Source organism: Methylobacterium soli, from assembly GCF_008806385.1.
In the GTDB taxonomy this organism is placed as follows: Bacteria; Pseudomonadota; Alphaproteobacteria; order Rhizobiales; family Beijerinckiaceae; genus Methylobacterium; species Methylobacterium soli.
In genome coordinates this window covers 1-112,548 of the sequence record NZ_VZZK01000013.1, presented here as the reverse complement: position 1 = coordinate 112,548, position 112,548 = coordinate 1, and the positions used below count along the sequence as shown (strand labels likewise).

100 protein-coding genes and 1 pseudogene (1 of these 101 only partly in view) are annotated in these 112,548 nt (G+C 69.6%); 53 read left to right on the top strand and 48 right to left on the bottom strand.

Annotated elements, in window-relative coordinates; translation table 11 throughout:
* Positions 1-211, top strand: partial view of a hypothetical protein gene (locus F6X53_RS14400; protein WP_151000894.1) — the 3' portion only. It extends 38 nt beyond the left edge of the window; the window shows 211 of its 249 coding nt (coding positions 39-249); the start codon falls outside the window, past its left edge; the stop codon is at positions 209-211.
* Positions 212-283: 72 nt separating this feature from the next.
* On the opposite strand, the gene F6X53_RS14395 is transcribed toward F6X53_RS14400, so the two are convergent.
* Positions 284-1,129 carry a transglutaminase-like domain-containing protein gene (locus F6X53_RS14395; protein WP_151000893.1) on the bottom strand — a complete coding sequence of 282 codons (846 nt, stop codon included), beginning with the start codon at positions 1,127-1,129 and terminating at the stop codon, positions 284-286.
* 504 nt (positions 1,130-1,633) lie between these two features.
* Here F6X53_RS14395 and F6X53_RS14390 point away from each other — a divergent pair.
* On the top strand, positions 1,634-1,987 hold the full coding sequence (locus F6X53_RS14390) for a response regulator (protein ID WP_151000892.1): 354 nt from the start codon (positions 1,634-1,636) through the stop codon (positions 1,985-1,987).
* An 87-nt stretch (positions 1,988-2,074) separates the two neighbouring features.
* Here the strand turns inward: F6X53_RS14390 and F6X53_RS14385 are convergent, their stop codons facing one another.
* Together F6X53_RS14385 and hmpA are read right to left on the bottom strand one after the other, a co-directional pair.
* Positions 2,075-2,500, bottom strand: a complete 426-nt coding sequence (locus F6X53_RS14385; RefSeq protein WP_151000891.1) for a PAS domain-containing protein — start codon at positions 2,498-2,500, stop codon at positions 2,075-2,077.
* 53 nt (positions 2,501-2,553) lie between these two features.
* Positions 2,554-3,795: an NO-inducible flavohemoprotein gene (gene hmpA, locus F6X53_RS14380; protein ID WP_151000890.1), complete on the bottom strand. Its 1,242-nt coding sequence runs from the start codon at positions 3,793-3,795 to the stop codon at positions 2,554-2,556.
* 107 nt (positions 3,796-3,902) lie between these two features.
* Here hmpA and F6X53_RS14375 point away from each other — a divergent pair, with 107 nt between their 5' ends.
* The 3 genes from F6X53_RS14375 to pcaD all read left to right on the top strand — a co-directional run bounded on the left by F6X53_RS14375 (position 3,903) and on the right by pcaD (position 6,281).
* A complete protein-coding gene (locus tag F6X53_RS14375) occupies positions 3,903-4,373 on the top strand; it encodes an Rrf2 family transcriptional regulator (RefSeq protein WP_151000934.1) in 471 nt (156 codons plus the stop codon).
* A 216-nt stretch (positions 4,374-4,589) separates the two neighbouring features.
* Positions 4,590-5,426: a 3-oxoadipate:acetyl-CoA acetyltransferase gene (locus F6X53_RS14370; RefSeq protein WP_151000889.1), complete on the top strand. Its 837-nt coding sequence runs from the start codon at positions 4,590-4,592 to the stop codon at positions 5,424-5,426.
* 51 nt (positions 5,427-5,477) lie between these two features.
* Complete coding sequence (gene pcaD, locus F6X53_RS14365) at positions 5,478-6,281, top strand: 3-oxoadipate enol-lactonase (protein ID WP_151000888.1); 804 nt, start codon at positions 5,478-5,480, stop codon at positions 6,279-6,281.
* 61 nt (positions 6,282-6,342) lie between these two features.
* Here pcaD and F6X53_RS14360 read toward each other — a convergent pair whose 3' ends face one another.
* Positions 6,343-6,579, bottom strand: a complete 237-nt coding sequence (locus F6X53_RS14360) for a DUF2171 domain-containing protein (RefSeq protein ID WP_151000887.1) — start codon at positions 6,577-6,579, stop codon at positions 6,343-6,345.
* 11 nt (positions 6,580-6,590) lie between these two features.
* Positions 6,591-7,172, bottom strand: coding sequence for a YciE/YciF ferroxidase family protein (locus F6X53_RS14355; protein ID WP_151000933.1), 582 nt, complete (start codon positions 7,170-7,172; stop codon positions 6,591-6,593).
* Positions 7,173-7,510: 338 nt separating this feature from the next.
* Here F6X53_RS14355 and F6X53_RS14350 point away from each other — a divergent pair, with 338 nt between their 5' ends.
* The 3 genes from F6X53_RS14350 to F6X53_RS14340 all read left to right on the top strand — a co-directional run bounded on the left by F6X53_RS14350 (position 7,511) and on the right by F6X53_RS14340 (position 11,229).
* Positions 7,511-8,659: a GNAT family N-acetyltransferase gene (locus F6X53_RS14350; protein WP_151000886.1), complete on the top strand. Its 1,149-nt coding sequence runs from the start codon at positions 7,511-7,513 to the stop codon at positions 8,657-8,659.
* 100 nt (positions 8,660-8,759) lie between these two features.
* Positions 8,760-9,641, top strand: coding sequence for a cupin-like domain-containing protein (locus F6X53_RS14345; protein ID WP_151000885.1), 882 nt, complete (start codon positions 8,760-8,762; stop codon positions 9,639-9,641).
* Between the two features lie 73 nt (positions 9,642-9,714).
* A complete protein-coding gene (locus F6X53_RS14340; protein ID WP_191970833.1) occupies positions 9,715-11,229 on the top strand; it encodes a lipopolysaccharide biosynthesis protein in 1,515 nt (504 codons plus the stop codon).
* Positions 11,230-11,320: 91 nt separating this feature from the next.
* Here the strand turns inward: F6X53_RS14340 and F6X53_RS14335 are convergent, their stop codons facing one another.
* The 4 genes from F6X53_RS14335 to F6X53_RS14320 form a co-directional block, all read right to left on the bottom strand.
* Positions 11,321-12,487: a glycosyltransferase family 4 protein gene (locus F6X53_RS14335; protein ID WP_151000883.1), complete on the bottom strand. Its 1,167-nt coding sequence runs from the start codon at positions 12,485-12,487 to the stop codon at positions 11,321-11,323.
* The gene (locus F6X53_RS14330; RefSeq protein WP_191970832.1) at positions 12,484-13,728 is read right to left on the bottom strand and encodes a glycosyltransferase family 4 protein; all 1,245 of its coding nucleotides are present in this window, start codon (positions 13,726-13,728) and stop codon (positions 12,484-12,486) included. Before F6X53_RS14330 ends, F6X53_RS14335 begins: the two co-directional genes overlap by 4 nt.
* Before the next feature lie 319 nt (positions 13,729-14,047).
* Positions 14,048-15,073: a glycosyltransferase family 2 protein gene (locus F6X53_RS14325; protein WP_191970831.1), complete on the bottom strand. Its 1,026-nt coding sequence runs from the start codon at positions 15,071-15,073 to the stop codon at positions 14,048-14,050.
* A 241-nt stretch (positions 15,074-15,314) separates the two neighbouring features.
* Positions 15,315-16,442 (bottom strand): GNAT family N-acetyltransferase, encoded by a 1,128-nt coding sequence (locus F6X53_RS14320; RefSeq protein WP_151000881.1) that lies wholly within the window; start codon positions 16,440-16,442, stop codon positions 15,315-15,317.
* A 336-nt stretch (positions 16,443-16,778) separates the two neighbouring features.
* On the opposite strand from F6X53_RS14320, the gene F6X53_RS14315 reads away from it, so the two are divergent.
* Positions 16,779-17,840 (top strand): polysaccharide deacetylase family protein, encoded by a 1,062-nt coding sequence (locus F6X53_RS14315; protein ID WP_151000880.1) that lies wholly within the window; start codon positions 16,779-16,781, stop codon positions 17,838-17,840.
* Positions 17,837-19,069 carry a glycoside hydrolase family 5 protein gene (locus F6X53_RS14310; protein WP_151000879.1) on the top strand — a complete coding sequence of 411 codons (1,233 nt, stop codon included), beginning with the start codon at positions 17,837-17,839 and terminating at the stop codon, positions 19,067-19,069. The genes F6X53_RS14315 and F6X53_RS14310 overlap by 4 nt, the downstream gene beginning before the upstream one ends.
* Before the next feature lie 149 nt (positions 19,070-19,218).
* On the opposite strand, the gene hpxZ is transcribed toward F6X53_RS14310, so the two are convergent.
* The gene (gene hpxZ / locus F6X53_RS14305) at positions 19,219-19,614 is read right to left on the bottom strand and encodes an oxalurate catabolism protein HpxZ (RefSeq protein ID WP_151000878.1); all 396 of its coding nucleotides are present in this window, start codon (positions 19,612-19,614) and stop codon (positions 19,219-19,221) included.
* 174 nt (positions 19,615-19,788) lie between these two features.
* On the opposite strand from hpxZ, the pseudogene F6X53_RS14300 reads away from it, so the two are divergent.
* Positions 19,789-20,037, top strand: a pseudogene (locus F6X53_RS14300) (oligopeptide/dipeptide ABC transporter ATP-binding protein); the annotation flags it as partial.
* A gap of 1 nt (position 20,038) precedes the next feature.
* On the opposite strand, the gene F6X53_RS14295 reads toward F6X53_RS14300, so the two are convergent.
* The 6 genes from F6X53_RS14295 to F6X53_RS14270 form a co-directional block, all read right to left on the bottom strand.
* Complete coding sequence (locus F6X53_RS14295; protein ID WP_151000877.1) at positions 20,039-21,667, bottom strand: AMP-binding protein; 1,629 nt, start codon at positions 21,665-21,667, stop codon at positions 20,039-20,041.
* A gap of 70 nt (positions 21,668-21,737) precedes the next feature.
* Complete coding sequence (locus F6X53_RS14290; protein ID WP_238297082.1) at positions 21,738-22,088, bottom strand: DUF6285 domain-containing protein; 351 nt, start codon at positions 22,086-22,088, stop codon at positions 21,738-21,740.
* Complete coding sequence (locus F6X53_RS14285; RefSeq protein ID WP_151000876.1) at positions 22,076-23,092, bottom strand: phosphotransferase family protein; 1,017 nt, start codon at positions 23,090-23,092, stop codon at positions 22,076-22,078. The genes F6X53_RS14290 and F6X53_RS14285 overlap by 13 nt, the downstream gene beginning before the upstream one ends.
* Before the next feature lie 39 nt (positions 23,093-23,131).
* Complete coding sequence (locus F6X53_RS14280; protein WP_151000875.1) at positions 23,132-23,899, bottom strand: SDR family NAD(P)-dependent oxidoreductase; 768 nt, start codon at positions 23,897-23,899, stop codon at positions 23,132-23,134.
* 104 nt (positions 23,900-24,003) lie between these two features.
* On the bottom strand, positions 24,004-25,185 hold the full coding sequence (gene bktB / locus F6X53_RS14275) for a beta-ketothiolase BktB (RefSeq protein ID WP_151000874.1): 1,182 nt from the start codon (positions 25,183-25,185) through the stop codon (positions 24,004-24,006).
* Positions 25,186-25,222: 37 nt separating this feature from the next.
* Complete coding sequence (locus F6X53_RS14270; RefSeq protein WP_151000873.1) at positions 25,223-26,449, bottom strand: acyl-CoA dehydrogenase family protein; 1,227 nt, start codon at positions 26,447-26,449, stop codon at positions 25,223-25,225.
* A gap of 101 nt (positions 26,450-26,550) precedes the next feature.
* Here F6X53_RS14270 and F6X53_RS14265 point away from each other — a divergent pair, with 101 nt between their 5' ends.
* Together F6X53_RS14265 and F6X53_RS14260 are read left to right on the top strand one after the other, a co-directional pair.
* Positions 26,551-27,282 (top strand): TetR/AcrR family transcriptional regulator, encoded by a 732-nt coding sequence (locus F6X53_RS14265; protein WP_151000872.1) that lies wholly within the window; start codon positions 26,551-26,553, stop codon positions 27,280-27,282.
* A gap of 155 nt (positions 27,283-27,437) precedes the next feature.
* Positions 27,438-28,775 (top strand): Nramp family divalent metal transporter, encoded by a 1,338-nt coding sequence (locus tag F6X53_RS14260; protein WP_151000871.1) that lies wholly within the window; start codon positions 27,438-27,440, stop codon positions 28,773-28,775.
* 82 nt (positions 28,776-28,857) lie between these two features.
* Here F6X53_RS14260 and F6X53_RS14255 read toward each other — a convergent pair whose 3' ends face one another.
* Complete coding sequence (locus tag F6X53_RS14255; protein WP_151000870.1) at positions 28,858-29,469, bottom strand: BA14K family protein; 612 nt, start codon at positions 29,467-29,469, stop codon at positions 28,858-28,860.
* Positions 29,470-29,683: 214 nt separating this feature from the next.
* The gene (locus tag F6X53_RS14250; RefSeq protein WP_151000869.1) at positions 29,684-30,427 is read right to left on the bottom strand and encodes a Crp/Fnr family transcriptional regulator; all 744 of its coding nucleotides are present in this window, start codon (positions 30,425-30,427) and stop codon (positions 29,684-29,686) included.
* 272 nt (positions 30,428-30,699) lie between these two features.
* Between F6X53_RS14250 and F6X53_RS14245 the strand changes: the two genes are divergently transcribed.
* Entirely contained in the window at positions 30,700-31,038 is a 339-nt protein-coding gene (locus F6X53_RS14245) for a hypothetical protein (RefSeq protein WP_151000868.1), read from the top strand.
* Positions 31,039-31,082: 44 nt separating this feature from the next.
* Here the strand turns inward: F6X53_RS14245 and F6X53_RS14240 are convergent, their stop codons facing one another.
* Positions 31,083-32,045 carry a tetratricopeptide repeat protein gene (locus tag F6X53_RS14240; RefSeq protein ID WP_151000867.1) on the bottom strand — a complete coding sequence of 321 codons (963 nt, stop codon included), beginning with the start codon at positions 32,043-32,045 and terminating at the stop codon, positions 31,083-31,085.
* A gap of 260 nt (positions 32,046-32,305) precedes the next feature.
* Here F6X53_RS14240 and F6X53_RS14235 point away from each other — a divergent pair, with 260 nt between their 5' ends.
* The 7 genes from F6X53_RS14235 to F6X53_RS14205 all read left to right on the top strand — a co-directional run bounded on the left by F6X53_RS14235 (position 32,306) and on the right by F6X53_RS14205 (position 39,032).
* Positions 32,306-34,543: a TonB-dependent receptor gene (locus tag F6X53_RS14235; RefSeq protein ID WP_151000866.1), complete on the top strand. Its 2,238-nt coding sequence runs from the start codon at positions 32,306-32,308 to the stop codon at positions 34,541-34,543.
* A gap of 16 nt (positions 34,544-34,559) precedes the next feature.
* Positions 34,560-35,243, top strand: coding sequence for a Fe2+-dependent dioxygenase (locus tag F6X53_RS14230; RefSeq protein WP_151000865.1), 684 nt, complete (start codon positions 34,560-34,562; stop codon positions 35,241-35,243).
* Positions 35,240-35,917, top strand: a complete 678-nt coding sequence (locus F6X53_RS14225) for a PepSY-associated TM helix domain-containing protein (protein ID WP_151000864.1) — start codon at positions 35,240-35,242, stop codon at positions 35,915-35,917. Before F6X53_RS14230 ends, F6X53_RS14225 begins: the two co-directional genes overlap by 4 nt.
* 11 nt (positions 35,918-35,928) lie before the next feature.
* Positions 35,929-36,462 carry a DUF2271 domain-containing protein gene (locus tag F6X53_RS14220; protein WP_151000863.1) on the top strand — a complete coding sequence of 178 codons (534 nt, stop codon included), beginning with the start codon at positions 35,929-35,931 and terminating at the stop codon, positions 36,460-36,462.
* Positions 36,463-36,476: 14 nt separating this feature from the next.
* On the top strand, positions 36,477-37,277 hold the full coding sequence (locus tag F6X53_RS14215; RefSeq protein WP_151000862.1) for a DUF4198 domain-containing protein: 801 nt from the start codon (positions 36,477-36,479) through the stop codon (positions 37,275-37,277).
* A gap of 9 nt (positions 37,278-37,286) precedes the next feature.
* Positions 37,287-38,291 carry an FAD:protein FMN transferase gene (locus tag F6X53_RS14210; protein WP_151000860.1) on the top strand — a complete coding sequence of 335 codons (1,005 nt, stop codon included), beginning with the start codon at positions 37,287-37,289 and terminating at the stop codon, positions 38,289-38,291.
* A gap of 162 nt (positions 38,292-38,453) precedes the next feature.
* Positions 38,454-39,032 (top strand): hypothetical protein, encoded by a 579-nt coding sequence (locus F6X53_RS14205; protein WP_151000858.1) that lies wholly within the window; start codon positions 38,454-38,456, stop codon positions 39,030-39,032.
* A gap of 55 nt (positions 39,033-39,087) precedes the next feature.
* On the opposite strand, the gene F6X53_RS14200 is transcribed toward F6X53_RS14205, so the two are convergent.
* Complete coding sequence (locus F6X53_RS14200; protein ID WP_151000856.1) at positions 39,088-39,696, bottom strand: PRC-barrel domain-containing protein; 609 nt, start codon at positions 39,694-39,696, stop codon at positions 39,088-39,090.
* 207 nt (positions 39,697-39,903) lie between these two features.
* Here F6X53_RS14200 and F6X53_RS14195 point away from each other — a divergent pair, with 207 nt between their 5' ends.
* On the top strand, positions 39,904-40,755 hold the full coding sequence (locus F6X53_RS14195; RefSeq protein WP_151000854.1) for a transglutaminase-like domain-containing protein: 852 nt from the start codon (positions 39,904-39,906) through the stop codon (positions 40,753-40,755).
* Positions 40,756-40,857: 102 nt separating this feature from the next.
* Here F6X53_RS14195 and scpA read toward each other — a convergent pair whose 3' ends face one another.
* The 4 genes from scpA to F6X53_RS14175 form a co-directional block, all read right to left on the bottom strand.
* On the bottom strand, positions 40,858-43,023 hold the full coding sequence (gene scpA / locus F6X53_RS14190) for a methylmalonyl-CoA mutase (protein WP_151000851.1): 2,166 nt from the start codon (positions 43,021-43,023) through the stop codon (positions 40,858-40,860).
* Between the two features lie 105 nt (positions 43,024-43,128).
* Positions 43,129-43,440: a hypothetical protein gene (locus F6X53_RS14185; RefSeq protein ID WP_238296052.1), complete on the bottom strand. Its 312-nt coding sequence runs from the start codon at positions 43,438-43,440 to the stop codon at positions 43,129-43,131.
* 107 nt (positions 43,441-43,547) lie between these two features.
* Positions 43,548-45,353, bottom strand: coding sequence for a translation elongation factor 4 (lepA, locus tag F6X53_RS14180; RefSeq protein ID WP_151000849.1), 1,806 nt, complete (start codon positions 45,351-45,353; stop codon positions 43,548-43,550).
* Between the two features lie 157 nt (positions 45,354-45,510).
* Positions 45,511-46,332: a HugZ family pyridoxamine 5'-phosphate oxidase gene (locus tag F6X53_RS14175; RefSeq protein ID WP_151000847.1), complete on the bottom strand. Its 822-nt coding sequence runs from the start codon at positions 46,330-46,332 to the stop codon at positions 45,511-45,513.
* A gap of 301 nt (positions 46,333-46,633) precedes the next feature.
* On the opposite strand from F6X53_RS14175, the gene F6X53_RS14170 reads away from it, so the two are divergent.
* From F6X53_RS14170 to F6X53_RS14150, 5 genes are all read left to right on the top strand, one after another.
* Entirely contained in the window at positions 46,634-47,344 is a 711-nt protein-coding gene (locus F6X53_RS14170) for a response regulator transcription factor (RefSeq protein ID WP_150963083.1), read from the top strand.
* A 41-nt stretch (positions 47,345-47,385) separates the two neighbouring features.
* Complete coding sequence (locus F6X53_RS14165; protein WP_151000845.1) at positions 47,386-49,188, top strand: sensor histidine kinase; 1,803 nt, start codon at positions 47,386-47,388, stop codon at positions 49,186-49,188.
* Positions 49,185-49,691 carry an HPr kinase/phosphorylase gene (locus tag F6X53_RS14160; protein ID WP_151000844.1) on the top strand — a complete coding sequence of 169 codons (507 nt, stop codon included), beginning with the start codon at positions 49,185-49,187 and terminating at the stop codon, positions 49,689-49,691. The genes F6X53_RS14165 and F6X53_RS14160 overlap by 4 nt, the downstream gene beginning before the upstream one ends.
* 125 nt (positions 49,692-49,816) lie before the next feature.
* Positions 49,817-50,218: a PTS sugar transporter subunit IIA gene (locus F6X53_RS14155; RefSeq protein ID WP_151000843.1), complete on the top strand. Its 402-nt coding sequence runs from the start codon at positions 49,817-49,819 to the stop codon at positions 50,216-50,218.
* 124 nt (positions 50,219-50,342) lie between these two features.
* Positions 50,343-50,666, top strand: a complete 324-nt coding sequence (locus F6X53_RS14150; protein WP_151000842.1) for an HPr family phosphocarrier protein — start codon at positions 50,343-50,345, stop codon at positions 50,664-50,666.
* A 5-nt stretch (positions 50,667-50,671) separates the two neighbouring features.
* On the opposite strand, the gene F6X53_RS14145 is transcribed toward F6X53_RS14150, so the two are convergent.
* The 3 genes from F6X53_RS14145 to F6X53_RS14135 all read right to left on the bottom strand — a co-directional run bounded on the left by F6X53_RS14145 (position 50,672) and on the right by F6X53_RS14135 (position 54,317).
* A complete protein-coding gene (locus F6X53_RS14145; RefSeq protein ID WP_151000840.1) occupies positions 50,672-51,538 on the bottom strand; it encodes a GNAT family N-acetyltransferase in 867 nt (288 codons plus the stop codon).
* A gap of 113 nt (positions 51,539-51,651) precedes the next feature.
* Positions 51,652-52,731: a CobW family GTP-binding protein gene (locus F6X53_RS14140; protein ID WP_151000838.1), complete on the bottom strand. Its 1,080-nt coding sequence runs from the start codon at positions 52,729-52,731 to the stop codon at positions 51,652-51,654.
* A gap of 83 nt (positions 52,732-52,814) precedes the next feature.
* The gene (locus F6X53_RS14135; RefSeq protein WP_151000836.1) at positions 52,815-54,317 is read right to left on the bottom strand and encodes a D-alanyl-D-alanine carboxypeptidase family protein; all 1,503 of its coding nucleotides are present in this window, start codon (positions 54,315-54,317) and stop codon (positions 52,815-52,817) included.
* A gap of 336 nt (positions 54,318-54,653) precedes the next feature.
* Here F6X53_RS14135 and queE point away from each other — a divergent pair, with 336 nt between their 5' ends.
* Genes queE through queC form a run of 3 tightly spaced genes read left to right on the top strand, consistent with a single transcriptional unit; the run spans position 54,654 to position 56,437 of the window.
* Complete coding sequence (queE, locus tag F6X53_RS14130; RefSeq protein WP_151000833.1) at positions 54,654-55,286, top strand: 7-carboxy-7-deazaguanine synthase; 633 nt, start codon at positions 54,654-54,656, stop codon at positions 55,284-55,286.
* A gap of 44 nt (positions 55,287-55,330) precedes the next feature.
* Positions 55,331-55,690: a 6-carboxytetrahydropterin synthase QueD gene (gene queD, locus F6X53_RS14125; protein WP_151000832.1), complete on the top strand. Its 360-nt coding sequence runs from the start codon at positions 55,331-55,333 to the stop codon at positions 55,688-55,690.
* Between the two features lie 18 nt (positions 55,691-55,708).
* Positions 55,709-56,437 carry a 7-cyano-7-deazaguanine synthase QueC gene (gene queC, locus F6X53_RS14120; RefSeq protein WP_151000829.1) on the top strand — a complete coding sequence of 243 codons (729 nt, stop codon included), beginning with the start codon at positions 55,709-55,711 and terminating at the stop codon, positions 56,435-56,437.
* A gap of 154 nt (positions 56,438-56,591) precedes the next feature.
* Here the strand turns inward: queC and F6X53_RS14115 are convergent, their stop codons facing one another.
* Positions 56,592-58,478, bottom strand: a complete 1,887-nt coding sequence (locus tag F6X53_RS14115; RefSeq protein WP_151000827.1) for a peroxidase family protein — start codon at positions 58,476-58,478, stop codon at positions 56,592-56,594.
* Between the two features lie 776 nt (positions 58,479-59,254).
* Positions 59,255-59,815, bottom strand: coding sequence for a TetR/AcrR family transcriptional regulator (locus F6X53_RS14110; RefSeq protein WP_151000825.1), 561 nt, complete (start codon positions 59,813-59,815; stop codon positions 59,255-59,257).
* 178 nt (positions 59,816-59,993) lie between these two features.
* Here F6X53_RS14110 and F6X53_RS14105 point away from each other — a divergent pair, with 178 nt between their 5' ends.
* The 16 genes from F6X53_RS14105 to F6X53_RS14025 all read left to right on the top strand — a co-directional run bounded on the left by F6X53_RS14105 (position 59,994) and on the right by F6X53_RS14025 (position 79,508).
* A complete protein-coding gene (locus F6X53_RS14105) occupies positions 59,994-60,926 on the top strand; it encodes a quinoprotein relay system zinc metallohydrolase 2 (RefSeq protein ID WP_151000823.1) in 933 nt (310 codons plus the stop codon).
* Positions 60,927-60,961: 35 nt separating this feature from the next.
* Complete coding sequence (locus F6X53_RS14100) at positions 60,962-61,777, top strand: quinoprotein dehydrogenase-associated SoxYZ-like carrier (RefSeq protein WP_151000820.1); 816 nt, start codon at positions 60,962-60,964, stop codon at positions 61,775-61,777.
* Positions 61,778-61,794: 17 nt separating this feature from the next.
* On the top strand, positions 61,795-62,388 hold the full coding sequence (locus tag F6X53_RS14095) for a rhodanese-like domain-containing protein (protein WP_151000818.1): 594 nt from the start codon (positions 61,795-61,797) through the stop codon (positions 62,386-62,388).
* Positions 62,389-62,415: 27 nt separating this feature from the next.
* On the top strand, positions 62,416-62,859 hold the full coding sequence (locus F6X53_RS14090) for a thioredoxin family protein (RefSeq protein ID WP_151000815.1): 444 nt from the start codon (positions 62,416-62,418) through the stop codon (positions 62,857-62,859).
* A gap of 466 nt (positions 62,860-63,325) precedes the next feature.
* Entirely contained in the window at positions 63,326-64,150 is an 825-nt protein-coding gene (gene panB, locus F6X53_RS14085) for a 3-methyl-2-oxobutanoate hydroxymethyltransferase (protein WP_151000812.1), read from the top strand.
* 208 nt (positions 64,151-64,358) lie between these two features.
* Positions 64,359-66,824: a response regulator gene (locus F6X53_RS14080; protein ID WP_151000810.1), complete on the top strand. Its 2,466-nt coding sequence runs from the start codon at positions 64,359-64,361 to the stop codon at positions 66,822-66,824.
* Between the two features lie 272 nt (positions 66,825-67,096).
* Positions 67,097-67,825 (top strand): cellulose biosynthesis protein BcsS, encoded by a 729-nt coding sequence (gene bcsS / locus F6X53_RS14070; protein WP_151000929.1) that lies wholly within the window; start codon positions 67,097-67,099, stop codon positions 67,823-67,825.
* A gap of 232 nt (positions 67,826-68,057) precedes the next feature.
* A complete protein-coding gene (locus F6X53_RS14065; protein ID WP_151000808.1) occupies positions 68,058-68,276 on the top strand; it encodes a hypothetical protein in 219 nt (72 codons plus the stop codon).
* Between the two features lie 39 nt (positions 68,277-68,315).
* The gene (gene bcsA / locus F6X53_RS14060) at positions 68,316-70,739 is read left to right on the top strand and encodes a UDP-forming cellulose synthase catalytic subunit (protein ID WP_151000805.1); all 2,424 of its coding nucleotides are present in this window, start codon (positions 68,316-68,318) and stop codon (positions 70,737-70,739) included.
* Positions 70,740-70,747: 8 nt separating this feature from the next.
* Positions 70,748-73,342, top strand: coding sequence for a cellulose biosynthesis cyclic di-GMP-binding regulatory protein BcsB (locus tag F6X53_RS14055; RefSeq protein ID WP_151000803.1), 2,595 nt, complete (start codon positions 70,748-70,750; stop codon positions 73,340-73,342).
* A complete protein-coding gene (locus tag F6X53_RS14050; RefSeq protein ID WP_151000801.1) occupies positions 73,339-74,523 on the top strand; it encodes a family 8 glycosyl hydrolase in 1,185 nt (394 codons plus the stop codon). The genes F6X53_RS14055 and F6X53_RS14050 overlap by 4 nt, the downstream gene beginning before the upstream one ends.
* A complete protein-coding gene (locus tag F6X53_RS14045) occupies positions 74,508-76,493 on the top strand; it encodes a hypothetical protein (protein ID WP_151000799.1) in 1,986 nt (661 codons plus the stop codon). The genes F6X53_RS14050 and F6X53_RS14045 overlap by 16 nt, the downstream gene beginning before the upstream one ends.
* Positions 76,490-77,518 (top strand): cellulose biosynthesis protein BcsN, encoded by a 1,029-nt coding sequence (gene bcsN, locus F6X53_RS33685; RefSeq protein ID WP_151000797.1) that lies wholly within the window; start codon positions 76,490-76,492, stop codon positions 77,516-77,518. The genes F6X53_RS14045 and bcsN overlap by 4 nt, the downstream gene beginning before the upstream one ends.
* Positions 77,519-77,584: 66 nt before the next feature.
* Positions 77,585-78,034, top strand: coding sequence for a hypothetical protein (locus F6X53_RS14035; protein ID WP_151000795.1), 450 nt, complete (start codon positions 77,585-77,587; stop codon positions 78,032-78,034).
* Between the two features lie 212 nt (positions 78,035-78,246).
* Positions 78,247-78,483, top strand: a complete 237-nt coding sequence (locus tag F6X53_RS14030; RefSeq protein WP_151000793.1) for a DUF6894 family protein — start codon at positions 78,247-78,249, stop codon at positions 78,481-78,483.
* A gap of 233 nt (positions 78,484-78,716) precedes the next feature.
* On the top strand, positions 78,717-79,508 hold the full coding sequence (locus tag F6X53_RS14025; RefSeq protein ID WP_425324691.1) for a lytic murein transglycosylase: 792 nt from the start codon (positions 78,717-78,719) through the stop codon (positions 79,506-79,508).
* 32 nt (positions 79,509-79,540) lie between these two features.
* Here the strand turns inward: F6X53_RS14025 and F6X53_RS14020 are convergent, their stop codons facing one another.
* From F6X53_RS14020 to F6X53_RS13975, 10 genes are all read right to left on the bottom strand, one after another.
* Positions 79,541-80,641, bottom strand: a complete 1,101-nt coding sequence (locus F6X53_RS14020; RefSeq protein WP_151000789.1) for a DUF2778 domain-containing protein — start codon at positions 80,639-80,641, stop codon at positions 79,541-79,543.
* A gap of 397 nt (positions 80,642-81,038) precedes the next feature.
* Entirely contained in the window at positions 81,039-81,965 is a 927-nt protein-coding gene (locus F6X53_RS14015; protein WP_151000787.1) for a ketopantoate reductase family protein, read from the bottom strand.
* Between the two features lie 46 nt (positions 81,966-82,011).
* A complete protein-coding gene (locus F6X53_RS14010) occupies positions 82,012-82,746 on the bottom strand; it encodes a DUF3750 domain-containing protein (protein ID WP_151000786.1) in 735 nt (244 codons plus the stop codon).
* Between the two features lie 112 nt (positions 82,747-82,858).
* Complete coding sequence (locus F6X53_RS14005; protein WP_151000784.1) at positions 82,859-83,635, bottom strand: FadR/GntR family transcriptional regulator; 777 nt, start codon at positions 83,633-83,635, stop codon at positions 82,859-82,861.
* Positions 83,632-85,119: a M81 family metallopeptidase gene (locus F6X53_RS14000; RefSeq protein ID WP_151000783.1), complete on the bottom strand. Its 1,488-nt coding sequence runs from the start codon at positions 85,117-85,119 to the stop codon at positions 83,632-83,634. The genes F6X53_RS14005 and F6X53_RS14000 overlap by 4 nt, the downstream gene beginning before the upstream one ends.
* Positions 85,120-85,163: 44 nt before the next feature.
* Positions 85,164-85,880: an ABC transporter ATP-binding protein gene (locus F6X53_RS13995; protein ID WP_151000781.1), complete on the bottom strand. Its 717-nt coding sequence runs from the start codon at positions 85,878-85,880 to the stop codon at positions 85,164-85,166.
* Positions 85,877-86,677, bottom strand: coding sequence for an ABC transporter ATP-binding protein (locus F6X53_RS13990; protein WP_151000779.1), 801 nt, complete (start codon positions 86,675-86,677; stop codon positions 85,877-85,879). The genes F6X53_RS13995 and F6X53_RS13990 overlap by 4 nt, the downstream gene beginning before the upstream one ends.
* Complete coding sequence (locus F6X53_RS13985; protein WP_151000777.1) at positions 86,674-87,675, bottom strand: branched-chain amino acid ABC transporter permease; 1,002 nt, start codon at positions 87,673-87,675, stop codon at positions 86,674-86,676. Before F6X53_RS13985 ends, F6X53_RS13990 begins: the two co-directional genes overlap by 4 nt.
* Before the next feature lie 10 nt (positions 87,676-87,685).
* Positions 87,686-88,540, bottom strand: coding sequence for a branched-chain amino acid ABC transporter permease (locus tag F6X53_RS13980; protein WP_151000775.1), 855 nt, complete (start codon positions 88,538-88,540; stop codon positions 87,686-87,688).
* Between the two features lie 54 nt (positions 88,541-88,594).
* Positions 88,595-89,800, bottom strand: a complete 1,206-nt coding sequence (locus tag F6X53_RS13975) for an ABC transporter substrate-binding protein (RefSeq protein ID WP_151000773.1) — start codon at positions 89,798-89,800, stop codon at positions 88,595-88,597.
* Between the two features lie 1,446 nt (positions 89,801-91,246).
* Between F6X53_RS13975 and F6X53_RS13970 the strand changes: the two genes are divergently transcribed.
* Both F6X53_RS13970 and F6X53_RS13965 read left to right on the top strand, forming a co-directional pair.
* The gene (locus F6X53_RS13970; RefSeq protein ID WP_151000771.1) at positions 91,247-92,281 is read left to right on the top strand and encodes a hypothetical protein; all 1,035 of its coding nucleotides are present in this window, start codon (positions 91,247-91,249) and stop codon (positions 92,279-92,281) included.
* A 58-nt stretch (positions 92,282-92,339) separates the two neighbouring features.
* A complete protein-coding gene (locus F6X53_RS13965; RefSeq protein WP_151000928.1) occupies positions 92,340-93,656 on the top strand; it encodes an MFS transporter in 1,317 nt (438 codons plus the stop codon).
* A gap of 33 nt (positions 93,657-93,689) precedes the next feature.
* On the opposite strand, the gene F6X53_RS13960 is transcribed toward F6X53_RS13965, so the two are convergent.
* Positions 93,690-95,255 (bottom strand): winged helix-turn-helix domain-containing protein, encoded by a 1,566-nt coding sequence (locus F6X53_RS13960; RefSeq protein ID WP_151000769.1) that lies wholly within the window; start codon positions 95,253-95,255, stop codon positions 93,690-93,692.
* Positions 95,256-95,421: 166 nt separating this feature from the next.
* Between F6X53_RS13960 and F6X53_RS13955 the strand changes: the two genes are divergently transcribed.
* Both F6X53_RS13955 and F6X53_RS13950 read left to right on the top strand, forming a co-directional pair.
* On the top strand, positions 95,422-95,637 hold the full coding sequence (locus F6X53_RS13955; RefSeq protein ID WP_151000767.1) for a tautomerase family protein: 216 nt from the start codon (positions 95,422-95,424) through the stop codon (positions 95,635-95,637).
* A gap of 188 nt (positions 95,638-95,825) precedes the next feature.
* Entirely contained in the window at positions 95,826-96,242 is a 417-nt protein-coding gene (locus F6X53_RS13950) for a hypothetical protein (RefSeq protein ID WP_151000765.1), read from the top strand.
* 151 nt (positions 96,243-96,393) lie between these two features.
* On the opposite strand, the gene F6X53_RS13945 is transcribed toward F6X53_RS13950, so the two are convergent.
* Genes F6X53_RS13945 through F6X53_RS13935 form a run of 3 tightly spaced genes read right to left on the bottom strand, consistent with a single transcriptional unit; the run spans position 96,394 to position 101,218 of the window.
* Positions 96,394-96,963, bottom strand: coding sequence for a TetR/AcrR family transcriptional regulator (locus F6X53_RS13945; protein WP_151000763.1), 570 nt, complete (start codon positions 96,961-96,963; stop codon positions 96,394-96,396).
* A gap of 50 nt (positions 96,964-97,013) precedes the next feature.
* Positions 97,014-100,121 (bottom strand): efflux RND transporter permease subunit, encoded by a 3,108-nt coding sequence (locus F6X53_RS13940; protein WP_151000761.1) that lies wholly within the window; start codon positions 100,119-100,121, stop codon positions 97,014-97,016.
* Complete coding sequence (locus tag F6X53_RS13935) at positions 100,118-101,218, bottom strand: efflux RND transporter periplasmic adaptor subunit (RefSeq protein WP_238297645.1); 1,101 nt, start codon at positions 101,216-101,218, stop codon at positions 100,118-100,120. The genes F6X53_RS13940 and F6X53_RS13935 overlap by 4 nt, the downstream gene beginning before the upstream one ends.
* A gap of 527 nt (positions 101,219-101,745) precedes the next feature.
* Between F6X53_RS13935 and F6X53_RS13930 the strand changes: the two genes are divergently transcribed.
* Positions 101,746-103,113: an NAD(P)H-dependent oxidoreductase gene (locus F6X53_RS13930; RefSeq protein WP_151000759.1), complete on the top strand. Its 1,368-nt coding sequence runs from the start codon at positions 101,746-101,748 to the stop codon at positions 103,111-103,113.
* A 141-nt stretch (positions 103,114-103,254) separates the two neighbouring features.
* The gene (locus tag F6X53_RS13925) at positions 103,255-103,884 is read left to right on the top strand and encodes an outer membrane protein (protein WP_151000757.1); all 630 of its coding nucleotides are present in this window, start codon (positions 103,255-103,257) and stop codon (positions 103,882-103,884) included.
* Positions 103,885-104,854: 970 nt separating this feature from the next.
* Here the strand turns inward: F6X53_RS13925 and F6X53_RS13920 are convergent.
* The 4 genes from F6X53_RS13920 to F6X53_RS13905 are packed head-to-tail and all read right to left on the bottom strand — an operon-like array spanning position 104,855 to position 110,082.
* On the bottom strand, positions 104,855-106,618 hold the full coding sequence (locus F6X53_RS13920; RefSeq protein ID WP_151000755.1) for an ATP-binding cassette domain-containing protein: 1,764 nt from the start codon (positions 106,616-106,618) through the stop codon (positions 104,855-104,857).
* Positions 106,615-107,520, bottom strand: a complete 906-nt coding sequence (locus F6X53_RS13915) for an ABC transporter permease (RefSeq protein WP_151000752.1) — start codon at positions 107,518-107,520, stop codon at positions 106,615-106,617. Before F6X53_RS13915 ends, F6X53_RS13920 begins: the two co-directional genes overlap by 4 nt.
* A complete protein-coding gene (locus F6X53_RS13910; protein WP_151000750.1) occupies positions 107,517-108,449 on the bottom strand; it encodes an ABC transporter permease in 933 nt (310 codons plus the stop codon). Before F6X53_RS13910 ends, F6X53_RS13915 begins: the two co-directional genes overlap by 4 nt.
* A 4-nt stretch (positions 108,450-108,453) precedes the next feature.
* Positions 108,454-110,082: an ABC transporter substrate-binding protein gene (locus F6X53_RS13905; RefSeq protein WP_151000748.1), complete on the bottom strand. Its 1,629-nt coding sequence runs from the start codon at positions 110,080-110,082 to the stop codon at positions 108,454-108,456.
* Between the two features lie 347 nt (positions 110,083-110,429).
* On the opposite strand from F6X53_RS13905, the gene F6X53_RS13900 reads away from it, so the two are divergent.
* Complete coding sequence (locus tag F6X53_RS13900) at positions 110,430-111,770, top strand: LLM class flavin-dependent oxidoreductase (RefSeq protein ID WP_151000746.1); 1,341 nt, start codon at positions 110,430-110,432, stop codon at positions 111,768-111,770.
* A gap of 144 nt (positions 111,771-111,914) precedes the next feature.
* Here the strand turns inward: F6X53_RS13900 and F6X53_RS13895 are convergent, their stop codons facing one another.
* Positions 111,915-112,148: a hypothetical protein gene (locus tag F6X53_RS13895; RefSeq protein WP_151000744.1), complete on the bottom strand. Its 234-nt coding sequence runs from the start codon at positions 112,146-112,148 to the stop codon at positions 111,915-111,917.
* Between the last annotated feature and the right edge of the window lie 400 nt (positions 112,149-112,548).

Below are 112,548 nucleotides of genomic sequence, written 5' to 3'. Positions count from 1 at the left end.
CCAGGCTGCGGCTGAGGCGGCCTATCTCGAGGGGCTCGGGCGTGCCGAGGCAGACCGGCCCGGCGCGCCGACGCCATCCGCCGCAGCCCCGGTGGCGGTTTCGCTGATGATCACCCGCCAGCAGAGGGCCGCTTTGCGCGAGCGCGGATTCTCCGACGAGGACATCCGCACGATGACGCCGGCCGAGGCGCATCGGCATCTCGCCCTCTGATCCGAAGCGCCGGGATCGGGATCAGCCACGCCCTTCGGTGCAATGAGGCGACCGAGCGCGGGGCTGCCCGCCTCAGGCCGCGCGTTCGAGGACGAAATCGCCCGGGACCTCGTCGGTATGGACCTCGAATTGCGCGAGCGGCGCGCGGCCGAAGCTCGTGGTGATGGCGCAATCGGTGGCATCGCGGCCATACGCCATGACGATGCGGCCGATCCGGGGTGTGTTGTGGCGCGCATCGAACGTGTACCAGCGCGGGCCATCCGAGCCGTCGAGATAGACCTCGAACCAGGCCGAGAAATCCATGGGGTCCGGCACCGGCGCGATGCCGATATCGCCGAGATATCCCGTCGCGTAGCGGGCCGGGATATTCATGCAGCGGCACAGGGTGATGGCCAGATGCGCGAAGTCGCGGCAGACGCCGACCTGCTGCGCATGTCCCTCGGAGGCGCTGCGCGTCTCGTCCGCCTGAAGATAGTCGAAGCGGAGCCGCTGGTGGGCGTAATCGACGATGGCCTGGACCCGCCCCCAGCCCTCCGGGGCCTGCGCGAACAAGGACCAGGCGGTCTGAGACAGTTTGTCGGTGTCGCAGTAGCGGGAGCCGAGCAGGTAGACCAGAACCTCGTCGGGTAGATCCTGAACCGGGATCTGGCGGGCCTGCGCATCGACGATGTCCGGCTCGCCGGAATCGGCGATCACGAAATCGGCCGACATGGTGATGCGCCCGCCGGGCGCGACGATGCGCGTGCGCAGGTTGCCGAATTCATCCCGATGCTGCTCGGCCTCGACCGGCGGATCGAAGCGGATCTCCTCGCGGGTGACGAGGTCCTGTTGCCGTTCCGGCCGCACATGGAGCAGGAGCAGCATCGGCGTCGGGCCGAATGTATCGAACGCGATGGTGTAGCCGGTCCGGATGCGCATCGTCGCCGCCCCGATCAAGATATGTTAAAGACCTAAACATCATTCAGCTTGAACGTTCCGGCGGTCACTGCCCAGTTGTTGGACTTTGCTGCAGGAATCGGAGGCATCTGCCTCCCCGGACCCGGTTTTCGGGCGCACCTCACGAGGTCGTGAAAAGACCGCGCGGGCGATGTGCCTCGCCAGGATTGCCCGGCTGCGCGGTGTCGATCCCGATCCGCGTCGCGTGGTCGGTGTGGGCGCGTGGCACCCCGTGATCGGCCAGCGCGCAATGCTGCTTTGAGGCGCGCTTGCGGGCAGCTCGATGATCATTACTGAGGCAATCTCAGCGGAGATTGGGCAGGTTAACGTGAACACGCGCCGATATTTGACCGGGCCTGCGGCGTTAACCCAAATTTAACGTGTCCAGAGTGTTAATGGTGGCGCCGATTTTTGAAGGTGGATCCGGTGGCACATCGACATCGTCAACCGCAAGTCCTGCTCCTCTCGGGCGACGAACTCACGCGAATGCTGACGACGAGCGGCCTCGAAGCCTATGGGTTCGACGTGCGCAGTGCCCGAACGGCGGCCGAGGCCGAAGCGATCCTGCGCGACGCGGAAAGCCTGCGGTTTCTCCACGTGCTGGTGACGGATGCCGATGTCGGCGACGGTCTCGCGCTCGCCGCCCTGGCGCGCCGGCTCCGGCCGTCCATCCAGGTGATCTACACAGCCCGGCAACCGCATCGGATCTCCGCCGCCCACAAGGTCGCGGGTGCGCCCTGCCTGCGCACGCCCTATCACCCGCACCAGCTGGCGGGCATCATCGGCGGCCTGCAGGCGAGCACGGCTCCGAGCGCGACGCAGGCCCAGCGGGCGGCCTAAGGCTCCGGCTGGGCAGCGCGGTCGCTGCCGCACGGGCCGGCGTGCCTCAGGCGGCCCTCTCGAGCGCGAAGGTGCGCGCCTCCTGCCTCAGGCGGCCCGCGCGGCCAGTTGCGCCCGCAAAGCCTTGACCTCCGCAAACCGCGCCGTCACGTCGCGCATCACGGCGACGATGCCGGTCATGCTGCCCTCTTCATCCCGAAGGGGCACGATGGTGAATTCGAGCGAGATCGATTGCCCATCCTTGCGGATGCCCGGGACGGACAGGAGGGCGCCCTCGCCGTAGCGGCTCTGGCCGGTCGCCATGGTCTTGCGGTAGCCGTCCCAGTGCCGCGCCCGCAGGCGCTCGGGCGTGATGATGTCGAGCGATTGCCCCAGCGCCTCCTCCTCGGTGAAGCCGAAAATGCGCGTGGCGCCGGGATTCCAGATGCGGATGATGCCGTCGCTGTCCGACGCGATCACCGCGTCCGCGGAGGCGGCCAGGATAGCATCGGCGACGATGCGGGCGAAGGGCATGCGGGGACTCCTCGAAACGGGCGCCGCTGCGTGGCGCAGCGGCGCGATGGCGGTCAGGCGGCCTGCCGCGGATCCTCGATCAACGCGTCGGCCGGGCCGAAGAACTCGTATCGAATCCGCTCGGCCGGCACGCCCTGCCGCAGCAGCCCGTTCACGAGGGCGCTGAGGAAGGGCTTGGGGCCGCAGAGATAATAGGTCGCCGCCGCGTGAGGCGTCTGCGCCATCAGCCATTCCGGGGTGATCAGGCCCGAGGCGTCGTAGTGCTCGCCCGCCCGGTCCTGCGCCTCGGGCGCCGCGTAGAAGGTGCTCAGGCGAAGATTCTCGTTGCCGGCAACGAGGTTGCGGGCATGGTCGCGCAGGGCGTGGACGCGGCCGTTCAGGGCAGCGTGCACGTACCAGGTCGGCCGCTGCGGGCTCGTCGCCGCGATCGTCTCCAGCATGCTCATCATCGGCGTGAGGCCGACGCCGCCGCTGACCAGCACGACCGGGTCGCCGGAGGTCTGGTCGAGGAAGAAGTCGCCGGCGGGGGGCGCGACGCGCAGCTTCGTTCCGGGCGCCGCATGATCGTGCAGCCAGTTCGAGACGATGCCGGCCGGCTCACCGGACTGCGCCTCGCGCTTGACGGTGATGCGATAGGACCGGTCGTTCGGCGCGCAGGAGATCGAGTAGTTGCGCTTCAGCACGCCGCGGCCCGGGAGATCGAGCAGGAAGCCGAGATATTGCCCCGGCTCGTGGCGCAGGATCGGGGCCCCGTCGGCCGGCACGAGGATGAACGACCGGATGATCTCGCTCTCGGGCGTGACGCTCTCGACTTTGAAATTGCGCCAACCGTTCCAGCCGCCGGGCTTACTCGCGAGGTCGCGATAGATCGCCGCCTCACGCCCGATCAGAAGCTCCGCCAGGAACCAGTAGGCCTCGCCCCAGGCCGCGCAGATCTCGGCCGTCGCGGCGTCGCCGAGCACGTCCCCGATGGCGGCGAGCAGCGCGTCGGCCACGTGCGGGTAATGCTCGGGCAGGATGTTGAGCGCCACGTGCTTCTGGGCGATCCGCTCCACGGCGCCCGAGAGCGCGCCGAGATTGTCGATGTTGCGCGCATAGGCAAGCACCGCCTGGGCCAGCGCCCGAGGCTGCGACCCGGTCTCGCCGTGATGTGACTGGTTGAAGAGGTCGCGGATCTCGGCGTTCCGGAAAAGGCGCTCGTACATGCGCCGCGTGATCTCCAGCCCGTGCGCCTCCAGCGCCGGAACGGTGGCCTTGATGAGAGCGATGGAGGCGGGCGTCAGGGGGGTCGGCATCGGCAACTCGCAAAGGTGCATTCGCGATGCATCTTCTACGCGGCTCGCTTTAAAGGTGCAAGCAGGATATATCTTCAAACCCGATGATGGGCTCGCCCGGAGTGCCGATGCGCCTCACCCGCTACACGGATTACGCCCTGCGCACGCTGATTTTCGTCGGTCTGCGCGAGCCGCAGCAGAGCTCGATCGCCGAGATCGCCCGCGCCTACGGCATTTCCGAGAACCACCTGACCAAGGTGGTGCATCAGCTCGGGCGTCTCGGGCTGGTGCGCACGAGCCGCGGCCGCGGCGGCGGGCTCCGCCTCGGCAAGCCGCCGGCCGAGATCGTGGTCGGCGCGGTGGTGCGACAGACCGAGGACGATCTTGCTCTGGTCGAGTGCTTCGCGAGCGGTGCCTGCGCGATCACGGCGCCCTGCCGGCTCAAGCGCGTGCTGGGCGAGGCGCTCGCGGCCTTTCTGGCGGTCCTCGACCGCACCACGCTGGCCGACCTCCTCGGAGACGACGCTGGTCCGGAGATCGCGCGCCTCCTGGGCATCTCCGGCCCGCCCGAGCCACGCGATCTTGTCGAGACCGCCTGACGCCGATCCGTGGGGGGCGTGTCCCGGCGCGGATTTCGGCGTTGTCCCGGCGCCGCACATTGCCCGTCGCGGTTCCTCTGCTACATCGCCTGTCGCGTCTCCGGTCCGGGGCTGCCTCAAGCGCGTCGCGAGGCGGCCCGATGTTCCGGATCGGCGCGGCCAAACCATCCTGGAACCCGGTCGCCTCACCGCCCGCGGCCCGCGAGAGTTCAGCCCATGCCCAGCGCGAAGCCCGTCGTCATCGCCGTCGCGATCACCGGCTCGGTGCCGCGCAAGAAAGATAACCCGGCGCTCCCCGTCACAGTCGCCGAGCAGATCGAGTCGACGCAGCAGGCCTACGAGGCCGGCGCCAGTCTCGCGCACATCCACGTCCGCAACGACGACGAGACGCCCTCCTCCGATCCCGACCGCTTCGCCGCCGTGCAGGCGGGCCTGCGCCGCCATTGTCCGGGCATGATCGTGCAATTCTCGACCGGCGGGCGCGGGCGCGATCCGGCGAGCCGCGGCCTCCCCCTGAAGCACCGGCCGGACATGGCCTCGCTCTCCACCGGATCGGTGAACTTTCCGACGATCGTCTACGAGAATCCCGCGGGCCTCGTCACCGACCTCGCGAGCCGGATGCAGGAATATGGCGTGCGGCCCGAGATCGAGATCTTCGACCTCTCGCACCTGCACGGGGCCAGGCGTCTCGTCGAGGCCGGGCTGATGGATGCGCGCCCGCACGTGCAGTTTGTGATGGGGGTGGCGAACGCGATGCCGGCCGCCGAGCACCTCCTTGATATCCTCCTGGCGGAGAAGACCCGCATCCTGCCCGAGGCGACCTGGACGGCGGCCGGGATCGGCCGCCATCAGGCCGCGGTGATGGACTGGGCGCTGGCGCGGGGCGCCGACGCGGTGCGCACCGGGCTCGAGGACAATATCCGCATCACCCGAACGAGGCTCGCCGCGAGCAATGCCGAGTTGGTGGGCTTGGCGGCCGAGGCCATCGCGCGTCGGGGCCGGCGCGTTGCGACGCCCGCCGAGGCCCGCGCGGCCTTGAGCCTCGCGGCCTGAGCAGCGGCCACCCGGCCGGAGCCCCCGGCCCCCAGAACGGATCGCGCTTCCATGCCTCACGTCTCCGTCGACGGCCTCGACCTGAACTTCGCCCTCGATGGGCCGGTCGAGGCCCCCGTGATCGCGTTCTCGAACTCCCTCGGCGCCAGCCTCGCGATGTGGGAGCCGCAGGTCGCGGCCCTGTCGGACCGCTTCCGCTGCCTGCGCTACGACACCCGCGGGCATGGCGGCTCCGCGAGCCCGGACAGGCCCGCCACGATCGACGATCTCGCGGGCGACCTGCGCGGCATCCTCGACGCGCTCGGCATGGTCCGGGCCCATCTCGTCGGACTCTCCCTCGGAGGCATGACCGCGCAGGCCTTCGCGGCGGCCTCGCCCGAGCGCGTCGACCGGCTCGTCCTGATGGCGACGGCGGCCCAGCTTGGCCCGCCCTCGACCTGGGACGAGCGCGCCGCGACCGCCCGGCGCGACGGCATGGGAGCCCTCGTCGAGGGCGTGCTCGCCCGCTGGTTCACGCCGGCCTTCGCGGACGATCCGCGGCTGGCACGGGTGCGGGCCGAGATTCTGGCAACGGATCCAGCGGGCTACGCGAGGGCCTGCGGCGCGATCCGCGACATGGACCTTCGCGACCGCCTCCCGGCGATCCAGGCCCCGACCCTGATCATCGCCGGAGCCGAAGATCCGGCGACGCCGCCCTCGCTCGCCGAGATCCTCCACGCGAGTATCGCGGGATCGGAACTCTTCGTGGTCCCGGATGCGGCCCACCTCCTCAATATCGAAGCGGCCGACGCGGTGAACCGGCTGCTGCTCGATCATCTCGGCGGAGCCCGCCCGTCGCAGCACCCCCAAGGCTGACGGCGCGAAGAAGGGGCTGCCGTTGCCGGCAGCCCCTCTCGATCACCGTCCTGGCGCAGGCTCAGTGCGCCACCGCCCACTCGTCCTTCGCCTGCGCGGCGGTGCGGTTCAGGCGAACCTCGCCGCCGGCGACCGCCGCGACGGAATCGACGTGGAGGTAATGGTGCTGGCCCTGCGCGTCGGGATCCGTCTTGGTGAGCTTGATGCGCTGATCCTCGAGGTGATCCACCGTGCCGACATGGCCCCCATCCGAGCCGATGACGGGCATGTGCTCCCGAATGGTGCTGAGATCGATCATGCGGTCCCTCCTCAGGCAGCCCGGGACTTGGCGCCGCCGCTCTTGCCGGCACCACTGCCAGCCGCACCCTTGCCGGATCCCGACCCGTCCTCGTCCGCGCCGGGCTCGCCCTCGACATTGATGCGCTCGGCGATCTGCGTCAGCAGAGCATCGGTCTTCTTCTCCTCCTGGAGCGTCTGATCGAGGAGCTTGGCCGCATCGGCGTAGCCGAGCTGAGCGGCCCAGGTCTTGAGAGTGCCGTATCGGGCGATCTCGTAATGCTCGACCGCCTGGGCACAGGCCGCCAGGACGGCATCGGCGGCCGGGCTGTCGCCGAAATCGTCGAGATCTTCCTCCATCTCGCTGGTGATGCCCTGCATGGCCTCGCAGGTCTTCGCCCGCGCGGGCTTGCCGATGATCTCGAAGACCTCCTGCAACCGCTCGACCTGCGCCGCGCTCTCCTCCGCATGGGTCTCGAAGGCCTGGCGCAACTCGTCGTGCTCGGCGGCTTTCGCCGACTTTTTTAGGGCTTTCACCGATTGTTTCTCGGCGTAATATACGTCTTTGAGCGTTTCGTAGAAAGCATCGTTCAAGGTTTTCTGCTTGGCCGCCATGGCAAGTTTCCTCATGAATATTGGCTCACATCGGCAACTCTCGCGAATGTGCCCGAGCCTCACCATCAGAACGTGCAGGCTGGGACTCGGCTCCCGAAAAATCGATGTGCACGGAGCACGAAAACTTCGGAACAAACACCCACCGGGATAGGCGGGAGCGCCATGTCGCGCCGGCTGTCGCACGGTTTTCGCGCAGCTTCGAAACGCGCGCTTAAGACAGGGCTGCTATGGCCCGCCGATCGAGTGAGACGGAATCGCAGCGTCATGACGCGGACGGCGGCACGGCCCGAGACGAGTCAGGCGGCGTGCCGGGCAACCAGCCGGGTCCGGGTCGCCCGATGAGCCTCCCCATCACGGCGGAGATCCTGAATCCGGCGGCCGCCTCCGCCCATGCCGAGGGCTGGCGCGCGCTCGCGGACCGCGCGCTCGAGCCCAATCCCTTCTTCGCACCGGAGGTGGCCCTCGCGGGTCTGCGCCACCTGCCCGAGGGGCGCGGCGGCGCCGTCGTGATGGCTTGGCGCGGGGATCAACGCCGCGAGGTCGCCGGAATCCTGCCGGTCATCGGGATCGGAAGGCGCTATCTCGTGCCGCTGCCTGCGCGGCAATCGGGGGCGTTCTACGGCACCCTCAGCACCCCGCTGCTCGATCCGGACCAGCCCGAGCCGGTCCTCGCCGCGATGCTGGCGGCGCTGGGCCGGGCCGGAACCCAGGCCCTGCACTTCCCCTATCTTCACGAGGGCGGCCCGGTCGACCGCGCGCTCGGGCGGCTGATCGCAGGGAACGGCCTCGGCCGGGCGCGGATCGACGGCTTCGGCCGCGCCTTCCTTCACAGTCCCCTGCCCGGTTCGGACTACATGCGGGCCACGCTGGAGACCCGGCGCCGCAAGGAGGCCGACCGCCAGCGGCGGCGCCTCGCCGAGATGGGCGCCCTCGCCTTCCGGGTCGCCAGAGGACCGCAGGACATTCCCGGCGCCGTCGAGATCTTCCTCGACCTCGAGGCCGCGGGCTGGAAGGGCCGGCAGGGCACCGACCTCAGGACGGCTCCGGGCGCCGCCGCCTTTCTGCGCGAGGCCGCAGCAGACCTCGCCCTCCGGGACGCCATCCGGATCGCGATCCTGAGCCTTGATGCGCGCCCCATCGCGGCGGGCCTCGTCCTGACGGCGCAGGACCGCGCCTATTATGCCAAGACCTGCTACGCCGAGGATCTCGGGCGGTTCTCGCCGGGCTTCCTCCTGACCCTCGATCTCACCGCCCATCTCCTCGACGATCCGGCACTCGCGAGCGCCGATTCCATCGCGATCGCCGATCATCCGATGATCGACCGCCTGTGGGTTGAGCGGTTCCCGGTCGCCTCGGTGCTGGTCCAGACCGGACCGGCCTTCCGCCTCGTGGCGGGCGCCGAGCGCGTGCGGGAACTGGCCCGCCGCAGCACGCGCCGGGCCCGGAATCGGCTCGAGGCGTGGCAAGCTGCGCGAAGTAAAGGTTAAAACCCGATAACCTCACACAAGTTTGGGAGGGCTGTTGTTCGCGGGTTCGAGGAAAGCTAGGTCTTCCCGCATGATTCCAGGATTCCAAGGACCCGCGGCCATGGCAAACCAGATCAATGTCGCGAAGCAGGATCTGTCCGATTTTCCAAAGTTGCCGTTCGGGATCCGGCACAACCTGATGGACAATCCCCTCCTCTCGCTGGATCGTCTCGTGGCGCTGGCCGCTAGCATGCCGCGCGACAGCATCGAGTATAATTCCGGCAAGGTCGCCATCGACCAGAACCCCGAGACCGTTCCGCTGGTCGAGATGGATCCCGTCGAGGTGGTCAGGCGGATCCGCGAGGCGAATGCCTGGCTCGTGCTGAAGCGGGTCGAGCGCGACCCGGCCTATGCTGCGCTCCTCAAGGAAGTGCTTGACGGCTTCGCGCGCGACCTCGGACATGCCGACGCGGCCGCCGCCGGCTTCACCAGCATCGAGGGCTTCGTCTTCGTGTCCTCGCCCAATGCGACGACGCCCTTCCACTCGGATCCGGAGGACAACTTCTTCGTCCAGATCCACGGCGAGAAGTTCTTCCACATCATCGACAATCAGGACGGCGCCGTGGTCTCGGATGCCGACCTGGAATTCGCCCCGTCGGCACACCGGAACCTCTCCTACAAGCCGGAATTCGAGGCGCGGGCGCGGGTCTTCAGCATGGATGCGGGCGATGGCTGCTTCGTGCCCTACCAATGGCCGCACTGGGTCCGCACCGGCGCGAACTATTCCGTGTCGATGGCGATCACCTGGAAATCGACCGAGGTGAAGCGCCGGAACCGGCTGCTCTTCGTCAACGCTCTGCTGCGCAAGGCGGGCCTGCCGCAACCCAGCCCCGGGCGGCGGCCCGCCCTCGATGCGGTCAAGATCGCCGCCTATACAGGTCTGCGGGCGGCGCTCGAGCCGCTGCGCCGTGTGCAGGGTCTCCGGACGCAGCACGGCAAGTAAGCTCGATCCGGCGGATCGCGCGACGATAGCCGGCCCTCGCGGCGTCGGCGGGATCAGGAAGCCGGATGGTGCGATGGTGAAGGGTCTGACCGGGGCGGGTAAGCCCGGCGCTGGCGGGCGGCCGACGGCGCCCTGGCGTCAACGGCTCGGCCGTGTGTTCGGCGGTTCGGGGATCGGGGCCTATCTGCGCGTCGTGGCCGTCGGTTCCGGCGCGCGGATGTTCGGCCTCGCGTCGCAATTCGTCGTCCTGATCCTGCTGAGCCGCGTCCTGTCGAAGGCGGCCTTCGGCGAGATGATGATCGCGTTCGGAATCTATCGCGTCATCGGCACGGCTCTGGGCGTCGGCGGATCCCTCGTCCTGCTGTTCCACATTTCGCGCCACCCCGACGATCGGGCTGCCGAGGTGCGCCTGCACCGTTCCAGCGCCCTGCTGGCGGGCGCGGCGTCCTGCATCCTCGCTCTGGCCGGGGCCCTCGGCTCGGGATGGATCGCCGCGGCCCTGAACAAGCCGGCGCTCGCGGAATGGATGGTCCTGCTCGCCCCCTTCGCGGTCTTCAGCACCTTGCTGGTCGTGGCGACCGGCGCGCTCGAAGGGCGGTCCCGCGTCTCGGAATCGATCCTGATCGGCGAGGTGGCACCGAGCGCCGCCCGCATCGTGCTCCTGCCGCTCGCGGCCTTGCTGGCGCTGCCCGAGAGTGCGGTGGCCCATGTGCTCACCCTCTCCGTCATGGTCCCCTGGCTCTGGGCCTCGCGCCGCATTTGGGCCCGGGACGTGCCGGGGCTGCGCGCCTGGACGGCATGGGATTATCAGTACTGCGCGAAGTTCGTCGGAGCGACGCTCTTCGCCAACCAGCTCGGGGCGATCGACCTCGTCGTCGCCGGCGCTCTGTTCCCGTCCGCGATCGTGGCCGATTACGCGGTCGCGTCGCGGATCGCGGCCCTCTACGCCTTCTTCCAGCTGATCCTGCTCAAGCGCTTCGCGCCCCGTGCCGGTCATCTGCTGCAGGTGAAGGACGAGGCGGCCCTCCGGAGCGACACCGCCCTGTGCCGCAGACTCACCATCGGCTGCACGGCCCTGACCATCGCGGGCATTCTCCTCGTCGCGCCCTATGTCCTGCCGCTCTTCGGCGGCTACGGCGGGGCCATGACCTTCCTGGTCTGGCTCGCCGTGCCCTCCTTCGTCACCTCGTTCTACGCGACCTCGGACCGGCTGCTCGTCATCGCCGGCAAGGCCGACATTCTCCTCGCCCTCACGGTGTCGTCGTTCCTGCTGCTGGCCCTCTCCCCGCACGTGACGGCGCCGTGGCTCGGCTCGGCCGCGATCCCGGCGGCCATGATCCTGTCGGCGCTGCTGTTGAACCCGATCGTGGCGGTCTACGCGCGGCGCCTCTACGGCATCGTGACGATCCGGGCGAGCGATGTGGCGATCATCGCACTCGTGTGCGCCACGCTCGTCTACCACGCGCGCACGACTTCCCTGGCCTCGACGCTCGCGGTCTGCCTCGTGCTCGGCAGCGTCGGCGCGACCTTCCTGGTGTCGGCGAGCGGGTCCGGATGGCGGCTCGGGCAGCGGCTCCGGCGAGCCTGAGCCGAACCTCCGCTCTCAACCCGGTTCACCAGCGGGCGGACCGCGCCGCATCACCGGGGACGGCCCGGATCGGGGCCGCGAAAAATCGCCCTCAGCGGCCCGATAGGGCGTCCCGGTAGAGCTGGAGCGTGCGGCGCGCGATCGCGGTCCAATCGTGCGCCTCGGCGATGCGTGCGCGGTCGGCCGCGTCGATGCCCTCGGCCGCGCGGCCCGATGCCGCCGCCTCGAACGCCCCGGCGAGGTCCGCGACATCCCCGACGGCGACGAAACGCGTCCCCGAAGGGGCGATTTCCCGGTGGGCCGGAATATCGCTGAGGATCAGCGGGCAGCCGTAGCTGAGCGCCTCCAGCACGGCGATCGGCTGGCCCTCCATGCTCGAGACCATGGTGAATGCGCCGGCCTGACTGAACAGGGCGGCGAGGTTGCTGCCGGTCTGGTGTCCGAGCAGGACGACCCCCTCCGCGGCCTGCGCCGCCTCCGTGACGGAGCGGGCGTAGGCGTCCTGGTAATCGGCGCTCCCCACGATGGCGAGGGTCCATCCGCGCGCGCGCGCCGCGCCCATCGCGGCGATCAGGTCGAGCTGGCGCTTGACCGGGTCGATGCGCGCCACGGTCAGGATGTAGCGGCCCGGCGTGAGGCCGAAGCTGTTGAGGATTACCGTGCCGGGCTGAATGTTCGGCATCGGGATGCCGTTCGGGATCACCTCGACGGGGACCTGGTAACGGCCGCGGACGCGCTCGGCGAGATAGCGCGAGACCACGATGCGCCGATGCGCCAATCGCATTCCGGCCGTCTCGCCGAGGCGCAGGAGCCAGCGCGCGAAGCGGCCCCATTTCTCGTGCTCGTAATTCAGGCTGTGATGCGTCACCACGACCCGCAATCCGAGCAGGCGCCCGATCGGCGTGAACAGGGCCGGTCCGATCCCGTGGATATGCAGGATGTCCGGGCGCGTTACCCCGGCCCGCAGCACGCCGACGAGGGTGTGGAAGAAGGCCTCGACGCCGGTCGCGCGCGGCGCCCAGAGGCGAGCGAGCCGGACGCCCTGCCAGATGCGACCGACATCCTCCGCCATGTAGGAGGAGCGGACGATGACCTCCACCTCGCAGCCGATCTCGACGAGGCGCGTGGCGAGATTCTCGACATGGTTCTCGATCCCGCCCTGCACTTTAGGGAAGCCGCGCAGGCCCAGCATCGTCACCCGCAGGATCGGCCGCGCCGGCTCCACGGCGGTGGCCTGGGCCGGCATCACTTCCATCATGCCGCGGCTCCTGGATTCAGCGTGGAATAGAGGGCGACGAGGCGGTCGCGATAGGCAGACGCCGTGAAGTCGCGCTCGACCCAGGCGCGGCCGGCGGCCCCCATGGCGGCGAGCCGGGAATCCGGAAGGTCGGCAAAGCGTGCCAGCTCGTCCGCGAGAGCATCGACATCGCCCGAGGGCACCAGGTGGCCGGTCTCGCCCTCGCGCACGAGTTCGGGGATGCCGGCGATCCGCGCGCCGATGACCGCCCGGCCGGCGGCGTAAGCCTCCAGCACCGCGAGCGGCGCGTTCTCGTTGCATTCCGAAGGAGCCACGACCGCGCGTGCCGTCTGCAGCACCTGCGCGAGTTCCTGCTTGCCGACATGGCCGAGAAAGCGCACGTCGGCGCCGAGCCGGTCGGTGAGGTCGCGCAGACGTGCCTCGTCCGGTCCGCGCCCGGCAAGGGTCAGGGGCTGGCCGGCCCGGGCCGCCGCCCGCACCAGGGTCTCCACGCCCTTGAGGCGGTCGAGACGGCCGCAATAGACGAAGCGCGTGCCGACCGGCTCATCCGGCCGGAAACGGTCGATATCGACGAAGTTCGGCACGTGCACGAAGCGCTCGCGCGGCCAGCCCCACGCGACCAGCGTCTCCAGCACGAAGCGGCTCGGCACCACGAAGCGCGCGATATTGGCCTCGTAGAGCTTGAGCCAGCGATGGATGTAGCTCTCCACCATCACGAGGCCGGACAGGGCGAGCGACCCCTTGATGCAGCGGTGGCGGGCGACGTTGTAGAGGCGCCCGCCCTTGCAGCTGTCGCAAGCCTGGCCGTCCCGCATCATGGTGTAGGCGGGGCAGCCGAGTTTGAGATCGTGCACCGTCATCACGGTCGGCACGCCGCGTTCGCGCAGCAGCGGCAGCACCGAGGGCGAGAGGTGATGGTAGATGTTGTGCGCGTGCGCGATCGTCGGCCGGGACCGGTCGAGGAGCGTCTTCAACTTGCTGCGGGCCTGATGCGAGTAGATCACCCGCTGGGCGTTCAGGAGCTTGCGCGGCAGGCTGTAGTCGCGGCCGAACTCGATCTCGTCGGGGAAGTAGGTCTCGTAACGGGTCGGGAGGTTGTCGGCGTGTCGCATCGCGAACGGCACGACATCCCAGCCGATGCCCTCGAACAAGCGGTTCTGCTCGAGGAACAGCACTTCGGCGCCGCCGCGCGGATAATAGTAGTTGTTGATCGAGAGCAGTCGGTTCTGATCCGGCGACATCAGCGGTGCCAATCCCCAAGCGCGTGCGCGCGCAGGCCTGCGCGGGCGCCGACCGCCACCGCCGGAACCTCGGATCGAGGAGACGATCCGATGCATGGCCTCGCGCCCAGCCTCATTTTGTTCCTTTGGAAGTTCTTCTGTGCCATCGAGGGACACTTGATACCACGATGACTTGTAAAGGATCTTCTATTTCCGAGACCTAAGCCGGATTTTCCACGAGTAAACGGCGATCGAGACCCACCAGCTGCCTGTTCACGCAAATTTCAATACGCACCGAGGTTGGAAAACTCTTTTGCAATCCCGGCCCGCCGCCGCGTTTCTAAGCTGCCGCCTGACCCGGACTGACATCGGCAACCACGTGACTGTCGATCCATGCATCCGGTCGAATCCGGGACCGGAGCAGGCCGAACCAGAAGCCGACCGCGTAGAGATTCCAGGCCGAGACCGCGTAGAGGGCATATCGCCCGGAGCGCCACTTCAGGCTCATCGCGGCAAACGGGAAGGCCAGGAGGACGAGCAGCGCCGCCGGCATCGTCCAGCCCCGCAGGAGGAACGGCGTCGCCAGCATCGACAGCCACCAGAGATGGATGATGGCGCAGAGCAGGAAGGCGTTGTTGTTGCGGAAGATCAGCGGGAAGTGCGGGCGTCCGAACGCGGCCCGGAAGGCTTCTCCGGCGGCAAACGCCGTCTTGTTCTGGAAGCGGCGGGCGAGGAGGCGGAAGTCGCCGTCCGAATGCCCGTGATGGTCGATCGCGAGGCTGTCCACGCGTGCCAGCGACCAGCCCGCCGCATGCAGGCGGCAGCCGAGATCGAGCTCTTCGCCGCCATGCAGGTTGCGGTCGGTGAAGTAGCCGATCTGCTCGATCGCCTCGCGGCGGTAGAGGCCGCCGCAATCGAGGCGGCTGACGGGGCCCGGCTGCCGGTCCGGCTCGGCCCGCCGCTCGCGCGCCTCGAACTCGATGTTGCTCGTATCCTGCTCGCGGATCAGTCCGCCGACCCCGGCGAGCTTCGGGTCCCTCGCGAGGTGTTCGAGGGCGGTCGTGATGAAGCCTCGGTGCAGTTTCATGTCACCGTCGATCAGGCAGATGAACTGCCCGCGGCTGTGCTGATAGCCGAGTTGCGCGCCCGCGCCGCAGGATCGGTCGGCGATCTTCTCAAGCGTGACGATGCGGATCGGATACCGGCGCGCGATCTCCAGCGTGCGGTCCGTCGAGGCGCTGTCGGCGAGGATTACCTCACCGTCAAGCCCCTCCAGAGCTTGGAGCGCGCTCTCGATCGCACCCGCGATGCGGTGCTCCTCGTTGAGCGCCTTGATGATGATGCTGATGCTCGGCTGTTCTGGCACGATCTCGAGAACCTGAGGATCTGTCGGTGTTTCAGGGCGGCACGGAGTTCCCGTTTCCGGACATCGAACCCGATCAGGGTCTCTGCCGTGTGTCGGATCGGAACGGAAACCCCCTTCTGCCGGGCGAAACCGCAATCCCGGCGCCAACCTCAGCGTGTACCAGGCAAGAACGCACCTGATACGACGCGACAGGACTCGGCACCGCGCTCCGCGGTCTTCGCATGTGCGATACGTCGGAAGGTCACGATCGGTTTCTCAGGCGATGCGCGAGCGCGGTGACGGCACGCACGCTCCGGCGCAGACCCGGCCAATCCTTGACGCGCGCGCGCAGATGCCAGAACGCCATGACGGCATGTCCGCGAAGGGAGCGGGCGGCCTGATAGCGGTAGAGCGGAAGGGTGTGGTCCGCCCAACTCGCCTTGTAGCCCTCCTCACCCACCGTGAGATCGAAAATCTTAAGGTCGCCGCGCCCGATGCACATCTGGATCACGCTCTCGATCAGCAGGCGGCCGACCGACAGCTTGCTCCAGTCGGTCCGATAGCTCGTGATCAGGAAGGCGTAGCGGCCGCGGAAGATCACGCCCCAGAGGCCGGCGACGAGGTCGTCGCCGACCCAGAGGCCGGCGGTACTCACGCTGCCCTCGCGGAGCGTGGTCTGGGTCATGCGCTCGTAGAAGGCCCGCGTGTCCGCCCGCGCGAAGGTGTTCGCGACACCCGCGGCCTGCTGCCAGCGCGACTTCTGATCGATGAGGAACCGGATGATGGCGAGGCGCTCCGGCCCCTCCTCCGGGAAGGCAATGCGGACCTGTCCCTCCTTCTCCAAGCGCCGGCGGTACTGCTTGTTCTTGCGGAAGAACACCTCGCTTCGTGCCGCCGCGAAGGCCTCGAAATCCGCGGGCAGATGCGCGCCGTAGGCCTTCGTCTCCTGCGCCGCGCCGGCCAGGGCCGCGAGCGGGTTCTGCACATGGTCGAGGCTGAGCGGCATCCGCGTCAGGCGAACCAGATCGACGCGCGGCAGCCGAGCCAGGATCTCGGCCCAGAGGCGTTGGATGTCGGTCGGCCCGATCGCGTGCGCGGGATTCACCAGGGGCAGATTGTAGTCGGTGAGGTCACCGCCGAGGAATTCGAGGCTCAGCCCATAGGCCCGCGCGTGGATCGCCAGCGGAATGAGGAGCAGCGTGGTGTCGTCCCGCGCCGCGACGTGGACGATGTAGGCGCGCGCGCGTTCCGCCGTCCCGATCGTGTCGAACCAGGCCGAGAGCCACTCGTAAGTCTGGAACGCGCTGGCGCCGCAATGCGCCGTGGCCTCGCGCCAGACCGCCTCGCTGGCCGGCAGGTCCGGAAGGATGCTGAGACGCGCTCCGGCCAAACCGGAGGCTGTCCAGGCTCCGGGATCGTCGCGGAGGGCAAAAGTCTGCGCAGAATCAGTGGTGGCTTGCCGATCGGACCGTGACGGCCTTCCTCCGACCAAAGGAGAAGAATCAGCTCGATCTTCGATCACAGATTGAATCCGTCCATAGGCGCTGCACCTTTACCCTGTTGGAATGAAGACTTAGTGTTTCGGGATCGGGCCGTGTAAATTCACAGGATGAAGTAGACGCTTTCGATCGTTTGCGTCGGAGACAAGTTCGGCTGAACCGAACATCCTTAACAATCCGGCCTCAGCCGGCGCTCTCCGACCGCGAGGGCATGGGGAACGACCGTGATGGACGTGCGCAGCCTGCTGAAAACCGGTATTCCGATCATCGCGCATCGGAGCGGTCTGGCGCGCGCCCTGTCGCAACGTTACGGCGGGGCCGGGACGATCTTCATGCTCCACTCGGTGGTGGCGGATGGAAGCTTTCACCCCGATGCCGGCATGCGCTGCCCCGCCTCGCGGCTCGATCACGCATTATCGGTCCTGCGCGGCTTCGGCGTCGACTTCGTCAGCCTGGACGAGGCCGTGCGACGCCTTCGGTCGGGCGCGCCTGGGCGCTTTGCCGCCTTCACCTTCGATGATGGTTTCTCGGACAATCTCACGCAGGCCCTGCCGGTGATGGAGCGCCACGGCGCGCCCTTCACAGTCTATGTCGCCACCGGCATGGTTACGGGCGAGATCGACGCCTGGTGGCTGGGCCTTGCTGAGATGATCCGCCACCGCGACACGATCGTGATACCGGGGCTGGAGCGGCGCTTTTCCTGTCCGACCCCCGCCGCGAAAATCGCGGCCTTCCTCCAGATCGAGCGCCTCGTGCACGGCGACTACGCGATCCTGCCTGCCATCAAGGCCCTCGTCACGGAAGCCGGCATCGACATTGCCGCCCTGGCTCGCCGGGAGGGCCTCACGCGCGACGAGATCCGCCACCTGGCACGGCACCCGCTCGTGACGATCGGAGCGCATGGCACGACCCACATCAATCTCGCCCACGCCACCGAGGAGACGGCCCGCCGCGAGATGGCCGAGAACCGCCGCTTCCTGGAGCGGGCGACCGATCGGCCGGTGCTGCATTTCGCCTATCCCTTCGGCAATCCACGTGCCTGCGGCACCCGGGAGGCACGGCTCGCGCGCGAGGTCGGATTCGAGACCGCCGTGACGACGCGGCACGGCACCCTCTTCACGGATCACCTCGATCACCTTCACGCCCTTCCCCGGGAAACCCTCACGGCGACCGACACACCCTCGACGCTGTCCTGCAAGGTCGGGGGCTTCTATCGCGCCGTGCACACCAAGTTCGGGCAACCGGTTTCCCATATGGCGAGCGGTCACGACGCGCATCCCTCCCGATGACGCGGCGTCTCCTGCGCCTCTGGATCGGGGCATGGATTCTCGGCGCAGCGGCTGTCGCGGCCGAGCCCGTGCCGTTCCATCGCGGCATCGGCATCTCGCACATGCTCGCCTGGGCGAGTGTCGAGCCGAACCGGGCCTTCACCTTCCCGCCCTTCGCTGGCGACGACCGGACGATGCCACCGGCCGAGATGCGCCGGCTGAAGGAGGCGGGACTCGATTTCGTGCGCCTCGCGGTCGATCCCGGCCCCTTTCTCCAATTCACCGGCTGGAAGCGGGATTGGGCGGATCAATTCCTCGTGGACACGGTCCAGGGCTTTCTCGCCGCAGGCCTCGCGGTGGTGATCGATCTGCATCCGAGCGATCTTCATCCCGCCTACGAATCCAAGGACCTGACCGCGGGCCTGCGGAGCCCCGGCTTTCAGGGCTATCTCGGCCTCGTCGCGCGCGTCGCCGGCCTGCTCTCGGGGATCGGCTCGCCGCGGGTGGCCTTCGAGCTCATGAACGAACCGACGATCGCGCCAGCGGCCTGGCAGCCGATGCTGGAGGCGGCCTACCGGGCGGCGCGGAGCCGGGCCCCGCGCCTGACGCTGGTTCTCGGCGGCGGCAACCAGAACGCGCTCGCGGGTCTGACCGAGATGGACACGAAGCCCTTCACCGGCGATCCGGCCGTCATCTACACGTTTCACGACTATGACCCGTACCAGTACACGCATCAGGGTGCGTCCTGGAATGCGGCCGCAAACCTCGCGGACGTGCCCTATCCGGCACGGGCCCGGCCACCGGGCGAGAGCCTGGAGGCGACGCGTCGGAGCATCGCGCGCTCGGACATCAAGGCCGAGGGAAAGCCGGCCGCCATCGCGAGCGCGGTTCGCCAGCTCGAGAGCTACCAGCGTTCAGGGTTCGATCGCCCGGATCTCGCCAGGTCCTTCGATGCGGTGAGCGGCTGGGCCCGCAGCCGGAACATCCCGCCGGACCGGATCCTGCTCGGCGAGTTCGGCGCCCGCCTCACGCCGTTCAGCGGCGGGGCGGCGCAGCAGGCCGAGCGGGAGCGCTATTTCCGCGACATGCGCGAGCTCGCAGAAGCGAACGGCTTCGCGTGGTCCGCCTTCGCCTACCGCGGACTCGGCGGTTTCGCGCTGGCCCGCGACGAGGTCGGACCGGGGCTCGATCCGACCGTGGCCCGTGCGCTCGGTCTCCGCCAGATCGAGGCCGCTCCGCAGCGCCCGTGAGCCCGAAGGCGGCCGGTCGGCGCCGCTCGCCGGGACCCGGCAGAAGCCATCGGGCGAGAGGATGCGGGCATGACGGAGGCCCGCCCCGATCTGAAGCCCGAGGCCGGTCGCGAGATCCTGACTAATGCCCAGGCGGGACGCGCCGCAAATCAGCCCATCGTCGCCGTGTCGTCGACGATGCTGACATGGGCGGCGACGACCTTCCATCCGTCCGGAAAGCGGATCCAGGTCTGGCTCTGACGCCCGATGCGGCCGGGAGCCCCAACCCGCGTGAAGAGCGTCATCGCGGTCGCCATGTCGTGGCCGAAGGTCGTGATGACGGTGCGGTCGAGCTGCCGGTCCAGCCCCTTCGGCGACCGGCTGCGCCGGAACTGGCGGATCGCCTCCATGCCGTAGAGGTTCTCGCCGGCGCCGAAACGGATCGTGCGGGGATCGTCGTGGAAGAGGGCTTCGAGGGTGGTGACGTCGTTCGTCACGAGGGCCTGCTCGTAGGCCTGAAACGCGGCCTCGACTTCGGCCTTCACCGTGGGCTCGTCGATCTGCATGGAAATCCTCTGAGGTCTTGCGGGTCTGGGGCCATTTTCCAGCGGGAATCGCGCCGCGACGGTTGCAAAGCCGTGAAGCCGGTCGCGGCGTCGAATCCCACGCGCGGCGGTCGGCGACGGGGGCGGCCGCCCTGCAGGGGAAAACCCTGTGGCGGCGATCATTTGCGCCCCTGCGACCCACACCATCCCTCCACGATCGGCCTCCTGCGCAGCCGCGCGGACGGCACGCTCGCCAAGGGCGCGCGGTTGGACACTATCCCGGGTAGCCCGCCCGATCTCACCAACCGGCCGCCGGGCTGCGCCTTCGCGCCGCGCTGCGTCTTGGCCGAGGACAGGTGCCGCCGGGAGGAGCCGCCGCTCGCCGCTGCAGCCGGGCCGGACCATCAGGCGCCTGCCGGCGCTCGGTGGCAACCGAGCCCATGATCTAGATCGCCTGCGCCTGCGCGCGCAGGACGAATTTCTGGATCTTGCCGGTGGCGGTCTTCGGCAGCGGCCCGAACACGATCGTCTTCGGCACCTTGAACCGCGCGAGGTGCTCGCGGCAGAAGGCGACGAGCTCGGTCTCGGTCGCGCCCGGGCCGTCCGGCCGCAGCTCGATGAAGGCGCAGGGCGTCTCGCCCCAGGTCGCGTCGGGGCGGGCCACCACCGCCGCGAGCATCACGGCGGGGTGGCGCGAGAGCACCTCCTCGACCTCCAGGCTCGAGATGTTCTCGCCGCCCGAGATGATGATGTCCTTGGCGCGATCCTTGATCTCGACGGTCCCGTCGGGATGCCAGACCGCGAGATCCCCCGAGTGATACCAGCCGCCCGCGAGGGTGCGGCCGGTGGCATCCGGGTTCTTGAGGTAGCCCTTCATCACGGTGTTGCCGCGCATCGCGATCTCCCCGATCGTCCGCCCGTCCCGCGGGATCGGCGCCCGGGTCGCGGGATCCATCACCATCAGGTCCTCGACGGTGGTCAGGGCGACGCCTTGTCGGGCCATCCGCCCGTAGCGCTCCGCCTCCGTCAGATCGTCCGCGCCCTTCACGCAGGCGGTGCCCGGACCGTAGGTCTCGGTCGCCCCGTAGAGATGCGTCACCGCAAATCCCATCGCCTCCATGGCCCGGAGGATCGTCGAAGTCGGAGCAGCGCCGCCCGTGGCGCAGCGGACCGTCTGCCGGAAGGGCACCCGGTCCTCCGGCGGGGCGTGAACCAGCATCGAGAGCAGGATCGGCGCGCCGCAGAGATGCGTGACGCCGTGCTCGGCGATGAGGCGGAAGATCCGGGCCGGCTCGACCTTGCGCAGGCAGACCTGCGTGCCACCCGCCGCCACGATCGCCCAAGGGTAGGACCAGCCGCTGCAATGGAACATCGGCAGCGTCCAGAGATAGACGCTGTCCTGGCTCACCCCGAAGGTGACGGCGTTGCCGAGCGCCTGGAGATAGGCGCCGCGATGGCTGTAGACGGCGCCCTTCGGGTCGCCCGTGGTCCCCGAGGTGTAGAGGAGGCAGAGCGACTGCCACTCGTCATCGGGCCCCGGCCACGCATAATCCGGGTCGCCCTCGCTCAGGAAGGTCTCGTAATCGACGGCACCCGGTATGGCGGTCGCGGCGCTGGGGGCGGGCACGTCGATCATCAGAGGCGGCTCGTCCAGGAGTGCCACCACCTGGGCGACCAGGGGCGCATGATCCCGGTCGACGATCAGGACCTTGGCCTCGCCGTGGCGCAGGGAGAAGGCGAGCGTCGCCGCATCGAGGCGCGTGTTGAGGGGATTGAGCACGCCGCCGAGCATCGGCACGGCGAAATGCGCCTCGATCATCTCCGGGATGTTGGAGGCGAGAATCGCAACCGTGTCGAGTCGCCCGACGCCGCGCCGGCCGAGCGCCGAGGCGAGGCGGCGGCAGCGCCGGTAGAGATCCGCATAGGTGATGCGGCGCTCGCCGTCGATGATGGCGAGGCTCGCTCCGAAGCTGCCGGCGGCGCGGGCGAGGAAGCTCACGGGCGTGAGCGGGGCGAAATTCGCGGCGCTCTTGTCGAGCCCGGTCTCGAAGGGGTGCCCTGTCAGGCCCGTCATGGCGCTTCCTCGTTCCCTCGCTCGCGTTCCCCGAGGCGCCCGTGTTCGTCCCGGGCTGCCGCATCTCTGCTCACCGCCCGGATGGCGGAGGTTTCCAGATGGCGGCGGCCATCTCGGCCGTGGCGATCAGGGCGGCGTGGAGATCCGCGTCTCCATCATGCGCACCGGCGCGGATGGCGGCCGCGAGATCCGCCACGGTGGCATCGGGGCCGGCGAGAGCGGCTGCGCGCTTCCAGGCATCCCCCATCGCGCTGCCATGCTCGATCTCGCGGGCGACGATCCCGATCGCATTCGCCACCATCGCGGCGAGATAGCGGGGCCGGCCCGTCAGCCCCGGCGCGATCTCCTTTGTGAGGACGTGCCGGGCGACGTCGAGAAGGGCGGCTCCGGAGGGTTCGTCCCGCATGGTCAGGCGCTCCATTGATCCGGGCTCGTCGCCCGCAAGACCGCAAGCTCCAATTCGGGGACCATGCGGCCGGTCAGCGCCAGTTCGAGGGACCATTCCGCGCCCGAGAGGTGCCGGTGGGCCTGTTCGAGGGCGATCGCGGCCCAGCGCAGATGGGCGACGATCTCCCAGTAGCGCACGGCGGCATCGTCGACGGGCGCGCCTCCCTCCGCTTCGTAGCCTCGGTAGAAGGCCGCGCGCGACGCGATCCCGCCGGCCTCGAGGGCCGGTCGCCCGAAGCGCCAGCAGGTCGCGCAGAACCAGCCGAGATCCGACATCGGGTCGCCCCAGCCGGCAAATTCCCAGTCGAGGATGGCGGTCAGGCCCCCGGCATCGACCATGTAGTTGCCGGTGCGGAAATCCCCGTGGGTCAGGGTTGCGGCGGCGCATTCCGGAGCGTGGCGTTCAGCCCAGCGCAAGCCCCATTCGAGCGCCGGGCGCGTGGCCGCGAGGGCATCGAGCTTGCCCCGGAGGGCCGCGATCACGGCGCGGGCGGGCATGGGATCGGGCTCACCCAAGAACGCCAGGCCGACTTGTGGCGGGCGGATGCGGTGGATCCGGGCGAGTTCCAGCCCGAGACGCTCGGCCAAACGCTCGCGGTCCCCGCCGAGGCTCAGGTCCTTGGCGACGCGGGGACCGAGACCGACGCCGTCCACGAGCCCCATCAGGGCGAAGGGCGCGCCGAGCACCTCCGCATCGTGACAGAACCCGACGGGTTCCGGCACGCAGACCCCGCCGCGATGCGCCGCCTGCAGGATCGCGAATTCTTCCGGCCGGCTGCGGCTCGACGCGATGGTCGCCGCCGCATCCTTGCGCAGCACGAAGCGGGCCGGCGCACCGTCGACGCTGCAATCGAGGCGCCAATTCTCCTGGATCGAGCCCCCGGCGAGCGGCTCGATCCCGGCGAGGACGACCTCGCGCGTGCCGAGCTGCCCGGCGATCCAGCTGCGCAGCGCCTCGCGACGGCCGTCATCGAGCATGGAACCCTCCTCCGGTGCGCGATCGGATCCCGTCTCGCATCACAGGCTCGAGACCAGGTGACCGCCGTCGATGGCGATCACGCTTCCGGTCATGTAGCTGCCGGCCTCCGAGGCGAGGAGCAGGAGGGCGCCGTCAAGCTCGCCGGCCTCGCCGAGGCGTCGTTGCGGCACGCGCTTGATCAGCGCCTGGCCGGCATCGGTCTCGAAGAAATCGCCGTTGAGCTCGGTCCGGATATAGCCGGGCGCGAGGGCGTTCACCCGGATCCCGTGGCGCGCCCATTCGAGCGCGAGGCTCTTGGTGAGCTGGACGACGCCGGCCTTCGACACCGCGTAGGGCGCGACCCCGCCCGCGACCCGAAGGCCCAGGATCGACGCGATGTTGATGATGCTGCCGCCGGACTGGGCGCGCACCATGCGCCGGGCGGTGGCCTGCGCCATAAGCCAGAGGCCCTTGAGGTTGGTATCGACGACGCGGTCCCAGGCCTCCTCGTCGAGATCGAGGGCGGCGCGCGTCACGGTCACGCCGGCATTGTTCACCAGGACCGCGATGGGGCCGAACCTGCCCTCGGCTTCGTCCAGCGCGGGCGCGATGGTGGCCGGCGCGGTGACATCCAGCACGAGGGCGCTCGCCCTGCCTCTGGCGGCCTCGATCTGCGCCACGGTCTCCGCAAGGGCGTCCGCTCGCCGCGCCGTCACCGAGACGCGCGCCCCGGCCTCGGCGAGGCGGCGCGCGAAGTGACGTCCGAGGCCACTTGAGGCGCCCGTGACGAGCACATGCCGATCCGCAAGATCGAACAATCCGGCCATCATTCCTCCAGGCGATGCCCGCGTCGAGCGGAGCACCGCGACTCCCTCGAGCCCTGCCCGGCCGCGCTCTTCCGGCGCGGTTCAGGCGGCCCAGATTGAACCGGTCAGGGCAGGCGCTCAAGCGCGAGCGCGATGCCCTGACCGCCGCCGATGCACATTGTCACGAGACCGTAGCGTCCCCCGCTGCGGGCCAATTCATGGAGCGCCTTCACGATCAGGATCGCCCCCGTGGCCCCGATCGGGTGGCCGAGCGCGATGGCGCCCCCATTCGGGTTCACGCGGGACGGGTCGAAGCCGAGATCGCGCACGACGGCGCAGGCCTGGGCGGCAAACGCTTCGTTCGACTCGATCACGTCGAAATCACCGATCCTCAGCCCGGAGCGCTCGCAGAGCCGGCGCACCGCCGGGACCGGACCGATACCCATCTCGGAGGGATCCACGCCCGCATGGGCATAGCCGACGATCCGGGCGAGCGGCGCCCGTCCGTCGCGCTCGGCCCGTTCGGCGCGCATCAGCACCAGGGCGGCCGCGCCGTCATTGAGCCCGGAGGCGTTGCCGGCCGTGACCGACCCGTCCCGGCGGAAGGCCGGCCGCAAGGACGCGAGGTCCTCGACGCGGGTCGCCTTGGGGTGCTCGTCCGTATCGAAGGTGAGGCTCTGGCGCTTCACCGTCACCTCGACCGGCAGGATCTGGTCCCGGAACCGGCCCGCCGCGATGGCGGCGCGGGCCCGGCTCTGGCTCTCGGCCGCGAGCGCGTCCTGGGCCTCCCGCGAGATGTCGTAGCGGGCGGCCACGTTCTCGGCGGTGATGCCCATATGGCCGTTGCCGAAGGGATCGGTGAGCACGCCAATCATGTAATCGACCGCGACCACGTCGCCCATGCGCTGGCCCGTCCGGGCGGTGGTGAGGATGTGGGGGGCGCGGCTCATGCTCTCGGCGCCGCCCGCGACCGCGATCTCGACATCCCCCAGCAGGATGGCCTGCGCGGCCGAGACCACGGCCTGGACGCCGCTTCCGCAGAGCCGATTGACCGTGAAAGCCGGGACCTCTGGCGGGATGCCGCCATCGATTGCCGCGACGCGGGACAGGTAGGCGTCGCGCGGCTCGGTCAGGATGACGTTGCCGAAGACCACGTGCCCGACATCGGCGCCTCGAACCTCCGCCCGTCGAAGGGCCTCGGCGACGCAGAGCGCCCCGAGGCGCGCGGGCGGCACCGAAGCCAGCGAGCCCCCGAAGGACCCGATGGCGGTGCGCACGCCCGCGGTGATCACGACGCTGTTCGGCATCTCTCTGGTCTCTCCCGCGTGATCGGACTCTGCGTGTCTAGGCGCCGTCCGCCGGTGCATCGCCGGACACGTTCCAGTGCCAGAATGCTCGGTCTTCCTTCTCGAGGGAGCGGTTCAGCACCATCTTGTGGACCTCGTCCGCCCCGTCCACGAGCCGCGCCTGACGGGCGTAGCGATAAATCCATTCCAGGACCGTGTCCTTCGAGTAGCCCCGGGCTCCGTTGATCTGAATCGCGACGTCGGCTGCGGCGTGCAGGAGGTTGGCAACGTGGATCTTCGCCATCGAGACTTCCTTGCGGGCGAATCCACCGCGATCGAGCTCCCAGGCCGCCTTCATGACGAGGAGACGGCCGACCTCGATGCGCATCGCGAGGTCGCCCAGCATCAGCTGGATGCTCTCGCGGTCGGCGAGGCGAACGCCGAAGCCCTGGCGTTCGGACGCGTAGGCCCGGGCGATCTCGACGCAGCGCTTCGACAGGCCGAGCCACCGCATGCAGTGGGTCAGGCGCGCCGGGCCGAGCCGGATCTGCGTGACCTTGAGGCCCGCGCCCTCCCCGATCAGAACATTGTCCTGTGGAATCTCCAGGCCGTCGAAGCGCAGCTCGCAATGACCGCCATGCTCTTCGGGTCCCATGATGGGAATGCGCCGCACGATCTCCCAGCTGGGCTGGTCCCGGTCGAACAGGAACGCCGTCAGCCCATTGCGCGGATCGTCCGACGTTCGGGCGACCAGGATGAAGTGGCCCGCATCCTCGGCCCCGGTGATGAACCATTTCTGGCCCGTCACCACGTAGCTCTCGCCCCGGCGCTGCGCCGTGGTGCGCATCATCGAGGGGTCGGAGCCGCCGCCCGGATGGGGCTCGGTCATGGCGAAGGCGGAGCGGAGCCGCCCGTCGACGATGGGCGCCAGCCAGCGCGCCTTCTGGGCCGGCGTGCCGACCGCCTCCAGGAGCATCATGTTGCCGTCATCGGGCGCGGCGGAGTTGAACACCACGGGGCCGAAGATCGAGCGGTTCATCTCCTCGTAGCAGGCTGCCATGCCGACCTTGTCGAGACCCGCTCCGCCGGTCTCAGGCTTGAGCTGAAGGCACCACAGGCCCTCGCCTCGCGCCTGCTCGCGCATGCGGGCGAGCGCGTCGAGGGCGATGTTCCCGTGCGGGTCATAGGCGGCCGGATCGCTTTCCAGGGGGATCAGCGCACGGTCGACGAAGGCGGCGATGCGCTGGCGGTAATCGTCGATGCGGGGGCTGATCGAGAAATCCATCCAGGGGCCTCGCGAAAAATCGAGCAAGCGCTCACTTTTTTTAGCGGCGCCGGCGCGGTTCGGCAATAGAGTCAGGCCGGGATGTGGCGGGGGCGACGGCAATGGGCCATGAACATCGCGGGCAGGCTGAGTTGATCGACGATGCGGAGGCGGGGCCGAGGCGGCTTGAGCGCGATCTCGCGGCGTTCGAGCCGATCTGCGCGCGCATCCTCGCGCGACACCGCGACGCGATCCGGGTCCAGAAGCCGCACGTCGCCACGGCCAACCTTGCCCGCATCATCGAGGCGGTGCTGCGGCTCTCGGCGCAGAAGGGCTTTCACGAGACCACCCTGCGAGACCTCGCCGAGGCATCGGGCCTCAGCATGGGCGGGCTGTATTCCTATTTCAGCAACAAGAACGCCCTGCTGGTCATGATCCTGACCGAGGTGGCGACGACCGCGGAAGCGACCCTCCGCGACGCGCCCGAGGCGCTGACGGCCGACCCCGTCCTGCACCTGCGCTGGCTCATCGCGGCGCATATCCGGCTGACAGAGCGCATGCAGCCCTGGTTCGTCTTCGCCTACATGGAGGCGAAGGGGTTTCCGGCGCCCGCCCGGCGGATCGCGACCGCGACCGAACTCGCCACGGAGCAGATCTTCGCGGACGTCCTGGCGGACGGCGCCGCGTCGGGACGCTTTCGCATCGACGACGTGCTGCTCACGGCGGCCCTGATCAAGCCGCTGCTTCAGGATTGGTACGTGAAGCGTGCCAAGTACCGGAAGCGCCGCATCTCAGCCGACGCCTATATCGCGGGCGTGACGGCCTTCATCGAGCGGTCGATCCTGACATCCTGAGCGCGCCCCGATCTCGGGGATCATTCGCTCCAGGCGACCGAGATCCGGGCCCGAAACGAACAAGCCGCCGTCCTCCACGATCTTAGCTGCTTGTATCGATTATAGCACGTGCTATAGGTCACGCTGAGGGTGGAGCGGGTTCTCACGTGAATTTCATGCAGCGTCAGCATGCGTGGCGCTTCGGTCGCGAGACCGAGGAGCAGCCGAGCCTCGGGCGGATGAACGCGAGCGTGCCGGTTCCCGCGACGGGCACGTGGCTGCGGCGCCTGATGGCCTTCATCGGCCCGGGCTACATGGTCTCCGTCGGCTACATGGATCCCGGCAACTGGGCGACCGACATCGCCGGCGGCTCGCAATTCGGCTACACGCTTCTGGCCGTCATCCTGCTCTCGAACCTGATGGCGATCGTTCTTCAGGCGCTCGCGGCGCGCCTCGGCATCGCGACCGGGCGCGATCTCGCGCAGGCCTGCCGGGATCATTATTCCCGGCCCGTCAGCCTGATGCTCTGGATCGCGTGCGAGGCCGCGATCATCGCCTGCGACCTCGCCGAAGTCATCGGCACCGCGATTGCCCTCAAGCTCCTGTTCGGGATCCCGCTGATCCTCGGCGCGACCATCACGGCGCTCGATGTCTTCCTGATCCTGCTGCTGATGCGCCGCGGCTTTCGGGCCCTCGAAGCCTTCGTGATCGCCTTGCTCACGGTGATCTTCGTCTGCTTCGGCATCCAGATCGCGCTCGCGGCCCCGCCCGTGCAGGCGGTGCTCGGCGGCTTCCTGCCGTCGCCCGAGATCGTCACCAACCCGGCGGCGCTCTACATCGCGATCGGCATCATCGGGGCCACCGTGATGCCGCACAACCTCTACCTGCATTCCTCGATCGTGCAGACGCGCGCCTACGTGCGGGACCGGCCGGGACGCCGGGCCGCGCTGCGGTTCGCGGTGATCGACAGCACCGTCGCGCTGATGCTGGCGCTCTTCGTCAACGCCTCGATCCTGATCATGGCCGCGACGGTGTTCCACGGCAGCGGCCGGACGGACGTGCAGGAGATCGAGCAGGCCTATGACCTGCTGACACCGCTGCTCGGCGCCGGCCTCGCCTCGACGTTGTTCGCGGTGGCGCTCCTGGCCTCGGGCCTGAACTCCACCGTGACGGCGACGCTCGCCGGCCAGATCGTGATGGAAGGCTTCCTGCGTCTGCGCCTGCCGGACTGGGCCCGGCGCCTCGTCACCCGCGGCATCGCCATCGTGCCGGTCGTGGCTGTGACGGCCCTCTACGGGGAGCAGGGCACCGCCCGCCTCCTCGTCCTCAGTCAGGTCGTGCTCTCGATGCAATTGCCCTTCGCGGTCATTCCCCTCGTCCAGTTCGTCTCGGACCGCGGCAAGATGGGGCCGCTGGTGATCCCGCTCTGGCTGAAGCTCCTGGCTTGGGTGATCGCGGGCGTGATCGTGGTGCTCAATCTCAAGCTGCTCGTCGACACGGTCGTCGGGACCTGAACGGCGCGACCGCACGCCGAGACACAGGGCAAGCCCCGCAGGCTTCCCTGCGGGGCTTCACTGACGTCAGAGTGGTCGAGGCTTACGGGCAGGGGTGGCGCTGGCCGTCATAGCCCAGATAGGTCCCGCTGCGGCGGTCATACGAGCGGAAGCGCTGCGCGCAATAGGCGGTCTGGTCGCCGCCGCCCGGCACCACCTCGGTCTCGACCGGGACTGCACCGTAATCGTAGCCGCCATATCCGACCGGGGCATAGCCGCCGCCATAATACCCGTCGTCATAGCCATAGCCGCCATACCCGTAGCCGAGGCCGCCCGCCGCGAGGCCGAGCCCCAACCCAAGCCCGAGGCCGCCATAGCCCCGGCGGTATCCGTATCCTCGGCCGCCGTAGAAGCCGCGATTCGCGATGGTACCGCCGTGGAACCCGCGCCCCGCAAGGCCGACGCCGACGCCGCCGCCGCGGAACGCACCGCCCCGGAAGCCACCGCCGCCGAGACCCGCCCCGCCAAGGCCGGCTCCGCCGCGGAATCCGCCGCCCCCGATGGCTCTGCCGCCGCCGAAACCGCCGCCCACGCCACCGCCGGAGAAGCCCCCCGCGAGCGCGTTGCCGCGACCCCCTTGGGCATCGGCCGCCGCTGGAATGAAGGCAAGGGCGCCTGCCATCAAGGCTGACGCGAGAGTGATGCGATGATTCATGGCCCGTCCTGAAATCGAGAGAGCAAGGTGGACGGACAACGCACCGGCATCCAACGAGTTCTTAAGCTTGACCGCAAAAGAATGGTCGTCCCGCGCGACTTGAGGTCGCCGGATGATTGGAGGAAGTTCGACGTAGGCGATGCGAAAGTCATCGCGGGCCGGGATGTCCGGTCCGATAACTTGCCCAACGGCCTATCCGAGATTCATGGGCCCGTCATGCCGGGATCGGTTTCACGAGGTGCAGGTAGGTCGGGTCGAACTCGGCGACCCTCGTCAGGGCGACCCAATCCTCGATGGCGAGACTGCGCCCGCGCAACGCGATCAGACCGCGCGCCCGAAGATCCTGCAGCATACGATTGACGTGGACGTTCGAGAGGCCCAGTGCGTCGCCGATATCGACCTGCGTGATCGGCAGGTCGCACCGAAAGTGCTCCGCGAGGCCGATGGCGTGGAGCTTGAGGTAGAGTTCGCACAGCAGGTGGGCGACGCGCCCATGGGCGGTGCGGCGCCCGATCCCGGTCATCCACTCGCGAAAGATGGCCGCGTCGATCAGCGTGTCCCGCCACAGGATCGCCGCGAGGTTGGGGTGACCCCGCGTCAACTCGCGCAAGGCCTCGTGCGGGATCATGCCGACGCTGCTGGTGGTGATCACGCCGACGCTGTGATCCATCACGCGGAGATGGAGGCTCTGCAGATCGGGAATGTCGCCGGGGATGTGAAACGACAGGATCTGCCGTTTGCCGTCCGCCAAGACCTTATAGCGGTAGCCCCAGCCCGACAGCAGGATGCAGCAATAAGCCGGACGGTCCTTGTCGCGAACGATATCCTCGCCCGGCTCGAAGACGCGGATCACGTGGGGAAGTGCTTCGATTGCTTGCTGCTCCTCGCCAGAGAGAGACGCGATGCTCGTCAGCTTGCGGACCATGAGCCCGAGACCGGAACCTGAAGCGATCGTCATGGACGTCTCACGCGCGCCGCGGCGCCCTCCTGCCCGTCTCGCCGTCCCTCGGCCAATCGTGTCTGCCGGCGGGAGCGGGGCCACGAAATGGAGGCAGGGTGGATTGCTGTCGGTCCTCCGACCATACAATTGGGGGCCCCATACGCAATGCATCCCGAGAACTGAACCGATAAGGGCGTTGTTCTGGGCCGGCCCACCGGATTCCGGCAGGGGCACCTTCTGGAACCCGATCACGCTTCCGTGAGTTCTGACGCGCACCACGGAGGATTTGCATGTCAGAACGCCACGCCGGCACCGAGCCGGGGACCATCAGCGCGGTCTTCCCGTCCTTGAAGGCGGCTCGCTCCGCGCGCGAGCGCCTGTCCCGCGCAGGATTTGCGCGCAACAGCATCGATATCGATCGCGATGACGACGCCTTCGTGGTGTCGATTGCGACGCGCGACGAGAACCGGGCGCGCGCCGAGCGGATCCTCGACGCCCATCCGGTCGCCTCCGATCTGCGCGAGGCGGGCTCACGGGCCGTCGAGGCCCTCCAGGGCAACCGGCCGCTGGCACTCGGGCTCGCCGCACTGGCCGGGTTCGCGCTCTACGGTCTGACCAACCGGCGCTGAGCGCAACCGGCCGCGCGCTGCGGAGCGCGTGCCTCGATCCGCATTTACCCGATGGTCAAGTGCGCGCGATCCGGGCGCGCGGGATCGGATCCGCGCCGGCGTCGCAGGCGCGCCCTCCCGAAGCCCACGAGCACCGCGAAAGCGAGCCACGGAATCCTGCGGGGTTCCGGCTCGCGGGTCGCCCTCGGGGGCGTGTGCGGAGGTCGCTCGGCCGCCGGCCCATCCGGCGCGGAGCGAAGGGCGGCTGCGGCCAGATCGCCGACGGCGCGGTATGCCGGTTCCGTGTGTGCGAGCAAGGTCGTCGCGATGGTGCGGTGGCAGTTCGGCGTCGCGGTCTCGACGGCGCGCCGGAACAGAGCCGCCGCCGCCTCGACACGGCCCTCCTCCGCGCGGATGAGACCGAGATTGAGAGCGCCCCAGCAATCGCCTCCCTGCGCGGCCTTCTCGTAGAGGCGGGCGGCCTCCTGGCGGTTGACCGCGATGCCCCAGCCCTCCTCGTGACAGCGCCCGAGCAGCCCGAGGGACTTGGCGTGGCCCTGGCTCGCCGCGGCTGCGAAGCACGCGAAGGCCTCCGCGTGGTCGCGCCGGACGCCGGTGCCGTAGAGCCGCAGGCAGCCGAGATTGTAGAGCCCCCAGGCCAACCCGCCTGCGGCCGCCTGACGGTAATGGCGCAACGCCTCGGCCTGATCGACCGGAACGCCCCATCCGAGTTCGTGGCAGCGGCCCACCATGTTGCGGGCTTCGAGACTGCCGATCGCCGCGGCTTTCGTGAACCAGCCATAGGCGGCGCGCGGGTCGCGCGCGACGCCGCTGCCCTCCAGATGCATCTGCCCGAGCACGAGCTGCGCTGCGCGGAAGCCGTGCTCCGCCGCGAACCGGATCCACGCCGCCCCTTCGAGCGGATGATCGGCGAAGACCTTGCGCCAATCCGCGACGCTGCGCCGGTGAAGCTCCGACAGTGATGGAAGCGCCGCGTCGCCGCTGTGATTTCGATCGAGAAAAGACACGGCTCTCCTGCTGGACTTGGCCGGACTTGGGATGGCGCCTCGTTTTCCGAACGATGAGTGATGAACGTTAGGCGCAGTTGCGAGCGAGAGCACGGGGATACTCAGCTCATCGCGCAGTTTAGATTTATTCAATTTTCAAATTACAACGATTCCAACGTGTTACACCTTTGCATCGACTTGGGAGAACGTCTCGAAATCTATTGCATCACGCGTCCGTGAAAGCCTAGAGCGAAATCACAGAAGGGTCGGGAGCGTGCGTCATGAGCGGTCAGTTGTCGGTGCGGGAAACGGGTGGCGCCAACGTGCTGGGCGTCGGCCTTGCCGCGACGCTCGGGGCCTTCCTGCCCATGGAGGCGTCCGCGCAGGATGCCGCCGCCGAGCTGCCGCTCCTCAGCGTCGAGGGCTACGATGGCCGACAGCCGAACACGCTGCAGGAGGGAACCGGCTTGTCCCGGCTGCCCGGCCGGATCCAGGACACGCCGCAGGCGATCACGGTGGTCCCGGGTGAGGTCATCCGGCAGCAACAGGCCACCACGCTCGAGCAGGCGCTGCGCAACGTTCCGGGCATCACCGTCTCGGCCGGCGAGGGCAATGGCGGGCTCAACGGCGATCAGTTCCGGATCCGCGGCTTCCAGGCCAAGAACGACGTCTATCTCGACGGCCTGCGCGATTTCGGCGTCTATGCCCGCGACAGCTTCAACATCGGCGACGTCGTGGTCATCAAGGGCCCGTCCTCCGAGACCCTCGGCCTCGGGACGGTGGGCGGTGCCATCAACATCGTGTCGAAGAAGGCGCTGCTCACAGACTTCACGGCGGTCGACGGGCTCGGCGGCAGCGGGCCGACCGCGCGCGGCACCTTCGACGTGAACCGCCGGATCGATGCGACGACGGCCATCCGCATCACCGGCGTGGTGAACCGGCAGGACGTCCAGGATCGCGACTTCGTCAAATCCGATCGGGCCGGCATCGCCGCCTCGCTCGGCTTCGGCCTCGGCACCGACACCACGTGGTACCTGAACTACCTGTTCCAGCGCAGCGAGCGCACGCCCGATTACGGCGTTCCGACGGCTCTGCGCCCCGGCGACCGCTACGCGCGCCCACTGACCGAGTTCGGCCTCAATCGCGCCACCTCGTACGTGCGCGCCACGGACCGGGACGATGCCAACGTGCACCTCGCCACCTCGCTGATGAAGTGGACGCTCACACCCTGGCTGACGGTGACGAACGACACGCGCCTGTCCTTCTACAGCCGAAATTTCTCGACGACGGCCGCCACCTGCACGGGAACCTGCATCGGGGACTTCTTCAGGGGCGGCAACCCGTTCGTGACCTACAGCGCGGGCGGCGGATCATCCTTCGATCAGAGCGCGTGGGGCGCGCAGAACGTGACCTCGGCGATCGCCAAGTTCCACACCGGCTTCCTGCGCCACGAGGTCGTGACGGGCCTCGACCTGTTCTACCAGAACGACGACCGCGTGAATTTCGCGGTGGCCGGCACGCGCGCCAACCAGCGGATCCTGTCGCCCGACCATTCGCAGGCGGGCTACGTCCTCTACCGGAACCACAACAATCGCCGCGTCGGCGACGGCGCCGATCTCGGCTACTTCTTCAGCGACCGTGTCTGGCTGAACGAGCAATTCTCGATCCTCGGCGGCGTGCGCGTCGACCGGTTCATCAGCACCTACAGCGCCACCAACACCGCGACGGGCGTGTTCGCGCCGCAGATCACGGCCGCCTCCACGGGCGTGAGCCCGAAGGCATCCGGCATCTGGCAGCCGACGCCCGACCAGACCTACTACATCACCTATGCCAAGGGGTTCTCGCCCCAGGGCCAATACGTGGCGAACTCGACCGGCATCGAGGTGCCGCTCACGAACGCGCTCAAGCCCGAGGAATCCGAGCTCTACGAGATCGGCGGCAAGATCAGCGTTCTCGACGGCAAGCTCGGGCTCGCCGCCGCCCTGTTCCGGGTCGACAAGAGCAACAGCTTCGACGTCGATCCCGTCACCGGCGGCCTGATCCTCGGAGCACTCGATGCGGGCGAGCGCCGCCGCGTCGACGGGTTCGAACTCACGGCGACCGGGCGGCTCACCGAGGAATGGAGCCTGCTCGCCGGCTACACCCATCTCGAAGGAACGGTCCTGTCGGGGCTGAATATCGGACGGGCCGCCCCCTTCGTGCCCGAGAACGCCTTCACGATGTGGACGACCTACGACGTCTCCTCGCTCGGCCGGCGCTGGTGGAACCTGCCCGGCAAGGTCACGATCGGCGGCGGCATCACCGTCGACGACGGCTACTTCCCGGCGAGCGACAACATCACCCGCATTCCGGGATCCTTCTCCCTCGACGCGCTGATCTCCTACGAGACCGACAATTACCGGGTCGCCATCAACGCCTACAACCTGACGGACGAGCTGAATTACGGCTCGGCCTTCTCCACCCGCGCCGTGCCGCTCTCGGGCCGTACCGTGCTCGTCAGCCTCGGCACCCGCTTCTGAGGAGGAACCCGCAGCCGTGCTGGTCCATGTGAAGAACGTGCTCAGTCCCGAGGAGGTCGCTCATTGCCGGCAGCGCCTCGAGGCTGGCGATTGGGTGGATGGACGCGTCACGGCCGGCCAGCAGGCGGCGCGTGCTAAGAACAACCTTCAGATCCCAGAGGATTCCGCCCTGGCGCGGGAACTCGGGGACCTGATCCTGCGGGCGCTGGGGCGCAGCCCGCTCTTCAACGCGGCGGCGCTGCCCCTGCGGGTCTCGCCGCCGCTGTTCAATCGCTACGACATTGGCATGGGCTTCGGCGCCCACGTGGACGGCGCCGTGCGGGCGGTGCCCGGCGCCGGCATCCGGATGCGGGCCGACATCTCCACGACGCTCTTCCTCTCCGAGCCGGGAGACTATGACGGTGGCGAACTCGTCATCGAGGACACATTCGGATCTCACGCCGTGAAGCTTCCGGCCGGGGATATGATCGTCTACCCGGCCACCTCCCTCCACCGCGTGGAACCGATCACGCGCGGCTCGCGCTGGTCGGCGTTCTTCTGGTCGCAATCGATGATCAAGGACGATGGCGCCCGCGCGCTCCTGTACGACCTCGATCGAGGCATCACGGGCGTGCGCGGCGAGCTCTCCGACGACAATCCGGCGGTGATCGCCCTCACCTCGACCTACCACAACCTTCTGCGCCGCTGGGCCGATCTGTGAGCGGCACGGCGCTCGCCACCCGCCAATCCCTCGACGCGGCCGCGGAGCCGCGCCGACGGGCGCGGGCGCGGCGCGCCTTCTGGCTGAAGCAGCTTCATACCTGGCACTGGGTCAGCTCCGGCCTCTGCCTCGTCGGCATGTTGCTGTTCACCGTGACGGGCTTCACCCTGAACCATGCGGGCCTGTTCGAGGGCCGTCCGCAGGTGAGCACCCGCGAGGCGGTGCTGCCGCGCGACCTCGCGGGCACGCTCGCGGCCTTGCCGGCAAACGGCCAGGGCCGCCTGCCCGACGGATTGCGCGACTGGCTCGCGGCCACCTTCGGCATTGCCACCGGGGGCCGCGAGGCGGAATTCTCGAAGACCGAGATCCTGGTCTCCCTGCCCCGCCCCGGCGGCGACGCCTTCGTGAGCATCGGCCGTCCGGACGGAGCCGTGCTGTACGAGCGCACCGGGCGCGGCTGGGTCTCCTATCTCAACGACCTCCACAAGGGCCGCAATGCCGGGCCGGCCTGGGGCCTGTTCATCGATGTCTTCGCGGGCGCCTGCCTGGTCTTCTGCCTGACGGGGCTCGTCCTGCTGCAGATCCATGCCGGCCGGCGCCCCGCAACCTGGCCCGTGGTGGGGCTCGGCCTGCTCGCGCCGCTTCTCATCGCCCTCCTGCTCATCCACGCCTGAGACGATCTCCGATGCGCTTCCCCGTCACCGCGCTGTTTCCGACCCTCGCGGCCGCCCCCGCCCTCCTGGCGGGGGCGGCGGCGGCGACCGAGCTCACGATGAGCGTCCAGATCCCCCGCCTCGACGTGTCCGAGTATCATCGGCCCTATCTGGCGGTCTGGCTCGAAGGGCAGGACGGGACGGCGCTCGGAAATCTCGCGGTCTGGTACGAGCTGCGCAAGCAGGGTCCCGAGGGCGGCACGAAATATCTGAAGGACATGCGCCAATGGTGGCGCCGCATCGGCCGCGAGACCGATCTGCCCATCGATGGCGTGAGCGGCGCGACCCGGCCCGCGGGCGAGCATGCCGTCAGCCTCAACCCGGATGCGCCCCCCTTCGCGGGGCTCAAGCCCGGCACCTACGAGGTCGTCGTCGAGGCGGCCCGCGAGGTCGGCGGGCGCGAAGTCCTGCGGCTGCCCCTGGTATGGCCGCCCGCGGCCACGCAGACGGTTGGCGCCCGCGGCACGAGCGAACTCGGCGCGGTCTCTCTCACGCTCAAGCCCTGAAGGCCTGAACATCCATGCGCTCGCTTCGCCTCATCGCCGCTCTCGCCATCCTTCTGCCGCTGCCCGCCGAGGCTCACCGGGCCTGGATGCTGCCATCCTCGACAATCCTCTCGGGCGAGGATGGCTGGGCCACCTTCGACACGGCGGTCTCGAACGACCTCTTCGTCTTCGAGCACGTGCCGATGCGGCTCGACGGCCTTATCGTGACCGGTCCCGATGGGAATGCGGTGAAGGCTGAGAATGCCACCACGGGCAAGTTCCGCAGCAGCTTCGACCTGCACCTCGTGCGCGCGGGCACCTATCGGGCAAGCGTCGCCAACGAGTTCCTGTTCGCGAACTACAAGCTCAACGGCGAGACCAAGCGCTGGCGCGGGCGGGTCGAGAATTTCGAGCGGGAGATCCCCCGCGAGGCGCAGGACCTGAAGCTGACGCAGAGCTTTCAGCGCACCGAGACATTCGTGACCCTCGGCAAGCCCAACACGGCCGCGCTCGCCCCCACCGGGAAGGGCCTCGAACTGCGCGCCGACACGCATCCGAACAACCTCGCGGCCGGCGAGACGGCCCGCTTCACCCTCCTGCTCGACGGCGTGCCGGCTCCGGGCATCGAGGTCGAGATCGTGCGCGGCGGTGCCCGCTATCGCGACAAGCCCGGGGAGATGCGGATGAAATCCGGATCGGACGGATCGATCGCCGTGACTTGGCCCGAGGCTGGCATGTACTGGCTCGGTGCCGAGATGCAGGACGACAAGGCGAGCCTCCCCAAGGCCCGCCGCCGGGCGACCTACAACGCCACCTTCGAAGTTCTGCCGCAGTAGGGTCCGCCGATGCGCCGCGCCCTGATCCCGGCGACCCTGGCGCCGATCGGGCGCGATGGTGCGACGTCCGGTTCGATCGTGAACCTCGCCGGCCGGATCATGGGGACCACGTGGTCGGTCAGGTTCGTCTCGCCGACCGGGAGCGGCGTCGGTGAGCTTCGCGGCCATATCCAGATCGAGCTGGCGCGCCTCGTCGCGCAACTGAGCCACTGGGAGCCGGATTCTGCCCTCTGCCGTTTCAACCGGGTCCCGCCGGGCACCCGGCAGGTGCTGCCCGACGATCTCTTCGCCGTCCTGCTGCAGGCCTGCGATGTCGCGGCCTGCAGCGATGGCGCCTTCGATCCGACTCTCGGCCCCCTCGTCGATCTCTGGGGGTTCGGACCACCGGGTGCTGTCGCGGATCCGCCCGTGCCCGAGGCTGTCGCGGCAGCCCGCGAACGGGTCGGTTGGACACGCCTCGCCCTCGACCGGGAATCGCGCAGCGCCCACCAGCCCGGCGGCCTGCAGCTCGACCTGTCGGCGATCGCGAAGGGTTACGCGGTCGACCGGATCTCGGACCTGCTCGCGGCGCGCGGAATCACGAACCACCTCGTGGAGATCGGCGGGGAATTGCGGGGACGCGGGGTGAAGCCGGATCGCACGCCCTGGTGGGTCGCCCTCGAGGCGTTGCCCGGCGCGGGTGGGAGCCTCGATGAGATCGTCGTCGCCCTGCACGAGCTGAGCGCGGCGACCTCGGGCGACTACCGACGCGTCCTCGATGCGGGCGGGCGACGCTACGGGCACAGCCTCGATCCACGCACGGGCTACCCGATCGACAATGGCTTGATCCAGGTCACCGTCCTGCATCCGAGCTGCATGCTGGCCGATGCCGCCGCGACGGCCCTGATGGCGCTCGGGCCCGAGCCGGCCCTTGAGGCCGCGACGCGTCACGGCCTCGCGACCCGCCTCGTCGTCACGGAGGGCTCGGGTGTGAGCGAACAGTTCAGTCCTGCGGCGCGTCGCATGCTCTCCTGAATGCGGGACGCGGCTGGGCCGCCACCCTGTGCCAGTGACAGAGCCGCGGCATTCCGGCGACGGCGATCCGGGATCGCGGTCTAGCCGGGAACGCCGCCGGATGAATGCCGTTGGCCCATAAAGCCGCGCTCGCTGCGCCGCGGTGATCGTCGGGGACGCGGAATGAAGGGATCGGGTCTGGTCTGGGGGTTGGCGGTCCTGCTGCCGGTCGCGGCGCTCGCGCAAGCGCCGCTGCCTCAGGCGGCCGCTCCGATGGTGGGTGGAGCCCATTCGGGCCAACCGGCGAACCTGTGCAAGGAGTTGTCGGCCTTCCTGCATCCCCCCGCTTCCGAGGCCGGATCGGGCACGCCGCCACCGCAAGCCGCGACGGCGGTCCAGGCGCCCTCGCAGGACAAGCCCGTGCCGAAGCCCGGCGAGAGCGGAGCACCGCAGAAGGAATCGGGTCAGAGCGGACCGATCCCGAATGCCGGGCCTGGGGCCGCCGGGCCGCAGGGCGAAGCCCAGAAGGGCGGGCAGGCTGCGCCGAAAGCCGAGAAACCTTCGGCGCCCGCGGCCGCGAGCGCCCCCAAGCCCGCACCCGAGGCCATCGCCCGGGCGGATGACGCGGCCCGAGCGAACGATCTCCAGGCCTGCCGCGCCATCGCGCAGGAACTGCGCCGTGCCGGTGTGGCGATGCCTGCGCCCCTGATCGCGCTCTCGGCGATGGACCCGAGGCTTCTGGAAGCCTCCCTCGAACGTTGAGCAGCCGATCGCGACCGATGCGCGTCAGATCCGCCCGGCGCCCGCGAAGGCTCGGCTACTTCGTCCTCGCGTCTTGGAATGCCGGGGCGGCCTGCAATTGGGCCTTGGTCAGGCGGATCTCGGCCCGGCTCGGCTCGCCGACCATGACGGTCGCGCGACCGCGCGCGTCGTCCGTGCGTGCCGTCGAGCCGGTCTTGTCGTCCACCGTCCCGCTCCGCCGCGCCTCGACCGCCTCGAGCGCCTGGCTGCTCGTCTGAGCCCCCGGCATGGTCTCGGGTCCGGCTGTTGTCGCAGCGTCCGTGGAGGGCGCGTTCTTGGGCGTCACCACGGAGGTCGGACCGGCCGCGCCCGCATCCCCATCGGTGTTCAACGCGAGGTCCTGGTAAGGCACGGCCACCCGCTTCTCACCGATTCCGAGGAAGCCGCCGACACCGATCAGCACGGCCAGGACGCGGCCATTGTCATCGACGAGCACATCCTCGATCGACCCGACCTTGACGTGATCCTGCCCTGTGACCGGCAACCCGATCAGCTTCGAAGCCCGGATCGCGCCGGCCGGGCTGGCTGTCAGGAACCGGTGGCCGTCCTGCGACGGCTCCTGCGCCTGGGCCGCGCCGGCTCCGATGCCGAGAGCGAGGATTGCGGCGGTGAGGGTGCGCGCCATGCATGGCTCCTGATTGACGAAATCTCCCACATCAATCGTCCAATCCGTTTCGGGTTCATCGTGGCCCGACGGGCAGCCCGGCTGTCGGCCCTCGCCCATTGCGGAATATTTGAGCAGCAGAGACCGCTCAATTTAGTTGCGGTGCGGGAACGAACAATGCTGCGGCGACTTTCTGGCGACTAAGCTTGTCAAGCCGCGGACGAGACCATGCAGATACGAACCGGATATTCCATCGCCTACGACACGTTCGGGCCCACCCCGATGAACCTGTTGCTGAGCGTCCACCCCTCTCGCACGGGCGACCTCCTGACGCCCGACGCCATCCGGTTCGATCCGCCGGTGCCGTCCAGCCGGCACGTCGACGCGTTCGGCAATGTGTGCACCCGCCTCGTCGCACCCGGCGGGCGCATCACCATGTCGGCCGATTTCGTGATCGCCGATTCCGGTCTGCCCGACCACGTCGCCCCGGATGCCCGGCAGATCGCCGTCCAGGATCTGCCAGACGAGGTCTTGGTCTTCCTGCTCGGCTCCCGCTACTGCGACACCGACAAACTCTCGGCCATCGCGTGGTCGCTGTTCGGCAACACCGCCGAAGGCTGGTCCCGGGTCCAGGCCATCGTCGACTACGTCCACGAGCGCATCACGTTCAATTATCAGGAGGCGGACGCGACCCGAACCGCGTTCGATGGCTATACCCAGCAACGCGGCGTCTGCCGCGACTTCGCGCATCTGGCCGTCGCCTTCTGCCGCTGCATGAACATCCCGGCCCGCTACTGCACCGGCTATCTCGGCGATATCGGCATCGCGCCGGTGCCGGACCCGATGGATTTCTCGGCCTGGTTCGAGGTCTATCTCGACGGGCCTCAGGGGCCGCGCTGGTACACCTTCGATGCCCGCCACAACACGCCGCGGATCGGCCGCATCGTGATCGCGCGCGGACGAGACGCCACCGATGTCGCGATCTCGACGAGCTTCGGGTCGGCCTTGCTCGCCAGGTTCGAGGTGCATACCGACGAGGTGCCGGCCGTCCCACCGGCGGATCTCGCCCGCGCAGCCTGACCTGCGGCCCGATGCGGCACACCGGTACGGGCTGTCGGTCGGACGCGCACGCCGAAGCGCGGATCTTGAGGATCCGAGCCCGGTCGCGTCCGCGCCGACGTCCTACTCGGCCGCTTGGCGCGCGACGTATCCGAGCCGATCGTTGAGCTCGCCGATCAGCTTCACGGCCGCATCGGCGATGACGGTGCCGGGCGGGAAGATCGCGGAGGCGCCGGCCTCGTACAGAGCCGGGTAATCGCCGGGCGGAATCACACCGCCGATGACGATCATTACGTCGTCGCGGCCGGCCTCCGCCAGCGCTGCGCGCAATTCCGGCACGAGCGTGAGGTGGCCGGCGGCCAGCGAGGAGACGCCGACGATGTGCACGTCGTTCTCGACGGCCTGGCGCGCGGCCTCCGCGGGCGTCGCGAAGAGCGGTCCGATATCCACATCGAAGCCCAGATCCGCGAAGGCCGAGGCGATGACCTTCTGACCGCGATCGTGGCCGTCCTGGCCCATCTTGGCGACGAGGATGCGGGGGCGGCGACCGTCGTTCTCCTCGAACGCCTCGACGAGCTTGCGGACTTCTTCCACCACCGGCGACATGCCCCCCACCTCACGCTTGTAGACACCCGAGATCGAGCGGATTTCGGCCCGGTGGCGGCCCCAGGCCTTCTCGAGGGCCTCCGAGATCTCGCCGACGGTAGCCTTTGCGCGCGCGGCCTCCACCGCGAGGGCCAGGAGGTTGCCGCTCCCCTCGGCGGCCGTCGTCAGGGCTTCGAGGCGGCTCTGAACCTCGCTCTCGTTCCGCTCCGACCGCAGGCGCTTCAGCTTGTCGATCTGGAGCGTGCGCACATTGCCGTTGTCGACGCGCAGGAGCTCGATGGCCCGGTCGTCCTCGGGCTTGAACTTGTTGACGCCCACGATGGTTTGCCGCCCCGAATCGATGCGGGCCTGCGCGCGGGCCGCCGCTTCCTCGATGCGCAGCTTCGGGATGCCCGCCTCGATGGCCTTGGCCATCCCGCCGAGCGCGTCGACCTCGCGGATATGCTCCCAGGCGCGCGCGACGATGTCCTGGGTCAGGCGCTCCACGTAATACGAGCCGCCCCACGGATCGACGATGCGCGTGGTGCCGGATTCCTGCTGCAGGAAGAGCTGGGTGTTCCGGGCGATGCGGGCCGAGAAATCGGTCGGCAGCGCCAGTGCCTCGTCGAGGGCATTGGTGTGGAGCGATTGCGTGCCGCCTTGCGTCGCCGCCATCGCCTCGATGCAGGTCCGGGTGACGTTGTTGAACACGTCCTGCGCGGTGAGCGACCAGCCGCTCGTCTGGCTGTGCGTGCGCAGCGGCAGCGACTTGTAGGATTTCGGCTCGAATTCCTTGACGAGCTTCGCCCAGATCAGGCGCGCGGCCCGCATCTTGGCGATTTCCATGAAGAAGTTGGTCGAGATCGCCCAGAAGAAGGACAGGCGAGGGGCGAATTGGTCGATCGTCAGGCCGGCCGCCAGACCCGCCTTGATATACTCGACGCCGTCAGCGAGGGTGTAGGCCAGTTCGAGGTCGTTCGTCGCCCCGGCTTCCTGCATGTGGTAGCCGGAAATCGAGATCGAGTTGAATTTCGGCATGTTCTGCGACGTGTACGCGAAGATGTCCGAGATGATCCGCATCGACCCCTTGGGTGGGTAGATGTAGGTGTTGCGGACCATGAACTCCTTGAGGATGTCGTTCTGGATGGTGCCGGCGAGCTTCTGCGGCGGCACGCCCTGCTCCTCGGCCGCGACGATGTAGAGCGCGAGGATGGGCAGCACCGCGCCGTTCATCGTCATCGACACGGTCATTTCGTCGAGGGGGATCCCCGAGAACAGCGTGCGCATGTCGTAGATCGAATCGATCGCGACGCCCGCCATGCCCACGTCGCCCGAGACGCGCGGATGGTCCGAATCGTAGCCGCGATGCGTGGCGAGGTCGAAGGCGACCGAGAGTCCCTTCTGCCCGGCCGCGAGATTGCGTCTGTAGAACGCGTTCGAATCCTCGGCCGTCGAGAATCCGGCATATTGCCGGATCGTCCAGGGCTGCGTGACGTACATGGTCGGGTAGGGGCCGCGCAGGTAAGGCGCGACGCCCGGATAGGTGTTGAGGAACTCGATGCCCTCGCGATCCTCAGGACCGTACACTCCCTTCACCGGAATGCCCTCAGGCGTCATCCAGGGCTCGCCTACGGGAAGCGCGGGCGCGGCGATGGCGGCAGCCTCGTAGGAAATCGTGGTGAAGTCGGGAATGCGGGACGTCATGCTCTCGCTCGTGCGGGGCTCGAATTGCGGCGCATTATAGGCAACCGCCTGTGCGGGGCTACTCCCCTCAAAGGCGAACCCGCGCATCGGGCCCCGATCCGCAGATCAGCGGCGCCCGGCGAGGCCGCCCATTCGGGCAAGGCGCCCCTGTTCCACGTGCCAGCGGGCCTCCGCGACCGCCGCGGAAAGCCGGTGAATGCGCCACGTCCTGTAGAGTTTCAGGAGCGGCAGCCCCGAATGCGCGATGCGGTTCTGGTGGTGCTTCAAGCGACGCAGGAGACCCGGCAGGCAGGCATCGGCCGCAGCACCGGTGGCGATATCGATCTCCCGCATCTGGCGCCGGAGGTCTGCCTTGAAATCCTCCACGACCGAGCCCTCCGGGTTGGACACGAACCGACGCGAGAATCCCCACCCCATGAGGATCCTCAAGCGCCGGCGCCGCACCCGTGATAGAGGCCGAGCGCGCCCAAAGGGTCAAGGGAGCGCAGAACGAACCTCCGCCCCGTCGGTGAGACGGTCCGGCCTCAATCGTCCATCTTCAGCGCCGCGATGAACGCTTCCTGCGGGATCTCGACGCGGCCGAACTGGCGCATGCGCTTCTTGCCTTCCTTCTGCTTGTCGAGGAGCTTGCGCTTGCGGGAGATGTCGCCGCCGTAGCACTTGGCGGTCACATCCTTGGACAGCGCCCGAATGGTCTCGCGCGCGATGATCTTGCCGCCGATCGCGGCCTGGACCGGGATCTGGAACAGGTGGCGCGGGATGAGATCCTTCAGCTTCTCGCACATCGCCCGCCCGCGCGATTCCGCCCGGGTCCGGTGAACGAGCATCGACAGCGCATCCACCGGCTCGGCGTTGACGAGGATCGACATCTTCACGAGGTCTTCCTCGCGGTAATCGGAGAGGTGGTAATCGAACGAGGCATAGCCCTTCGAGATCGACTTGAGGCGGTCGTAGAAATCGAACACCACCTCGTTCAGGGGAAGGTCGTAGACGACCATGGCGCGCTTGCCGACGTAGTTCAGGTCGATCTGGATGCCGCGGCGGTCCTGGCAGAGCTTGAGCACGCCGCCGAGATAATCATCGGGCGTCAGGATCGTGGCGCGAATCCAGGGCTCCTCGATCGAATCGATCTTCATCACGTCGGGCATGTCGGCCGGGTTGTGCAGCTCGCGCATCGAGCCGTCCGACATATTGAGGCGGTAGACGACGCTCGGTGCCGTCGAGATCAGGTCCAGGTTGAACTCGCGCTCCAGGCGCTCCTGGATGATCTCGAGATGCAGAAGGCCGAGGAAGCCGCAGCGGAAGCCGAAGCCGAGGGCGGCCGAGGTCTCCATCTCGTAGGAGAAGCTGGCATCGTTCAGGCGCAGCTTGCCCATCGCGCCGCGCAGGTTCTCGAACTCGGCGGCATCGACCGGGAACAGGCCGCAGAACACGACCGCCTGCACGTCCTTGAAGCCGGGGAGCATGCTGCTCGTCGGGCGCTTGTCCTCCGTGATGGTATCGCCGACGCGGGTGTCGGCGACCTCCTTGATCGAGCCGGTGAAGAAGCCGACCTCGCCGGGGCCGAGCTCGCCGATCTCGGCCATCTTCGGGCGGAACACGCCGATCCGGTCGACGCCGTGGACCGCGTCCGCCCCCATCATGCGGATGTTCATGCCCTTCTTGAGCACGCCGTCGACGATGCGCACGAGGACGACGACCCCGAGATAGACGTCGTACCAGCTGTCGACGAGGAGCGCCTTCAGGGGCGCGCTGCGATCGCCCTTCGGCGGGGGCAGGCGCGTGACGATCGCCTCCAGAACCGCCTCGATGTTGAGACCGGTCTTGGCCGAGATCGGAACCGCCTCGGAGGCGTCGATCCCGATCACCTCCTCGATCTGCTCCTTGATCCGGTCCGGCTCGGCCGCGGGCAGGTCGATCTTGTTGAGAACGGGCACGATCTCGTGGTTGGCGTCGAGGGCCTGATAGACGTTGGCGAGCGTCTGCGCCTCCACGCCCTGGCTCGCATCGACCACGAGCAGCGAGCCCTCGCAGGCCGCGAGCGACCGGGAGACCTCATAGGCGAAATCCACGTGGCCGGGCGTGTCCATCAGGTTGAGGATGTAGTCCTTTCCGTCCTGCGCCGTGTAGGCGAGGCGCACGGTCTGGGCCTTGATGGTGATGCCGCGCTCGCGCTCGATATCCATCGAGTCGAGCATCTGCTCGCTCATGTCGCGCAACGCGACCGTGCCGGTCGCCTGGATGAGGCGGTCGGCCAGGGTCGACTTGCCGTGGTCGATATGGGCAACGATCGAGAAGTTGCGGATGTTGTCGATCGGGGACGCGGTCATCGGGGCATATCTCCGGTGCCGCAGAGGTTGCCCGCAAGCGACCTCACGCGCACCGTCTCAGATCGGGAAGCGTTGAGGGCGCAGATAGCAGCGCGGCGGGTCAACTCCAAGCGGGGTCCGCGCGGCGACACCGGCTGTGTCTGTGGACGCGACCGCCTCACGTCCCCTGCCGCGCCCCCTGCCGAGCCTCCTGCCCCGGCTGCGCGCGCGCCTGCGCGGCCATCGCCACGAGGCTCTTGCGGAGCGTGCCCATGTCGCGGACCGGCTCCGGATAGGTGACGCGCGCCGTGCGCTCCCCCACCATCAGGTCCATGCCCTCGGGATCGAGGCCGGTGAGGCGCCAGGCCCCCTCCTCCTCGCCGCTTCCGGCCGCGTAAAGCGCGAGCGCGTCGGCATGGTCCTGGTTCATGTGCTCGACCGCACCGCGCTCCCCCGCGACGAGGCCCTCCGCGCCCGCGAGATCGAGCAGCAATTCGGAGGCCGTCAGCGTCGCGGCCTTGGCAAAGCCCCCGTTCAGGTGCCCGGCCTCCGGCGCGAGCGCGAAGAACCCGAAATCGGGAAAATCCGCGTAGAGCTTCGCCTTCGGATGGCGGGCGAGGAAGCGTTCGCGGGCGCGCGGCTCGTCCGTCCGGCTCACGCGCCCCGTCACGGTCAGTCGCGGATGGGCCAGCGGATCACCCTTGCCGCCCTGGCTGAACAGAAGCGAGCAGCGGGCATCGGCCAGGAGGTTGCGGGTATGGGCCGAGAGCCGGGAGAGCAGCATCAGGGGCGTGCCATCGACATCTGTCGCGATGGTGACGAGGGAGGCGAAGGGCATCCCATCCTGCGCATCGAGGGTGGCGAGCGCGCCGGAACGGGTGGCTCGCAGGAGATGGCGCGCGAGGCCGATTGCGTCGAAGGGGGCCTCGGCGGCCGGAAGCGGCCGAGCCGGGCCGCGCGGCTCGCCCGGAGGCTGACCCTCGTCTGCCGTGTCGGCCATCCCGTCCCCCCGCTCCACCTCGCCGGACCACGGAAGGGCCCGCACGCAATCATAGCGACAAGCCGGTGACCTGCACGAGCCCCGCGGCCCGCGACCTGTTGGCAGCTTACGGCCAAGCTACGCCGAGCGCTCGCTTTTTTCGAACGATGTCTATAAAGCTGCGTTCTTTACCGCGCGAAACGGACCCCGCCCCCCGCGTGTGGTCGCGTTCGTGTCTTTGCCTGCCCTGAGCCAGTGGGCCGGAGCCGGGAAAGCGGGCAGGTCCAAAGCCCGCGCCGCTTCCGTTCAGTAGGGAACGCGCATGCCGACCATCGCCCTCGTCGACGACGACCGAAATATCCTGACCTCCGTCTCGATCGCGCTCGAGACCGAAGGATATCGGATCCAGACCTACACGGACGGTGCGTCGGCCCTCGACGGCCTGCGGCACTCACCGCCCGATCTCGCCATCTTCGACATCAAGATGCCGCGCATGGACGGAATGGAGCTTCTGCGACGCCTGCGGCAGAAATCCGACCTTCCCGTGATCTTTCTGACCTCGAAGGACGAGGAGATCGACGAATTGTTCGGCCTGAAGATGGGAGCGGACGATTTCATCCATAAGCCGTTCTCGCAGCGTCTCCTCGTCGAGCGCGTGAAGGCGGTGTTGCGCCGCTTCGCCCCGAAGGAAGGGCCCGGCGCACCGGCCCGCGAGGCGGATGCCGCCGCGCGCTCGCTCGAGCGCGGCCTGCTGATGATGGATCCGGAGCGCCACACCTGCACCTGGAAGGGTGAGCCGGTGACGCTGACGGTGACCGAGTTCCTGATCCTCCAGGCCCTCGCCCATCGCCCCGGCGTCGTGAAGAGCCGCAACGCCCTGATGGATGCGGCCTACGACGATCAGGTCTATGTGGACGACCGGACGATCGACAGCCACATCAAGCGGCTGCGCAAGAAGTTCAAGGTGGTCGACACCAACTTCGACATGATCGAGACCCTGTACGGCGTCGGCTACCGCTTCAAGGAGAGCTGAGGCTCATCCCCGGATCCAGCCTCCGCGAAACCGCAGACGCGATGCCATCACCCCTTTTCGGGAACACCGTGCGAAGCCAGGACGACGAAGACGCGCGCCGCAGCCCCCTGAATTGGCCGCGCGCCCTCTGGCACGCGATCGGCCAGCGGGCCTCGTCGAGCCTCACCCGCCGGATCGTCGTCCTCAACCTCGTCGGGCTGATCGTCCTGCTCCTCGGCTTCCTCTACCTGAACCAGTTTCGCCAGGGGCTGATTCAGGCGCGGGTGCAGAGCCTGCTGATCCAGGGCGAGATCATCGCGGGGGCGATCGCCTCCTCGGCCTCCGTCGACACGGACACGATCCGCATCGACCCCGACAAGCTGCTGCAGCAGCAGGCCGGCGAGGGCGCGACGGCCGACGAGAACCCCTCGCCCCTCGCGTTCTCGCTCAATCCCGAGCGCGTGGCCCCGCTCCTGCGTCGTCTCGTGACGCCGACCGGCAACAGGGCACGCGTCTACGATGAGGAGGGCGGGCTGCTCTTCGACACCCGCTCGCTCTATGCCCGCGGCGACATCAATCGCGGGGACCAGAGCGTCGTCCGCCCGCAGAAGCATAATTTCCTCGAACAAGCCTTCGACTGGGCGCAGACCCGCCTCTTCGGATTGTTCGGAGAGCGGGTCCGCAAGCAGGAGGAGGTCGGGCCTGCCAATGGTCGCACCCTCCGGGAGGTCCAGGCAGCACTCAGCGGCGCCCGCGGCAACATCGTGCGCCGCAACGAGATCGGCGAGACGACCGTGTCGGTGGCGGTGCCGATTCAGCGCGGCGGCACCATGCGCGGCGCCCTGATGCTCTCGACGCAAGGGGACGCGATCGACCGCGTCATCGCCTCCGAACGCTTCGGCCTCGTGCAGGTCTTCCTGGTCGCGGCCCTCGTGATGGTTGTGCTCTCGATCCTGCTCGCGGGCGCCATCGCGGGGCCCGTCCGACGCCTCGCCGACGCGGCCGAGAAGGTGCGCATGGGCATCAAGTCGCGCCAGGAGATCCCCGATTTCACCAGTCGCACGGACGAGATCGGCCATCTCTCCGGTGCGTTGCGGGACATGACGCAGGCGCTCTACCGGCGCATCGACGCCATCGAGAGCTTCGCGGCCGATGTCAGCCACGAGTTGAAGAACCCGCTGACCTCCTTGCGCAGTGCCGTCGAGACCCTGCCGCTCGCCAAGAGCGACGAATCACGCAGGCGGCTGATGGAGATCATCCAGCACGACGTGAAGCGTCTCGACCGCCTCATCAGCGACATCTCCGATGCCTCGCGGCTCGATGCCGAGCTCGCCCGTGCCGAGGCTCGGCGTGTGGATATCCGCAAGCTGCTCACCACCGTCGTGTCGGTGGCCAACGAGCGGCGTCGCCCGAAGGATGCCCTGATCCAGCTCGACATCGACGCGCCGGCCGACCACGACAACCCATTCGGCATCATCGGGCACGATAGCCGCCTCGGTCAGGTCGTGAACAATCTCCTCGATAACGCTCGCTCGTTCTCGCCGCATGACGCCAAGGTGCGCGTCGCGCTGCGCCGCGTGCGAAATGAGATTGAGTTGATCTGCGAGGATGAGGGGCCGGGCATCCCGGAGCACGCCCTGGAGCGGATCTTCGAGCGGTTCTACACCGATCGTCCCGAGCAGGGCTTCGGGCAGAATTCCGGTCTCGGGCTCTCGATCTCCCGCCAGATCGTCCAGGCACATCGCGGATCGATTCGGGCCGAGAACCGCCCCGGCCCCGCTGACGAGGATGGCGAGCCGACGGTGCGCGGTGCGCGGTTCATCGTCCGCTTGCCGGCGGCGCCGCGGCAAGCCGCTGCGGCGTGAGCGCCCCCGCGCCGGGGAGCAGGACGATCCACGCCACCTGCCTCAGCCTCGGCGAGGCGGGCGTCCTGATTCGGGGCGAGGCCGGGGCCGGCAAGTCCACCTTGGCGCTGCTCCTCCTCGACAGGGCCGCGCGCGATGGGACGAAGGCGGCTCTCGTCGGCGACGACCGAGTGCGGCTCCGCGTCCGGAACGGCTGCCTCATCGCCCAGCCGCACCCGGCCATCGCGGGCCTCATCGAGATTCGGGGCCTCGGCCTGCATCGCACCGCCGCCCGCGATTCCTGCGCGGTGCGTCTCGTCATCGACCTCGTCGAGGCGATGCCGCGATATCCGGACGCGTCCGGCGCCCTCTGCGAGATCCTTGGAATTTCCCTGCCGCGCCTTGCCCTTGATCGAAATCTCAGGTTGTCCGGGCTGGCTCCGCGCATCGTGCAGGATGCGATTGCCGTTGCTTCGCAGTCGCACTCGACCTGTCTCTTCAGGCGGGAGCCAGAGGCCCCGTAGCGCGGAGTCGACTTGCGTGGCATGATGATGACGTCGTTTCGAGCAAAACGTCGCGACCGCCTTGCGCATCTTCGTGCGGTGCACAAAATGGCGGCTCCGCTCACAGGGCGTCGGAAAACGCGTCGATGATTGGAATGGTGCTCGTCACCCACGGGTTGCTCGCGACCGAGTTCAAGGCCGCGCTTGAGCACGTGGTCGGCCCGCAGGATCAGATCGAGACGATCACGATCGGGCCTGACGACGATATGGAATTGCGGCGCCGTGACATCATGTCCGCGGTATGCCGAGTCAATTCGGGCAACGGCGTCGTCGTGCTGACCGACATGTTCGGCGGCACGCCCTCGAACCTTGCGCTCTCGTGTATGAATGGCGGCGCGGTCGAGGTGGTTGCCGGCATCAACCTGCCGATGCTGATCAAGCTCGCCAGCGTCCGCGACGAGGAATCCCTGGGCGATGCCGTGCTGCATGCCCAAGAGGCCGGCCGGAAATACATCAACGTCGCCTCGCGCGTTCTTGCCGGCAAATAGCCTTTACGCCGCCCCTTTCCTCTGTTTACCCACATCCGTCAGGTTCGGGCCGGGTGGGCCGTGACGGGCCTGCCACCCGGCTTTTCAAACGTCCGGGTGCGAGCCGAGGAAGCGCCCGAACCCGATGACCGAAGCCTTCGACATCGACGACGACGAGCAGCCGCCGGTGCCCGAGGGCGGCTACCTGCGCATCCTGCCCATCATCAACCGTCGTGGCCTGCATGCGCGGGCCTCCGCGAAGTTCGTGCAGACGGTGGAGCGCTTCGACGCCATCGTCACGGTCACGCGCTCCGGCGAGACCGTGGGCGGCCGCTCGATCATGGGTCTCCTGACCCTCGGCGCGGCCCAGGGCACCTCGATCGCCGTGACGGCGGTCGGAACCGATGCGGAAGCCTGCCTCGCCACGATCGAGGCTTTGCTCGCGGACAAGTTCGGCGAGGACGAGTAGCTCCCCTACCCCGCGCTCGCGAGGGCGGCCTGCCGCCAGATCACGCTGCCGTCTCCGGCCCCGAGTTGGAGCGCTCCCGAGACGATTTCGCCGCGATGGCGCGCGAGATCGACGCTCACCTGACGGCGCCGGGCAAAGAGGCGCGTGACCACCCGCACCATCGCGGCCTCAGCGGGGTCGGCCACGATCGGCTTGCGCGAGGCGCGCGCGTCGAGGACCAGGAACGCTTCGACCGCATCGCGGATTCGAACCGGCTCCGAGATCCGCTCGATCTCCATCGCCGGCCGATCCGTTTTCGCGCGAATGCCCACGAAGTTGTGCGCCGGGATCGTGCGGACAGGGGGCGCGTGGCGCCCCGGGAGCAGCTGAAGCGAGGGACGCCCGATATTCTTGGCGGGGCCACCGGGGAGATCGGAAAGGGTCAGGCGGCGACGGGCCGACGCCAGATTCGCGCGCAAGGCCGCTTCGACCTCCGAGGCGTAACGGCCCTCGATCAGGTGGGTCATGGGTCCGGCAAGGCCCGGCGGTCGCCACAAGGCCGCGCGGCGCGCGCCCCAGATCGGATGCGGCAGTGCCAGCGGGACGACCGCGTGGAGCGTTTCGGCTCCGTGCGCCTGCGCTCCCCACACGAGCGCGAAGACGAGATCGCGCCCGGCGGCCTGGTGGCGGGCGGCGGGCAGGATGTAGTCCGGATCCGCGAAATGCGGCTCCTGCGCGCCACTGCGGGTCAGCAGCGCCCGCCAAGCCGCGATCGTCTCCGGCGTCACCCCCTCCACCGGCGTCAGGTCGACCCGCCAGTCGCGCGGGCGCGCATCCGCCCTGGTCTGCGCGTTCGAGAGGCCACCGGCGATGATCGTGAAGCGTCGCGCCATCGTTGCATCCTGATCCCGTCCACGTCCCATTTCGGGACGATCCGGCACCCCCGGGGCGCCCTTTGGCGGTGACGGATCAAGGATGATGCCGCGGCCCCCTGCCCCGAACCGGTTCAGGCGCCCGGGATGGCGAGGGGATTGGCCGTCAGTGCCGCAGCATCCGGGGCATCGAGGCGCGGACGCCCGAGGAATGCGTCCCACAAGCTCTGGACGAAGGCGGGGTCGAGATCGCGCACGATCAGCACGAGGCGCGAGCGCCGATCCTCGTCGGGCCATGCCGGCAGGCTGACGGGCATGTGCATGACGTGCTGGACGCCGTGCACCACCACCGGACGCTCCGGGTCCTCCTTCAGCGCGACCAAGCCCTTGAGGCGCAACAGCTTGGCCCCTTGGCTCGACCGAAGAAGGTCCAGGAACATCTCGAGGGAGGCCCGGGACACCGGCGCGTCGCTCGTCAGCGAGAAGGCGCGGATCGAGGCATCGTGACGATTGACGTCGTGGTGATGGTGCTCCTCCGCCGCGACGCGCTCGGCGCCGAGCCAGGCGCGCACGTCCTCGCTCTTGCCGTCGAGGCCGAAGAAGCCGCCAAGCAGCGTCCCGGCGGGGACGTCGGGAGGGTCGATCGGGGCCGAGGGGTTGAGATCGTGAAGGCGGGCGCGCAGGGCATCACTCTGCGCGCCCGCCAGATCCGTTTTTGTCAGGACGATCCTGTCGGCGACTGCTGCTTGCCGCACCGCCTCCGGATGCACGTCGAGCGTGTTGTCGCCGTTGACGGCGTCCACGACGGTGACGACGCCCTGCAACCGGTACCGCAGGACGAGATAGGGATGGTAGATCAGCGCGTGCAGGATCGGGGCCGGATCGGCGAGGCCCGTCGTCTCGATCACGACGCGGCGGAAGGGCCGGATGCGACCGTTGTCGCGCTTGCGCAGCAGGTCTTCGAGGGTGGCGATCAAGTCTCCGCGCACCGTGCAGCAGAGGCAGCCGGCCCCGAGCAGGATCAGGTCCTCGTCGACCTGCTCGATCAGCAGATGATCGAGCCCGATTTCGCCGAACTCGTTCACGATGACGACCGTGTCGGCGAAAGCCGGGTCGGCGACGAGCCGATTCAGGAGCGTGGTCTTGCCCGCTCCGAGGAAACCGGTGAGGAGCGTGAGCGGGATCGGCTCGGGACGGCGGGGTGCGTCGGTCATGCGCCCGGCCTACCCCGCCCGGCGGCGCGCCTCAATCGTTCGGAACAATTCATGAGCGATTGGGCGTCGTCCGGAGCCTCGGCTCACTCCTTCGCCTTGGCCTGGATTGCGGGCTTCTTCGCGGCCGGCTTCGGCGCGACCTTGGCCGCAACGGCCTTCGGTGCTGCCGGCTTGGCGGCGGCCGGCTTGGTTGCGTGCGGCGCCCCTCCCTTTGCCTGCGGGATGCCCGGCTTCGACTCGACCGACGTGTAGGCGGAGGCCGCCTTCGGCACGCTCGCGCCGCGGGCGACGGCCTTCGGCTTCGCGTCCGGCTCCCCGGCCGCCGGCTTCGGCTGCGCGGCGGCCTTCTCGGCCCTGGCCTGCTTGGCCGCCTCGCGCTTCGCCTTCGCGGCTTCGAGCTTGGCGGTTCGGGCGGCGTCGCGCTCGGCCTTCTGTGCCTCTTCCTGCTCGTTCAGCATGATTTGGCCCTCGGCCGGATCGCGGCCGATCCAGACCAGGATCGGCTGCAGCGGCGCCCGGGGCGGCAGGGCGCGGGTCCGCAGGTTCGCGCTGTTGAGGGTCGCGAAGGCGAGCGCCGAGGAGGGCGGCGCGGCGGCCGCCATCAGCTGCGCGTTGGCATTGTCGGCGCTGGCGCCGGCCGCCCCGGCGCTCGCGATGATGGCGCCTTGGCCCTCGTCGACCGGCATCGGCTTGCGCTTGTCGCAGATATAGGGCCGCATGTCCGGGGCCGCCGCGATGCCGGAGGCGGGCAGCGCGTCGAGGCTCTGGTTGGTCCAGCCCGTCGATTGGCTGAAGCCGTAATCGAACAGGTCGGCGGCCTTGAGGTCGCGCTCGCGGGCGCTCGGCTGGCCCATCACGACGGTGAGGATGCGGCGCCCGTTGCGGGTGGCGCTCGCCACGACGTTGAAGCCGCCCGAGCAGATGAAGCCGGTCTTCATGCCGTCCGCCCCGGCGTAGCGGCCGAGCAGCCCATTGTGGTTGGCCATGACCGAGCGTCCGAACTGGATCGCCGAGATCGAGAACAGGCCGCGCGAATCGGCAAAGTCGCGCAGGAGTGCCCGGCCGAGCACCGCCATGTCGCGGGCCGAGGTCCATTGGCGCGGGTCGGGCAGGCCGTTCGGGTTGAACCAGCGGCTCTCGCGCATGCCGAGTCGGCGGGCGGTGTCGTTCATGAGGTCGGCGAAGCCCTCGATCGAGCCGCCGAGATTCTCGCCGATGGCCCAGGCCACGTCGTTGGCCGACTTGACCATGATGATCTTGAGGGCGTTGTCGAGGGTGAGCTGGGTACCGGGCTTGAAGCCCATCTTGGAGGGCGGCTCGGCGGCGGCGGCCGGCGAGATGGTGATCAGCGAGTCGAGCGAGACCTTGCCCTGCCGCACGAGATCGAGGGCCACGTAGGCGGTCATCAGCTTGGTGATCGAGGCCGGATACCAGGGGTCGGTCGCGCCCTGGGCGTAGATCACCTTGCCGGAATCGACCTCCACGACCAGGATCGGTGCCGTCACGGCGCCGGCCGCGCCCGCCCCGATCAAGCCCGCCACCGTGGCGATGCTCAGGACGAAGCGCCTCAGGATTCGATTCGACATCAGGCCTGTCTCGAGAGGATCCATCGATCCGGCGGCGCCCCCGGCACCGGGTCGTTCACGGCAAGGTAGGTCAACGGCCAAGCTTCGGCGAGTCCGGGCGGCGGGACGATCCCCGGCCGATCGGTTGAAACCCGGCGTTTCGGACCGGAGTTCAACGCCGCTTCCGTGGCGAGAGGATGGCGGTGCGCCCACACCCACAGGTTCGGGTGGCGCCGATCGCATGGCTCGCGCGGTGGCGTCGGAGCGCGCCTGGGCCTATGTGCAGGGCGAAGCTCGTTTTTTTGCAGGCAGGATGCCGGCGCCGCCCCGTGGCGGGTCGGGCGGCACGACGGAACGATGGCGTACGCGGTCAAGGAACTCTTTCACACGCTGCAGGGCGAGGGCGCGCAGGCGGGCCGCGCGGCGGTCTTCTGCCGTTTTGCCGGCTGCAATCTCTGGTCGGGCCGGGAGGAGGATCGCGCGAGCGCGGCCTGCCGCTTCTGCGACACCGATTTCGTCGGCCTGAACGGCGAAGGCGGCGGCCGCTTCGCGACGGCCGAGGCTCTGGCGGAGGCGATCGCCCGGACCTGGGAAGGCGGCTCGCATGCGCGCTACGTCGTCTTCACCGGCGGCGAACCGCTGCTGCAGCTCGACGAGGCGCTCATCGCGGCGGCGCATGCCCGCGGCTTCACCCTGGCGGTCGAGACCAACGGGACGCTGCCCGCTCCCCCCGGGATCGACTGGATCTGCGTCAGCCCGAAAGCCGGGAACGCCCTCGTCCAGGCGAGCGGGCATGAATTGAAGCTGGTCTTTCCGCAGAACGGCCTCGACCCGGAGGATTTTGCCGCTCTCGACTTCCGCCACCACTGGCTGCAGCCTATGGACGGGCCCGAGCGCGTCGCGAATACCGGCGCGGCGGTGGCCTATTGCCGGGCCAATGCCCGCTGGCGCTTGTCCCTGCAGACGCACAAGCTGATCGGTATCCCTTGAGCGCGGACAGCCGCGCCGGCAAAGAGCCCGCGACGAGACCCACCATGACGAAGATCACCCAGGCCTTCACCTTCGAGGCGGCCCACCGTCTGCCGAACGTGCCCGAGGGCCATCGCTGCGCCCGGATGCACGGGCATTCCTACCGGGTCGAACTCACGATCGGCGGCGCGGTCGATGCCCGCACGGGCTGGATCGTGGATTTCTACGAGATGGAGCGGGTCTTCGCCCCCGTGCTGGAGCGCCTCGACCACCATTGCCTCAACGAGGTCGAGGGGTTGGAGAACCCGACCGCCGAGACCATCGCGGCCTGGATCTGGCATCGGACGAAGCCAGGCCTCCCGGGCCTGACCGCGGTGAAGCTCTACGAGACGCCGATGTCCTGGGCCGAATACGCGGGCGATTGAGAGCGGGTCGACGACACGATGAGCGAGGCCACCTCCGACGCGAAAACCGATGACGGCGCGCTGGTCCTGTTCTCGGGGGGCCAGGATTCCACCACCTGCCTGGCCTGGGCGCTGGCGCGCTTTCCCCGCGTCGAGACGCTCGGCTTCGATTACGGCCAGCGCCACCGGGTCGAACTCGATTGCCGCGCGGGCCTGCGGGCGGGAATCGGCCGGATCGATCCGGCCTGGGGGCTCCGCCTCGGGCAGGATCATACCCTCTCGCTCGACGCGCTCGGCGCGGTCTCCGAGACGGCGCTCACCCGCGAGACCGAGATCGGCTTCGAGGCCGGCGGGCTGCCGAACACCTTCGTGCCCGGCCGCAACCTCGTCTTCCTCACCTTCGCGGCGGCGCTCGCCTACCGGCGGGGCCTGCGCCACCTCGTCGGCGGCATGTGCGAGACGGATTTCTCCGGCTATCCCGATTGCCGCGACGACACCATCAAGGCGCTGCAGGTCGCGCTCAATCTCGGGATGGATCGCCGCTTCGTGCTGCACACGCCCCTGATGTGGATCGACAAGGCGCAAACCTGGCGCCTCGCGGAGGACCTCGGCGGGCGCCCGCTCGTGGACCTCATCGTGGAGGACAGCCACACCTGCTATCGCGGCGAGCGCGGCGCGCGCCACGCCTGGGGCTACGGGTGCGGCACCTGCCCGGCCTGCGACCTCCGGGCGAAGGGGTTTTCGCGGTTCGTCGCCGAGTCCGCTTGAGGTTCCGGCGGCGGGATCCTTGAGCCTGGGCAGACGCGACGCCCCGCCCGCGTCCGGATCTGGTGAGTGCAGGCCCAGCACCGCTTCGACGCTCGCGCAAGCGTATCCGGGCCCACGCGGCCTCTCTCCACCGCGTCCGGCCCGCCCCGTCTGGTCAGGCGAAGCTGTAATCGTCGGGACGGAGTTCAGTCGCCGAGATCCCCGGCAGGGCCACCTGAACGCTGCCGTAGATCACGACCGCATGCCCCTGAACCTGGACGATCATCGGCTCGGCCGTCGAGGCGTGGTGCCCGTGATGGAGGCTTGCGGCGGCCAACCGGCCATGTGCATCGCCCCCGGCGCCGGCCTGCTCCTCGAAGACCAGATGATCGCGCCCGGGCTGGAAATCCGTGATGACGGCCCGCGTGTCCGTCGTGAAGACGAACCGATCGCTTCCGCCCCCGCCCGTGAGGGTCTGGTGGCCGGTGCCGGCCACCAGCATGTCGCTCTCGGCGCCGCCCACCAGCTGCGCTTCGCCTGGCGTGCCGATCACGAGCTGCGGCGCTTCCGGATGCTCGGATGCGACATCGCTGCCGTGACGATCGTAGAAGGTGAAGACGTCGTCCTGGATAAATTGGGTGTCGGTGTTGCGCAGGATGATGTCCGACAGGCTCGTGTGCTGGATGTCGCTCAGCGTCTCCCGATCGAACTGATCGTTCTGGTACCAGAGGCGGTCGCCGTCGCGCAGGCGCTCGAACTGAGAGCCGATGATGGCCGAGAAGGTCGGGCCGATCAGCGAACCCGGCGCATGACCCTCGGCCAGGCCGCCGGTCCAGAGATCGACTGCATCCACCGTGCCGAACGCCTCGCGCAACGCCGCGACCGTCGCCCGATCGCCGGTGATCTCGGAGAAGTCGTGGTAGGGCGCGAGACCGAGATCCTCGCGGGTCTCGTTGAGGGTGCCGAGCCCGAGATCCCGCCCGCGCTGGATGTTGATGCTCGCCAGGTCCTGGCCGACTGGTGGATCGATCAGGAAGTTGCGCAGATCCTCGACGATGCGGACATCCATCGTCTGAGAGGCGTCGTCGCCGAGATGGCGCAGGAAGCCGTCGGCGCCTGACGCCGCCGCGAAGGCCGCCGGCGTCATCCCGAACGTGTCCCGAAGTTCGAGCCCCGGCCCGATCAGGTTGCCGGCCTCGTCGACGCGCTCGGTCTCGGCCGAGACGATCGAGTGCCCGAACCGGTAGGCCGCGCCGGCGAACTCGACGCTGATCCGCGGATCGATTCCGGCATCGTAGCCCCGATAGGACCCGATCGCGCCGGGCCCGAGGAGGTGGGGCAGGAACTCGTCATAGGTGATGTGCTGGATCTCGGCCGTCACGATCGCGCGGGCCTGCTGGTAGAGGGCCTCCCCATCGAGCCGCGGATCGGCCGCGTGCAGCCGGTCGACCTGGAAATTGTGCTCGCGCAGGAACAGCGTCTGGAGTGCGGTCAGCGACGGGTTCTCGGTGGCGCGCACATCCCCCGCCACGAAGGCGCCGTTCACGATCGGCAGGTTGTCGCCGGCCGAGGTCGCCAGATGCCCGTCGGGTCGGCGCAAACTCGCGGCGGTCGCCGTATCCGAGCCGTAGACCATGGAGGCGTCGAGCCAGCCGCTGATCGCGTTGACGGCGATCGCCGGCTTGCCCGTGCCGGCCCCCGTCGCCGGATCGATCACGGCGCGCGTCATCGGGAGGAGACTGCCGGCCGCGAAATAGGCGTCGCCCGCCGGGATGAGGACGTTGATCGGCGTGACGTGGTCCGTCAGGCTGAGGTCGAGATCGTGGTCGATGAACTGGCCCCAGGCGTAGAGCATGCCCGACAGGCCTTGCGGGTTCGGGATGGTCGGGTCGCCCTCTCCGACGACGATGTTGCTGATCGTGCGCGGGTTCGGTCCATCGACGAGGGACGAGATTCCGTCCGCGAAATGCGCTGCGCCGAGCCGCGCGAAATTCGTGCCGGCCGCGTTGAGGCCGGGTTGGGACAGGTTGTTGCCGGAACCGTCGACGGAATAGGCTGCCATATCGCTACGTCCTTTCACGGCGTGTTCGCAGGGGGGCGCGCAGCCGGCAGGGCTCCGCCGGTCGAGCCGGAGCGGGGGCTGCCCGATGCGTGTCAGGGATCGAGGAGGCTCAGTGCGGCGTCATCGTCGCGAGCGGCGGTGGCGATCGCGGCGCAGCAACACGCGGATGAGGCTTCTTCGCTGACCGCTCATGGAAAACCCTTCCCGCATGCCCGAAGGGCAGGAGCCGCCCGGATGCGGACAGACCCGTGAGGTCGGTCGCGCATCGTTCGCCAATGCGGCTGCGTCGAGCGCGACAGTACGAAAGGATCAATCGTCCGTTCTTCAGCAAATGTTAAATCACCGCGAATTAGATCGGTGGTTATGTAAAAATCTATATTGATGAAAATAGCGACGTCAGGTCTTTTTCAGATTTTTTGTATTTTTAGATTTGAACTTATCGATGCTGCATTTCTTTGAAAAAATTCAACACAGGTGCATGATCCGCGCTCCCTTGCGAGATCTGGCGCCTGCGCGTCCGATCAGCCCGCGTCGATGGCCGTGCGGCTCGAAGCAAAAGCATGAGCGCAGCTTCGTGGTTCATGTCGTCGGCGCGCGACCATTGCCGCCTGCGGCCGCCGGAGCGGCCTTCGCCGCGCATCGTGAAAGTCGAACCCGCGCGCGTACCAAAGATACCTTGGCAATTCAGCTTGAGTGGGGCCGCCGCATAGGCCTAAAATCCTGGCGATATTTTGCCGAATGTTGACAGGCAGGTCCTGTGATCTGCAAACCGATGCTCAGCGCAAGCTCTCGCTAAGGGCCCGCAGCGTGCCCGTAAAAGCCGTCGGGCCGGCGAGCAACCGCTCCATCAGCAGCGCGCCCTCGAGCGTCGAGACCACGAAGCGAGCCTGCACGACGGGGTCGAGGCTCGCCCGGACGCTGCCATCGGCCTGGCCCTCGCGCAGCACCTGTTCCAGCCAGGCGATGTGGTGCTCGAAGAAGCGCACGATGTCCTGGCGCAGCCGCTCCGGCAGGGCTGCGCCCTCGATCGCGAGGGCGGCGCAGAGGCAGCCGAGCCCCTGCTCGACGCCGCCGAGATAGAGCCGGCCATAGGCCTCGATCCGGGCGACGCCGCCCTGCTCCTCCGCGCGGATCTTCGCGAGCGCGGCGTCGTAGCGCTCCGCATAGGCCGCCACCAGCGCGGCGCCGAGATCCTCCTTCGTGCGGAAATGGTGGTGGATGCTCGCCTTGCGGATCCCCACCACCTCCGCGAGGTCGGCATAGCTGAAGCCTGCATAGCCGCGGCCCCGCACCAGCGCCTCGGCCTCGTTCAGCAACGCGCTGCGCGTGTCTCTCATCGCCCGCCGGATCCGCTGGCCGCTCGCGGGATCGTGGGGTCGCGGCGGCGAAGGCGGCTTTTCTCGCACTTGACCGCGCAAAAATCTACCTACTAAATGGTTGGAAGAAAATCGGGAGGTTTCGCATGTCGGCCATCGCCGTCTGCGCTGGTTCGGCCCGCGCCCTGCGGGTGCCCGCGTGAGCGCTCGCCTCTCCCGGCGCGAGACGCTGTTCGGCGGCCTCTGCCTGTGCTGCCTGCCGAATCTCGCGCGCGCGTCCGAGCCCTTCGCGATGGAGGAGGTCGGTCCCGGCATCTTCATCCGCGTCGGGCCGCACGCGGAGGCGACGCCCGAGAACGACGATGCCATCGCCAATATCGGCTTCGTCATCGGGCGGGACGGCGTGCTGGTCATCGAATCCGGCGGGAGCCTCGCCGACGGGCAGCGCCTGCGCGCCGAGATCCGCAAGCGCACCGACAAGCCGATCCGCCACGTGGTCCTGACCCACGTGCATCCCGACCATTGCTTCGGCGCCGCGGCCTTCCGGGAGGACCAGCCGAACTTCATCGGGCATCACGGCCTGCGCCCGGCCCTGGAGGCGCGGGGCGAATATTACCGCAAGCGCCTGGAGGAGATCCTCGGCGCCGACAAGGCGGGCGAGGTCGTCTACCCGACCCAGAGCGTGACCGGCGAGACCGAGATCGACCTCGGCGACCGCCGCCTCCGCCTGACCGCGCACGGCACCGCCCATACGAGCTGCGACCTCTCGATGCTGGAGACGGGAAGCGGCCTCCTGTTCCCGGCCGACCTCCTCTTCGTCAACCGGATTCCCTCCCTCGACGGCAGCCTGCTCGGCTGGCTCAAGGAGGCCGAGACCCTCAAGGCCGTCGGCGCGGCCAGGGCCGTGCCGGGGCACGGGCCGGCCGTCGTCGCCCTCGCGCCCGCGCTGGCCGACCTGACGCGCTACCTCTCGGCGCTACGCGACGAGACCCGCAAGGCGATCGCCGCCGACGTGCCGATCGAGAAGGCGGTGGCGAGCGTCGCGCGCCAGGAGCGCGATCAATGGATCTTGTTCGACACCTATCACGGCCGAAACGTCACGCAGGCCTACAAGGAACTTGAGTGGGAATAGTCCCGGGGCCACATCAAAGACGGAGGAGACACGCCATGAAGCCGATTCTCATGCTCGCCCTGGGCCTGACCCTCTCGGGCGCCGCGCTCGCCGGGCCGGCCCGCGCCGCCGGCGCATCGGACAGCGAGACCGAGCGCCAAGCCCGCTGGGACGAGATCGCCCGATCGATCTTCGGCGACCGCAAGATCGAGGCGACCGACACGCTCATCAAGGTCGACGCGCCCGCGCGCGCCCTCGACGCGGCCCTGGTGCCGATCACCCTGACGATGCCCGAGAAGGACAAGATCAAGGGCGTGCACTTCGTGATCGACGACAACCCGTCGCCCTACGCGGCGCATTTCCAGTTCGGGCCCGCCGCGGACCGGGGCGAGCTGAAGCTGCGCGTGCGCATCAACAACTACACCAATGTCCACGCCGTCGCGGAGACGACCGACGGGCGCCTCTACGAGGCGACGAAGTTCGTGAAGGCGTCGGGCGGCTGCTCGGCCCCGATGGGCATGAGCGACGAGGAAGCCATGCGCGGCATGGGCGACATGAAGATGAAGTTCGGCGAGAGCCAGCCCGGCAAGCCGATCGAGGCGACGCTGATGATCCGCCACCCGAACTTTTCCGGGATGCAGATGAACCAGGTCACGCGCGACTACACGCCGGCCCGCTACATCCAGAAGGTCTCGGTGACCTACGGCGACAAGACGATCTTCGATCTCGACGGCGACATCTCGATCGCCTCGAACCCGGTGATCAACTTCGCCTTCCTCCCCGAGGGCAAGGGACCGATCAAGGTGGCGGCTTCGGACAATCAGGGCGGCCGGTGGGAGCACAGCTTCAACGCGCCCTCGCCGAGCAATTGAGGGGCGGCCCCTTGCCGATGCGCCGTTCCGCCGAGGCCGCCCTCCGGGGCGTCGCGATCCTGGCCGCCGCCCTCGTCCTGGCGGCGGCGCCCGCCGATTCGCCCGTGAACGTTCCCGAGCCCGACGGCATCTGGACCGGACCGCAGCGGGGCTACACGCCGGCGACGCTCGCGGGCGCGACGGTCATCGATATCAACGGCCTCGACGCGCTGCTGCCGGAGGGTCCGGTGCTGCTCGACGTATCGCTCGCGGACCGCAAGCCCGAGGGTTTCCCCGCCGACCGGCCCTGGCTCCCGGCGCACCGCTCGGTGCCGGGCGCCGTCTGGATGCCCAATGCCGGCGCCGCGCCCATGGCTCCGGCGCAGGAGGCGCTGTTCTACCGGCGCGTCGAGGACCTGACCGGCGGCGACAAGGCCAAGCCCATCGTCACCTTCTGCCACCCCGAATGCTGGGGGAGCTGGAACGTGGCCAAGCGTCTCGTGCTCAAGGGCTATACCCGCGTGCACTGGTTCCCCGAAGGGATCGAGGGCTGGCAGGACAAGCACGAGACCGCGATCCTCCGCGCCGACCCGGCCTGGAGCGCGAAATCCGCGGGCGACGCCCAGCGCTGAGGCGCGTGCCGCGAGGGAACCCACCCGATGATCGGTCGCCGCTCCATCCTCCTCCTGTCGGCGATCGCCCTCCTGGCGCCGGCGCTCGCTCCCCCGGCGCGCGCCGCCGAATCCCCGCCCGGCGCAGCCCCGCCGGGTGCGGCCCAGCCCGTCGCGGCCCAGCCCTTCGCCCAGGAGGCCTTCGAGGCGGCGCAGGCCGCCGGCAAGCCGATCCTCGTCGAGGTCTCGGCGCCCTGGTGCCCGATCTGCCGGACCCAGAAGCCGATCCTGGCCAAGCTCGGGACGGATCCGCGCTTCAAGGACCTCGTGCTGTTCGAGGTGGATTTCGATTCGCAGAAGGCGCTGCTGCGCCGCTTCGATGCGCGCCAGCAGAGCACTCTGATCGCGTTCAAGGGCCGGCAGGAGGTCGGACGTTCGGTCGGCGAGACCCAGCCGGAATGGATCGAGAGCCTGCTCGAGAAGACCCTGTAGCGGCGAGGCTCTGCGGCCGATCGGACGGACGGCCAGACGACGCCAGGACGGCGATTAAGGCAGGCCCGCGATCCTGCCGCCCTGGCGTTTTGCTCAAAGGATCAGCAGCTTCGCGTGGTTGCCTCAACCTCGGCGATTGACACGGCCTTGGTTGTGGCGGAAAAAAGGCAGGCCCGGAGGGGCCGAAGTCTAGGGAGGAAACGCCCGCAAAGGGCACCGGTCCGGCGACGCGATCGCCGTGATCCGCATTCAGGCCGCGCGCCCCTCCTGGGCGGCCTGTTTTGAGCGCCGACGCGCCTGCCCCGGCTTGATCCGTGGGTGCGTCTGTCATCCCCCACAGGCGCGCGGCGCATCCCTCGGCAGATTCCCGGCCTCGCGCGTTGTATAAGCGCCGCCGGGCGCTCGTCCGCGAAGCCCGTGGGGCTGGCCTTCGGCCGCGCTTGCGTGAGAGATGGGTGTTTGAGCGATGTCCCAGGTTGTCCAATCCCGCCGCCTGCGTGCGATCGACCTCGCCAAGAGCAAGGCCGAGGGGCGCAAGATCATCGCGCTGACCGCCTATCACGCCCATACGGCGAGCATCCTCGACGCCTATTGCGACTTCATCCTCGTCGGGGATTCCCTCGGCATGGTGATGCACGGCATGGAATCGACGCTGCCCGTCACCCTCGAGATGATGATCCTCCAGGCGCAGGCGGTGATGCGGGGCACCTCCCGGGCCCTCGTCGTCGTCGACATGCCCTTCGGCTCCTACGAGGCGAGCCGCGAGCAGGCCTTCCTGAGCGCCGCCCGGGTGCTGAAGGAGACGGGCGCCGGGGCCATCAAGATGGAGGGGGGCGCGCGCTTCGCCGAGACGGTGGCGTTCCTGACGCAGCGCGGCATCCCGGTCATGGGCCATATCGGGCTGACCCCGCAATCGGTGAACACGATGGGCGGCTTCCGGGTCCAGGGCCGCGGCGCCGAGGCCGAGCGCCTGCTGATGGAGGATGCCCGCGCGATCAGCGAGGCCGGCGCCTTCGCGATCGTGCTGGAGGGCATCGTCGAGCCGGTGGCGCGCGCCATCGCGCGCTCGCCCGACGTCACGGCACCCACCATCGGGATCGGCGCGACCGCCGAATGCGACGGCCAGATCCTCGTGCTCGAGGACATGCTCGGGCTGAGCGACCGGGCGCCGAAATTCGTCAAGAGCTTCGGCTCCTTGCGCTCGCAGATCGAGGACGCCGTGCGGGCCTATGCCGAGGAGGTCCGGTCCGGCAGCTTCCCGGCCAACGAGCACACCTACCAGGCCCGCTGACGCGATCGTGACTCGGGGCGGGTTTGCGTTCAGGCCTCCGCGCAAACGCGGGCGCCGAGCCACGATCCGCGTGAGGCTCCGCCCTCGACAATGCCCCTTTCGCCGGGGCCGTTAACCCGCCCTTAAGCGCTTGCCGCCCTCGTTTGACCGGACGGGATGTCAATCCGGGCATCCCTCGGCCAGCCGGCGAGACCGGCGGAGCGACTGCATGCTGGACTCCGTCCGGATCCCGCTGAAGGTGCTGAACGCCGCGCAACTCGCCGCCATCGCGGCGATCGCGTTCGCGCTCGCCTGGGTCGGGCTCGGCGTCTCGGCGGCGCGGCAGGAGGGCGTCGAGGCGGAGCGGACCGTGCTGGCGGCCTCCCGGGCCTTCGCGGAGGCGCTCGACCATGGATTGCGGGGCGTCGAATCGGACGCGCGCAACGCGGGCCTGCTGATCCGCCCCGGCGACCCGGCGCTGCCCGATGACGAGCGGTCGATGCTGCTGCAGGACTGGCTCGCCCTGAACACGATCTACCGCGAGGCCCTCCAGGTTGCGCCGGACGGCACGGTGCGCGCCGCGAGCGAGGCCCGCCGGATCGGCGCGAACCTGTCGCGCCAAACCTGGTTCGCGAAGGCGCGCAACGCGCAGGTGATCGTGGCGACGGGGGGGGACGAGGCGAGCGGCCTCGTCGAGATGGCGGTGTCCCTCGGGGCGCCGGGGCCTTCCGACCGTCTCCTCCTCCGGGTCGGCGCCGATTTCTTTTCCGGGATCGAGGCCCGGCTGCGCCGATCCCTCGCGCTGCCCGAATCCGTCGCCTTCGTGGTGACGGGCGCCGATGGCCGCGTGCTGGCTGGCGCCCAGTCGGCCGGCACCCTCGCGCCGGTCTCGGCCTCGACCCCGACGCGCGGCGACCGCGATCTCGCGAGCCCCGGCTGGATGGTCACGGCCCAGTCGGCGCGCCCGTCCGCCGCGCCGATCGGGGTTCCGAGCGGTGGCGCACTGAGCCTCGGCCTCGCCCTCGTGCTCACTGCGGCCGGTCTCGGCTATGCCCTGGCAGGCCGTGCTGCCCGCCCGCTGATCCGTCTCGCGCAGCCCCCCGCACCCGAAGGCGAGGCCGCGCCGGGCTCCCGGGTCCGCGAATTCGATGCCCTGACCCGATCCGTCCTCGGGCGGGCGCGCAGTTCCGAGACCGTCCTGGCCGGGGCCGGCACCGGTCTCGATCGGGTGAAGCGGCGGCTTCAGACCTTCGAGGCGATGTCGGGCTGGAGCTGCTGGGAGATCGATCCCGAGACCAGGCGGGTGATTTGGTCGGATCAGGACACGATCGGCACGCCCGCGGCCGTCGACCGGACCGCGGAGCTCGCCGACCTGACCGACCGGTTCGATCCGGCCGATCATGCCCTCCTGACCCTGACGCTGCAGGCGGCCCTCCAGGCCGACGGCCCGCACGACGTCGTGCTGCGCACGCGCCTGCCCGGGCCCTCCGGCAGCCGCCGCGTCCTCGTGCGCTTCCTGCGCGACGGCGAACCGGCGGAAGGCGGTGCGCCGCGCCTCCACGCGCTGAGCCGCGCGCTTCCGGAGGCGGGTGCCGGCGAGGTGCCGCCCACCGCCAGCGCGAATGAGCGGCGGCGCGACCTCGTCCTGCGCCGGGTCACGGATGGAATCGTCCACGATTTCAACGATGCGCTGACCATCGTTCAGACCAATCTCGGCGCGCTCCGGCGGCGCCACCCCCTCGATGCCGAGCCGGCGCGCCTCGTGGACGCGGCCCTCACGGGCGCCATCCGGGGCACCGCCCTCACCCGCCGGATGCTGCATCTCGTGCGCGGCGACAGCCCGAGCCTCGCCGAGAGCGATCTCGCCGCGACCGTTTCGGGATTCCTGCCCTTCCTGCAATCGAATGTCCTGCGCGGCACGCCGGTGATCGACCGCATCCCGGGCAATCTTCCGAGAGCGCGCTGCAGCGACCGCCTGCTGGAGGTGATGCTCCTCAACGTCGCGTTCCACTTCCGCGATCTCGGGCTCAACGGCTTCGCGATCGGGGCGGCGGAGCACGCGGCGGGCGACGAGACCGGGCTCGACCTGCCCGCCGGCGCCTATCTCCGGCTTCTCCTCGCGAGCGGCCGCCCGACCCCGGGCGTCCTGCCGCGCGCGACACCGACGGGCGCCCTCGAGACGGTGGCGCTCCTCCTGGCCGAGATCGGCGGCGGCCTGCACCTCCTCTCGGACGGGTCCGGGGACGCCGCCTTCCTGGCGGAGATCTGGCTCCCGGCCGCCGATCGGCCGGGGCAAGCCGAGGCGGAATCCGCCGGCTCGTCTTGGCAGTCGCGACTCCGCATCCTGCTCGTCGAGAGCGACAGCCTAGTCCGCGCGAGCGTCGCCGAGGCCCTCGTCGATCTCGGGCACAGCGTCGTGCAGGCGGCCTCTGGCGAGCATGCGCTGGCAATGCTCGGCGAGAGCGCGGCCTACGATGCGATGATCGCCGATCAGGCGATGCCGGTGATGACGGGGCTCCAGCTCGCCGCGACGGTGGTGGAGCGCCATCCCAACATCCGGATCATCCTGGCAAGCCCCCACGGACAGCTGCCGGCGGCCGCGCGCGCGTTCCTGCAGCTCGACAAGCCCTTCCGCCAGGAGGACCTGGCGGCCATCCTCGGCGCGGTGGCGCCCCATCAAGCCCGGGCGGCCTGATCCGAGCGTACGGTACAATCGGAGAAATACACAACTTCAAGACGAGTACTTGTTAACCCTCAGCAGGGATAAATCGGTGCACCGGCCCACCCAACTCCGTGGAGGGAGCGCCCTTGGGGACGTTCAGCCAGCATCGAGCCCCGCGGAGCGTGGCCAAGTCCTTCGGGATCACCAAATCCTTCGGGAAGCCCAAGTCCATCGGGGGTCCCAAATCCTTCTTCAAGGCTAAGTCCTACTTGGTCGCGGCGTCGGCTCTTGCGGTCGCGGCCCCGATGCTGTCGGCGGTCCGGGCGGCCGACCTGCCGGCCGCGAATGCGGGCGCCGACTGGTATACGGGCGCGCAGCAGCAATCGGTCGATGACAGCTGGGCCGTCGCGGTCGACGGCTCGACGAGCGTCACCTCGAACAGCTCCGCCTTCGGCTCGATGACGGTGACGGCGGCGCCGGGCGGCCCGCCGACCCAGAGCGGCGTCCGCATCCGCGTCGAGGGCATTGCCGGAACCTACTCCTATCCGGGCCGCGCCGTCGGCGCGCGCATCAACGGATTTCAGCAGGAGGGGGGGCTGCTCACCGGCTACGAGTGGATCTGGCGGGACGCGGCTCTGGCCGGCTATATCGGCTTCAACGTGCGCAGCAACCAGCTCTCGCAGCCGGATCCCGGAAACCCGGTGGTGGGCACGGGCGTCGGCCTCAAGGTGGCGGGAAGCCTCTACGCGACCCCCACCGACCGGACCATGGTCTCGGCCTACGGCTCCTATTCCACCAAGTTCAACGCCTATTACTCGCGCCTGCGCGTCGGCTACATGGTCGCGGACGGGGTCTATATCGGTCCCGAGGCGCTGTTTCTCGGCGACGACTTCTTCCGGCAATACCGCGTCGGCGCCCACCTGACCGGCTTGAGCTTCGGTCCGGTGCAGGTCTCGCTCGGGGCCGGATACGTCCAGGATCGCGTGCAAGGATCGGGTTACTACTCGAGCGTCGAAGCGCGCGCGAACTTCTGACCGGCAGAACGCCCGGACCGAGGCGCCGTGCACCGGTCGAGAGGTGCTGCCCCCGCTTATTTGCGATTTTCGAAAACAGTTTTCCCCGATGCGCCGCGTTTTTCGGGCGCGGCGACATCCCGCGGGACCGCGACGAGACCGGTGCGTGTTGTGCGGACCGGCCTTTGACCAAGGAACCGGCTGATCTGAAGATATTCCGTAGTCGTGTCTGCTGCGGAGAGCCTGCACGAAGATGACGCGCATCGCCGTGTTCGATGCGCGCGATTGCGTGACATCAGAGCCTGATAAGAAGATGAGCCAAATTTTACCTCATACCTCGAAAGTTGTGCCTGCGGCTCCGGGGGCGCTTGCGCTTATCCTTTCTTTAGTGACTTATTTTCGATTTATCCGTTCAGCGACATCGTCAGATGAGGGACGGGATTTCGGTGCTTCGATCCAGAAATGGTCATAATCCAATGGTGAGGCGAGCCGCGACGCGGGAGAGGCAGGCGTGACGGGTGCGGTTCGGTGGCTTGCCTGGATGGGGACGACGGCGGCGGGCCTCGTCCTGCTGAGCCAGCCTGTCGGCACCCAGAATCAGCTCGCCATGAGCCTCGCCGCCATGGTGGCCATGATCCTGCTCTGGCTCTTCCTCGATGGGCCGCGCACGCGCTTCGTGTTCCTGGCGATGGGCAGCCTCGTGGTCCTGCGCTACATCCTGTGGCGGGTGACCAGCACGCTGCCTTCCCCGGCCGATCCGGTGAGCTTCGGCTTCGGTTGTCTGCTCCTGGTCGGCGAGCTGTACTGCGTCTTCATCCTGTTCGTCAGCCTGATCATCAACGCCGACCCCCTGCGCCGGCCGCCGCCGCCGGTGGCTGCGGCCGCGGACCTGCCCAAGGTCGACGTCTTCGTGCCGACCTACAACGAGGACGCGTCGATCCTGGCCATGACGCTCGCGGCGGCGCGCCAGATGAGCTACCCGCCCGACAAGCTGACGATCTGGCTCCTGGACGATGGCGGCACCGACCAGAAATGCGCCGATGCCGACCCGGAGAAGGCCGAGGCGGCGCGTCGGCGACGGGTCGCGCTGCAGGCGCTCTGCGCCGATCTCGGCGCCCGCTACCTGACGCGGGAACGCAACCTCCACGCGAAAGCCGGAAACCTCAACAACGGGCTCGCCCATGCGGCGGGCGACATCGTGGTGGTGTTCGACGCCGATCACGTGCCGTTCCGCTCGTTCCTGCGCGAGACGGTCGGGTATTTCGCGCAGGATCCGCGGCTGTTCCTGGTGCAGACCCCGCACGCCTTCCTCAACCCGGACCCGATCGAGCGGAACCTGCGCACCTTCGAGCGGATGCCCTCGGAGAACGAGATGTTCTACGCGGTGACCCAGCGCGGGCTCGACAAGTGGAACGGCTCGTTCTTCTGCGGCTCGGCCGCCCTGCTGCGCCGCCAGGCCCTCGACGAGGCCGGGGGATTCTCCGGCATCACCATCACGGAGGATTGCGAGACCGCCTTCGAGCTGCACGCGCGCGGCTGGACCAGCGCCTACGTGGACAAACCCCTGATCGCGGGCCTCCAGCCCGACACGCTGACCGACTTCATCGGCCAGCGCTCGCGCTGGTGCCAGGGCATGTTCCAGATCCTGCTCCTGAAGAATCCGGTCCTGCAGAAGGGCCTCAAGCCGATTCAGAAGGTCGCCTACCTGTCGAGCATGACGTTCTGGTTCTTCCCGGTGCCGCGGCTGATCTTCATGTTCGCGCCGCTGCTGCACATCTTCTTCGATCTGAAGATCTTCGTCGCCAGCGTCGATGAATCGATCGCCTACACGGCGACCTACATCGTCATCAACCTGATGATGCAGAACTACGTCTACGGGAAGTTCCGCTGGCCCTTCGTCTCCGAGCTCTACGAGTACATCCAGGGACTCTACCTCTCGAAGGCGATCGTCTCGGTCATCCTCTCGCCCCGCAAGCCGACCTTCAACGTCACGAACAAGGGCGCCACGCTCGATCACGACCACCTGTCGTCGCTCACGCTGCCCTTCTTCGCCGTCTACGCCCTGCTGTTTGCCGGATGCGCGGTGGCCGCCTGGCGCTACCTGTTCGAGCCCGGCGTCACCAACCTGATGCTGGTCGTCGGCCTATGGAACCTCTTCAACCTGCTGACGGCGGGCGTCGCCCTCGGGGTCTGCGCCGAGCGGCGCCAGCTCGAACGGTCCCCCTCCCTGCCGATCGACCGGCGCGGCGTCCTCACCCTCGGGGGCCGGGCGGTCGATGTCGCGGTGGAGCGCGTCTCGGCCGAGGCCTGCACCCTGCGGATGCCGAGCGGGCTCCTCGTTGCGGGCGCGGGGCACCGGCCGATGAGCGGCGCCCTGACGGTGGTCCCGGTCCAGGGGGCGCGCCCGGCCGGGGCGCTGCCGATCACGCTCGAGCGCGTCACACGCACCGGCGACGAGGCACTCTGCCACCTGAGCTTCGGCACCCTGCGGCCGCAGGATTACACGGCGCTGGCGGGCCTGATGTACGGGGACGCCGAGGCGATGCGGCGCTTCCAGCTCCGGCGGCGTCGGCACAAGGACATCCTGTCGGGCACCCTGCAATTCTGCTGGTGGGGCCTGGTCGAGCCCCTGCGCGCCCTGCGCTACGCCTTCGCCGGAGAGGCGCGGCCCGCGGCCATCGCGCCCGCCCCTGCCCCGGTCTTCGACGCGCCGGAGCCCCTGCCGGCGGGCGCGGCGCTCCCCGGCCTCCCCCTCGATCCGCCGCGCCACGCGGATGCCGCGCGGGTCGCCGAGCCGGGCAGGGCCGTTGTGGTGCCGGCCGAGGCGGTGGCGGCCGAGGCGGAGGCGTCAAGCGATTGGGTGCGCCTGATGCTCGAATTCGAGAACGAGCGCGTGCTGGCCGCCGAGCGCGGACGCCGCGCCAGCACGGTGTGAGGGATGGCATGAGAGCCTGCCCGCGCCTGCGATCGGCGCCGCTCCTCGCCGCCGCGATGCTCGGCGGCTGCCTTGCTCTCGCGGCGCCGGCGCGGGCGCAGAGCTTCCTCGGGGCGGGCCCGGCCGAGCGCCTGACCGTGCCGCCGGTGGGCGATGCCCTGCGGACGCCGCCTCCAACGCCGCAAGCGCGCCCGGAGGCGGCTTCGCCCCGCCCGGAGGCACCTTCGCCCCGCCCGGAAGCGGCGCCGACGCCGCGTCCGGAGGCGGCCTCCGACGCGGCCCGGCGGGTTCCGCTCACGGCGAGCATTGCGGCGGCCCGGCGCTTCCCCGCCGGAACCCGCGGCTATCGCCTGTCGGGCGAGGACGACGCCCTGCAATTCCCGGTCTTCCTCACGGAGGCGCAGGCGCGGGGAGCTGCGCGCCTGCGCATCTCCTACCTGTCGGCCATCTCGGTCGCGCCGGAATCGTCGGAGCTGACCGGCAGCGTCAACGGCACGCGGGTCGGGTGGACCCGGATCCAGGCGCCGGGTGCCGTGAAGGTGGTGGAATTCTCCGTGCCGGAGGGCGTGCTGAAGGCCGGGTACAACGCGGTCGGCTTCACGGTGAGCCAGCGTCATCGGGTCGATTGCTCGCTCGAGGCCACCTACGAACTCTGGACGCAGATCGACCCCTCCCGGTCCGGCCTCGTGGTCGCCCCCGCCACCGATCTCGACCTGAAATCCCTGGCCGCCCTCGAACCCGACGAGAGCGGCGCCTTGCCGATCAGCGTGCTGCTCACGGAGAAGCCGAGCCTCGAGCGGCTGGAGCGGATGATCGGGGCCGTGCAGGCCGTCGCCCTGGTCGGGCGCCTGGCGCGGCCCGCCGTCACCTTCGGGCCCGCGATGGCGGGCCGCACCGGCATCAATCTCCTGGTCGGCACCGCCGCGGAGCTGCGGGGAACCGACGGCCTGGACGAGATCGGCCCGATCAACGGCCCGAAGCTCGGCCTCATCGCGCCGCGTCCCAATCGCGGCCCCGTGCTGGTGGTGACGGGCCCGAGCGGGGGCGACGTGCGCCAGGCGATCGAGACGCTGGCCGCGAGCAGCGACAGCGCCGGCACCCCGGCCGGGATGCGCCTCGCGAACCTGACGCGCGGCTACCCGGTCACGGGCGGCGAGAGCCTCAGCCTCGACACCCTCGGGGTGGCGACCCGTGAGTTCAACGGCCGCCTGCTGCGGGTCGGGTTCGAGGTGCGCTTCCCGGCCGATTTCGTCCCGGCCGATTACGGCAAGGTCATGCTGCACCTCGCGGGCGGATACGCCGCCGGTCTGGAGCCGAGCGCGCAGATCGTCGTCGACATCAACGGGCGCAACGCCGCGAGCGTCCCCCTCCCCTACACGCGCGGCGAGGTCTTCGAGGACAGCGCGATCCCGCTGCCCCTGAGCCTGTGGCGCCCGGGCCTGAACCGCGTCGAGATCGCGGCGCAATTGCCGACCGCCGCCGATCGCGCCTGCGACACGCTCGCTCCCGGCGCCAAGCGCGCGCGCTTCCTGTTCCTCGATCGCACCCGCATCGAGATTCCGGCCCTGGCCCGCGCGGTGCGCAACCCGGATCTCGCCGCCGTCAAGGCGGGGGCGGTGCCCTTCGTGGCCGATGGTCCCCGCCCGCGGCTCGTCCTGCCGACGCCGGACCGCGACTCGGCCGACGCCGCCGCCATGCTGGCCGCCCGCCTCGCCATCGCGGCCAAGCGCGTCATCGATTTCGAGGTGAGCGCGGACGAGCGCGCGTCCAGCGGCGGGGCCGCCCTCGTGGTGGCGCCCGCCCGCGCCCTGAACCCGATGACGATCGAATCGGTCGGCCTCGATCCCGATCAGATCCGGCGCATCTGGGAGGGCCGGGCCGAGACCGTGGCGACGCCGGGCCAGTTCGGGGCGGAGGGCGTCCTCACCCTCGACCGGCTGCGCCGCAACCTACCGATGCGCTGCGCCCTGCCGGCGACCGCGATGCCGCTGCGCGTCGCCGCCGCGAGTCCCGCTCTGCCGCCGCCGGCGCCCACGCCGCGCCAGGTTGATCCGCCCGCCGATCAGGACCCCCTCGCCCGCTGGGGTGATTCCCTCAAGGGCACGCGCTCGGTCTCCGGCATGCTGTCCGAATTCTGGGACGGGGCGGTCCGCACGAGCGCCGAGGCCCGCGACACGGTCCTCGGCTGGACCCGCGGCCCCGCCGCGGCCCAGACCGTCGCGGTGAACCCGCGCGCCTCCCTGATCATCGCCGAGAGCGCCGGCGCGGGATCGCTCGCGGGCCGGACGATCCTGGTCACCGCCCCGAACCCGTCCATGCTCAAGGCCTCCGTCTCCTGCCTCGTCGATCCCGTCGTCTGGACCCGCCTCGTCGGGCAGGCCGCCTTCCTCGACGCGTCGGATGGGAGCCTCAGCGTCGTCCAGCCGGAGCGCGTCGACCTGATCGAGACGCAGGCCTGGACCCTGCCGAACTTCCGCCTGGTCTCGGCGGCCTGGCTCTCGCTCAATCCGGCCTATTATGTCGGCATGACGCTGTTGATGGCCCTCTGCCTCGGCCTCGCCACCACCAGCCTCGTGCGCCATCTCGGCAGGCAGAACCGATGAGGGGCGGTCTGCGCAATGCCGCGCCCGCCCGCCGGCGGCGCCTCGCCTCCCTGATCGCGGCGGCCGGGCTCTGGCATGGGCCGGCCCTGGCCCAGCAGCAGGAGGTCGTCGTCGTACCGCCAGCCACCGCCGTCCCCACCGCGCCCAGGGCGGCGCCCCCGGCCCGCTCCGCGCTCGGCCTGCCTCTGGCGGGCGTGCTCGGCGACGATGCGGGCTGGCGCGCCTACCGCGCCCGGTTCATCACCGAGGCGGGACGGGTCGTCGATACGGCCAATGGCCTGATCAGCCACAGCGAGGGCCAGGGCTACGGCATGCTGCTCGCCGTGGCGGCCGGCGACCGCGCCACCTTCGAGCGGGTCTGGGCCTGGACCCGGGCGAACCTGATGGTCCGCTCCGACGAGTTGCTGGCGTGGCGCTGGGCGCCCGATCAGCGGCCGGCCGTCGCCGACATGAACAACGCCACCGACGGCGACATCCTGGTGGCCTGGGCCCTCACGGAGGCCGCCGAGGCCTGGGGCGAGGCGTCCTACCGCACCGCCGCGCGCCGCATCGCCGTCGAGTTCGGCCGCAAGACCATCCTGTTCAAGGATCCGCACGGCGCCCTCCTGCTCCCGGCGGTCTCCGGCTTCTCGGCCCGCGAGCGCGCCGACGGGCCCCTGGCGAACCTGTCCTACTGGGTCTTCCCGGCCTTCCAGCGCCTGCCGATCGTGGCGCCCGAATACGATTGGGCGGCGCTGATCCGGAGCGGCGTCAACCTCCTGCGCCAGGCCCGGTTCGGGCCGAGCAGCCTGCCGACCGAGTGGATCTCCATGAAGGAGACGCCGCGGCCGGCCGACGGGTTTCCGGCCCTGTTCTCCTACAACGCCATCCGGGTGCCCCTCTACCTCGCCTGGGCCGGCGTCGGGCGCCCGGAGGACCTCGCGCCCTTCAAGACCCTGTGGGGCGGCATCGACCGCGAGCGGCTGCCGATCGTCGATACCGGGGATGGCCGGGCGGTCGAGTGGCTGACCGAGCCCGGCTACGCCGCCCTCTCGGCGCTCACGGCCTGCGCGGCCAGCAACACCCCCCTTCCCGAAGCCTTCGAGACGGTTCAAGACAACCAGAACTACTACCCGTCCACGTTGCATCTCCTCTCCATCGCCGCCGTACGGATGCGTTACCCGTCATGTCTGAAACGGTGAGACCCGCCCTGGCGCAGGCCCGGCGCGCCGCGCGCGCGCTCGCGGCGGCCCTCGCCCTCGGCCTTGCCGCGCCGGCCTCGGCCCAGACGGGGGCGCCGGCGCCCGCCACCGAGGTCGCGCCCCGGATCGTCTACGGCGACGGCGCCCGCGCGCCCGCGATCCTGGCCGACCCGGACACGTCCGGCACCTCCGGCATGGTCGACGAGAGCGCCCTGCGCTACTACGCCTCGCAGAAGCAGACGGGGCGGATGCGGGCCGAGATCGCCCGCCTGAAGCGCCTCTACCCGGGCTGGATCGAACCGGCCGACCTCGACAGCCTGCAGCCGAGCCCTCCCGAGGAGGCGCCGCTCTGGGATCTTTTCACGGCCGGGCGCTTCGAGGATCTGCGCGCCGCCATCGCCTCGCGCCGCTCCGTCGAGCCGGCCTGGCAGCCCTCCGAGGAACTGGCGCGAAAGCTCCGGCGCGCGGAGTTCCGCAACCGCATCAAGGGCGCCACCGGCAAGAGCGCCGAGGAGGTCGTCGGTCTCTACCGTGCCGATCCGGCGGCCCTCGACCCCTCCGACGTCGAGAGCATCTGGGCCATCGCCGACGCGCTCGCCGCGAGCGAGGCGGGCGAGGACGCGTTCAGCCTCTACAAATCCGTCCTCGACGGCAGCGGCGATGCGGGCGCGCGCCTCGCCACGATCCAGAAGGCGATGACCCACATCAAGATGGATCAGGCCGAGCGCCTGATCGCCATGGGGCGCCAGGATTCCGAGGGCAATTCCGAGTTCGACGCGATCCGCCTCGACATCACCCGGGCGCGCATCGCCGCCTTCCTGCACGACGAGCCGGCCCAGACTCCGAGCCTCGCCGACCTGACGGCCTTCCAGACCTATGCCCGCAAGAGCGCGGATCCCGGCCAGACGGGCCTGCTCGGCTGGTACGCCTACAAGCGCCACCAGTTTCGCGAGGCGCTGGAATGGTTCAAGCAGGCGATCGCCCGCGGCGGCGACGCGATGGTGGCGCACGGCCTCGCCCACACCCTGCGCGAGCTCAACATGCTGCGCGAGGCCGAAGAGGTCGCCTATGCGTGGCGCGACCGCTTCGTGGGCAACGAGATCCTGTTCATCGACATCCTGGAGCGCAAGCTGACGCTCGCGAGCCCCCCCTTCATCGAGCCCGCCCGGATCGAGCGTTACGCCAAGGTTGTGATCGCCTCCGGCTCCGGCGAAGGCGCGCAGGGTCTCGCCTGGTACGCCTACAATTCCTGCCAGTTCGAGGCGGCCCTCGAATGGTTCCAGCGCGCGGCCGCCTGGCTGCCGGGCGAGAGCACGGTGTTCGGCTACGCCCTGACGCTGCAGCGCCTGAAACGCCAGAAACCGTATCTCGAGACCGTGAATCGCTACGACGGCCTGTTCCCGAAAGTGGTCGACCTCCTGTTCCACGAGGATACGGGGGGGCCGCCCCTCCCTTGCGCGAACCAGCCGCCCCCGGCCGCGCCGAACCGCGCGGCGCCCGCGCCGAAGCCCGAGGCGCAGCCCTATGGCCGGGTGCCGCGCCCGGATGCCGCGACCACCGGGGCCAAGGCGGAGGCGAAGCCGCCCGCCGTCCAGCGCAACGAGTTCCCGCTGCCGGTGCCCCTCGACAATCCCCTGCGCTACCCGCCGGGCTCGTTGCAGCGCGCCCTCGCGGAGGCCGTGCCCGCCGGCACCTACGCGCGGGAGCCCGTCGCGGCGGCCCCTCCGCTCGTGGCGCGCCGCGTCCCCGGTGCGGGCGCGATGCCCTACGAGCGCTACGGCTACGCCCTGCTGCCCGGCTATAATGGGCTCGACAAGGCGGAGGGCCTCGGCCAGCCGCCCCAGGGCACGATCTGGCAGGACCAGCTGGCGGAGCGGAGCCGCGCCGGCTCGCCCGAGAGCGACCGCTTCTCGGTGCCCGGCCGCTCATCCACGGACCGGACGGCGCAGCATCCGAGGGGCTTCCCGTGAGGCGGCGCGCCTCCCGCCTCGGCGCGGCGAGCCTGATCGCCGCCGCCGGCCTGCTCGCGGCGGAGGCGGCATCGGCCCAGTCGGCGCCGGTGCTGCGATTGCCGGGCGCCGGCGCCGTCACGGGCGTCGTCGAGACGCGCGTGCGCGACGGTTTCGACCAGCGGATCCGGTTCGAGGGCGGGGATGGGCGCAACCACGCCGAGATCGGGCTGCGCAACGAGACCGGTGACCTGCTGCTGGCCTTCCCGCCGCGCCTGTCCAAGCCGAGCCAGTTCGGCATCGACGGTGAGATCGCGGTGCGGTTCCCCGGGCAGGTGATGCGCACCCTCGCGAGCCCGCGACGCAATGCCTACGGCCCTGTCGGCATGGCGGTCAGCGCCGATTGCCTCTACGCCTGGCAATGGTTCGAGCGGTCGCGCGCCGGCCCGAGGCCCCCGGCCCAGTACAGCCTGTTCGGCCCCCTCCCCGAGCCGACCGCCGGACGGCGCGCCCTCTCGCTGCGCATCCGCCTCTGCCGGACGGCGCGGGCGAGCCTCGACGATCTCATCGGTGCCGTCGAGCGCATGGTCATCACGCTGCCGACCGGGAACGGCCTCGTCGGCGCGGCCCCGCCGGTCGTCCGCTCCGCTCCACCACGGCGCGCGGCACGGCCCCCCACGCCGCAAGCGACCCGGTCGGCGCCGCCCGAGCCGGCGCGGGCCCCCGCGCCGCGTCAGGCCGAGCCCGCCGAGCCGCCGCCCGCGCCGTCGCGCGCGCTCGTGCCGCCACCGCCGCAGCCGAGCCCGACCGATCCCGGTCGGCGCTATCTCGCGCCGGCCGCGCCGGAGGCCGGCCCCGCGCCTTCGGCGCCGCCGCCCCCCGCCGGCGGCCCGCAGCGCTTCATCACCGATGGGCTGAAGCCGGCCGACACGCCCGGGACCAACCTGATGCCGAGCCCCGCTCCCGGGCGCGGCACCGGCGAGAGCCTGTCGCGCGATCTGCCCTCGGAAGCCTACCAGCCCCCTCCGAAGCGCAATGGTCCGTGAGATCGCCCGTCGGTGGCCGGCCGGGCGGGACTCGCGCAGGCGGGCGTGCCTTCGCGAGAGCGCGGCATGACCCACGAGGCTCTGGCACGCCGCCTGTTCCCCCTGCCGCTCCAGGGACGCTCGCATCTGCGGATCCCGCTCATCGTCGCGGCGGCCGGCGCGATCGTCGCGGAGAGCCAGGGCTGCACCCCGGTGGAGCGGCAGGCCCGGGCGATCCAGGCGCCCGGACGGCTGCCGCCCGACGCAACCGAGTTCGAGCGCGGGCTCCTGATCGGCCTCTGCCTCGCCTTGGTGTCGGAGCCGCCGGGACCGAGCCCGCACCGCGCCGCCGATCTCCTCGCGGCCATCATGGCGGCCTCGGCCTGCGGCTACGTCGCGGCCGGCCGGCGCCTGCCCTGCGATGACCCGGGCGTCCCGGCGGACCGGCGCCAGGATGAAGGCCTGTGCACCTGCCGGGCGGAAGTCGCGGCGCTCCTGGCCGGTCCTCTGGCGCCGCCGGCCGGCGAGCCTCGGTAGCGCCCCGGCGCCGCGACCACCGCTGCGCCGGGGGCAGCGCGCGGATATTCGGTCGCATCGTCACTCCGGAGGCTGGCATGGGATGTGCCGAGAGGGTTAACACTGGCGCCCCTGCCACGGCGGGTGCACCAGTCCGGCGGGCGGGAGGGGGAGCCTTGCTCGCCCGCCCAGCCGGTCACTCTGCCAGCACCCTGCCTCTCCACCGGACGACGATGCCCCGCTACTTCATCGACCTGCATGACGGCTCCCAGCACATCCGGGACAAGGAGGGATTCGAGGTCCCGGGCATCGAGGCCACGCAGGAGCGCGTCGTCGGCATCATGTCGGCCATCGCACAGAATTTCGAGCACGGCGTCGATCACCAGCATTGCGTGGCGGCCGTGCGGGGCGAGGACGGGGCCATCCTCTACCGGGCCCGCCTGTCGCTCGATTTCGACAGGTCCGAGTAGGCGTATCCGCGTTCGCGCCGAGGGTCCGGCGGACGCGTTTCGCCAGCTGCCAGCAACCCCGACGCCTTCGATCAAACCGCGCAAGACCGCCTTGACCGTGTCGGCCATCATGTCCAGTGGCGCTCGATCTCTGCAACCAGCAGGCCTGTCGCGATGTTCATCGGAGCGGCTAAGGTTGTTGAAGGAGAGCGGCAGGTCCTGTATCCGCCGCCCGGATGGAGTTTCGCATGACCATGAACGGGAATCACAAGCCCTGGATCGCGGCGGGCGTCGCGGCGCTTGCCCTGATGGCCGGCCGGGCGGAGGCGGCGCAATGCGGCAACAGCGCCGCTGGCTTCGAGGCCTGGAAGAAGGAATTCGCCGACGAGGCCAGGGGGCGGGCGAGCGCGTCGAGCCTCGCTGCCCTGATGGGCACGTCCTACTCGACGGCGACGATCGCGGCCGATCGCGGCCAGAAGAGCTTCCGCCTGTCCCTCGACCAGTTCATGGCCAAGCGCGGAGGCCCCGCGATCGTGTCGCGCGGGCGCGCGATGAAGCAATCCAACGCGGCCCTGTTCGCCTCGATCGAGCAGCGCTACGGCGTTCCGCCGGGACCGCTCCTGGCGATCTGGGGCATGGAGACGGGATTCGGGGCCGTGCGCGGCAACGTCAACACCCTGTCGGCCGTCGCGACCCTGGCGTATGATTGCCGGCGCTCCGCCTTCTTCACCGACCAGCTCTACGCCGCCCTGACCCTGGTCGATCGCGGCGTCCTCAACGCGAGCACCCGCGGGGCCGCGCATGGCGAGGTCGGCCATACCCAGTTCCTGCCCAAGAGCATCCTGAACTACGGCACGGGCGGAAGCCTCGACAGCGCGCCGAACGCCCTCAACGCGACCGCCAACTTCCTCAAGGCGCATGGCTGGCGGGCCGGCGCCGGCTACCAGCCGGGCGAGCCCAATTTCGCGGCGATCCAGGGTTGGAACGCGGCGTCGGTCTATCAGCGCGCCATCGCGCTGATCGGGAGCCGCATCGACGGCCAATAGGCCGTCGACCTGACGCGGCCCCTCGGTGCGCGTCAGCGCCCCAGGAGGCCGAACAGCCGGGTGCCGGTCGCCGGCGGGCCATCCTGCCCGCGACCCGCGACCACGACGAGGCGCTGCACCTCGCCGCGCAGATAGGCCTGCAGGAACCGGTCGTAGTTCCGGAACGAGACGCAGCCATTCGAGGCGCCGCTCGCTCCGAGCATGTAGGTATGGGCCAGGAGGCCGTTGCGGCCATGCACGGCGGCAGGGCCTCCGACGGGGTTCAGGCGGATCGCCCGGACGCCGTGGAACAGGGCCTCGCGCTCGCGCAGATCGTAGGTGCCGGGCGGCGTTGCCCCGCGCATGCGCAGGTGGACGTAGCGCGGGTCGTCCATGCTGCTGCCGAGGCCGGAATGCGCCTCGAGTTCCTCGCCGTTCGGCAGGTACACCTTGCGGGCGCTGATGTCGTAGACGGCGGTGTTCGCGGCGACCGGCGGAACCGGGCTCGGGCTGAGGCGGCGGCGCGGCACCGGGTCGACAAGGTCGGGGCTGGTTCCCGCATAGGCCAGGGCCGGTCCGGTCGATGACGGCTCGACGCCGAAGAGTTTCTCGACGAAGGAGCGGTTATCAACCGCCGCCGCCCGGAACACGCTCTGCGTCGAGGGGGAGACCGGCCGGCTCGCGAGGCGGGGCGTCTCCGGGACGGGCGCGCGCCGGAACTCGGCCGGGCGCGGAATCGGCACCGGGATCGTCTGCACCAGACGCGCGGGCGCCGGGGGCGCCGCCGCCAGGGCCTGCACCGGCTCGGCCGCGCGTGCGTCGCCGGATGCCGGCCCGGCCTCCGCCGGCCGGAGCGCCGCCTGGACCGCGGTCGCGCGACGGAAGGTGGTGGCCTGCGAGCCGAGTGCCGGCGTCGGATCCAGCATCCAGCCGACCGCCGGGACCGGGCTCGGCGCGGACGCCTGCTTGACCGGCGCCGATGGCGGCGCGGCCGTGACCGACGCGACCGGGCGCCCGGGGCTGGGCGGCAGCAGGATCGCCCAGGCGCAGAGCCCGACGGCGGCGGCGGTGATGGTCAGGAGCGGGCCGCTCCGGGAGCGCCGGCGGCGCGCGCCGCGGCTGCGGGAAACGGGCGAGGACGCGACGTGGGACATGCGGGCGGTACTCGGATACGCGTTCCCGCACGGGCGCCCGTCGGCGGTCGCGCGACGCCCGATGAGGGGCCGCCCGAATGCCGTCGAAGCTGGAATCGCCGTTTAGGGAAGAATCAACCTTAAGCACCTCCTATTCAGAGGCATCTTGGTTAATCTTGAATAAAAGCCTCGCAACGCCGCGCTGCCCCGAAGCGATACGGCGTGATCGGTAAGGATGAGGCGCGCCGCCAAGGCACGAGTCGGCGCCCGACCGCCGACGTCATGGATCGCGCGGGCCGAACTTGCCTTGCCTCGACGCAAAAGTCTCGCGGTCGTGGTGACGGATACGTCCGATGGACGCACGGCCGAAGACGCACGGCCGAGGAGGCGGTCGGACAAGCCCGGCCTGAACCCCGCCTCACGCATGCGGGATCGCCGCGGCCTTCGCTTCCGCGAGCTTGACGAGCGTGTGCAGCACGCGGTTCGTCGGGGTCGGGATGCCGAGTTCGAGGCCCTTCCGGACGATGAAGCCGTTGAGGTGATCGATCTCGCTCGGCTTGCCCCGGGCGACGTCCTGCGCGGTCGAGGAGCATTGCTCCGGCATGGTTGCGGCGAGCCCGAGGACGCTGTCCAGGATGTCGTCCGGAAGCGGAACGCCCGAGGCATGCGCGACCGCGCCGCACTCGCTCACCACCTGCGTCATCACCTCCACGACCCCCTCGCCGCGGATCAGGCGGCCATAGGGCCATTGCGTCAGGGCCGAGAGCGCGTTGTAGGCGCAATTCACGATGAGCTTGCCCCAGAGCGCCGCCCGGGCATCGTCCGAGACCGTCGTGGGAATGCCGGCCGCCCGGAACAGGTCGGCGAGTCCGGCGCTCTGTGGAGCGGCGCCGATGACGAGTTCGCCGCGGCCATGATGCTTGACCGCGCCCGGCCCCGTCATCTCGGTGGCGACGTAGACGGCGACCGGGAGCACCGCTTGCCCGAGCACGGCCGCGAGGCGCTCCGCGTTGTCGACGCCGTTCTGCAGGCTGAGGATCGTCGCGCCGGGTTTCAGATGGGGGGCCATGGCGCGCCCGGTCGCCTCCGTGTCGCCGGACTTCACGCAGACCAGCACGATATCGGCGCCCGCGACGCCGCTCGCCGCGCTCGTTGCCCGCACGGGGATGTATTCCGGTGTGCCGGCCACCTCCAACAGGAGACCGCGCACATTCACGGCCTCGACGTGGTGGGGCCGGCCGATCAGGGTCACGGGTGTTCCGGCCCGCGCCAGGAGCGCGCCGAAGTAGCAGCCCACCGAGCCCGCGCCCATCACCGCGACCGTGGTCGCATCGGCTCGCGTCATCGCGGTCGTTCCTTCTCGCGCCGAAAGCCTCGGCCTCGCCCGGCGCCTATACGCCGAAGCGGCCGAGCGCGGGAAGCTTCACGGCCGGGCGGCGGAAATCGAGGCCCGCCACTGCACCCAGAATATTCACCTCGAGCCCCTCGACCCAGCCGAGCGTGAGGCCGAGATAGCCGCCGAGATTGAGCCGAAACCCGGTCCGCGAGGGCGTGAGCCCCGCCCAGCGCCCGTCATAGGGGAAGTCCTTGCCGATGGCGGTGGCCGGCAGGCTCGCCCGCATCTCCGGGACCGCGCTCATCACGGCCGCCACGAAGGTGTTCGAGTTCGGGCCGGGCCAAGCCGCGTAATCGCCCGGATTGGCGTAGCGATAGCCCCGGATGGTGTCGCGGATGCGGGGGATCATGCGCTCGGCCGCCGCCCCGTCGGCCGCGAAGACGATGTCGGGCCGGCTCCCGAACCAGCGCCCGTCCGGGACGAAGCGGTCGACCCAGATCGGCTGGCCCCAGGCCGTGTAGTCGAACCGCTGGTAGGCGCGCGCGCCCGGTTCCTTGATGACGATCCAGCTATGGGTCGCCACGATGCCGCGCCAACTCACGGTCCGGGCCGAGAAGATGCGCACGACGGCGTCCGCCTGCCCCGACGCGGGCGGCAGCAAGCCCGTGCTCGACCGGTCGGCCGAGCGCCAATCGCCCCTGTTCTGGCTGAGATAGAGCACGGCGGAGAGCGCGACCGGCGCGATGAACACCAGCACGAACGCGGCGAGCAGGAACTTCAGCAAGGGGATTTCCGGAGAACGGGACGGCGTGTCGGAGATGTGGGCGCGTGCATCCCCTTTCGCGAGGGGATGCGACGGGCCGACGCCGGCCCGCAGAGCCGGCGCTTCGGGGCAGGGTCGGTCAGGCCGTTCCGGAACTCAGGAGGTCCTTGCGGAACGCGGCGTCGAGCCGTCGCATGTAGTGTTCGGCGCAGCACATATGAGCGTGCATCACCCGGCCAACGGCGTCGGCATCCTCGGCCCGGAAGGCCGCGACGAGCTGGCGATGGCTGTCGAGATTGTGCGCGCCGAACGCCTCGTGCTCCGTCAGGCTGCCGCCGTGGAACTCGACGAGATCGCGCAGCAGGCTGTTGAGGAAGCGGCACATGAAGGCCAGGAGGGCATTGTCGCTGGCATCGCAGAGCAGGTCGTGGAACGCGAGTTCGAGGGCCCGTCCGGCCGAGCGCTGACCGAGCGCGGCCGCCGCGTCGCAGGCCGCGATGTTCGCGTCGAGCCGCTGCAGGTCGGCTTCGCTCAGCCGGCCCACGACGCTCGTCCCGAGGGCGACTTCGAGGCCGCGGCGCACGGCATAGACCTGGGCGAAATCGAGCTCGCGGAAATGCAGGAAGCGGCGAAGCTGCTGCGCCGCGGCGTCGATGGAGATCGGACGGATCTCCGCGCCCCCGTTCGGGCCGGATTGCATCGTGACGAGCCCCTGCACCTCCAGGGATTTCAGGGCCTCGCGGATCGTGCCCTTGGCGCAGCCGTAATGGCGCATCAGGGCGCGCTCGTTCGGGAGGCGCTGGCCGGGCGCCATCCTGTCGCGGGCGATGCGCCGGCACAAATCCTCGGCGATCTGATCCGAGAGCTTGACCCGCCGCAGCGGCGGCGGGAGGCTCGGCGCGTCGTCCGGCCTCATCGCGGGGCCCAGGCCGCGTCGGGATCGAGGGGATAGATCGGCCGGGCAAGCTTGGAGAACGGAAACAGCCGGTAATCCGAGCTCGTTACGCCCGCGCTGGCGCACTCGATCACCGCGCGGGCGATCGGTTCGAAGACCGGGCGGCAATACATCCGGGATTTCAGGATGAGGATGCCTGCCTCGCGCGGGTCGATCCCGGAACTCGTGAAGACCGCGAGGTCCCAGGGCTCGTGTGGCTGCTCCGTCACCAGGATGCGGGCCCCTCCGGTGTCGAGCACGGCGGCCCGTCCCATGCTGCAACGCTGCCCGGTATAGGTCGGGCCGGTGATGACGTAGGCACCGTCGCCCAGGGCCGCGACCGTGCCGGCGAGTGCGAGCGGCTCCTGGCGCGGGAAGCCGGGCAGGCCGACCCGGTTGCCGACCCCCAGCCTCAGCCGGGCGCCGAGGCCGGCCTCGAAAAGCGCTGCGACCGCCGCAGGATCGCAGATCGGGCCGGCGACGATGCCCGTGAGCCCGGCCTCAAGGCAGGCCGCGAGGACATCCATCACGTCGCAGGTGCCCCCGGACATGCAATTGTCGCCGTGGTCGAGGAGCAGGACCGGGCCGGTGCCCGGGGCGTCGACGGCCCTTCGCGCCGCCGCGATCGAGGCTGCCAGCGGGGCCTCGTCGTAGACGAATTCCGCGCGTCGCTGCCAGAGCTGGGCACCGAGCCCGGAGGCCGCCGCCTCCGCCGCCTCCAGGCTCTCGGCCGCCACCACGATGGAGGCGCCCGTCTCGGCGAGGTCGGCGAGGCCGAAGCCGCCGAACAGGGTCGCGGCGAGGATGCCCGGCCGTGCCTCCGCCGCGCGCGTGGCGGCCACGAGATCGGCCATGATCCCGGGCACGCGGGTATCCATGCGCAGGGTGTGGGCGAGCTGGGGCGGGTGGCACCAGGCCTGATGCGGCCTCAGACCCTGGTCGAGCATGCGGCCGACGATGCCGGCGACCCGGGCCCCGGTCTCGGCCATGTCCACGTGCGGATAGGTCCGGAAGCCCACGATGACGTCGGATAGCGCGACCATCCGGGGCGTGACATTGGCGTGGAGGTCGAGGGCGACCCCGAGGGGCACCTCGGGGGCGATCGCCCGGATGCGCGCGAGCAATTCGCCCTCCCCGTCATCGTGGCTCTGCGTCACCATCGCGCCGTGGAGATCGAGCAGGATGGCGTCGCAGCGCTGCGCGACCGCCGCCAGGATCGCCCCGGCCAGCGCCTCGAAGGCCGCGTCCGAGACCGGCCCGCTCGGATTGGCATGCGCCGTCACCGGAACCGCGACGCTGGCCCCGCGCGCGGCCGCGAAATCCAGGAAGGCGCCGAGCGCCGTGGCGCTGCCCGTCCCGGCCGCCCGCGCCGCCTCGCCCCAGACCGGCGCGAAGGCCGCGAGCGGCGTCGCCAGGGGCGAGAAGGTGTTCGTCTCGTGATTGAGGCGGGCGGTGACGATGTGCATGGCGGCACTCCGGATGCCAGGGGCGTTCGGGCGGGCGGGGCCGTTCAATGGGCCTTGACGCCGAGGAAGCGGTCCCGCGCCGCCTCGTCGCGGGCGAAATCCGCCGCGCTGGCGTGGTAGGCGACGCGGCCGAGTTCGAGGATGTAGTGCCGGTCCGCCAAGGCGAGGCAGACGGCGAGATTCTGCTCGACCAGGAGAATCGGGACGCCGGCCTCGCGGATGAGGCGGATCTGCGCCACGATCTCCTCGACGATCACCGGCGCCAGGCCCTCGACCGGCTCGTCGAGCATCAGGAGCTTCGGGCCGTTGAGGAGCGCGCGGGCGATCGCCAGCATCTGCTGCTCGCCGCCCGACAGCTGCGCGCCGCCGTTGCGGCGACGCTCCTCCAGGCGCGGAAAGATCCGGTAGATGTCCGCGAGCGACCAGGGCGAGCCCTTGCGCGCGGCGATGCGCAGGTTCTCCTCCACGGTGAGCAGGCTGAAGATGCCTCTGTCCTCCGGCACCAGGCAGAGGCCCGCCCGGGCGATGCGGTGGGGGGCCCAGCCGGCGAGGTCCCGGCCGCGGAACGCCACCCGGCCGCCGCGCGGCGGCAGGAGGCCGCTGATGCTGCGCAGGGTCGAGGTCTTGCCGGCGCCGTTGCGCCCGAGCAAACAGACGATCTCGCCCGGATGCACCGCGAGGCTGACGCCCTGAAGGATGTGGCTCTTGCCGTAATAGCCGTGGACGTCCTCGACCTGCAGGGCCGCCGCGCCGCCGCTCATCGGAGGTCACCCGTGATCATGTTGCCGAGATAGGCGCGGCGGACTTCCGGGTCGTCGCGCACCGCGGATGGTTCGCCCTCCACCAGGACCTCGCCGGCGCGCATCACCGTGACGGTGTCGCTGATGTTCATGACGATGCCCATGTTGTGCTCGATGAACAGCACCGTGTGATCCCGGCCGAGATCCCGGATCAGGGCCGTCATCGTCCCGATATCGTCGGTGCCCATGCCGGAGGTCGGCTCGTCGAGCAGGATGACCCGGGGCCGGGCCGCCATCGCCATGCCGACTTCGAGCCGGCGCTGCTGACCGTGCGACATCTCGCCCGCCGGACGCAGGGCGACCCGGGTCAGGTCGAGGCGCTCCAGCATCTCCTCGGCGGTGGCGAGCGCGGTGGTGCCGCCTGTGACGCCGCGCCAGGGGGCCAGGGCCTGCCAGGGCGTGCGCCCCTGCGCGGCGAGGCGCAGGTTCTCGCGCACGCTCAGCGTCGCGAACAGGCTCGTGACCTGGAAGGAGCGCGCGAGGCCGAGGCGCACCCGGTCGTCGTCGGGCACCCGCGTGATGTCCCGGCCCGCGAGGGTGATCCGCCCCGTGGCGGCGCGGACGCGCCCGGTCAGCGCGTGGAACAGGGTGGTCTTTCCGGCGCCGTTCGGCCCGATGATGGCGTGGACGCTGTTTGCGCGCACCCGCAGGGTCACGTCCTTCAGAGCGACGAAGCTGCCGTAGCGGACCCCGAGCGCCTCGGTGGCCAGGAGGGGATCGGCGTGGGGCGCCCGTGAGGTACTGGCCGGCGCGCTCATGGCTGCGGCTCCTCGGCGGGCAGCGCCGGGCGGTCGGGCGCGGAATCCTCGGATACGGGCCTGCGGGAGACGAGGGCGGTGGCGCGCTCGATCAGGCCCCAGAGGCCGCGCTGCAGAAACAGCGCGATGACGATCAGGATCAGGCCGAGCAGGAGCAGCCAGCGCGGCCAGATCGCCGAGAGGAGATCCCCCGCGACCAGGTAGGCGGCGGCGCCGAGCACGGAGGCGAACAGGTTCGCGCTGCCGCCGATGATCGTCATGATCAGGAGGGTCTCGCTGGTGTGGTACTCGATGTTCGACAGCGGGGCGACGCCGATCAGCATGGCGTGGAGCGCGCCCGCCACCGCCGTCACCGCCCCCGAGATCGCGAAGGCCGCGACCTTGAAGGCCCGCACCGGGAAGCCGATCGCCCGCGCCCGCGCCTCGTTGTCCCGGATCGCCAGGAGGGTGCGGCCGAAGGTCGAGAGCGCCACGCGCTGGAGCGCGGCGAAGAGGCCGAGGAAGAGCACCGCGACGTAGGCGTAATAGGACCAGGGATCGGAGAGGGGCACGCCCGCGAGCGCCGGGCGCGGCACGTCGAGGAGGCCGTTATCGCCACCGGTGAGGCCGCTGAAGGTATAGGCCAGGAAGTAGAACATCTGCGAGAAGGCGAGCGTCAGCATCACGAAGTAGACGCCCTGGCGCCGGATCGAGAGCCAGCCCACCGCCGCGGCCGTGGCGGCGCCGGCCAGGAGCGCCACGATCAGCATGGCGGGGACCGGCAGGGGCGTGCGCAGGAGGAGGAGCCCGGCGACGTAGCTGCCGAGGCCGAAGAAGATGCCCTGGCCGAAGGAGAGCAACCCGGTATAGCCGAGGAGCAGGTTGCAGGCCGCGACCGCCAGCGCGTAGATCAGGATCTCGCTGGCGAGCGTGCCCGATCGGAGCAGCAGCGGCAGGGCCAGGACGGTGGCGGCGGCGAGCCCGAAATGCAGCAGCGGGCGGTCCAGGATGCGGATCATCGGCGCGTCCTCAAGCCCGTCCGAACAGGCCGCGGGGCATCGCCACGATGATGCCGGCCATGCCGAGATAGATCACCAGGCGGGCGCCTTCCGGCCAGAGCGTCGCCATCAGGCTCTGGGCGATGCCGACGACGAGCCCGGCCGCGAGCGCGCCCGCGTAGCTGCCCATCCCGCCGATCACCACCACCACGAAGGCGATGCTCAGCGCCTCGACCCCCATGAAGGGCTCGACGCCGCGGATCGGGGCCGCCAGCGCGCCCGCGAGCCCCGCGAGGCCCGCGCCGAGGGCGAAGACCGCCGTGTTGATCCGCAGGGTGTCGTAGCCGAGCAGCGCCATGTTCTCGGGGGATTCCGAGCCGGCGCGCACGATGGCGCCGAGCCGCGTGCTCTCGAGGAGCCACCACAGGGCCGCGGCGAGCGCGGCCGTGAACACGATCACGAAGAGGCGGTATTCGGGATAGACGAAGTCGCCCAGGATGACGACGCCGCTCAGCGCCTCGGGGGCCGGGAGATTGCCGCCGATTGGCCCCCAGACAATGATGACGAATTCCTGCACGACCAGCGCGAGGCCGACCGTCACCAGGATGTGGAACGTGTGCGGCTGCTTGTAGATCCGCCGCAGCAGCACCGCCTCGGTCAGGCCGGCGAGCAGCCCGACGGCCAGGGCCGCGAGCGGCAGCGCGGCCCAGAAGCTCGCGCCGCGCTCGACCATCTCGTAGGCCAGATAGGCGCCGAGCAGGTAGAACGCCCCGTGCGCGAAGTTCACGAATTGCAGCAATCCGAAGATGATGCTCAGACCGACTGCCAACAGGAAGTAGAGCATCCCGAGGCCGACGCCGTTCAGGATCTGGAACAGGTAGGTCACGCCGGCCTCCGGAGGAACGGAAAGTCCCGATGCAAGGGCAAGCCCGGCTCGACCTCAGGTCATCTTGCAGCCGGCGGCTTCCGGCGTGAGGAACGACTTTCCGGAGCCGACGATGTCGACGAAATCGTCCTTGTCCGCCATGGCGGACTTCGCCTTACCCTTCAGGAGATAGTAGTTCTTGATGACCTGATGGTCGGCGGCGCGGATCTCCTCCTCCCCGGTGAGGCCCGCATAGGTCAGGCCCTCCAGCGCCTTGATCATGGCCGGCCCCTCCGTGGTGCCGGCCTTGGTGGCGGCATCGATCAGGAGCTTGGTGAGGAGATAGGAGGCGGCGAACGAGTAATTCGGGCTCATCTTGCGGGTCTCGCGCAACTTCGCCACCAGCGCCTTGTTCAGGGGCGCATCGACGCCGTGCCAGTATTGCGCGCCGAAATACACGCCCTCGCAGAGGTCGGGCCCGAGCGCCTCGAACTGCTCGAGACCCGAGGCCCAGGCGAGCACGATGGTCATGCGCTTCTTGAGGCCGAAGCTGACGGCCTGGCGCAGGGTGTCGGAGGATTGCGAGCCGAAGTTCAGGATCAGCAGCACGTCGGGCTTGGCCGCGATGGCGTTGGTCAGGTAGCCACTGAACTCCTTCTCGGCCAGCGAGTGATAGCTGTTGCCGACATGCTCGATGCCCTTCTCCTGGAACACCGCCTTGGCGGCGGTGAGCAGGCCCTCGCCGAAGACGTATTGCGGCGTGATCGTGTACCAGCGCTTGGCCTGCGGCATCTGCTCGATCAGCGGCCGCACGGTCTGGGCGATGGCCCCGTAAGTCGGCACGCTCCAGCGGAAGGTGCCGCGGTTGCATTCCTGGCCGGTAATCTCGTCGGCGCCGGCGGTGGTGAAGAAGACGCCGCCGCCCTTGGCGACCTCCTTGCCCATCACCAGGGCCTCGGAGGACAGGATGCCGCCGGCAAAGAGCCGCGTCCCCTCGCCCATCGCCTCCTGCACCTTGCGCGCGGCAGGAGCCGGCTTGCCCTCGGTGTCGATGTCCCGCGTGACGACCTTGCGGCCGAGGGCGGCCCCGGCTTCCTCGGCGGCGAGGGCCGCGCCCATCGCGGCGAACTTGCCGTTGGCCGCGAACGCGCCCGAGATCGGGAGCGGCACGCCGACAACCAGCGCGGTCTCGGCCGCGCGGGCACCGCGCAGCAGACCGGGTGCGGCGAGCGAGGCGGCGGCGAGGGAGGTGGTCGTCAGGAACGCGCGGCGATGCAGCATGGCAATCCTCGAACGGGAACGAAGCGTCGGCAGGAACCATCCTATCTATACGCATCGATTGTTCCAGGAGATTCCGGACGCGCGCTGCGGCGGACTGTTCGTGGGGCCGCTGTTCCCGCCTAAATCCCTCAGTTAGGACGAGTTTTCAGAACCGGGGTCGGCCCTGCCCGAGATTCGTGGGGCCGTTATTCCCGGAAGTGGCATCGCGGCGGCCCGACGCCGCAGGACCGGCTGCGCGGGCTCTCCGTTGCGCAGTCTCTGAGCGCTGCCGGGCAGAAGCCCGCTCAGTGAAGCGGATCGGTGCAGATCGCGCGCGGCCAAGCGCTTGATGTCTGCCCGAATTCGCGCGGGCATCGGCGTCCGGTGCCGTGAGTGCAGTGTTCGTGGGGCTGTGGCTCCCGCTCAAACCCTTGATTCAACGAATATTCTCGGCTCCTGCCTCGTCATCCTGGGTGCCATGTCGCTCCGTTGTGGGGCTGCCATTCCGGCACGACGTTGCGGCCTCGCCGAGCGGACAAGCGCGGGATCAGAGCCTCGATGGCCGCCTCCCATCGTCCGATTCGGCTCGGCGAGTCCAGCAATCAATCCCAAACCACGAGGTTCCCGTGGGCGCCGGCTGTCCACAACTCTCTGTTGAATCGCCGCCGGGGCCTTCGGCGATCATCGCTTTCGTCCGGACGGTGCCGACGCGCGTCCACCCGACGGTGCCTGTTGTGGGCAGCCGGTGCTTCGTGGGGCTGCGATTCCCGGCCAAACCCGTGCCCGCATTCCGGCCGCCCTCGGCCCGTCGGGGAGAGGGATTGCGCAAAGCCTTGGTGACGTGGATGGTTTGAAGGATCCCGGCCGACCTGCCGTATCTCACGGGCGCCTCGAAGCGAGGTCAGAGCCCCTGCCCTCTCGTGGGGCCGGGATTCCCGCTTATGCGACGGACCAGGCAGAGGAATTCGGATCTGTCCGACAAGGCCGCCCGATGGATGATGTCCGTTCGGGCGTCAGCTCGTGGGGCTTTGATTCCGCCAAAAACCCCGAATGTTCAGGATGTTGCGGCGGTCAGTCCTGGTCTCTGCCCCAGGGCGGCAGAGTCTTCGGCTGCCGCCCGGCACCGGACCTGTCCGGTGATCCCTGTGGATAGCGATGTCGATTCTTTATCGATTCAATTATCGATTTAAGAGTCACGGATGCGAGCGTCGTTGAATCAACGGGTTAGCGGGTGTTCGTGGGGCCGCGATTCCGGTTCGTGGGGCCGGTTCTCCCATTCGTGGGGCTGCCGCTTCCGTTCGTGGGGCCGCGGTTCCCGAGGAGTCCCGCCCTTGTCTACAAGCGCGCAACGCTTCTCCACCGCTGAATCCGGCCGGACGGGTATCCGTTCGTGGGGCTGCGATTCCCGCTCGCTTGACGGCCACCCGCGTCCCGCCGCTTAACCGGTGCCGCATTCCCGGGGGACCCATGCAGGACAAGCGTGATCTGTCTGAAGCCGAGAAGAAGCGCCTCGCGCGAGACGAACGGACCCGGCGCAACCGGAGAGGTCGGACGAACCCCTCGGCGGTTCCGGCCCGCCTCACCCGGACCTCGGCTTTCTCGCCCCGGCGCTTCGGCCTCGTGGACCGCTCGACCGAGCGCATCTTCCACGTGCCCGGCCATTCCGTGGTGGTGGTGAAGGGCGGCGAACTCGGGTCGCAGCATCGCGACATGATCTACGCGCTGTTCCGCCTCCGGAATAAGATCGCGTCGTTCCGCATGCGCAATCCCGACGCGCCGCTCAACGGGACCACGGACGGGATCCCGTCGCATATCGACGTCGTGGAGAGCGTCGTCACCTGGCGCGACCTGTTGCGGACCATGGGCAAGACCGAGCACGTCAACAATCTGCTCACTGCCAAGAACGTGATGGAGGATCTGCGCCAGATCATCATGACGATCTACGACGGCGATCCGGACGAGGTGATGCGGCGCCTTCAGAGCGGCCGGCTGCCGCCCGGCAAGGGACAGATCACGGGCGTCATCGACCTCGTGGAATGGGACGGGGCCAATCTCGACAGCAAGGTCCGGGTGCGCTGGGGCAAGGCCGTCATGGCGGCCTTCCGGAGCCGCCATCTCGTCTCGCTCAATGCCGAGGTCCAGTTCGCGCTCAAGAGCGATTACGCCAAGAGCTTCTGGCCCTTCATCGATTCCAACCCGACCCATGCCTATGTCGACGAGACGATGCTGGCCTCGCTCGTCGCCCGCGATGTCTTCGGCGGCAGCGAGACCAATGCGCAGCGGTCCCAGTTCCGCAAGGATTGCCGTCAGGCCTTCGAGGACATGGTCCGGGCGGGCGGCCTGCTGAAGTACAGGCAGGAGGAGATCGGCAGCGGGCGCCTCAAGATGCGGCGCTACCACTACAAGCACGCGCTTCCCCGTGCCGACGAGAAGCCGCAGCTCGAATTGCAGCTCATGCCGGGCGTCGGCAGCGAGATCGCCGCCATCGCGCTCGGAACCTGACCGGCCGAGCCCGGGGCGGTCGTCGATCGAAGTTGACCATGCGTGCGGGAGGCGAATGGTGAGTGGGGTCACGCCCCTGGACGCTGCGCTCTCCGCGATCGGGGTCGGCCGCTTCCATCGCCGGCTGCTCGCGATCTTCGGTCTCGTCTGGGCCGCCGACGCCATGCAGGTCCTGGCGATCGGCTTCGCGGCCCCGACGCTCGCCGCGGAGTTCGGGATCTCGACCGCGCAGGCGGTTCAGAGCGGCACGGCGTTCTTCTTCGGCATGATGATCGGCGCCTGGGGGTTCGGGCGCCTCGCCGACAGGATCGGCCGGCGAAAGGTCCTGATCGTCACCGTCCTGGCGGATGCCGCCTTCGGCCTGCTCTCGGCGATCGCCCCGAGCTTCGCGAGCCTGCTGGCGCTGCGCCTCCTGACGGGCCTCGCGGTCGGCGGCACGCTGCCCGTCGATTACGCCGCGATGGCCGAGTTCCTGCCCGCGCGTCAGCGCGGGCGGTGGCTGGTGTTCCTCGAAGCCTTCTGGGCGCTCGGCACCCTCGCGCTGGCTCTGGTGAGCTGGGCCGCGGCCGCCTGGGGCGGGGCGGCCGGCTGGCGCTGGATCTTCGCCGCGACCGCGCTGCCCGCCTGCATCGGCGTCGGGCTCCGGTTCTGGATACCGGAAACGCCCTACTTCCTCTGGAAGGCCGGCCGAATCGACGAAGCGGACCGCGTCCTCGGCCGCATCGCCGCGGTGAACCGGCGGTCCTACGCCTCCGGGACGCTCGAAGCGGGCCGCGAGAATCCGGCATCGGCCCCGAGCCTGTTCACCGGAGCCATGCGGCGGCCGACCCTGCTGATCCTCTCGGTCTGGCTCCTCGTCTCCGTGGCCTATTACGGGCTGTTCGTCTGGCTCCCGTCCCACTTGGCCGCCTCGGGGCTCGGATTCCTGCGCGCGCAGGGCTTCCTCGTGCTCGTTGCGCTCGCCCAATTGCCCGGCTACGCGCTCGCCGCCTACGGCGTGGAGCGCTGGGGACGCCGCCTCACGCTCATCGGCTTTCTGCTGGCGGGCGCCGTGGGCTGCTCCCTCTACGTCGCCACGCGCGACCCGGCCGTGATCGCCGGCGCGACCCTCCTGATGAGCTTTGCCATGCTGGGGGCCTGGGGCGCCCTCTACGCGTTCACGCCCGAACTCTACCCGACGGCTCTGCGCGCGACGGGAATGGGGGCTGCCGGCGCGCTCGCGCGCGTCGGCGGGCTTCTCGCGCCCTCTGCGGTCGGGTTGGTGGTCGCCGTCAGCTTCGAGGCCGCGATCGCGCTCTTTGCCGTCCTCCTCGCGGCGGCGGCGGTCGCGGTCGCGGCGATCCGAACCGAGACGCGGGGGACCGCCCTCACCTGAGCGCAGGCGTTTCGAAGACCCGCCTCTCCCGGATCAGCGGAAGCCGTGATCGGCCAGGGCCTCAGCCATGCGGCGGCGCAGGTCCCCGTCGCGGAACGGGAACGAGGCGAAGAAGTGGGCCTGTGTCATGTCGCTGCGGCGGCTGCGCACGTCCGCGACCCAGACCTTCGCGCGCTGAGGATCCTGGTTCAGGGCATGGACGACCACGGCGATGAGCGAGATCATCACGTGCGCGCCGGGCGAGCGCGCCGCCCGGTCTGCCCAGAGGGCGGCTTCCGCGCTGTCGCCCCGGATCAGGCAGGTGAGCGCGCGCGTCGCCAGCATCGCGTAGAGGAACGGGTCGAGGGGGCTCAGCGACATCGCCAGATCCGCATGCGCGCGCCCATCCGCGCCATGCTCGGAAATCGCCTCGGCCCAGGCCAGGGCATAGAAGCCTTGAGCGTAGCTCGGACTGAGCGTCGTCGATCGATCGAGCCAGGGAAAGCTGTGCTCGACTTCGCCCGTCAGCCAGAACGCCCGGCCCATCGTGACGTTGGCGAAGGGGTCGAGCGGGTCGAGGTCGACGCTGCGCTCGGCATGGCGTCGCGCGGCCCTGGCATCGGCCTCGGGGTCGCGCGAGTAGCGCAGGAACGCACTCTGGAAGAACGTCGCGGAGAGACCGGCGCTGGCCCGCGCGAAACCCGGCTCCAGCGCGACGGCGCGCTCGAAGAAGGCCGCCGCCGCCGCATTATCGCGGCTGTTGAACCGATGCAGATGCCGCAGCCCGAGATGGTAGGCGGACCACGCATCGAGGCTGTTCGGCGCAGCCACGCTCGCGAGCGACGCCTCGTTCAGGGGGATCTGGATCTCGAGAGCCGCGATCAGGTGCACGGCGATGCGCGCGCGCATCGCGTGAATGTCGTCGATCCGGCCCGCGAGCCGATCGGCCCAGAGAATGCCGCCCGTTCGCGTCTCGGTGAGTTCGACCGTGATCGTCACCGTGCTGGCGAAGGTCTCGACGAGGCCTGAGAGCGCGTAGCTGACATTCAGCATCTGCCCGGCGCGGCCCGGATCGAGATCGTCGGGCCGGAAGCGGAAGGTCGAGCCGCGCGCGATGACGAAGAGCCATCGCAGGCGCGCCAGCGCGGAGATCAGGTCGTGGGCAAGGGCGTCGCCGATGGCCGGGTGCAGGTCGGCCGCCCCGATGAGCCGGAACGGGAACACCGCGATCGACGGCCGGGTCTGCGCGCCGGGCTGGGGGCCGTCGTCCTCCGGTCGACGCTCCGTCGGCGCCACCGGGCGCGGGGGCACCAGGGTCCTGACCTCGGCGAGGAAGCGGAAGCCCTGGCCGTGCAGGGTGCGGATGAAGCGCTGTTCCTTGCCGTCGTCGCCGAGCGCGCGGCGCGCCGACTTGATGCGGCTCGAAACCGCGGAATCGGAGACGAAGCGGCCGCGCCACACCGTCTCGACGATCTCCTCCTTGGAGACCATGCGATCCGGGTTCTGCAGGAGAACGTGAAGCAGCGCGAAGACCTGGCGCTCGATCGGGATGAGGACACCGTTGCGGCGCAACTCGACCCTGTCGGCGTCGAGTTCGAACGCGTCGAAGCGGTAGAGCATCGCCGGACCTCCACGGAGGAGCGCACGCAGCGGCGAAATCTAGCACAACTCCACAAACTCTCCCCGATCGCTCCAGGCCGCCTCCCAGCATCGGCCCGGCACCCCGCGCTAGAACGGGTCCTGCGAGGTCCGGAACGGGTCCGGGCCGTGATCAAGGAGCAGGACCATGCCGCTCGTCGACATCCAGCTGATCGAAGGCGTCTTCTCGGCGGCCGAGAAGCAGAACATGATCCGGAAGGTGACCGACGCCCTCGTGGAGATCGAGGGCGAGGCGATGCGCGGGGTGACCTGGGTGCGCGTCCAGGAACTCCGCAGCGGCGACTGGGGGATCGGCGGCAAGGGCCTCACGGCCGAGGACGTGAAGACCCTGCGCTCCTCCTGACCCGCCGGATCCCGGTCCCGATCGAATACCCCGCGTGGCCCCGCCCCACCGATCGACCCGCGGCGCAGGCTGCGGCTCGAACCCGCGACACGCGCGGCTCCGCGCGTGTGAGCGACGTCACAGAAGCTCTCCTGGCTCTTCGAATAAATCTCCCTGCATTCAAAATCTAGAATCCAGACGAGATCGACATGACGATGCCAGCAACGCCGTTGCTCGATATCGATGACCGGGAAGACTACGCCGCCGAGAGCAATGATCTTCTGCTTGCTGCGGAGGCTCGCCTCGCCGAATGGCAGCAGGGCGATCTGTGCGAGGCCGAGAGGGCGGTGGCGGAAGAGATCGTCGAAGCCATGCGGCGCATCCACGGCCTGCTTCAGAACCACCGGACGCGCTCAATGCAGGTCAGCGCGGCCGGCGCCGCGCCCGAGGGCATCCGGCCGGGCCACCCCTCCGGGTCCTTGCTCGAACGCGCGCTTCGTCGCCGGAGGCTCCTCCCGTTCGGGCAAGCGCGCTCCGGTCCGCCCGCCCATCCGCCCCTGCGGCCGCGCCGCTGGTGGCCGAACCTGCGCCGCGACCGCGTTCACGGGGGGCCGCAGGATTCCTGATGCTGCGCGTCGGAGCGTCCCGGCATGCGTTCGATCCGGCGAATGCTGAGGACGACGCCCGCCGCTTTCCGGCCAATCCGCGCGGCTCCCGGCCTCCGGCCGGACGCGCGCTCCCGCGCCGAACCGGCGACCATTTCGGCGCAGGAGCGCGCTACTGCGGAGTTTGCACTTCCAGGATGGCCGGGAGCGCGGCGGATCGCGCGGCCTCCAGCAATTCGTCGCGCAAGGCCGGGTCGTTGACGGCGCGCGCCAGGGTCACCGCCCCCACGAGGGTCGAGATCGACGCGAGCGCCTGCCTGCGCCGGCGCTCCGCGGAACCGTCCGGCAGCAGGCGCCCGACCATGTCGGCCATGCCCCGAAGGCCCTGCGTGAACCGTTGGCGGATGGGACTGGCCGCATCCTCCCGGGTGACGTCGTTCGCGAGCGCCGCGATGGGGCAGCCGAAGCCCGGTGCATCGACATGCCGAGCGTCGAGATACATCGAGACGAGCGCCTGCAATCCCTCGTAGCCGTTCTGTTGCAGAGCCCAGTCGAACGCTTCCGCCGCCAGGGCGTCCTTGTTCTCGAACTGCCCGTAGAAACCGCCATGCGTCAGACCGGCGGCTTTCATGATGTCCGCGACACCGACGCCGTGCAGGCCGCGCTCGCGCAGCAGCATCGCGGCGGTCTCCACGACCCTCTGGCGGTTGAGCTTGGCCTGCTCCTGGGACACCCTCGGCATCTGCCGTTCCTCGCAATCGATCCGCTTCGCGCGCCCCGTGTACCCTGTATCTATGAGTTGGCCAGGCGAACCGGAACGTCCGCCCCGCTCCCGACCGTGGCCTGCCGCGGCGCGCGCTTCACCCGGAACCAGAGGGCGTAGAGGGCGGGCAGGAACAGCAAGGTCAGGAGCGTGCCGACGCCGACGCCGCCGATCAGCACGTAGGCCAGCGCGCCCCAGAACACCGAGTGGGTCAGCGGGATGAAGGCCAGCATCGCGGCGGCCGCCGTGAGGATGACGGGACGCGCCCGCCGCACCGTCGATTCGATGATGGCGTCGTAATCCGACAGGCCCGCCTGCCGGTCGTGATGGATCTGGTCGACGAGGATCAGCGTGTTGCGCATCAGGATGCCCGACAGCGCGATCAGGCCGAGGATCGCGTTGAAGCCGAAGGGCTGGTGAAAGATGAGCAGCGTCGGCGCGGCCCCGACCAGGCCGAGCGGCGCAGTCGCGAACACCATGAACATCGTGCTGAACGAGCGCACCTGGACCATGATGACGGTGAGCGTCACGATCAGCATGATGGGGAAGACCGCGACCAGCGACATCATCGCCTTGGCGCTCTCTTCCACCGCACCCGCCGTGTCGATGCGATAGCCCGGCGGCAGCTTCGCCTTGATCGGGGCGAGCAGCGGGAAAACCTGCGCGTGGATGTCCGGCGGCTGCCGGCCGTCGAGCACGTCGCCCTGGACGCGGATATAGGTCTCGCGGTTGTAGCGCTTGAGGACCGCGTCCTCGTTGCGGCTTTCCAGGCGCGCGACCTGGGACACCGGGACCTGGCGGCCATCGCGCGTCGCGAGCGTCAGGTCGCCGATCTCGCCGAGGGAGCGCCGCTCGGGACCGGGGCTGCGCAGCAGCACGTCGACGGAGCGCAGGTTCTCGCGGACCTGGGTCGCAGGCGTGCCGTTGAGGTAGCTCTGCAATTGCTGTCCGGCCTCCTTCGGGGTCAGGCCGATCAGGCGCAGCCGCTCCTGGTCGAGGGCGAGGTGCAGGTTGGGCGTCTTGTTGCCCCAGTCGAGGTGGACGAGGCGCAGATTGGAATTGGCCGCCATGACGTCGGCGACCTCGGCGGCGATGCCGCGGATGACGTCGAGGTCGGGCCCGACCACCCGGAAGGCGACCGGGAAGCGGATGGGCGGGCCGAACACGATCTGCAGCACGCGCACGCGGGCCTCGGGGAAGCGGCCCTCGTCGACGAGCCGCCGCACCTTGCCCCGCAGCACGTCGCGGGCGTGGGAATCGGCTGTCTGCACGACGATCTGCGCGAAGGCGGGATCGGGCAGCTCGGGATCGAAGGAGAGCACGAAGCGCGGCATGCCCTGGCCGATATAGCTCGTGATCTCGCGCGCCTCGGGCAGGTCCCGCACCGCCGCCTCGACCTTCCTGACGCTGGCCTCGGTGGTGGCGAAAGCGGAGCCCGCCGGCAGGGTCACCTCGACGATGAGCTCGGCCCGCTCGGAATTCGGGAAGAATTGCTGCTCGACCTTGCCCATGGCGACGACCGCGAGGCCGAACAGCCCGACCGTAATCCCGGCGGCCATCCACTTGTGGTTGACCGAGAGCCGCACGACGCGGCGGAGGCGCTCGTAGTTCTTCGTGGCGTAGATCGCCTCGTGCCCGCCCTCGATCGTCTTGATGTTCGGCAGCAGCTTGACGCCGAGATAGGGCGTGAAGGTCACGGCCACGATCCACGAGATGATCAGCGAGAACGAGACCACCCAGAAGATGTTGCCGGCATACTCGCCCGCCGTCGAGGCCGCGAACCCGACCGGCAGGAAGCCCGCGATGGTCACGAGGGTGCCGGTCAGCATCGGCGCGGCGGTGGCGCTCCAGGCGTAGGTCGCCGCCGCGACCCGGTCGGCGCCCTCCTCCATGCGCACCACCATCATCTCGATGGCGATGATCGCGTCGTCCACCAGGAGGCCGAGCGAGATGATGAGCGCGCCGAGCGTGATGCGGTCGAAGTCCCGGCCGGTGACCATCATGACGACGAACACCGCCGACAGGGTCAGGGGCACGGCGAGCGCCACCACGATGCCGACGCGGAAGCCGAGCGCGACGAGGCTGACCACGATGACGACCGAGAGCGCGGTGAAGAACTTCACCATGAATTCATGGATCGCGTCGTCGATGACCTTGGCCTGGTCGGTGATCTTCGTGAAGGTGATGCCGGCCGGGGTCTCGTGGTGGATCGCCACCTCCTCGGCGTTCAGCGCCTCGCCGAGCTTGAGCCCGTTGAAGCCAGGCTTCATCACGAGGCCGAGCATGAGGGCCGGCTCGCCGTCGTTGCGGATCGCGAAGGTCTTGGGATCCTCGTAGCCGCGCTTCACCTCGGCGATGTCGCCGAGCTTGAAGCTGCGGTCGCCCGCCGCCACGGGCAGGTTGCGGATCGCGTCGAGGCCGTCGATGGCACCGTCGAGGCGCAGGTAGACGCGGGGGCCGGCAGCCTCGACGAAGCCGGCCGGCGTGACGTCGTTCTGGTTGGCGAGGGCCGCCAGCAGCTGCTGGCCGGTGATGCCGAGCGTGGCGAGGCGCTGGTACGAGATCTCGACGAAGATCTTCTGCGCCTGCTCGCCCAGGATGTTGATCTTCTCGACGCCGGGCACGCGCAGCAGGCGCTGGCGCAGGTCCTCGGCGCGCATCACGAGGTTGCGGTGCGGCAGGCCCTTCGCTTGGAGCGCGTAGAGGGCGAAGTAGATGTCCGAGAACTCGTCGTTGAAGAGCGGCCCGAGCACGCCGCGCGGCAGGCTGGAGGCCTGATCGGAGAGCTTCTTGCGCGCCTGGTAGAATTCCGACTGCAGCTTGGCCGGAGGCATGTTGTCCTTGAACATGACCTTCATCAGCATCAGGCCGGGCCGGACCGAGGTTTCGACGCGGTCGTAGTAGACGAGCTCCTGCAGACGCTTCTCCAGCGGGTCGGCCACCTGCCGCTGCATCTCGTCCGTGGTCGCGCCCGGCCAGGCGGCCGAGACGGCCATCACCTTCACGGTGAAGGCCGGGTCCTCGGCCCGACCGAGCTTCTGGAAGGCGAAGAAGCCGGCACCCGTGAGCGCGATGATCAGGAACAGCGTGACGGCCCGCTCCCGGACCGCCAGGGCGGAGAGGTTGAAGCCGCTCATTGGGCCACTCCCGTCATGCTGGGAGGCGCCTGGCGCACCTTCTGGCCGGCTTTGAGGAGATGGGCGCCGAGCGAGACGATCCGGTCGCCCGGGCTCAAGCCGGAGGCGACTTCCGCGCTCTCCTCCGACAGGCGGGCGATGACGACGGGCTGGGCGGCGACGGTTTCGGTGGCGGTATCGAAACTCCACACCGCCGCGCCGTTGCCCGCGTCGAACAGGGCGGCGAGCGGCACCTCGACGGCCGGGGAGCGCCCGGCATCCACGGCCTTCAGCCGAAGCGTCACGGTCGCGCCCAGCGGCGCGTCCTCGCCTCCCCCCGAGAGGATGTAGCGCGCCCGGTAGGTCCGGGTCGCAGGATCGGCGGTGGCGGACAACTCGCGCAGCCGGGCCGGATAGGTCGCCTCGCCCTCGGCATAGAGTGTCGCCGAGGCCGCGCCCTTCGCCAGGCGCCGGCTCGCCTCCGGCAGGAACACCTCCGCCTCGCGCGATCCGTCGCGCGCCAGCTTGACCACGGTCTGGCCGGCGGCGACCACCTGGCCGGGCTCGGACGGCACCTCCATCACCACGCCGTCGGCATCGGCCTGGAGCTCGGAATAGCCGGCCTGGTTCTCGATCTGGCTCGCCTGAGCCTCCGCGGAGGCGAATTGGGCGATGGCCGCGTCGGCGGTGCCCTTGTTCTGGTCGTAGGTCTGCTTCGAGGTCCAGCCGTCAGCCACGAGCTTGCGGCTGCGCTCCTCATCGGCCTTCGCCTTGATCATCTGCGCCCGGGCGGCCTCGACCGAGGATCGCGCCGCGTTAAGCGCCAGGGAGAAATCGGTCCGGTCGAGGCGCATCAGCGGCTGCCCGCGCCGCACGTGGTCCCCGGGGTCCACGAGGCGCTCGAAGATCTTGCCGCCGACGCGGAAGCCGAGATTGCTCTCGGTCCGGGCCCGGACAACGCCGGTGTAGCGGGTGAAGCCGCCGTCGCCGGACTGAACCTGGACGATCTGCACGAGCGGGGGCGCGGGCGGCGCGGCCGTCTCGGCCGGCGTGCACGCCGCGACCGCCAGGATCGCGGGAGCCAGGATGGTCGAAACCCAGAAGAACTTCGCACCCACCGAACCGCTCCTCGTGATCCCGCCGCATTATTTATGACGTACATCATTTATTATGCGGCGGGACCGCCGTCAACGGGCTTGTTCGAGGCGCCGCAGGGCTGGTGCCGGACAGCACGCGGGGCGTCATGCCGCCCGATCGGCTCAACACTTGGCGGCTCGCCTGGACCGGATCCGACGCGACCGGCTTGGCGATGCCGGCGATCGTCTCGGCTTTGCTGGCAGGCTGTGGACGGCCTCGGTCAGCCGGCAGCCCGTCAGGGGTCTGTCGAAGAACCGTACAGGGGGTGAGCGACCCGATGCGCCACTTCAAACTTGAGTGATGGTCGCCAGGGCGACGGGCCGCGAGGGCCGGCCGACCCGCCCGGACGATGGGCAGGAATGGCGTCCTGCGGATCCCTGGCGATCTGCAGTGTCGCTCCAATCCACGTTTTCTCCGCGCGGAGTCGCGGCTACAACGAGCCCAACATCAGAAAAAAATCACAGGACGGGCGCAGCGGCAGCGCGTCGCCCGTCCGCGGAGGAACGCGATGTCGATGCTCGCCAAGCTCAAGCTTCGCGCGGCCGAGGGGCGGCCCGCCCGCATCGGCCTCATCGGCGCCGGCAAGTTCGGCTCGATGTACCTGTCCCAGGCCTGGCGGACGCCCGGCATCCACCTCGTCGGCGTCTCCGACCTTTCGCCCGCCCGCGCGCAGGATTCGATGCGGCGCGTCGGCTGGGCCGAGGAGCGTTTCGGGGTCGGCTCGCTGGAGGAGGCTGCCCGCACGTCGGCCACCTTCGTCACCGACGACACGGACGCGCTGATCGCGAGCCCGTTCATCGATATCGTCATCGACGCGACCGGCAGCCCGGCCGCCGGCATCCGCCACGTTCTGGCGGCCTGCCGGCACCGCAAACACATCATCATGGTCAATGTCGAGGCGGATGCCCTGGCCGGCCCGCTGCTCGCCCGCCGCGCCGCGGAGGCCGGGATCATCTACTCGATGGCCTCGGGCGACCAGCCGGCCCTGATCGCCGAACTGGTCGACTGGGCCCGCACCATCGGGTTCGCGGTGGTCTGCGCCGGCAAGGGCACCAAGTACTTGCCGGTCTACCATCAATCGACGCCGGACACGGTCTGGGGCCATTACGGCTTCACCGAGGACCAGGTCGCGCGCGGCGACTTCAACCCGCAGATGTTCAACTCCTTCCTGGACGGCACGAAATCAGCCCTCGAAATGGCGGCGGTCGCCAATGCGTGCGACCTCAGCCCGCCGGAGGACGGGCTGGCCTTCCCCCCGTGCGGCGTGGACGATCTGCCGACGCTGCTGCGGCCGGCCTCCGAGGGAGGTATCCTGGCCAAGAGCGGCACCGTCGAGGTCGTCTCGTCGGTCGAGCGCGACGGACGCCCGGTGTTCCGCGACCTGCGCTGGGGCGTCTACGCGGTGTTCGAGGCGCCGACCCCGTATGTGCGGGACTGCTTAAACCAATACGGCCTCAAGACCGACGCGAGCGGCCGCTACGCGGCGATGTACAAGCCTTACCACCTGATCGGGCTCGAACTCGGCACCTCCGTGGCGAGCATCGCCACGCGCGGCGAGCCGACCGGGACAACGAAGGATTGGCGCGGTGACGTGATCGCGGTGGCAAAGCGCGTGCTCGCCGCCGGGGAGACCCTGGATGGTGAGGGCGGTTTCACGGTCTTCGGCAAGGTCGTCACCGCCGAGCGGTCGCTCGCCCTCGGCGCCGTCCCGATCGGATTGGCGCACGGGCTGAGGCTGCGGAGTTCCGTACCGGCGGGCCAGCCGATCCGATGGTCGGATGTCACCTGCGACGCGACGCAGCCAGCCATCGGCTTCCGCCTCGAGATGGAAGCGCTCTTCCGCACGGAGAAGGGCCTCGAACCGGCCCACGCATGAAGGCGCCCGCCGATGGGCCGCGCCTCCCCTCGTCAGAGCGGACGAACTTCTGGTTCGACCATCGAGCCAGGACGGAGGGCGGGACGCGCCCGCCGGCGGGGTGCTCTGTCGTGAGCGACCAAGCTCGGCTAATGTGACCCCATGATCCGAGCCCGAGAACCTCGCGTCCTGCGCCGATTCGCCATCGGCCTGATCACCGGCGGCTCCGCACTCTCGGCGAATCTCGCGGCGGCGCAGGGCGTGCCGCCCTTCACGGGTTTCGCGCCGCTGCCCTTCGCCTGGACGCGGCCGGCCCCGGACGCGGAGAGCCGCTGGGCCGGCTCCTATGCGGCGATCTCGACCGGGTTCTCGGTCTCCTCCTCGAAGCATTTCGGGGGCTATGCGGGGCCGACCCTCGGATTCGAGGGCGGGCGGATGTGGCAGGAGGGCCGGTTCGTCTACGGCGTCGTTGGCGGGGTCGACTATCTGGCCGCGGTCGGCGGGAACGCGACACCCGGCTTCGGGCGCCTCGCCTACGCGCGCGACTTCGCGGGCGCCCTTCAGGTCAAGGTCGGGACGCTCCTGACGCCCGACGTGCTGCTCTATGCCAAGGCGGGCGTCTCCAGCGTGCACGAGACGCTGCAGTTCGGGGCAACGTCGTTCTCGGTGCCTTTCCGGCGCAAGGACATCGTGGTTCGGCCGGATGCGGGCGTCGGCGTCGAGTGGGCCGTCACGGACCGCCTCTCGATCGCCGTCGAGGCGGGCGTGGTCGGCGGCGGCCCGCGCTGGTGACGCGGTGATGCGACGCGCGCCGCCGCGACGGCATTCAGCTTGGCAAGCTCTCGCAGGCCGCTGATCTTGCCGGAGGATTTTTGCGGCGGCTGCGCCGCTGCGGAGCGCGTGATGAACGCCGACGATCGGTGCCGGACGCCGCCTGCGTCGGCCTTGGTCGAATTGGCACGGAGGATCCCCGGGGGATCACCGCGGCCGCGGCACGGTTGAGAGATGAGAGGCGGGTTCTCACCTTCACCCCTGAAGGTTGGGCAGGGCCTTGCGCTGGGGTCAAGCGATGGCGTTCTTTCTCGGTATTGGAGGGCCCTGGATCGTCCTCATGATCCTGGACCTCTTCTGGACCAAGCAGAGCCTTGAACTGTCGCCCTCCGAGCGGTCGCGTGGGTGGCAACAGCGCCTGGAGCGGCTCCTGCAGAAACGAGAGGGACGGCCGGCTCCTTTGCGAGCGCGAGACCCGCTGCCGCCAATCAGGCCCGACGAATCCCAGCCCTCACCGCCCGAGAGCTACCTCTTCCGCAAACCGGGATAGGTGGTCCGGACCGGCTCACCGGAGTTCTTCCGCCGACGGCGAGCGCGACCCGCCGCTCGCGGCATCGGCTGAGCCTCGCATCTGCTCGAACCTGCTCTGCCGGCTGCCAACAGACGAACCGGAGCGTCTAGAGCCGCGCCCGATCGTGTTGCAACGGACTGGAAAATAGGCAGCCCCGGTCCGGTTCGGCGCGACGGACCCCCTCTCCCGTGCGGGAGAGGGTTGGGGTGAGGGATGAGCGCCTTCAGGATGGAGCATGCGGTCGTATCGCCGACTGGGCGTTGATCGGGCGCACCTCGTTCTGAAAGGTCTCGACCCTCACCCCAACCCTCTCCCGCACGGGAGAGGGGATCCGCGCCCGCGTCAGCACGGCCGCGGCCGACGGTCCCGTCGCAACGCGATCGGGAACAGCTCTAGGCTGAACCCGCCTCCTGTCAGGCTTCAAACGATGCGAAGCGGAGAAGGCGCCGCAACCGCGCGGTCCGCGATTGAATCGCTGCTGCCGGCAGGTTGACCGCTCCACCTAGAGCGCGGCCGCGAACCTGCCGAGGGCGCCTGCAGGGCGGCCTCCGGTCGGCCGGGTGGGCCGTCCGGGGCAGCGCGGCCGAAGACGTCCGTGACGCTGCCCTGGTCGATGATGCGACCCTCGTAGAGCACCAGGACGCTGTCGGCGATATGCTGGATCACGCCGTGATCGTGCGAGATGAACAGCAGCGCCGTGCCGAGCCGCGCTTGCAGGTCGGCCAGAAGGTCGAGAACCTGGGCCTGGATGCTGACATCGAGGGCCGAGACGGGTTCATCGCACACGATGAGCGCCGGCTCGGCGGCGAGCGCGCGGGCGATCGCGACGCGCTGGCGCTGCCCGCCGGACAGGGCGCGCGGGGAGCGCGTAACCAGCGCACCGCTCAGGCCGACCTGATCGAGGAGCGCGCGGATGCGGGCCTCGCGCTGACGCGCGCCGAGCTCAGGCAGGTTCTCGCCGATGATGTCGCCGACCCGGTAGCGTGGATCGAAGCTGCTCAGCGGATCCTGCGGGATGTACTGGAGCCGCCGCCGCAGCGGCCGGCGGCGCGCCTCGGAGGTCCCCGACCAGGGCTGCCCGAGCAGGCTGACCGTGCCGGCATCGGGTTCGAGCAGGCCGAGGACGATCTTGGCGCAGGTCGACTTGCCGGAACCCGAGGCTCCGATGACGCCCAAGACCTCGCCAGCGCGCACCGTGAAGCTGACGCCGTCGAGGGCCGCGAGCGTTTCCGTGCCACCACGCGCCGCCCGGTGGGCGTAACGCTTGGCGATCGATCGGACCTCCAGCACCGGCGCTCCGATTCCGGCCCGAGGCGGCAACGGGGCGCGCAGGATCGCCGCCGCGCCGCCCTCGATCCGCGCCGAGCTCAGCCGGCTGCCGCGCGAGGCTGCGGACGGGATCGCCGCGAGGAGCTGCCGCGTGTAGGGGTGACGCGGGTGCTCCAGCACCGTCCGGGTCGGCCCGGCCTCGACGACGCGCCCGGCCCGCATCACGAGCACGCGGTCGGCGATCCCCGCGACGAGAGCGATGTCGTGGCTGATCAGCAGGAGACCCGCCCCGTCCCGGACCCGATCGGCCAACACCGCCAGCACCTGCGCCTGGATGGCGGGATCAAGCGCCGTGGTCGGCTCGTCGGCGATGATCAATTCGGGCTCGGCCGCGATGGCGGCGGCGATCAGGGCACGTTGGCGCAGGCCACCGGAGAGTTGGTGGGCGAATTGCTGCGCCCGCGCCGGGGGGCGCGGCATCCCGACCCTCGCAAGGGTGTCGTGCACCCGCCCGGCCAGCGCCTGACGGCCCCGGACGAGGCGGTGCTCGGTCAGCACCTCGCCGACCTCCTGGCCGACGGTGCGCAGGGGATCGAGCGAGACCAGGGCGTCCTGCATCACGAGCCCGGCGAAGGTGCCGCGCAAGCGCCGCCACTCCGCCTCGCGGAAGCTTCGCGCGTCGCGGCCCTGGATCCGGAAGCGCTCCGCGGTGATCCGCGCCCCGTCGCCCGCCAGGTTCAGAAGTGTGCGGGCGGTGACGCTCTTGCCCGAGCCCGACTCGCCGACGAGCGCGACGCATTGGCCCGGATGGAGGGTGAGGTCCAGCCCCTGCACCACCGGGGCCTCACCGGTCGCGGGGAAGCCGACCGTCAGGCCGCGGATCTCAACGAGGGGGGCGCGGGGCAGGACGGTCATGCAATGCGCCCCTCGAATTTCTTCTGCAGGACCGCCCCGGTGATGGTGAAGGCGATCACCGTCAGGGTGATAGCCGCGCCCGGGAACACGCCCGGCCACCAAGCCACCCGCAGCACGTCGCGGCTCTCGGCCAGCATCACGCCCCATTCGGGCGTCGGCGGCTGGGGGCCGAGCCCGAGGAAGCTCAGGCCCGACACGATCAGGATGGTGTTGCCGATATAGAGGGTGGCGATCACCGGCACCGCGACGAGGACGTTCGGCAGGACGTGGTGCAGGAAGATCCGGCCGCGCCCGAGGCCGTAGATCGCCGCCTGCGTGACGTAGTCCGCGCCGCGCACGAGCTGGGTCTGCGCGCGCACGACGCGCCCGAATTTCGGGATTCCCGCGATGCCGACGGCCAGCGCGATATTCGCCATGCCCTGGCCCAGGAAGGTGACGACGAGCATCGCCAGGAGCACGCCCGGGAACGACGAGAGCACGTCGAAGATGCGCGACGTCGCCTCGTCGAGAAGGCGGCTGCGCTGGCCGGCGAGGATGCCGAGGAACGCGCCGGCCGTCGCGCTGACCGCCATGCCGCCGAGCCCGATCAGCAGGGAGTAGCGGGTGCCGTGGAGCGTGCGGGCGAGGACGTCGCGTCCGAGCCGGTCGGTGCCGAACGGGTGGGCCCAGCCCGGCGCCTGCAGGGTCGCGCTGAAATCGCCTGCCAGGGGGTCGTAGGCGGTGAACAGCCCCGGCGCGAGCGCGACCAGAACCAGCACGGCAAGGAAGCCGAGCGCGAGGAGAAAACGCACAGGGTAGCGGCGGCGTGGTCGGACCCGGGCCGGCGTTCCGGCAAAGGCGCCGGTCAGATCTTCGGCGGGAAGCACGACGGACGCGGATGGCAGGTGGGCGGGAGCGTTCATGCGGCCCTGAGCCTCGGATCGATCAACAGGTAGAGGATGTCGAGGAGCGTGGAGGCGGCGACGTGAATCAGGGCCGCGAGCAACACCACCGCCAGCACGACCGGGACATCGTGGGTCAGCACCGCTCCGAGCGTCACCGTGCCGAGCCCGGGCCGGCCGAACACCTTCTCGGTGATGACGGCGCCCCCGAGCAGGCCGCCGATCAGCCAGCCGCCAAGGGTCACTGCCGGCAGCAGAGCGTGGCGCAGCACGTGGCGGGTGCGGAGCGCCGCCTCGCCGACCCCCCGCGCCCGCACGGTGGTCACGAAGGGCTGATCGAGCGCCTTCTCGAGGGCCTCGCGCAGGACCTGGGCCAGGAGCCCGGCGGTCGGCAGGGCGAGGGCGACCGCCGGAAGCACGAGGGCATTCCAGCCCTTCGCCCCCGAGACCGGGAACCAGCGCAGCGAGAAGCTGAACGCCATCAGGAGCAGGATGCCGAGCCAGAAGACCGGGGTCGAGGCGGCGACGAGCTCGAGGCCCGACGCGAGGCCGCGCGCAAGGCGGCTTCGTCCCGCGGTCGCGAGCGCGAGGCCGGCGGCGAGGAGGACGGCGAGCAGGCCCGCCGCGAGCGCCAGCTCGACGGTCGGCTGCAGCTGGGAGCCAACCACCTCGATGACCGGCCGGCGCAGGACGTAGGAGGTGCCGAAATCGCCCTTCGCCAGGCGCAGGAGGAAGTCGGCATATTGTGCAGGCAAGCTGCGGTCGAGGCCCCACTCGGCGGCGATCGCCTCGCGCAAACCCGGATAGTCGACGTCCCCCGCCAGGATGTCCTCGATGCGTCCCGGCAGGGCATGGAGCGCCAGGAAGGCCGCCGTGACGCTCGCCCAGGCGACGATGAGGCTCGTGCCGAGCCGGCCCAGGACGCGGGAGAGGAGGCGATGCGTCGCCATCGGCTCACTGTCCCTCCCCGCTGAGCCAGACGTCGTAGGCGTTGGCCGGCGAATCCAGCCCGGCCTCGAAGCCGAGCCCCTGGACGCCCCGGCGCGCGGCCAGGAACCAGCTCGGGGCGAAGAGCGGCACGATGAACGCCTTCTCGATGCCGAGAACCTGGATCCGGTCGGTGAGGGCCCGCTTGTGCGCCCGGTCGGTCGTGAGAAGCGCCTCGTCGATCAGCCCGGTGATCTCCGGATCGGGGTTCGGCACATTGGTGTAGAGGAAGCCCTTGGCCCCCAGCATGTCCCAGAGCTCGCGCGCGGCGTCCGAGGGATTGTCGGTATTCGGGTAGATCGCCCAAGTGCCGCTGGCGTTGCCCTTGGCATATTCGCCGGCCGTGATGATGCGCAGGTTGAGGTCGAGGCCGACATTCTTGCGAAGTGCCACCTGGACGCCCTGGATCAGGATTTCGCGGTTGTCGCGAACGTAGGGCTGCGGATATCCGACCTCGATGGTCAGGCGCTTGCCGTCCTTCGTCCGGAAGCCCGAGGCGTCGCGCCCGGTCCAGCCTGCCTCGTCGAGCAGGCGGTTGGCCCCTGTGACGTCGTTGCCCCAGGACCCGACGAGGGCCTTGTTGTAGGCCGGGTTGTCGGGCCCGATGATCGACCACGCACGGGGCACCGTGCCGAGGTAAACCTGGCGGACGATCGGCTCGGGATCGAAGCCGTCCCGCAGGGCTCGGCGTATGCGGGGGTCGTCGGCGGGTGCCCGGGTGTAGTTGATGTTGAACGTGAAGGCCGTGCCTGCGCCGAGGGGACCCTTCAGCAGAGTGAAGTCGGGCTGGTCGGCGAAGAGCGGGATGTCGGTCGGCTGCACGCCCTCGATCACGTCCACCTGGCCCGAGGTGAGTGCGCCGGCCCGCACGGCAGCCTCCGGCAGGAAGCGGAAGGTGAAGCCGTCGAGATGGGCCGGTCCGGTATGCGCGGCGCTCCCCGGCGCCCACGCATAGGCCTTGTTGCGGGTGAATTGTGCCGATTGTCCTCGGACGTAGCTCTGGAACACGAAGGGGCCGGTGCCCGCCAGGGCCAAGCCGCCGCCGCACAGGTCGCCCCCGGCCAGCGCCTTCGGGGAGATCAGCCCGAGCTTCACGTTCGAGACGGATTCGAGGAAACTCGAATCCGGTCTTGCGAGGACGAGCTTCACCACGTCCGGCGCGATGACTTCGGCCCGGGCGTAGCGGTCGAGCAGCGCCGCCGCGTTGGCGGCGTTCTCGGGCTTCTTCACGAAATCGAAGTTCGCCTTCACGGCCTCCGCGTCGAGGGGCTCGCCGTCATGGAAGGTGACCCCCGCGCGGAGCGTGAAGGTGTATTCCGTGCCGTCGGGCGAGATCGTCCACTGCGTCGCGAGCCAGGGCGCGAAGCTGCCGTCAGGCCGCTTGGCGACCAGGGAGTCGATGTAGTTCCGGGCCACGAAGAAGGCGGCCTGCTGCGACGAGCGATGCGGGTCGAAGCAACTCGGCTCCGTCGCCACGCCCCAGGTGATCGTGCCGCCGGGACCCGGCGTCCGCGCCTGCGGCGCCGCGCAGACCGGCGCCGCGAGCGCGGTCGCGTAGGCCGCCGCCAGCACGGCGTGCGAAACAATTTTCTGCATCAAGGCCTGCCTGGATGTTGCAACGCGCGCTAAACGACCCGTTCGGCGCATGATCTTCTGAAATACAGCACGCCTGAAATTCGGACTTCATTGCACCGAAGCTTCAGGCTAGCAATTTGCGCAGTAATCTAAATCGTGATTCAGGTTCAACGCAACTGCTCACAGGATGAAAGTTCCGGGATGCTAGAAAATTGCGATCTTGTTTTCCCTGGATCCCGTCGTGAAGGTCTGATCTGCTTCTGAGGCCGCCTGAAGGGGCAATTTTCTTCTTAGTCTATTTCCGTGCTGTTCCGACGAAGGCTTCGGCGGTGGGACGGACCCGATCGTGAAACGGACGGATACCCGCAATGCGCGCGCGCGAACTGCACCTCAACGTCAACCTGCTGCATTCCGGAGTGTACCCGTCCGCTTGGCGGCTGCCCGGGAGCCAGTCCGACGCCTTCGTCGACATCGCCCACTTCATCCGCGTCGCTCACGTCGCGGAGCGCGGCAAGCTCGACGCGATCTTCTTCGCGGACACGCCGGCGATCAACGACAGGCTCGACTACCGGCCCCTGAATGCCCTGGAGCCGACGATCGTGCTCGCGAGCGTGGCGGCCGCGACCCGCCACATCGGCCTGATCGCCACCGCCTCCACGAGCTATAACGAGCCCTACAATCTCGCCCGGCGCTTCGCGAGCCTGGACCTCGTCAGCGGCGGCCGAGCCGGCTGGAATGTGGTGACGACCGCCGACGCGGCGGCGGGCCGCAATTTCGGACGCGACGGCGCCCCGGAGCACGGGGACCGCTACGCGCGAGCCCGCGAATTCACCGAGATCGTCCACGCCCTCTGGGACAGCTGGGAGGACGATGCCTTCGTGGGCGACAAGGCGAGCGGGCGCTTCGTGGACACCGCGAAGGTCCACCCGATCCGCCATCGTGGCACGCATTACCGCGTCGAGGGGCCGCTCACCGTGCCGCGCAGTCCGCAGGGCCGGGCGGTGACCGTGCAGGCCGGCGGCTCGGAGGATGGGCGCGAACTCGCGGCGGCCACCGCCGACGCGGTCTTCTCCCTCGCTCAGACGATTCCGGACGGCGTGGCCTACGCGCAGGACCTGCGCGCTCGCGCGGCGCGCTACGGCCGGGCCCCGGGCTCGATCGTGATCCTGCCGGGGCTCGCGACCGTCATCGGCTCCACCGAGGCGGAGGCCAAACGGCGCCAGGACGCGCTCTGGGACCTGGTGCTGCTGGAATACAGCCTCGCACGGCTCGCCGGCACGCTTCAGGTTCCGCTCGACCGGCTCGAGCTCGACAAGCCCCTGCCCGACCCGCTGCCGCTGCCGGCCAATGCCAATCACACCATGTTCCGCGCCACCGTGGCACTCGCCCGGCGAGACAACCTGACGGTGCGCCAACTCCTGAAGGCGCTCGGAGGCGGCGTGGGCCACCGCATCCTTGTCGGCACGCCCGAGGGGATCGCCGACGACATCGAGGCGTGGTTCCGGGCGGGCGCGGCGGATGGCTTCAACCTGATGCCGGACGTGCTTCCGGACGGACTGGACACCTTCGTGGACGCGGTGGTGCCGATCCTGCAGAGCCGCGGCCTGTTCCGCACCGACTATGCCGGCACGACCCTGCGCGATCATCTCGGCCTTCCGCGCCCGGCGAGCCGCTTCGCGCGGCCCAGGGGCGCGTCTCTCTCGGCCTGAGCCCGCCTCCGCGATGACGACGTGAGGTCCTGCCTCCCTGCGCCTCGCCGCCGGCTCGCTGGCGAGGCCCCGTCGGTGCCGCTCTGGAGCCGTGAACAGGGCCGTACCGCAGCGGCGCCCGGCAATGGCGTGCCGGCCGCGGCCTCAGATGCGCAGCGCGATGCGCTCCCCGGACAGGCGCACGGCGTCGGGCCGATGACCGGTCTCGTCCTCGGCATAGTCGACAGCGTCCTTCCGGCTCCGGAACAGACCGCCGGCGCGTCCGTGGATCTCGATGGCGACCCAGCAGCCCTCGGGATCCTGGCCGACGACGAACCGAGCGGCATCCGTGGCCGGAGCATCGGCATGACGGGCGGCGACTTGGACAATGGGCGACATCGTATATCCGGGGTTCAAGCGGCCCTCCGGGGACCGCGCCCGTAAGCTGTGCCGAGGCGCGTGAGGGTTCGAGCGGGAAGCGGGGCCGATCGCATCACCATCTCGTTAGGATTCCAGGGAGCGGGCGGATCGAAGGCCCTCCGTGCCTGTCGTCGCTGCACCTCTCCGCCAAGGCACGCACACGCGACCGCGATCAGACTTCGCCGGGTGTCCTCTCGGATCAAGCGGCGGTGCCGGCTTGGGAGTACGACCCAATCGATCAAGGTGTTGAAGCCGAACGGACCTCGGCCCCGGCCACGCCGGCGGGGTCCGTGTGCCTCAACCCTCTACTGTGCTCCGGCGAGGAGACAAGGTCATGAAAGCGCTCCTGATTTCATCGGCGGCCTTCGCTGCCCTGATC

What these genes read in the sequence shown, in the direction of transcription:
- F6X53_RS14395 (WP_151000893.1), bottom strand. Translation starts at nt 1,129, where the DNA reads ATGCGCATCCGGACCGGCTACACCATCGCGTTCGATACATTCGGCCCG.
- F6X53_RS14390 (WP_151000892.1), top strand. Translation starts at nt 1,634, where the DNA reads ATGCTGACGACGAGCGGCCTCGAAGCCTATGGGTTCGACGTGCGCAGT.
- F6X53_RS14385 (WP_151000891.1), bottom strand. Translation starts at nt 2,500, where the DNA reads ATGCCCTTCGCCCGCATCGTCGCCGATGCTATCCTGGCCGCCTCCGCG.
- hmpA (WP_151000890.1), bottom strand. Translation starts at nt 3,795, where the DNA reads ATGCCGACCCCCCTGACGCCCGCCTCCATCGCTCTCATCAAGGCCACC.
- F6X53_RS14375 (WP_151000934.1), top strand. Translation starts at nt 3,903, where the DNA reads ATGCGCCTCACCCGCTACACGGATTACGCCCTGCGCACGCTGATTTTC.
- F6X53_RS14370 (WP_151000889.1), top strand. Translation starts at nt 4,590, where the DNA reads ATGCCCAGCGCGAAGCCCGTCGTCATCGCCGTCGCGATCACCGGCTCG.
- pcaD (WP_151000888.1), top strand. Translation starts at nt 5,478, where the DNA reads ATGCCTCACGTCTCCGTCGACGGCCTCGACCTGAACTTCGCCCTCGAT.
- F6X53_RS14360 (WP_151000887.1), bottom strand. Translation starts at nt 6,579, where the DNA reads ATGATCGATCTCAGCACCATTCGGGAGCACATGCCCGTCATCGGCTCG.
- F6X53_RS14355 (WP_151000933.1), bottom strand. Translation starts at nt 7,172, where the DNA reads ATGGCGGCCAAGCAGAAAACCTTGAACGATGCTTTCTACGAAACGCTC.
- F6X53_RS14350 (WP_151000886.1), top strand. Translation starts at nt 7,511, where the DNA reads ATGAGCCTCCCCATCACGGCGGAGATCCTGAATCCGGCGGCCGCCTCC.
- F6X53_RS14345 (WP_151000885.1), top strand. Translation starts at nt 8,760, where the DNA reads ATGGCAAACCAGATCAATGTCGCGAAGCAGGATCTGTCCGATTTTCCA.
- F6X53_RS14340 (WP_191970833.1), top strand. Translation starts at nt 9,715, where the DNA reads ATGGTGAAGGGTCTGACCGGGGCGGGTAAGCCCGGCGCTGGCGGGCGG.
- F6X53_RS14335 (WP_151000883.1), bottom strand. Translation starts at nt 12,487, where the DNA reads ATGATGGAAGTGATGCCGGCCCAGGCCACCGCCGTGGAGCCGGCGCGG.
- F6X53_RS14330 (WP_191970832.1), bottom strand. Translation starts at nt 13,728, where the DNA reads ATGTCGCCGGATCAGAACCGACTGCTCTCGATCAACAACTACTATTAT.
- F6X53_RS14315 (WP_151000880.1), top strand. Translation starts at nt 16,779, where the DNA reads ATGGACGTGCGCAGCCTGCTGAAAACCGGTATTCCGATCATCGCGCAT.
- F6X53_RS14310 (WP_151000879.1), top strand. Translation starts at nt 17,837, where the DNA reads ATGACGCGGCGTCTCCTGCGCCTCTGGATCGGGGCATGGATTCTCGGC.
- hpxZ (WP_151000878.1), bottom strand. Translation starts at nt 19,614, where the DNA reads ATGCAGATCGACGAGCCCACGGTGAAGGCCGAAGTCGAGGCCGCGTTT.
- F6X53_RS14295 (WP_151000877.1), bottom strand. Translation starts at nt 21,667, where the DNA reads ATGACGGGCCTGACAGGGCACCCCTTCGAGACCGGGCTCGACAAGAGC.
- F6X53_RS14290 (WP_238297082.1), bottom strand. Translation starts at nt 22,088, where the DNA reads ATGGAGCGCCTGACCATGCGGGACGAACCCTCCGGAGCCGCCCTTCTC.
- F6X53_RS14285 (WP_151000876.1), bottom strand. Translation starts at nt 23,092, where the DNA reads ATGCTCGATGACGGCCGTCGCGAGGCGCTGCGCAGCTGGATCGCCGGG.
- F6X53_RS14280 (WP_151000875.1), bottom strand. Translation starts at nt 23,899, where the DNA reads ATGGCCGGATTGTTCGATCTTGCGGATCGGCATGTGCTCGTCACGGGC.
- bktB (WP_151000874.1), bottom strand. Translation starts at nt 25,185, where the DNA reads ATGCCGAACAGCGTCGTGATCACCGCGGGCGTGCGCACCGCCATCGGG.
- F6X53_RS14270 (WP_151000873.1), bottom strand. Translation starts at nt 26,449, where the DNA reads ATGGATTTCTCGATCAGCCCCCGCATCGACGATTACCGCCAGCGCATC.
- F6X53_RS14265 (WP_151000872.1), top strand. Translation starts at nt 26,551, where the DNA reads ATGGGCCATGAACATCGCGGGCAGGCTGAGTTGATCGACGATGCGGAG.
- F6X53_RS14260 (WP_151000871.1), top strand. Translation starts at nt 27,438, where the DNA reads ATGCAGCGTCAGCATGCGTGGCGCTTCGGTCGCGAGACCGAGGAGCAG.
- F6X53_RS14255 (WP_151000870.1), bottom strand. Translation starts at nt 29,469, where the DNA reads ATGAATCATCGCATCACTCTCGCGTCAGCCTTGATGGCAGGCGCCCTT.
- F6X53_RS14250 (WP_151000869.1), bottom strand. Translation starts at nt 30,427, where the DNA reads ATGACGATCGCTTCAGGTTCCGGTCTCGGGCTCATGGTCCGCAAGCTG.
- F6X53_RS14245 (WP_151000868.1), top strand. Translation starts at nt 30,700, where the DNA reads ATGTCAGAACGCCACGCCGGCACCGAGCCGGGGACCATCAGCGCGGTC.
- F6X53_RS14235 (WP_151000866.1), top strand. Translation starts at nt 32,306, where the DNA reads ATGAGCGGTCAGTTGTCGGTGCGGGAAACGGGTGGCGCCAACGTGCTG.
- F6X53_RS14220 (WP_151000863.1), top strand. Translation starts at nt 35,929, where the DNA reads ATGCGCTTCCCCGTCACCGCGCTGTTTCCGACCCTCGCGGCCGCCCCC.
- F6X53_RS14215 (WP_151000862.1), top strand. Translation starts at nt 36,477, where the DNA reads ATGCGCTCGCTTCGCCTCATCGCCGCTCTCGCCATCCTTCTGCCGCTG.
- F6X53_RS14210 (WP_151000860.1), top strand. Translation starts at nt 37,287, where the DNA reads ATGCGCCGCGCCCTGATCCCGGCGACCCTGGCGCCGATCGGGCGCGAT.
- F6X53_RS14205 (WP_151000858.1), top strand. Translation starts at nt 38,454, where the DNA reads ATGAAGGGATCGGGTCTGGTCTGGGGGTTGGCGGTCCTGCTGCCGGTC.
- F6X53_RS14200 (WP_151000856.1), bottom strand. Translation starts at nt 39,696, where the DNA reads ATGGCGCGCACCCTCACCGCCGCAATCCTCGCTCTCGGCATCGGAGCC.
- F6X53_RS14195 (WP_151000854.1), top strand. Translation starts at nt 39,904, where the DNA reads ATGCAGATACGAACCGGATATTCCATCGCCTACGACACGTTCGGGCCC.
- scpA (WP_151000851.1), bottom strand. Translation starts at nt 43,023, where the DNA reads ATGACGTCCCGCATTCCCGACTTCACCACGATTTCCTACGAGGCTGCC.
- F6X53_RS14185 (WP_238296052.1), bottom strand. Translation starts at nt 43,440, where the DNA reads ATGGGGTGGGGATTCTCGCGTCGGTTCGTGTCCAACCCGGAGGGCTCG.
- lepA (WP_151000849.1), bottom strand. Translation starts at nt 45,353, where the DNA reads ATGACCGCGTCCCCGATCGACAACATCCGCAACTTCTCGATCGTTGCC.
- F6X53_RS14175 (WP_151000847.1), bottom strand. Translation starts at nt 46,332, where the DNA reads ATGGCCGACACGGCAGACGAGGGTCAGCCTCCGGGCGAGCCGCGCGGC.
- F6X53_RS14170 (WP_150963083.1), top strand. Translation starts at nt 46,634, where the DNA reads ATGCCGACCATCGCCCTCGTCGACGACGACCGAAATATCCTGACCTCC.
- F6X53_RS14165 (WP_151000845.1), top strand. Translation starts at nt 47,386, where the DNA reads ATGCCATCACCCCTTTTCGGGAACACCGTGCGAAGCCAGGACGACGAA.
- F6X53_RS14155 (WP_151000843.1), top strand. Translation starts at nt 49,817, where the DNA reads ATGATTGGAATGGTGCTCGTCACCCACGGGTTGCTCGCGACCGAGTTC.
- F6X53_RS14150 (WP_151000842.1), top strand. Translation starts at nt 50,343, where the DNA reads ATGACCGAAGCCTTCGACATCGACGACGACGAGCAGCCGCCGGTGCCC.
- F6X53_RS14145 (WP_151000840.1), bottom strand. Translation starts at nt 51,538, where the DNA reads ATGGCGCGACGCTTCACGATCATCGCCGGTGGCCTCTCGAACGCGCAG.
- F6X53_RS14140 (WP_151000838.1), bottom strand. Translation starts at nt 52,731, where the DNA reads ATGACCGACGCACCCCGCCGTCCCGAGCCGATCCCGCTCACGCTCCTC.
- F6X53_RS14135 (WP_151000836.1), bottom strand. Translation starts at nt 54,317, where the DNA reads ATGTCGAATCGAATCCTGAGGCGCTTCGTCCTGAGCATCGCCACGGTG.
- queE (WP_151000833.1), top strand. Translation starts at nt 54,654, where the DNA reads ATGGCGTACGCGGTCAAGGAACTCTTTCACACGCTGCAGGGCGAGGGC.
- queD (WP_151000832.1), top strand. Translation starts at nt 55,331, where the DNA reads ATGACGAAGATCACCCAGGCCTTCACCTTCGAGGCGGCCCACCGTCTG.
- queC (WP_151000829.1), top strand. Translation starts at nt 55,709, where the DNA reads ATGAGCGAGGCCACCTCCGACGCGAAAACCGATGACGGCGCGCTGGTC.
- F6X53_RS14115 (WP_151000827.1), bottom strand. Translation starts at nt 58,478, where the DNA reads ATGGCAGCCTATTCCGTCGACGGTTCCGGCAACAACCTGTCCCAACCC.
- F6X53_RS14110 (WP_151000825.1), bottom strand. Translation starts at nt 59,815, where the DNA reads ATGAGAGACACGCGCAGCGCGTTGCTGAACGAGGCCGAGGCGCTGGTG.
- F6X53_RS14100 (WP_151000820.1), top strand. Translation starts at nt 60,962, where the DNA reads ATGAAGCCGATTCTCATGCTCGCCCTGGGCCTGACCCTCTCGGGCGCC.
- F6X53_RS14095 (WP_151000818.1), top strand. Translation starts at nt 61,795, where the DNA reads ATGCGCCGTTCCGCCGAGGCCGCCCTCCGGGGCGTCGCGATCCTGGCC.
- F6X53_RS14090 (WP_151000815.1), top strand. Translation starts at nt 62,416, where the DNA reads ATGATCGGTCGCCGCTCCATCCTCCTCCTGTCGGCGATCGCCCTCCTG.
- panB (WP_151000812.1), top strand. Translation starts at nt 63,326, where the DNA reads ATGTCCCAGGTTGTCCAATCCCGCCGCCTGCGTGCGATCGACCTCGCC.
- F6X53_RS14080 (WP_151000810.1), top strand. Translation starts at nt 64,359, where the DNA reads ATGCTGGACTCCGTCCGGATCCCGCTGAAGGTGCTGAACGCCGCGCAA.
- bcsS (WP_151000929.1), top strand. Translation starts at nt 67,097, where the DNA reads ATGCTGTCGGCGGTCCGGGCGGCCGACCTGCCGGCCGCGAATGCGGGC.
- F6X53_RS14065 (WP_151000808.1), top strand. Translation starts at nt 68,058, where the DNA reads ATGACGCGCATCGCCGTGTTCGATGCGCGCGATTGCGTGACATCAGAG.
- F6X53_RS14055 (WP_151000803.1), top strand. Translation starts at nt 70,748, where the DNA reads ATGAGAGCCTGCCCGCGCCTGCGATCGGCGCCGCTCCTCGCCGCCGCG.
- F6X53_RS14050 (WP_151000801.1), top strand. Translation starts at nt 73,339, where the DNA reads ATGAGGGGCGGTCTGCGCAATGCCGCGCCCGCCCGCCGGCGGCGCCTC.
- F6X53_RS14045 (WP_151000799.1), top strand. Translation starts at nt 74,508, where the DNA reads ATGTCTGAAACGGTGAGACCCGCCCTGGCGCAGGCCCGGCGCGCCGCG.
- F6X53_RS14035 (WP_151000795.1), top strand. Translation starts at nt 77,585, where the DNA reads ATGACCCACGAGGCTCTGGCACGCCGCCTGTTCCCCCTGCCGCTCCAG.
- F6X53_RS14030 (WP_151000793.1), top strand. Translation starts at nt 78,247, where the DNA reads ATGCCCCGCTACTTCATCGACCTGCATGACGGCTCCCAGCACATCCGG.
- F6X53_RS14025 (WP_425324691.1), top strand. Translation starts at nt 78,717, where the DNA reads ATGAACGGGAATCACAAGCCCTGGATCGCGGCGGGCGTCGCGGCGCTT.
- F6X53_RS14020 (WP_151000789.1), bottom strand. Translation starts at nt 80,641, where the DNA reads ATGTCCCACGTCGCGTCCTCGCCCGTTTCCCGCAGCCGCGGCGCGCGC.
- F6X53_RS14015 (WP_151000787.1), bottom strand. Translation starts at nt 81,965, where the DNA reads ATGACGCGAGCCGATGCGACCACGGTCGCGGTGATGGGCGCGGGCTCG.
- F6X53_RS14005 (WP_151000784.1), bottom strand. Translation starts at nt 83,635, where the DNA reads ATGAGGCCGGACGACGCGCCGAGCCTCCCGCCGCCGCTGCGGCGGGTC.
- F6X53_RS14000 (WP_151000783.1), bottom strand. Translation starts at nt 85,119, where the DNA reads ATGCACATCGTCACCGCCCGCCTCAATCACGAGACGAACACCTTCTCG.
- F6X53_RS13995 (WP_151000781.1), bottom strand. Translation starts at nt 85,880, where the DNA reads ATGAGCGGCGGCGCGGCGGCCCTGCAGGTCGAGGACGTCCACGGCTAT.
- F6X53_RS13990 (WP_151000779.1), bottom strand. Translation starts at nt 86,677, where the DNA reads ATGAGCGCGCCGGCCAGTACCTCACGGGCGCCCCACGCCGATCCCCTC.
- F6X53_RS13985 (WP_151000777.1), bottom strand. Translation starts at nt 87,675, where the DNA reads ATGATCCGCATCCTGGACCGCCCGCTGCTGCATTTCGGGCTCGCCGCC.
- F6X53_RS13975 (WP_151000773.1), bottom strand. Translation starts at nt 89,800, where the DNA reads ATGCTGCATCGCCGCGCGTTCCTGACGACCACCTCCCTCGCCGCCGCC.
- F6X53_RS13970 (WP_151000771.1), top strand. Translation starts at nt 91,247, where the DNA reads ATGCAGGACAAGCGTGATCTGTCTGAAGCCGAGAAGAAGCGCCTCGCG.
- F6X53_RS13960 (WP_151000769.1), bottom strand. Translation starts at nt 95,255, where the DNA reads ATGCTCTACCGCTTCGACGCGTTCGAACTCGACGCCGACAGGGTCGAG.
- F6X53_RS13955 (WP_151000767.1), top strand. Translation starts at nt 95,422, where the DNA reads ATGCCGCTCGTCGACATCCAGCTGATCGAAGGCGTCTTCTCGGCGGCC.
- F6X53_RS13950 (WP_151000765.1), top strand. Translation starts at nt 95,826, where the DNA reads ATGACGATGCCAGCAACGCCGTTGCTCGATATCGATGACCGGGAAGAC.
- F6X53_RS13945 (WP_151000763.1), bottom strand. Translation starts at nt 96,963, where the DNA reads ATGCCGAGGGTGTCCCAGGAGCAGGCCAAGCTCAACCGCCAGAGGGTC.
- F6X53_RS13940 (WP_151000761.1), bottom strand. Translation starts at nt 100,121, where the DNA reads ATGAGCGGCTTCAACCTCTCCGCCCTGGCGGTCCGGGAGCGGGCCGTC.
- F6X53_RS13930 (WP_151000759.1), top strand. Translation starts at nt 101,746, where the DNA reads ATGTCGATGCTCGCCAAGCTCAAGCTTCGCGCGGCCGAGGGGCGGCCC.
- F6X53_RS13925 (WP_151000757.1), top strand. Translation starts at nt 103,255, where the DNA reads ATGATCCGAGCCCGAGAACCTCGCGTCCTGCGCCGATTCGCCATCGGC.
- F6X53_RS13920 (WP_151000755.1), bottom strand. Translation starts at nt 106,618, where the DNA reads ATGACCGTCCTGCCCCGCGCCCCCCTCGTTGAGATCCGCGGCCTGACG.
- F6X53_RS13915 (WP_151000752.1), bottom strand. Translation starts at nt 107,520, where the DNA reads ATGAACGCTCCCGCCCACCTGCCATCCGCGTCCGTCGTGCTTCCCGCC.
- F6X53_RS13910 (WP_151000750.1), bottom strand. Translation starts at nt 108,449, where the DNA reads ATGGCGACGCATCGCCTCCTCTCCCGCGTCCTGGGCCGGCTCGGCACG.
- F6X53_RS13905 (WP_151000748.1), bottom strand. Translation starts at nt 110,082, where the DNA reads ATGCAGAAAATTGTTTCGCACGCCGTGCTGGCGGCGGCCTACGCGACC.
- F6X53_RS13900 (WP_151000746.1), top strand. Translation starts at nt 110,430, where the DNA reads ATGCGCGCGCGCGAACTGCACCTCAACGTCAACCTGCTGCATTCCGGA.
- F6X53_RS13895 (WP_151000744.1), bottom strand. Translation starts at nt 112,148, where the DNA reads ATGTCGCCCATTGTCCAAGTCGCCGCCCGTCATGCCGATGCTCCGGCC.